Consider the following 98,893-nt stretch of genomic DNA (forward strand, 5'->3'; position numbering starts at 1 on the left):
TGTCTCAGCTCTGTTGTTGCGGACCCTGCCCGAACGCCGCGCCGAGGCGCCCGACCGCTGGCCACCGGTGCGCGCGATGATCCGCGAAGGCTGGCGTTTCGTCGTGCACCACCCGGTGATGGGCCCGTGCATGTGGGCCGCCACCGCGGCGAACACGGTCTGTGGGGCACAGCACGCGCTCTACGCGCTGTACCTCGTACGCGAGTTGCACGCCGCGCCCGGCCTCGTCGGCCTGCTGTTAGCGGCGGACGGGGTCGGCACGCTGGTCGGCGCGGCTTTGACGAACCAGATCACGGCCAGGCTCGGGACCGCCCGCGCCTTGATCGCCGCCGGATTCGTCTCGCTCGCGGGCGCGCTTGTCGTTCCCCTCGGCACTGGCTGGCAGGCCTTTGTCGCCTTCGCCGCCGGAAACGTGGTCTTCTCCGCCGGTGTGGTGGTGCTCAGCGTGGTGACCCGCACCTACCGGCAGATGGCCAGCCCGCCCGAACTGCTGCCCCGGGTGATGGCGACGGTCCGCTTCGTCTCCTGGGGCGCGATCCCGATCGGCGGCTTGATCGCCGGAGTGATCGCCGGGGTCGTCAGCAGTCGTGTCACCTTGATGATTTTCGTCGTCGCGGCCGCCTGCATGCCGTTGGTCCTGCTGGCCTCACCGGTCCGGCGCCTGCGGAACCTCAGCGATTATCACCTGGGTGATTGACGCATAGTGCCTCCCACCACGGGGCCGTGCCGGGAGGGCCCGGTGATCGCGAAAAGTTCCTGTCCTGGCTGGAGCGGACCTTCGGCCGGCGCCCCGCCGACGACCCGGCCGCCGTCATCGCGGCCGCGCGGGCCGAGCTCGGTGGCCGTTTGGCTGGAACGTCTGGGGTTGTTCGTTCGTCATCCGAAGTGTGACGAGCTCTTCAGATCTCGACGAGCGGCTGCGCGCGGCGGCCGCCCGAACGCACCGGGCCGATCACCTGCGGCGTCGGCAGGCGGCCACCGCAGAGCAGATCCAGCAGGCCCACCACACCCTGACCGGCCTGGAGAAGGACCTGTCCAAGGAGGAGGCCGACGTCGCCCGCCTGGAAGGCGGGCTGACCGCTTTCCTGGCCCGCCTGGTGAGCCAGCGCGAGGAGCTGCTGGACCGCGAGCGTGCCGAGGCCGCCGCCGCCAGGCAGCGGCTCGACGGCCACCGGGCCCGGCTGGCCCAGATCGAGGCGGACGCGCGGGAGATCGAGGCCGAGCTGGCGGGACTCGCGACGGCCCCGGAGGAGTACGAGAAGCTGCTGGCCGAGAAGGAGCGGCAGCTCCTCGCCCGCGGTGATGCCCGCGCCAGTGAGCTGACGGGCCTCGGCGCCGCCCTCGACCGCCTCTCGGCGGAGCTGCGCGAACACACGGAGGCGTACCAGGCCGGGCAGGCTGCACTCCACGCGCTGGCCCAGGTGCTCGGCTACCTCGGCTCGGCCAAGAGCGCCTCCACCTGGGACGTCTGGGGCGGCGGCCTGGTGGCCGACGCCGTCGAGCACAACCGGCTGCGCTCCGCCGACGAGGCCGCCTGGCACGCCCAGCGGGCCCTGGACGTCTTCTCTCGCGAGCTCGCCGACGTCGGCGTCTCCGCGCGTGCCCGCCTGCCCAAAGTGGACACGCGGTGGTTCGTCGACGCATTCTTCGACAACATCATCACCGATGTGATGAAGCATCAGCGCATCGAGAACACCCGAGCCGAGGTCGAGCGGACGGTCCGATGGGTCCAGGACGTGGGGACGCACCTGCGGCACCGCGACGCCGAACTGTCCAAAGAACGAGCGCGCCTGCTGGCCAGGCGGGAGGAGCTGCTACGCGGTTGAGGCGTCCGAGCGGGCGCTCGTGAAGGCCTGATGGCCGCGATTCTGGTCGGAACGATGGGCATCGCGGCAAAGCAGGACTCCGATACGGAGCCCGCCGAGCCGGAGCCGGCAGCGTGACCCTGGCCTCGCCCTCCTTCCGGCGCGGGGCCGAGGAACGCGGCGATCATCCGCACCTGATCCAACTCGCCGTCAACGGCTGTGCTCGCGACCGCCGCGCGGGCGGATCGTCGAGAGGCCCATCGGCCGCGTGAGAAGAACCCGAGTGCTCGGATGGGGTCTTGGACGCCTTCAGCAGTCATCCTCGTAGACCTCGATGATCTTAAGAAATTCGAGTGCGCCATGAGTGCGGCCGGGTGTTGCATGGATCAGATGATCGACGAACCGCTGGAACGACTCCGCGCCGCCGCCCGACGCACCCGTGAACTCGCCCTCACCCGGGCGGGCACCGGCCTGGGCCACCAGGACGCCGACGACGACGTCGGCACGATCGGCACGGACGATGCCCTCGGGTTCGACCCATTCCCGCTGCTCGAAGCCCTCCATCACAACGGCGTCCGGGCTGTAGTGATCGGGCAGGTCGCCGGCATCATGCATGGATCCACCGAACTGACCGGCGATCTGGACCTGCTCTGGGATGGCGTCCCGGCTCACGCCCCGGCCCTGGCGGCCGCCTTCGCCTCCGTCAACGCCCAACTCATTGATGAAAAGGGCGACCCCGTAGCAACTCACCCGGAATCCCTTCTCCGCCCCAAAGTGCAGTTCACCTCACCCGGAGCCAGCGGCGACTGCTGCACCCCGGCGCTTCCCTGGGGCGACCTTCGAGTCCGAAAGTTCCTCGACCACGCGGCCACCGCAGTCGACCCGGGCGGCCTGGAAGTTCACTACGCCTCTCGAAAAGACCTGATCCGGATGCGTCGCGCCATAGGCCGCCCCAAGGACCTCCGCCGAGCAGACGAACTGGACTCGTTCGCCTCAGACCGCCGAGGTCGACGGCCCACCGCCAACTCCGCCGAAGATCTTCAGAGGGTTTAGGTACCTTCTCGGACCGGGCTCGCGCGGGTCCATGGACTCGTACGGCCCCGCGACCTGGTGCGGGTCCGCGACCTGCGAGTCTACGGGCCGTGCCTCCTGCGGATGGAGTCCTGAAGGGCCAGGCTGACCTGCCGAGTCGCTTATGTGAGGCTGAGCGGGGCCGGTTCCACATCGAGCTCCCTCATCGCCTCGGCATAGAGCCGGTAGCGTCTACGCGCCTCACCATGGCGGCGAGCCCTGGTCAACGTTCGAACCAGATCCAGGTGGGCCGCCTCGTCGTAGGCGTCCCGCTCGAGTAATCGAAGCAGGTAGCGAACCGCTCTGTCGGGGTCATCGGCCTCCTCCGCGAGTGAGGCCAGTTCTCGGAGCAGGGCCTGGTGCACGGCACGGGCCTCTTCACGAAGAGGCTCCAGCCACTCGGCATAAGGAGAGTCCTCGCAGACATCCCCGGTGTAGCGAGCTTCAGCCGCGACAAGGAGATCCTCATCTTGAGAGGCGAGCGCCTCAGCGGCAGCGGAGAGGAACTCCTCTACATCGGTACGGAGTCCGACCAGCTGGATGCTGTACTTGTCGGCGCGAACAAACTCCCCAGGGCCGAACTTCCGCTGCGGATCCAGGACCGAGCGCACGGTGGACAGAGCGACCGAAAGCCGGTTGGAGCAGGACGCGGGATCCTCGCCCGGCCAAAGGATCTCCATCGCCGCTTCCCGGGCAACAGGGCGGCCGCGCTGGCACGCCAGCCAGGTCAGCAGGTCACGCGCCTTACGGGACTGCCATTCGACAGTGCTGCCGCGGCGGCTGAGCCGTACCCCACCCAACATGCAGAACCGCACAGCGCCATGGTCGAGGAGCGTGATCCCGCGGAGCAGGCCGGCGCCGGAGCTGTGCGGCCCGCGGATGCCGACGCGGCGGAGCTCCTGCTCCGCCTCGTGAAGACCGGAGCCGTTGAGCCGCGCCCGGGCGAAAGCGTTGCGCGCGATGTTCACAGGGCTGCCGATCTGCGCCCAGATCTCGGCTGCGGACGCCAGCAGGTCTGCTCGCTCGCCAGGGGATTCGGCCACAGTGAAGGCGGATAATTCCAAGGCTTCCGCCATCATGGCCCGGTCGCGGCGGCCGACAGCCGCCTCGCGGGCGGATTGGGCGTAGGCGCCGGCTTTGGTCCGGTCGCCGGTCTCTGCCCAGACCCAGCCGGCGGCCAGGAGCGCCTCCACCCGACTGGAGCCGCCGCCTGCCGCGACCGCGCGTTCGGCCAGCTGTACGGCTAGCGCCGGATCGTCAACCGCGTGGACACGGGCCAGTCCGGCTAGGGCTGTCTGGGTTAGATGGGCGTTCTGGAGTTGTTCGGCGTGCTTCAGGGAGTTTTCGAAGCTGATTCGTGCATGCATCAGCTCCCCGCGCTCCAGATAGACCTTGCCGAGCCCGGCCAGTGGGTGGCCGAGCTTGTCGCTGCCTACTCGGCTGAAGATGTCGCGTGCCCGTTGGAAGTCGGCCAGGGCTTCGTCGAGTCTGCCCAGGCCCATGAGTGCCTCGGCGCGGTTGTGCAGGGCGATCGCGGCGTTGACGGGGGCTCCGACCAGGTCCGCTCGCCGTACCGAGAGGTCTGAGTCGGCGATGGCCTCTTCGTAGCGGGCCTCCTCCGCGCGGTTCGCGGCGCGGTTGGCCAGGACGCGGGCGGACAGCAACAGGTCTCCTGAGCTCTCCGCGGCAGCGAGAGCGAGGGCGCTGTGCCGTTCGCTGCCGGCCCCGTCGCCGGCGTCGTGGGTGACCATGGCCAGGGCGGTGTGGGCGCATGCGGCAGCGCGTTCGTCCTTGCAGAGGGTGGCCATCGCCAGGGCTTGTTCGGCCAGCCGGGTCGCCTCCGCGCTTTCGCCGACCAGCCAGCGAGCGCTGGCGGACCAGGCAAGCAACATCGCCCGGTCGGAGGAGTGAGAAGAGGGCGTAGGGGAGTGGGTGAGGGTGGGCGACGGAGGACGCGAGAGGGAGGGCGTCGAGGTGGGTAAAGGAAACGCTGAGTCAAAGCCGCCAGCCAGCTCAAAAGCCGACAACGCCGCCTTATAGTCTCCCCGCTGGTAATAAATCATCCCCATCCGCCAAGCCACCGCAGGGTCAGTGGCATCGGCATGGCGAAGGCACTCCAACGCGCCAGCCCAATCCCCCTGAACCTGGCGAGCCTGACCCTCGGCCAGATCCACGGCACCCGTCCGCGACTCCTCTGGTACGGCAACGCAAGCCCGAACAAGCTCAGCCGCGTGACCCTCGGCAAGCAGCGATGCATGCCACCTTTCGATCATCCCCACCCGATGGCCGGGATCCTCACAAACCGCCAGCGCCTCCCGGACGAACCCCTGCGACTCATACCAATGGGCCGCCACCGACGCCCGGCCGACATCACCCATGAACTCCCGGACCAAGGTCGACACCACATAACCTTGATCGCAGGGCGTGATCAAGATGTGCTGAGCGGCCAGAGCGCGGAGCTCCTCGCGGGAGATGGCGACCCCCATCGCCTGGCACAGCTCGTAAGTGAACCAAGGCAGCCGAGCGGTCGCGCGAAGGAATTGCTCATGCTCATCCTTCACCACCTCCTCGACCAGGTAGTCGAACAGCGGTGTGGCAGCGATCCGCTTGGCACGGTCCGATAAGGGCAAGCCGCTCAGCCAGCTCAGCGTGAGCCGCACGGCAACCGGCCACCCCTTGGTGAGCTCGTGAACCTCCTCCGCCAGGTCATCCGACCCCAGAACGATCGAGGACAGTGAGCGAGTCTCGGCAGGCGTGAAGGCCAGTTGTTCCGCCGACACCTGGAAGACGTGCCCCAGGCCGCGCAGGCGTTGGATCGGGAAGGGCACGGCGGAGCGTGAGATCAACACCAGGTGAAGGTCGTCGCCGCCGTGGTGGCAGAGCTCTTCGAGCAGGCGCGCCCCAGGGGTGCCCGGCTCGATCCGCTCCACCTCGTCGATGACGAGGATGGTCGGCCGGGTGACGGCGGCGGCCAGCTCGGCGGCGAGTCCGGCGGAGCGGATCCACCCGGCCGGCGCGCCCAGGGCTTGGCAGATCTCTTCGATGAAGGTGGCGTCGTGAGCCCATGTCAGCCACGCCATTGGATGATCAGGCCTGGCTCGCGTCCAGCCGCGTACGGCCGAGGTTTTGCCGCCACCCGGACCGGCGGTCACCACGGTGAGCCGGTGTCGCAGGATCTGATCGAAAAGGCCGGTGAGTTGCGCTCGCGGCAGCAGAGGCTCGGTCGCAGTCACAGCGAAAAGTATCCGCCGACCTGGACTTCAAGGCAACTAAAAGATCCACAGCGGCGGAACTGAGGGCGGCGCCGATCGCCGAAGAGGCGGAGGCCGAGGTCAAGCTCGCGCTGCTCCGCTACAGCAACGGGCTGACCGTGGAGTTCAACGACAGCCAGCCCTCCGGCGACGTGGGCATCGTCCAGACCGCCTACGTCGGCCGCGCCAGCCTGTTAGCCCGCGACCGTGGCGACAGCTTTCTGGAGACCTACCTGAAGATCACCCCGGTCTCGGTCGCGGTCCCGCAGCGGCTTGTGGAGGCCCATGGCACCGAGCCCCTGCCGGTTGAGCTGCAGCGCCGGACGGTCACCAAGGAGCTGGTGGAGGTCGAGCAAGTGGGTGGAGCAGAGCGACAGCTGGGGCTCCGACCCTGACTGCATCCTCTGCACGTACACGCGTGAGGGCCGCTTCCACGACTAGCCGCCGTCCCGCGGCAGGCTCGCGTCAGCCGATCCGTTCGGCCAGGGCGACGATGATGCCCGCGGGGCCGCGGAGGTAGCAGAGCCGGAAGATGCTCTCGTACTGCGCCACCTCGCCGAGGAGTTCGGCGCCGTGGGCGCGCAGGCGGGCGACGGTGTCGTCGAGGTCGTCGACGGCGAACATGACACGATGCAGGCCCAGCGTGTTGGGCGGCGGGTTCTCCGGCTCGGCGCCGAGCGCCGCGGGGGTGTGGTACTTCGTCAGCTCCAGCTTGCTGTGGCCGTCCGGGGTCCGCATCATCGCGATGTCGCTCCGGACGCCGTCGAGTCCGACGGTGCGGTCCGCGAAAAGGCCTTCGATCTGCGCCTTGCCGTCCAGCTCCATGCCGAGCTCGGTGAAGAACGCGACAGCCGCGTCCAGGTCGTCGACGACGATGGCGACGTTGTCCATCCGCTGAATGGTCATGTCTCCGAGCATAGAAGTGCGCCGCGCACGCCCCTCAGCCGGTCGGCGACCGGCTGCGCGCCCGCGCCCGCAAGCTCCGGGCCTGCCCGCGCTGGGCCGGGCTGTCCACCAGCTCACCCTGGAGAACCAGGAACTGCGCGAGCAAATGGGCCTGCCCGAACCGAACGTCACCCCGCTGCTGAGTGTGAGGATCCCGCGCTTCCAATGTCAATCGTCAACGCATCCAGGTGACGTGGTGTGTTGACGAGGTTCGCCAACTCCTGGACCCACCAACCCCTCGCGCACCACGCCTACTGCCCTCGACCAGGAAGCCCCTTGCGATCGAGCGCTGCTCGGATCTGGCTGAGCCACTCCGTGCCCAGCCGGCGCCCGTTCGGGAGTTGGTCGCCTCGATCCCAGCGCCACGTTGTGATCACCGCCAGCACGAGGATCCGGCACTCGCGCAGCAAGGCTTGATCGACACCCGGGTAGTGCTCGCCGACGTCTTCGGGCGCATGGGCGAGGTCGAATTCGACAGGCCCGCGGCAACACGTCTCGAGATCTATGAACAGCAGCCCGTTCTTCGTGGTGAGCACGTTGCCCGGGTGCGGCTCGCCGTGCAGCAGCTGCTCGGCGCCGCCGCGCTCGCCGATCACTCGTCTCAGGCTTCGTAACGTGTCGCCGAGCAGCTCCCGGTCCGCGTCGGCGAGTGCCGGAGTGCGATCGCGGCTCGCCACGAGTTGTTGAGCCTGCTCGACTCGATCCGTGAAGTGCGGCGCCGGGACATCGAGCTTGCGCATGCCGGCATGGAGCCGCTCGAGCGCGTCGGCGTAGTCGGCTGGTGAGACCACTTGCGGTGTCACGGGTTCGTAGTAGGTCCACAGCGTGATCACGAAGCCATCACGCTCATAGACGCGTGGCTCCACTCGAGGCTCGAGAGCAGCCACCGGGCACCCGGATTCGGCGAGCCGCTGAGCGAGCTCGATTTCGAACCGCGCGACCTGATGCGCTACAGGTGCCACCCGGGCCAGGACGTCACAAGGCAGCAGACGCAGAGTGAGCTTGTTCGAGTCATGAAGAACGATCGCGTCGTCGGCTGTCAGGCCAAGTGATGAGGCGGTCGACATGGCCGCGGCCACCGCACGCGTGACATCTGACGCCTGCATCGTCGCCTGGCCCCTCTCCCTCGAGCGCTGCCATACTCTCCAAGCGGTGGAATCTGGGCACCTTACCAGGTTGTCGACAGAGAGCCGCGGTAGCGCGACGAGCGGGGCGGGCGGCGCCTGGTGTCCGGCACCGCCCGCCCCGACGATCACAACACCTGTGTTCTGTTCGGTGCCGCTGTCATCTCCCTGAGCTGATCGCCGGCTCCCGGCGCTCTTGCTGCGCCGGCGCCAGCTGTTCGTGGAATCCGCCGTCCGGGGAACGCGTGATGATCCCGGTCTCCACTCCGTGCTCGGCCGCGTGGTGATCCGTCTGCTGAAGTGCGAGGCAGATCCACCGGGTGACGATGAAGGCGATGACGGGGCCGATGACCACGGCGAACCTGAAGAAGATCGTCACAGAGTCGACGGTGAGGTGGAACTGGTGGGCGATCTGGTCGTTGGCCGCGGCTGCCCACAGCAGGCCGTAGAACGTCACGCCGGCGACCGCGATGGCCGTCTTCACCGGTGTCTCGCGGGGCCGGTCGAGCAGGTCACGCGCGAACGTCTCGCGAGCCATGCGGCTCGTGGCCTTGGGCCTGCCCAGCGCGTCGCGGCGGCTGCGTCGCGAGAGGAGGAAGCGCTCGGCCATCGGGTAGACGGCCAGGGCGGTGAAGAAGACGCCGGGTATCACCAGCGTGGGGACGAGGACCGCGAGGCTGAGCGTGTAGTCCCCGATGGTGAGTTCCCACGCGGGCATGATCCGGAGTGCGCCGTCGAGGAACCCCATGTACCAGTCGGGAACCGAGCCCGCCGAGATCTGCGTCGGCATGGCGGGGCCGTACAGCCATATAGGGGCAATCTGGAACCCGAACCCGAGAATGATCAGCATGCCGATCGTCGCGACCGCCATCATCGGGCGTGCGCTCCGCCGCGCCGACACCGAGGCGACGAACCGGGAGTGGCCGTGCCGCCGTACCAGCAGTTCACGGGCGATCAGCAGCGCGGCCATGACGACCGCGACCAAGAGGTGCCCCCCGTACATGACCGGAATGACCCTGTCGCCGGGAAAGTCCGGGCCGAACAGCAGCGACAGCGCCCAGGTTCCCACCACGGGGATGGACTGCACAACCGACATGATCAGCCACAGGCTGCCTCCCGACAGCATGTCGTCAGGCAGGGCGTTGCCGGTCTCGCCCGCGGCCATGCCCAGCGCCAGCAGCGTCACCCAGATCAGCCACTGCCCGGTGCGCGGGCGACGGAACGCGCCGGTGAGGAACATGCGCAGCAACTGCAGCACGACGGCCGCCACGAAGACGAGCGCCGCCCAGTGGTGCATCTGGCGGATGAGCAGGCCGCCGCGCACCTCCAGGCTCAGATGCATGGTCGAGTCGAACGCCTTGCTGACGAAGAGTCCGCGCAGCGGGCCGTAGGAGCCGTCATAGGCCACCTGCGACATGCTGGGGTCGTAGAACACCATCAGCACCGCCCCGGTCACCGCCAGAACGGCGAACGACCAGACGGCGATTTCCGCGAACATGAACGACCAGTGAGAGAACTGAATCGAGCGGCGCTTGGCCAACAACGAACGCATTTGAGCCCCCTAACCTTGCCTACTCACAAGACGGAATCGGGCGGGCTCGTGTGACAAGGATGAGGCGTCGGGGGCGGTGATTCACGTCACTGCCATCGGGTCCTTTGCCGCCCTCACTTGCCGAGCAGGTCGAGGGCGATGTCGACGATCATGTCCTCCTGGCCGCCGACAAGGCGGCGTCTGCCCACTTCCAGCAGGATGGTGCGCACGTCGATGCCGTACTGGCGGGAGGCGGCTTCGGCGTGGCGCAGGAAGCTGGAGTAGGCGCCGGCGTAGCCGAGGGTGAGGGTTTCGCGGTCGACCTGGACCGGGCGGTCCTGGAGCGGGCGGACGATGTCGTCGGCGGCGTCCTGCAGGGCGAACAGGTCGCAGCCGTGCTTCCACCCGTTGAGGTTGGCCACGGCGATGAACGGCTCGATGGGGCAGTTGCCCGCCCCTGCGCCGTGCCCGGCCAGGGAGGCGTCCACGCGGGTGACGCCTTCTTCGACGGCGACGACGGAGTTGGCCACGGCGAGGGAGAGGTTCTGGTGGGCGTGGATGCCGAGTTGGGTGCCGGTGTCGAGGACGTCGCGGTAGGCGCGCACGCGGTCGCGCACGCCGTCCATGGTGAGGCGGCCGCCGGAGTCGGTGACGTAGACGCAGTGGGCGCCGTAGGACTCCATGAGTTTGGCCTGGCGCGCGAGTTCGGCTGGGGGCGCCATGTGACTGAGCATGAGGAAGCCGGCCACGTCCATGCCGATCTCGCGGGCGGTGGCGATGTGCTGGGCGGCGACGTCGGCCTCGGTGCAGTGGGTGGCGATGCGGATGGAGCGGACGCCGAGGGAGTAGGCGTGCTTGAGTTCGGCGATGGTGCCGATGCCGGGCAGCAGCAGAGTGGTCAGTTTGGCCTGTTTGATGTTGGCTGCGGCGGCCTCGATCCATTCCCAGTCGGTGTGGCTGCCGGGGCCGTAGTTGACCGACGCGCCGGCCAGGCCGTCGCCGTGGGCGACCTCGATGGCGTCCACGCCGGCGGCGTCGAGGGCGGTGACGATGCGGCCGACGTCCGTGGGTGAGATGCGGTGCCGTACGGCGTGCATGCCGTCCCGGAGGGTGACGTCCTGGATGTAAAGGTTCATGCGGTGGCTCCTGCGATCGCGATGCGTTCGGCGACGCGCAGGGCGGCCGAGGTCATGATGTCGAGGTTGCCGGCGTAGGCGGGCAGGTAGTGGGCGGCGCCCTCCACCTCCAGGAACACCGACACGCGGGTGGTGACCGGCTCGGGGGTGAGCGTGGTGACCGGCTCGTCGATCGGGGTGAACTGCACGTCCTGCTTGAGGCGGTAGCCGGGGACGTACTTGGCGACCTCGGCGACCATCTCGTGGACAGAGGCCCTGATGGCGTCGTGGCCGGCGTCGCCGGTCAGGCAGAAGACGGTGTCGCGCATGATGAGCGGCGGGTCCGCGGGGTTGAGGATGATGATCGCCTTGCCACGGGCGGCGCCGCCGACGCTCTCGATGGCGGCGGAGGTGGTCTCGGTGAACTCGTCGATGTTGGCACGGGTGCCGGGACCGGCCGACTTCGAGGCGATGGAGGCGACGATCTCGGCGTACGCGACAGGGGTGACGCGGGAGACGGCGTGCACGACGGGGATGGTGGCCTGGCCGCCGCAGGTGACCATGTTGAGGTTGTTCGCGCCGAGGTGGGTCTCGAGGTTGACCGGGGGGACGACGAACGGGCCGATGGCGGCGGGAGTGAGGTCGATGAGGGTCTTGCCGTACGGCTCCAGTTTGGCGGCGTTGGCGATGTGGGCCTTGGCGGAGGTGGCGTCGAAGACGATGTCGATGTCGGCGAAGCCGTCCATGGCGATCAGGCCGTCCACACCCTCGTGGGTGGTGGGCACCTTGAGACGGCGGGCGCGGGCGAGGCCGTCCGAGGACGGGTCTATGCCGGCCATGGCGCCCATCTCCAGGGTGGCGGAGAGCCGGAGCACTTTGATCATCAGGTCGGTGCCGATGTTGCCGGAGCCGATCACAGCCACTTTGGTGTTGTTCATGAAGGATCGTCCTCGAAGGTCACAGCCACCGTGCCGAGTCCAGAAATTTCAGCCCTTACGGTGACGCCGGGGGAGACGGGGACCATCGGTCCCAGGGCGCCGGACAGGATCACCTGTCCCGCGCGCAGTGGGTCGCCGAAGTCGCGGGCGGTGCGGGCCAGCCAGAGCAGGGCGTTGAGGGGGTCGCCGAGGCAGGCGGCCCCGGTGCCCTGGGAGACGGGCGCGTCGCCCGCGTACATCCGCATCGTGGCTTCGACCGGCTCGAACGCGGTCAGCGGCAGCCGTTGCGACCCGAGCACGTACAGGCCGCTGGAGGCGTTGTCGGCGACGGTGTCGGTGATCGTGATGTCCCAGCCGGCGATGCGGCTGTCCACGATCTCCAGGGCGGGCACCGCGTGCCGCACCGCCGCCCGCACCGTGGCCGGATCGAGGTCGCCGGCCAGGTCGGCGGCGAGCACGAAGGCGATCTCGGCCTCGACCTTGGGTTGGAGAAGCCGCTCGACGGGGGCGACCCTGGAGACCTCCATGTCGGCGAAGAGCACGCCGAAGTCGGGCTGGTCCACGCCGAGCTGCTGCTGAACGGCGGGGGAGGTGAGGCCGATCTTCCGGCCCGTCACGGGGGCGGTGCGGCGGGCGTTGAGGTGGCGCTGCACCTCGTAGGCGTCGGCGACGTCGGTGATGAGGTCGCGGACCGGCCGGCACGGCCTGCCGGTGAGAGCCGCGTCCGCCAGCCGGTCCACGGCCTGGTCGATGGCGGTCATCGCGCGTCCTCCGGCAATGCGGTGGCGACGGCGAAGCCCGCGATCCACTCGGGGATAGCCTGGTAGAAGCGGGAGGTCATCCGGTACTCGCCGGTGGCGGCGAGTGAGGCGAACGCGGCGATCCAGGTACGCACCTCGTGTGCGGAGCCGCCGCCCTCGGCGCCCATCCACGCCACGCTCCAGCCGTCCACGTCCTCCAGCCGGCCGCCGGCGAGGGTGTCCAGGACCAGGTTGTCCCAGGTCGGGTTGATGGGGATCATCGCGGTCGAGCCGGCGGCGTAGTCGCGACCGGCCTGGACCACCCGCTGCTCGCCACGCAGACGTTGCTCGGCGGTGGGCGGGTGGCCCTCGATGAGGGCGTCGGCGACGCGGGGCGGCGCGCCGTCCAGCACCGGTACGGGCGGATCGTGGGAGAGCCCGCCTGAGCCCAGGAACAGCACCCGCCGGTCCAGTTCGGCGGCGGCCGCACCGATCGCGGTGCCGAGCGCGCGGATCCGGCTGACCGGCCCCAGCGGCGTGGCCACCCCGTTGACGAAGACCGGTACGACGGGGACCCGGTCGATGCCGCCGAACAGCACCTCCAGCGGCTGCACGAACCCGTGGTCCACGGTCATCCGCGCCGAGATCGTCAGATCGACGCCCCGTTCCAGAACGCCGAGGGCGATGGCGCGGGCGGCCTCGGTGTCCACCGACAGCGGCCCGGCGGCCGAGCCGAAGTCGCCGACCGCGTTGGCCTCCGTCGCGAGGCAGAACGGCGGCATCTCCTTGTAGAAGAAGCCGTTGTAGTGGTCGGGCGCGTACAGCACCACCAGGTCGGGGTCGAAGGCGCGGACGAACGCGCGGGCCTCGTCCACGGCGGCGTCCACGGCCGCGACGACGCCGGGCGCGGGGTCGTTCTTGCCGATGAGCGGGGAATGGGACAGGCCGACGGCGGCGGCGGTCATGAGGTGATCTCCTTAATGACGAGCTTGCCGGTGAGCCGTCCGTCGATCATGAGCTGGAAACCCTTGTGGATCTCGTCCAGCGGGAGCGTGCGGTCGATCACCGGGCGCAGGCCCGTGGCGTCCATCATGTTGAGCAGCGCGACCAGTTCGCCGCGGGTGCAGCCGGTGGAGCCGAGGATGCGCTGCTGCAGGTAGAAGACCCGGCCGAGGTCGGCGGGCGGGTTGGCGCCGCTGGTCGCGCCGGCGATGACGACGGTGCCGCCGGGGCGCAGCGACCTCAGGGAGTGCGACCAGGTGGCCTCGCCGACGGTCTCGATGACGACGTCCACGCGTTCGGGCAGCCGCTCGCCGGGCGCCACGGCGGCCCGCGCGCCCCAGGAGAGCGCCTGGGCTCGCTTGTCCTCGCTGCGGCTGGTGGCGTACACCACGGCGCCCGCGGCCAGCGCCAGCTTGATCGCGGCCGAGGCGACGCCGCCGCCCGCGCCCTGCACCAGCACCCGGTCCCCGGCCTTGATCCGCGCCTGGGTGAACAACATCCGGTACGCGGTCGTCCAGGCGACCGGCAGGCAGGCGGCCTCGTCGAAGGACAACCACGACGGTTTGGGGATCAGGTTGCGGGTCGGGACGGTCAGGTACTCGGCGAAGGCGCCGTCGTGCTGCTCGGACAGCAGGGCCCGGTTCGGGTCGAGGGTCTCGTCGCCCCGCCCGGCGTCGGGGTCGGCGATGACGGGGTGCACGATGACCTCGTTGCCGTCCTCGTCGTAGCCGGCGGCGTCGCAGCCGAGGATGATCGGCAGCCGCTCGGGCGGGTGGCCGACGCCGCGCAGCGTCCACAGATCGTGCATGTTGAGGGAGGACGAGACGACCCGGACGGTCGACCAGCCGGGCCGGCGCTCGGGCTTGGGGACGTCGCCCAGGACGAGACCGGACAGGGGATCGGTCGCGCTCTGAGAGACGGCGGTGGCGGCAAGCATGCTCCAACGCTGGCCGATGGACGCTGATCTCGGACAGCTCGTGTGCCGCCGTGCGGAACGACCGTTGGAAGCCGGTGTGTCCGTGGCTGTTACCTGGGCGCATGACCATCGAACCCCCGCGTGGGGCCTTGCGGCGCCCGGCCGAGCTGGCGCCGACCATCGACGTCTCCGGCCTCGTCGACGCCGAGGGCGGGCTGGTGGATCGCGCCATCTTCACCGACCAGCAGATCTACCGGCAGGAACTGCGCCGCGTGTTCGCGCCGAGTTGGCTGTTCCTGGCGCACGCCGACCAGTTCCACAAGCCCGGCGACTTCTTCACCACGTACATGGGCGAGGACCCGGTCATCGTCACGCTGGACCGCAACCGCCGCGTGCGCGCGTACCTGAACTCCTGCCGGCACCGCGGCGCCCGCGTCTGCCGCGCCGACTACGGCGCCACCCGCAACTTCACCTGCACCTACCACGGCTGGTCCTACGACCTGGAAGGCAAGCTCGTCAGCGTCCCGAACAAGGCGGGCTACCCGGAGTCGTTCGACACGGGGGAGTGGGGCCTGGTCGAGGTGCCCAACGTCGACAGCTACCGCGGCCTGATCTTCGGCACCTGGAACCCGGACCCCGTGCCGCTGCGCGAGTCGCTGGGCGACATGGCCTGGTACATGGACGCGATGCTCGATCACGACGACCAGGGCACGGTCGTGGTGGGCGGCGTGCACAAGTGGGTGCTGGAGGGCAACTGGAAACTGGCCGCCGAGCAGTTCGCCACCGACTGGTACCACGTCAACATGAGCCACGCCTCGGCGCTCATGGTGCTCTCGCCCACCGGCAAGGGCCCCAAGGACGAGATCGTGCACCGCACCGGCCGCCAGTACGCCAGCCCCGACGGCCACGGCGCCGGATTCCCCGTGCACCCCAAGAACCGTTTCGACGCCAGAACCGTCCACCAGTGGACGGACTACGCGGCGCTGCGCGAACGTCTCGGCGACGCCCGCGTCGAGGGCCCGCTCACCAACGGCCACGCCACCGTCTTCCCGAACTTCTCCTACCTGCCGGTCAACGGCTCCATCCGGATCTGGCACCCCAAGGGCCCGGATCGGATGGAGGTGTGGGCCTGGACGATCGTCGACAAGTCCATGCCGCCCGAGGTGCGCGAGGCCCAGCGGCTGTACAACCTGCGCACGTTCGGCCCGAGCGGCATCTTCGAGCAGGACGACGGCGAGAACTGGAGCGAGGTCCAGGCCGTCTCGCACGGCTTCGTCACCAACAGCGTGCCGCTCAACTACCAGATGGGCCTCGGCTCCGAACGCGACGACGGCCGCCACCCCGGCACCACAAGCGAGCTGTACAGCGACGCCGCCGGCCGGGCCTTCTACGCGCGCTGGCGCGAACTCATGACCACCCCTGCCTGGCACGAGGAGGACGACAAGTGATGCGAGGAGCACAAGGAACGGGAGGAACGAGCGTTCCTGAGCACCAGAGCCAGGCGAGCGGAGGGAGCCCAATCAACAACGGAATCCGCGTCGCCGCGCTGGACGACATTCCCGAGGGCGAGGGCATCGCCATCGACAAGGCGATCACCGGCACCGACGACAACGTGGCGCTGCTGCGCGACACCGACGGCAGCGTGTGGGCACTGGACGACACCTGCACCCACGAGGACGCCTCTCTGGCCGACGGCTGGGTCGAGGACGGCTACGTCGAGTGCCCGCTGCACGCCAGCCGGTTCTGCCTGAAGAACGGCGAGGTCCAGGGCCTGCCCGCCACTCGCGACACCTGCCCGCACCGGGTCGAGGTACGCGACGGCGAGGTCTACCTCTTCCCGAACCAGGCGCCATGAGAGTCGTGATCGCCGGCGGCGGGATCGCCGGCGTCAGCACGGCCGCGGCCCTGCGCGCGGGCGGCTTCGACGGCGAGCTCACGCTGGTCGACGCGGGGGAGTTCCCCTACGACCGGCCGCCGCTGTCGAAGGACTACCTGACCGGGGCCAAGGACCTCGAGCAGATCGCCCTGCGACCGCCGCAGTGGTACGACGAGCAGTCGATCCGGCTGGTCAACCGGGTCCGCGTGACCGCGTTGCGCTCAGGGCACGTCGAACTGCGGGACGGCACCCTGCTGCCCGCCGACCGGGTGGTCCTCGCCACCGGCGGGGGAGCGGCACGCCCGCCGATCCCGGGCGGCGAGCGCGCGCACGTGCTGCGCACGGCCGAGGACGCCGACCGGCTGCGCGCCGCCCTGAGACCAGGCGTCCGGGTGCTGGTGGTCGGCGGCGGCCTGATCGGCGCGGAGGTGGCGTCGAACGCCGTCGACCTCGGCTGCGAGGTCGTGCTCACCGATCCGGTGGCCACGCCCCTGGCCGCCGCGGTCGGCGCCGAGCTGGCCGCCTGGCTCCACCGGCAGCACACGACCCGAGGCATCAGCACCGTCCAAGCCGGAGTGGAGTCGCTCGACGGAGCCGAGGCGACGCTCGCCGGTGTACGCCGCGTGTTCGACGTCGTGGTGCTCGGTGTCGGCATGGTGCCCGAGACCGCGCTCGCCGAGGCGGCCGGGCTGAAGGTCGATCGCGGCATCGTCGTGGACGGCGGACAGGTCACCTCGAACCCGGCGATCCTCGCCGTCGGCGACTCCGCGCGCAGCCGCGACGGGCACTGGGAGGCCGCCCAGCACGACGGCGCACGGGCGGCGGCCACCATTCTCGGCGCGCCACCTCCCGCGCCCACCGCCCCCTGGTTCTGGACTGACCGGCACGGACGCCACGTCGAGGCCGTCGGCCACATGGCGGCGGCCGGCCTGACGGTGGTCCGCGGATCCTTCGACGAACCCGCGTTCTCGGTGTTCGGCCTGCGCGACGGGCTGGTCGTGGCCGCCGCCGCCGTGGACGACTCCAACGCCGTACGGGCCGCCCGGCGCATGATCGACCGCCGGATCCCGGTCGACCCGGCACGCCTGTCAGACCCGTCCGTGAACCTGCGCTCGTTGCTGCGCGGCTGACGTGCCGTCCTGCGGCACAGCCCGTTCCACTCCACCCTGAGAAGGAATCCAATGACTTCCGTGAGCATGCGCGCGGACCGCGACACCCACTTCGAGGTCGAGCAGTTCTACTACGAGGAGGCCGACCTCCTCGACGCCGGCCGCTACGCCGACTGGCTCGATCTGCTCGCCGACGACCTCGACTACTGGATGCCCACCCGCACCAACCGGCTGCGCCGCCAGCAGGCCCTGTCGGTCGCCGCCCGGGGCGAGGCCGCCTTCTACGACGAGAGCAAGGAGAGCCTGGCCTGGCGCATCCGCCGCTTCGACTCCGGCATGGCCTGGGCCGAGGACCCGCCCTCCCGCACCCGGCACCTGGTCAGCAACGTGATGGTGCGGCATGTCGATCCCGCCGAGCAGCCCGGCTTCACCGCCGACGATCTGCTCGTCCGCTCGGCGTTCCTGGTCTATCGCAACCGCCTGGAGCGCGAGGAGAACGTCTTCGCCGGCAGCCGTACCGACATTCTGCGCCGCACCGCCACCGGACTCCAGGTCGCCCGCCGGACCATCCTGCTCGACCAGAACATCCTGCTGGCCAAGAACATCTCCACCTTCTTCTGATCGGAGCCCCTGTGAAGCACCACAGCGTGACCACCACGCTCGGCGAGATCGCCGTCGCCGAGACCGGCGAGGGCCCCGTGCTGGTGATGCTGCACGGCGGCGGCCCCGGCGCCTCCGGGGCCGGCAACTACCACCAGAACCTGCCCGCGCTGGCCCGCCACTTCCGCGTCGTCCTGCCCGACCAGCCCGGCTTCGGCGGCAGCTACCGCCCCACCGAGGAGGACCTGGACAAGCGGTCCATCACCGAGATCACCGTGGACGCCCTCTTCCAGGCGCTCGACGCCCTCGGCATCGAGACCTTCCACCTGCTCGGCAACAGCCTCGGCGGCGCCGCCGCGATCGCGATGGCCCAGGAACGCCCCGACCGCGTGGCCAAGCTCGTGCTCATGGCCCCCGGCGGCGGCTGGCTGCCGTCCGGTCCCACCCCGACCGAGGGGCAGAAGGAGATGTTCCGCTACTACAACGGCACCGGCCCGAGTGAGAAGAAGATGGCCGCGTTCATCCGCACCATGGTCTTCGACCACAAGCAGTTCGGCGAGGACGTCGTCAAGGCCCGCTACGAGGCCTCGCTCGACGAGAGCCACATCGCCTTCTACCACCGCTACAACGCCGCCTTCGCCAGGCGCGGCGGCATGGACCCGCTGTGGCGGGACCTCCACAAGATCAAGGCGCCGACCCTGCTGCTGTGGGGGCGCGACGACCGCACGATCACCCTCGACGGCGCGCAGCTCATGCTCAAACAGATCCGGGACGTGCAGCTGCACGTGTTCGGCCGGTGCGGGCACTGGGTGCAGCTGGAGCGGCAGCGCGAGTTCGAGGACCTCGTGACCGGGTTCCTGACGTGAGCGGCTGGCTGGAGGGCTACGTCGCCCTCATCACGGGCGGCGGCTCCGGCATCGGCCGCGCCGTCGCCGAGCGCTTCCTCGCCGAGGGCGCGTCCGTGACCGTCCTCGGCCGCGACACGGCGCAGCTCGACGAGGTCGTAGGGGACAGGGTCCACCGGGTGACCGCCGACGTGCGCGACTCCGGCGCGCTGCACGCCGCCGTCGCCGAGACCGTCGAACGCTTCGGCAAGCTCGACACCCTGGTCGCCAATGCCGGAGTGTGGGACTACCAGCGCCAGCTCACCCGCCTGTCCGGCAAGGAGATCGACGCCGCCTTCGACGAGGTCTTCTCCATCAACGTCAAGGGCTACCTGCTGGCTGCCGAGGCCGCCTGGCCGGAGCTGGTCAGGACGCGCGGCAGCATCGTCATGACGCTGTCCAACTCCTCCTTCTACGTCAACGGCGGCGGCCCGCTCTACACCGCCAGCAAGCACGCCTGCCTCGGCCTCATGCGCGAGCTCGCCTACGAGCTGGCCCCCAAGGTCCGCGTGAACGGCGTCGCCTGCGGCGGCATGAACACCGACCTGCGCGGCCCCGAGGCGCTCGCGTTGGGCGACCGCTCGATCGCGGCCTCCTTCGCCAAGCGGCAGGGCGACCCGCCCATCCCGCTGCACGACTCCAGCACCGACCCGCGCGACTTCACCGCGCCCTACGTGCTGCTCGCCGCCCGCGAGCAGAGCGGCACCATCACCGGACACGCCATCTCGGCCGACGGCGGCATCGGGGTTCGGGGGTTCGCCCGCGCCGCCGGCGGCGACCACCTCTGAGGAGCCGACCGATGACTCACCCGCACCCCCCGAACTCGGGCTTCAACGTCGACGTCAACCCCGCCGCCGCGGTCGCGCGCAACGCCCGCCACTTCGGCGAGACCGCCGTCCTCCGCTACGCGGGCGGCGACCTCACCTACACCCAGCTCGACCTGAAGGCGGCGCGGCTGGCGACGGTCCTCGCCGAGGGCGGCATCCGCGACGGCGACCGGGTCGCCTACCTGGGACTCAACAGCGTGTCCTTCCTGCTGACGATGCTGGCCTCGTTCCGGCTGGGCGCCGTCTTCGTCCCCGTCAACTTCCGGCTCGCCGAACCGGAGCTGCAGAGCGTGCTGCAGCGCAGCGGCGCCGCCGCGCTCGTCTGCGAGGAAGGGCATCGGGCGAGCGCGGAGCACGTGCGCGCGGCGACCTCGCTCACCCGCTTCCTCCTGGTGGACGACGACCCGGAGGTGCCCGCCACCGAGGGCGTCGCGGGCTGGGAACCGTGGTCCGGCCTGATCGCCGCGGCCCAGCCGTTCCCGTCGGTGGCCGCGAAGACCTTCGACGACCCGGCGATCCTGATGTTCACCTCGGGCACCACCGGCCTGCCCAAGGGCGTGGTCCTGACCTACGGCAACGCCTGGTGGAACTCGGTCAACGTGGACACCATGCTCGACACCCGCCGAGGGGACGTGACGCACGCAGCCGCCCCGCTCTTCCACATCGGCGCGCTCAACAGCTTCGTGCTGCGGACGCTGGTGCGCGGCGGCACAGTGCTGGTGCGCCGCTCGTTCGATCCGGTCCGGTTCCTCGACGACCTGGTCACCTACCGGGTCAACTCGATGTTCGCCGTGCCCGCCATGCTCGCCGCCCTGAGCCGCGTGCCCGGCGCCTTCGACGCCGACCTGTCTCGCCTGCGCTCGATCGTCGTGGCGGGCGCGCCCGTGCCGCCGTCCCTCATCGAGCTGTACGCCTCCCACGGCATCCTGCTGCAGCAGGCGTGGGGGCTCACCGAGACCGCGCCGTTCGCCACCCACCTGCCCGCCGAGCACACCCTGCGCAAGCTCGGCTCCGCCGGCATCGCCATGCCCTACACCCAGGTCCGCGTCGTGGACTCGATGACCAACCAGCCGCTCAAGCCCGGCGAAGCCGGTGAGATCGTGGTGCGCGGCCCCAACGTCACCCCCGGCTACTGGGAGAACCCCGAGGCGACCGCGGCCGCGTTCGACGAGGAGGGCTGGTTCCACTCCGGCGACGTCGGCTACCTGGACGAGGACGGCTGCCTGTTCATCGTCGACCGGCTCAAAGACATGATCATCAGCGGCGGGGAGAACGTCTACCCGGCCGAGGTCGAACGGGCCCTGGCCGCCATGCCCGGCGTCGTGGACGTCGCGGTCGTCGGCAGCCCCGACGAGCAGTGGGGCGAGACGGTCGTGGCCGTGGTGTCCCTGGCTGAGGGGATGAGGGTCACCCTCGACGACGTCCGCGAGTACGCCGCCGCTCAGCTTGCCCGCTACAAGCTGCCCCGCAAACTGAAGATCGTCCAGAATGTGCCCAGGAACGCCTCCGGCAAGCTGGACAAGGTCGTCATCCGCCGCCTGGCGGACGAGGAGGGCTGAGATGTTGCCGATGATCGACGGCGTCCGGTTGGCGCGGTGCGTGACCGGCCGCCTGCGCGAGGCGTACCCGGCGGGCGCGCACGACGTGGAGGTCATGATCTCTCCGGCCTGCACGGGAGAGGCCATGACCCGGCTGCTCCGGGACATCGCCGACGCCGTGATCACGGCCGATCCCCGTTGCCGCCGTCTGGTGTGCGCGGTGCCGGAAGGCGACCTCGGCCGGGTGGCGGCGGCGGAGTCCGCCGGGTTCCGCCACGTCGTCGACGTCGACCTGCCCGGCGAGCAGCTCAGCCTGCTGGTGCACGAGCCCGGCTGGGTGACCAGGACCGACATGGACCTCGACCACGTGCCGGGGAGCTGATCGGGTCACGCGGTGGCGCGCAGGCGGTGGCCGCGCGCCAGTGCCAGGGCCGCCGCGGCGCTCACCCGCCGCAGCGCCGGCGCCTGCGCCCGGGTGTCCAGACGGCCGGTGGGGCCCGAAACCGACATCGCGGCCACGGCCTTGCCGCCCCGGCCCATGACGGGGACGGCGACGCAGCACAGCCCGACGGTCGACTCCTCGTCGTCGAAGGCGACCCCGGTGCGGCGGATCTCGGCGATCGAGGCCGCCAGCCTGCCGGGGTCGGTGATGGTGTGCGGCGTGAACGCCCGCAGGTCGGAGGCGAGCACGCGCTCCAGGGCGTCATGGTCGTAGGCCAGCAGCACCTTGCCGACCGCGGTGCAGTGGGCGGGGACCCGGCCGCCGATGCGCGAGGGCGAGCGGACCTGGCGGTGGCCATAGAGCTTGGACAGGTAGACCACGTCGGTGGCGTGCAGGGCGGCGAGGTGCACGGTCTCGCGCGTCAGCTCGTACAGGTCGGTGAGGAAGGGGATGAGCAGGTCGCGGATGCGGTCGTGGTCGGGCACGTAGACGTGCCGGCCGAGCTCGTGCAGCCGCTGACCCAGCCGGTACTTGCCCGCGACCTTCTCCACGACGCCGTTGCGCTCCAGCATGCCGAGCACGCGGAACGCGGTGCTCTTGCTCAGCTCGGCGCGGCGGGCCAGCTCGCTGACGCCGAGCCCGGTTCCGGCCTGGTCGCCGAACGAGATCAGGAGACTGACCGCCTTGTCGATGGCAGCGCGGTCATCGCGGATGGCGGCCGTACCCATGGTTGACCTCCCTTTGTCACTTAAGAGTGACGATTCGGACCTTGCAGTGGACAGGATGCAAGAGTGGATCTTCGTCTGTCAAGATGGACGAGGGGTCATTTATAACTGACGCTCTCCAAGGTCCAGCAGGGGATCGGCAGCCCTGTCCTCGAGCGGCAAGCAGGGCCTGACCGCCGGTCAAGCTTGCGGTGACGTGCCACTGTGCGGCACAGGAGCGTGCCCTCCGGCTCCGGCGGCTCTTCCATGCTCTTGTACCCCCAGTCCTCAGCGGAGGAGTCCTTCCATGTCCGAGACCGCCGTACCAGCCGGGACAGCCACGGGCGCGCCAAGCCGCAGCGTCTCGCGCGTCGCCGCCGCCAGCCTCATCGGCACCACCATCGAGTACTACGACTTCGCCGTCTACGGCACCGCCGCCGCCCTGGTGCTGGGCCCCGCCTTCTTCCCGACCGGAACCCCGGCGGCGCAGACCCTGGCCGCCTTCCTCACCTTCGCCGGCGCGTTCCTGGCCAGGCCCATCGGCGTGGTGCTGTTCGGCACCATCGGGGACCGGCTGGGCCGCAAGCCCGCGCTGGTCATCTCGCTGCTGCTGATGGGCGCGGCGACGGTCGGCGTCGGCCTGCTGCCGACCTATGCCGGCGCCGGACTGCTGGCGCCGGTGCTCCTGGTGGCGCTCCGCCTGCTCCAGGGCGTGAGCATGGGCGGCGAGTGGGGCGGCGCGGTGCTGCTCGCGGCCGAGCACGCGCCTCCCCGGCGGCGGGCGATGTACGCCTCCATCCCGCAGGCCGGTCCGCCGCTGGGCTTCCTGCTGTCCAGCGCGGTGATCCTGCCCACCCTGGCCATCGCCGGACGTGACGGCTTCGCCGCCGGGGCGTGGCGCATCCCGTTCCTGCTCAGCGCCGTGCTCATCGTCATCGGCATCTGGGTGCGCAGCCGGGTGGAGGAGTCGCCGGTCTTCGCCACCAGGCCGCGCCAGGCCGCCGCCCGCTTCCCGCTCGGCACGCTGCTCAAGGAGCACCCCGGCCGGCTGGTCCTCGGCGTCGGCGCCGCGATCGGCGGCTCGTCCGTCTACTACCTGACCACCGTCTACAGCCTGCAGTACGGTCCCGCAGCGCTCGGCATCCCGCAGAGCACGATGCTCGCCGCCGCCAGCGTCGCCGCGACCGCCGGCGCCCTGGCCACCGTGCCCTTCGCCCGCCTGGCCGACCGGATGGGCCGGCGTCCGGTGATGCTGGCCGGTCTCATCGGCTGCGTGCTGTGGGCACTGCCCATGTTCGGCTCCCTGCAGACCGGGAACGGCCTGCTGATCACGGTTGCGCTCGCCGTCGGGCTGCTGCTGTTCACGCTGAGCTTCGCGCCGATCGCCGCGTTCCTGCCGGAACTGTTTCCCGCCCGGCTGCGCTACACCGGAGCCTCGACCACCTTCATCCTGGCCAACACCCTGGGCGGAGGCTTCGCGCCGGTCGTCGCCACCTGGCTGAACACGCAGTGGGCCTCGCCCCTGGTGCTCGGCGTCTACGCGGGCACACTCTGCCTGGTGAGCCTCGTCTGCGTGCTCGTCCTGCCCGAGACCCGTGAGCAGGAGTTCTCGTCCTGACGGTGTCGATCTCGTCTACGAAGCGTCCCGGGCTGTGCGGCGGGCGGAACCGGCGGCTCAGAGAGCGCGCTCACCATGGGTGCGGGACACCCGCATGGCCCCGGTGCCCGGCTGCACACGCGGGACGCTGACCACGACGTGCACCACGCTCTCGCCGTCCAGCGACTCGTAGACGTGGGGGCGGTCGCCCGGATAGCGCACGAAGTCGCCGGTGCCCAGCTCCACCGCGGAGTCGACCGGGCCCACCCGTACGCGGCCGCTGATGACGTACAGGTGCTCCAGCGTGCCCACCGGATGGGGAGCGGATGGCTCGCTCGGGCCGTCGCCGGGCGCGATGCGCAGCAGATAGTTCTCGATCACGCCGGAGCCGTAGATGTGGTCGAGCGAGCGGGACTCATAACCGCCGTGCCGCTGCCACACCACCTCGTCACGGCGCTGCACCACCATCACCTGCTCGCGCTCGGCCACCAGCCGGGTGACCGGCACCCCCAGCGCGTCCGCGACGGAGAACAGCGTGTCCACCGTCGGGTTGCCCACCCCCTGCTCGATCGTGGACAGGGTCTGTTTGGCCAGCCCCGCCTGCCTGGCCAGCTCGGCCAGCGACATGCCCCGCTGCTCTCTGAGCAGGCGCATATTGCGCGCCACAACGGCGTTTCCCGACGTCACGGCACCACTGTAGGTGTAACGCGCCACTCACGGCATATTCCCGATCTTGTGCCCGTGCCCTGAATTCATCGACGGGCGTCGAATATGTGGAACGTTGAGTCGGCATAAAGGCGGCTGGCGTGGGTTTCCGTGTATGCCACTCGCGAGCTTGATGAGTGTTAATCTGTTTGACGTTTCAAGCTGTGATGAGTGGGGGCAAGCCGCGTGAAGCCTCGGTCGATCGTATTCGATCTCTACGGTGACTACTTGCGCTATGACGGCGGCGCGGCCCCGTTGCAGACCCTGACCGATCTGCTGGCCGGCTTCGACGTCCCCGAGGCGACGACCCGGGTGGTGATGACGCGGCTGCGCAAGGAGGGGTGGTTCGACACCGAGAAGCGGGGGCGGAGCACCGTCTACCGGCTGACCGACAAGAGCTGGCGCCTGCTCGACGAGGGCCGCAAGCGCATCTTCCAGCGCGAGCGTGAGTCCTGGGACCGGCAGTGGCGCGTCGTCATCTACCACGTTCCCGAGACCGATCGCGCGGCCCGGGAGCGGGTCCGCAAGAAGCTCAGATGGCTCGGTTTCGGGCCGCTGGCGCCCTCCACCTGGGTCTCTCCGCACGAGCGGCTGCAGGAGGTGGCGGAAGGACTGGCCGAGGAGCCCTCGGCCCGGCTCGACCTGCTGATCAGCCGGTCGATGGGCGCCGCCAGCGACATCGACATGGCAGGCAGGTGCTGGGACCTGAAGGAGCTCCACAGCGCCCTGCTCGCCAAGCGTGACTCCTACCGGGCGCTGCTGGCCCGTTTCGGCTCGGCCCCGCCGCGCGGGCGCGACGCCCTGGTCGAGCGCACCCGTCTCGTCCACGACTATCGCATGCTGCCCTTCGACGACCCCGACCTGCCGTTGGAGCTGGTGCCGGCGGGATGGGTCGGTCGTGACGTACACGACCTCTTCCTCGACCTGCACGAGCGGCTCGCCCCTGAGGCCGAGGGGTTCTGCGCCTCCTTGGGCATCGGCCCCTTGAACAAGACGTCCGTGCAGGCCTGACGCGCCCACTACTCCCGTTCAAAGTTGAGTGACAAATCATTGACGGTCGTTTGATGAATGTGTAGCGTCGGCGGCACCTGCCCGGCCGCATGCCGGGCTCTTTCGGATCCCGCTCTGTGGAGTGACCATGGACGCCACCGCCCAACGCCCGTCCGCCCCCCGGGGGAACAGCCTCCCCGTCGTCGCCATCTGCTTCGCCTCGATCGTCTTCGACGGTTACGACCTGATCGTCTACGGCTCCGTGGTGCCGAGCCTGCTCGCCGAGCCGTCATGGAACCTCACTCCCGCGCAGGCCGGCGCCATCGGCAGCTACGCGCTCATGGGCATGCTCATCGGTGCCCTGGCCGCGGGTGTGATCACCGACATCGTCGGCCGCCGCAAGATCGTGATCGCCAGCGTCGCCTGGTTCTCGCTCGCCATGGTCCTGTGCGCCCTCGCGCCCTCACCGGAACTGCTGGGTCTGTTCCGGTTCGTGGCCGGGCTCGGCCTCGGCGGAGTCGTGCCCACCGCCATCGCGCTCACCGTCGAGTACGCGCCAGGACACCGGCGCAACCTGTACAACGCCCTGATGTACTCGGGCTACTCGGTCGGCGGCATCCTGGCGGCGCTGCTCGCGCTGATGCTGCTGGCCGAGCACGGCTGGCGGCTGATGTTCTGGGTCGGCGCCGCCCCGATCGTCCTGGTCCTGCCGCTCGCCCTCCGCTACCTTCCTGAGTCGGCCGGGTTCCTGCTCGCCCGGGGGCGCCGCGCCGAGGCCGAGGCGCTGGCCTCCCGTTACGGGCTCGTCCTCGACGAGATCGCCGAAGGCGAGTCCGCGCGGATCCCGCAAGAGCAGGCGACGCGCACCCGCTCGATCGCCGCGCTCTTCCGGCGCGATGTCCTGGCGGCCACCCTGCTCTTCGGCGCGGCCAGTTTCTGCGGCCTGCTCCTGGTCTACGGGCTCAACACCTGGCTGCCGCAGATCATGCGCCAGGCAGGCTACCCGCTGGGCTCGTCGCTGCAGTTCCTCCTCGTGCTCAACCTGGGCGCGATCGTCGGCACCATCATGGTGTCCTTCCTCGCCGACCGGTTCGGCTCGAAGATCGTCACCGCCTGCGCCTTCCTCGCCGCGACCCTGTGCCTGTATCTGCTGAGCCTCCACCTGGACACGGGCGTCCTCATGGCGTGCGTCGCGGTGGCCGGGCTGGGCAGCGTCGGCACGCAGATCCTCGTCAACGGCTACGTCGCCACGCACTACCCGTCGTCCGCGCGCGCGACGGCCCTCGGCTGGTCCCTCGGCGTCGGAAGGCTGGGTGCGATCCTCGGCCCGCTGCTCGGTGGCTGGATCCTGGGGTCGGGGCTCGGCGTGGAGTGGAACTTCTACGCGTTCGTGCTGCCGGCGCTGCTGGGCGCGATCTTCATCGCGGCGGTGCCGCGGGTGCGCGCCGGACGGAAAGCGGCCGGCGTGGATCAACCCGAGACGGTGTGAGGGCGGCCTACCTATGTATTTCATTCCATAGACGGCCGTTCTCAATTTGTTGTATCGTGGCGATAGAACGATCGGGAGGACCATCGCATGACCACTCAGCTCCCTGAGATCACGGCGGAGGAGCAAGCCCAGCTGCAGGAGCTCTACAAGGCTTTCGCCGCGGCGCACATGACGCCGTTGTGGACGCAGATCGGCGGCTTGATGCCGGTCACGCCGCAGCCGGACGCGGTGCCGATGTTGTGGCGCTGGTCGACCCTGCTGCCCCTGGCCGAGCGGGCCGGTGAGCTCGTCCCCGTGGGGCGGGGCGGCGAGCGCCGCGCGATCGCGCTGGCCAACCCGGGCCTGCCCGGCAGCCCGTATGCCACGCCCACCCTGTGGGCGGCGATCCAGTACCTTGGGCCGCGTGAGGAGGCGCCCGCGCACCGCCACACCCAGACCGCGTTCCGGTTCGTGGTCGACGGCGAGGGCGTGTGGACCAACGTCGAAGGCGACCCGGTGGCCATGCGCCGCGGAGACCTCCTGCTCACGCCGGGCATGCACTTCCACGAGCACCACAACACCACCGGCCATCCGATGGCCTGGATCGACGGGCTGGACATCCCGCTCGTCCGCCAGCTCGACGCCGGGTTCTTCGAGTTCGGTCCCGACGAGCTGGGCACCCGCGAGACGCCCGCCGTCTCCCGCAACGAGCGGCTCTGGGCACACCCCGGCCTGACCCCGGTCGGGGCGCCGCCGCCCAAGGCGTCCCCGCTCATGGCCTACCGCTGGGAGCACACCGACGCCGCCCTGGCGGCCCAGCTGGAGCTGGAAGAGGAGGGCCACCCCGGCGTCGTGGAGCCCGGTCACGCCGTCGTCCGCTTCACCAACCCGGCCACCGCCGGGGACTGCCTGTCCACCATCCGCTGCGAGATGCATCGGCTGCGGGCCGGCGCCCGCACCGCCGTCACCCGCACGGCCGGTTCCTCGGTCTGGCAGGTCTTCGAGGGCTCCGGCCTGGTCCGGGTCGGCGACGAGCACTACGAGGTCGGCAAGGGAGACCTGTTCGCCGTCCCGTCCTGGGCCGCGCTGTCCCTGGCCACCGAGACCGGCCTGGACGCCTTCCGCTTCGGCGACGACCCTGTCTTCGAGGCTCTCGGCCTCTCCCGCGTTCACCGAGAGGAACTGCCGCAGTGAAGCTGGCGACCATCCGCACCCACGACGGCACCGCCGCGGTCCGCGTCGACGACGACGGCGCCGTCGAGCTGGGCGCCGCCGACCTCGGCGCGTGGCTGGCGCGGCCAGGCTGGAAGGCGGCGGCCGAGCAGGCCGACGGGCCTCGCCACAGCCTGGCCGGGCTCGACTACGCCCCGCTGATCCCGAGCCCGGAGAAGGTCATCTGCGTCGGGCTGAACTACCGCACCCACATCCTGGAGATGGGCCGCGAGCTGCCCGCGTATCCGGCGCTGTTCGCCAAGTTCGCGCGTGCGCTCGTCGGCGCCTTCGACCCGGTCGAGCTGCCCAGCGGCTCGGAGCAGGTCGACTGGGAGGCGGAGCTCGGCGTCGTCATCGGCGCCGAGGTGCGGCACGCCACGCCGGAACGGGCCGCGGCGGCGATCGCCGGCTACACCGCGATCAATGACGTCACCGCCCGGGACTTCCAGTACCGCTCGGTGCAGTGGCTCCAGGGCAAGACGTTCGAGCGCAGCACCCCGGTCGGGCCGTGGCTGGTGACCGACGCCGACCCCGGCGAGATCTCCTGCGAGGTCGACGGCGATCTCGTGCAGCAGGCGGACACCGGTGACCTCGTCTTCAATCCCGCCGAGCTGGTCGCGTACATCTCACAGATCATCACCCTCGCCCCCGGCGACATCATCGCCACCGGCACGCCCGGCGGCGTCGGCCACGCCCGTAAGCCCCCGCGCTACCTGCGCCAGGGATCGGAGCTGGTCACCCGCGTCGAGGGCGTCGGCGAGCTGCGCAACACGATGGTCAGGGGGAGCTGATGCGCATCGCTGTCGCGGGGGGCGGCCCGGGAGGGCTGTTCTTCGCCACCATGATCAGGCGGCTCGACCCGGCGGCCGAGGTCACCGTGTTCGAGCGCAACCGCGCAGACGACACCTTCGGCTTCGGCGTCGTCTTCTCCGACCGTACGCTGGCCGGGATCCACGAGGCCGACCCCGTGCTGCGGGAGGCGCTCGACGAGCACGGCCGGCACTGGGACGACATCGAGGTCCGGCTCAAGGGGGAGCGCGTCCGCTGCGGCGGGAACGGCATGGCCGCCATCGTCCGGCGCACGCTGCTCGCGCTGCTGCAGGACCGCGCCCGCCGGCTCGGCGCCGACCTGCGCTTCTCCACGGAGGTGAGCCTCGACGAGCTGACCGGCTACGACCTGGTCGTGGCCGCCGACGGCACCGGCTCGCGGATCCGGGACCGGATCGGCTTCGGCAGCGAGGTCGAGACCGCCGGCGCGAAGTTCATCTGGTTCGGCACGGACTACCTCTTCGACGGGCTCACCTTCCTGCACGAGCGCGGTCCGGACGGCGTCTTCGCCGTGCACGGCTACCCGATCTCGGCGGACATGTCCACGTTCATCGTGGAGACCGACGAGGCTTCTTGGCGGCGGGCGGGGCTCGACGCGTTCGACGTCACGCAGCCGCCAGGCCCCAGCGACCTGCGCTCCAAGGCGTACCTGGAGGAGCTGTTCGCCGGCCAGATCGACGGGAAGCGGCTGCTCACCAACAACTCCCGCTGGGGGAGCTTCCGCACGCGCCGCACCAAACGCTGGCATACCCTGACGCCACGACCGGTCGTGCTGCTCGGCGACGCCGCGCACACCGCGCACTTCTCGGTCGGCTCGGGGACGAAGATGGCGATGGAGGACGCGGTGGCGCTGGCACGTGCGCTGTCCGAGCACGGCGGCGACCTGCCTGCCGCGCTCGCGGCCTACGAGTCGGCCGCCCAGCCGTCCGTCCGGCAGGTCCAGGACGCCGCACGGCCGAGCCTGTCATGGTGGGAGCACTTCGGCCGCTACTACGACGCCTTCGAGCCCTGGCAGTTCGCCTACCACTTCCTGTCACGCAGCATCACCGACGCGCGGCTGGCCCGCCGCGCCCCCGAGTTCACCCAGGCCAGCCTGCACAGATGGGTCGAGACCCACGACGCCGAGCCGCTGCGCACGCCGTTCGAGAGCGGCGGCTGGCAGGCCGCGAGCCGGCTCGTCGACGTCGTCACCGATGCCGACGGCACGCCGGCAGCCGTGGACGACCTGCCGCTGTCGGCCACTCCGGCGCAGGAGGCGTGGGGCCTGCTCCTGGACGCGCCGGACTCCGAGGCTGAGCTGCTGGAGGTCTACGCACGCCTCGCCGACCTTGTGGCAACCGGCGAGCGGCCGGTTCTGGTCGCGGTGGCCGGCGGCACGCCGCTGACCCGCACCCTGGTGTGCGAGCAGGCCCGCCTGCGGCACCGGCTTCCCGCGCTGCTGATCGAACCGGCACTCGACCGCGACCGCGCCCACACGATCGTGCTGTCCGGACGCGCCGACCTGGTGGGGGTCGCCGCGTGAGCGACACCGCCACCACAGCGATCTCGGGGGACCTGTCAGCACTGTTCGCCCCCCGCGGCATCGCCGTCATCGGAGCATCCCGCCATCCGCACAAGCTCGGGGCGACGCTGGCGCGCTCGCTGTCCGGCTTCGCCGCCGCCGGGGGACACCTGGCGCTGGTGAACGGCCGCGACGACGGCATGTACGGCTCGATCGCCCAAGCCGCCGCCGACGGCCCGATCGACGTGGCGATGATCTGCGTGCCCGCCCCCGCATGCCCCGATGCCCTGGCCGAGGCCGCCGCCGCGGGCGCCCGCGCCGCCGTGATCTACTCGGGCGGATTCGCCGAGACCGGGGAGGCCGGTGCGGCACACCAGCGTGCTCTCGCCGGCATCGTCTCCCGGACCGGCATCCGGCTGCTCGGCCCCAACACGAGCGGCTTCCTGGCCCCGCACTGCGGCCTCACCGCCACGTTCGTGCCCGGCGCCGCCCAGGTGCGGCCCGGCAAGGTAGCCGTCGTCGCCGCCAGCGGCGGCGTCAACCACGCCCTGGCGTTCCTGCTGACCGAGGCCGGGCACGGCGTCAGCCTGGCCGTGGGGCTGGGCAACGCCGTCGACGTCAGCGCCCCCGACGTTCTCGGCCATCTCGCCGACGACCCCGCCACCGGCGCCGTCGCGCTGCACCTCGAATCGGTGGCCGACGGCCCCCGCCTGGTCGACAGCGTGCGCCGGCTCGCCGGACGCCGCCCCGTCGTCGCTCTCGTCGTCGGCCGCAACGACGTCGGCGCCTTCGCCGCCTCCCACACCGGCGCGCTGGCGACGTCGTGGCGCATCACCAGGGCCGCCCTCGCCCAGGCGGGCGCCGTGCTGGTGGACGACGAGCGCGAGCTGGTCGACGCCGTCGGCGCGCTCGCCGTCACCCGCCTGCGGCCCCGCAGGGGCGCGGGGGTCGGCGTGGTGACCGCGCAAGCCGGCCCCGGCCTGCTGCTCCTGGACGACCTGCGCGGCCGCCGGTCGGACGTCCCCGAGCTCACCACGGCCACGCAGGACACGCTGGCCGAGCTGCTGCCGCCGCTGACCTACCAGGCCAATCCGGTCGACACCGGGCGTCCAGGCCCGGAGCTCGGACGCGTCTTCGCCGCGGTCGGCGCGGATCCGGGCGTGGACGTGATCGCCGCGTACACGCTGCACGAGCCCGACGCCGTCGACATCGTCGCCGCCGTCAAGGAGGGCCGCTCCCACGGCACTCCGATGGTGCTGGGTCTCGGCGGGACCGGCGAGGAGGTCGTACGGAAACGGCGTGAGCTGCTGGAGTCCGGGGTCGCCGTCACGACGGACCCGCGCGGCGTCGCGGCCGCGACCGCCGCCCTCATCACCGACGCCCGCGCCCGCGCGCACACCGCCGCCCTCATCGCCGACGCCGGCGCCCGCGCGCACACCGCCCCTTCTGGTGGCGGCCGGGTGCCGGTGGAGGTCCGCGGCCGGCACGACGAGCACCAGGCCAAGGATCTCCTCGCCAGGGTCGGGGTGCGCACCATGCCGCGCCGCGCCTGCGACGACCGCGCCGCCGCCCGTGCCGCCCTGGCCGAGCTCGGCGGCCCCGTTGCGGTCAAACTGCTCGACGCCGACGTACTGCACAAGACGGAACTCGGCGGCGTGCACCTGGACATCGCCACCCGCGACGAGCTGGAGGCGGCGCTGGACCGGCTCGACGCCGCCGGCGCCCGCCGCTACCTGGTGGAGAAGATGGCCCCCGCCGGTGTCGACCTCATCGTCGGCGCCCGCCGCGACCCGGTCTTCGGCCCTGTCGTCCTGGTCGGACTGGGCGGGACGGTGGCGGAGGCGCTGGCGGACGTGGCCGTCCGGCTCGCCCCGCTCGCCCCCGCCGAAGCGGTCTCCATGCCCTCGGAGCTGACCGGACACGCCCTGCTCACCGGATGGCGGTCCGGGCCCGTCCTCGACCCCGGCGAGCTGAGCGGGATCGTCTCCGCACTCGGCGACCTGCTCTCCGCCAACCCGCTGATCGACGAGATCGAGATCAACCCGCTGAGACTCACCGCCGGCGGTCTCGTCGCCCTCGACGCCGTGATCATCCCCAGGGAGGCCGACGATGCCCAGCCCCATCTCTGACCACGTCGTGCCCTGGCCGGACGCCGAAGCCCGACGCTTCGCCGCCGAAGGCTACTGGGCCGGAGTGCCGCTCGGGCACCTGCTGCGCGAGGTCGCCGAGCGCACCCCCGACGCGCCCGCGCTCGCCGATCCCGTCGCCGGGCTCCGGCTCACGCATGCCGAGCTGGCCGAACGCGCCGACGCGGCAGCCGTGCGCCTGCTGGATCTGGGCATCGGCCGCGGCGACCGCATCGTGGTGCAGCTCGGCAACGGATGGGAGTTCGTCGTGCTCACCATCGCCTGCCTGCGCGCGGGCGTCGTCCCGGTGATGGCTCTGCCCGGGCACCGGCGCAGCGAACTGACCTACCTCGCCACCCACGCCGAGGCGGTCGCCATCGCCGTCCCGGACCGCATGCGCGACTTCGACCACCAGGCACTGGGACACGAGCTGACCGCCGACGTCACGGCGGTCACCGGCGCCGGATGGCACGTGCTCGTCGCCGGCGACGACCTCGCCCCCGGCAGCGTCGACCTGCGCGCGCTGTGCGCACCGTCCGCCGACCCCAAGGCCGACCGCGCCCGCATGGACGAAGGCGCGCCCGCCGGCCGCGACGTGGCCGTCTTCCTGCTGTCCGGCGGCACGACCGGCCTGCCGAAACTCATCGCCCGCACCCACGACGACTACGCCTACAACGCCCGCGCCAGCGCCGACATCGCCGGCATGGACGCCGGCACCGTCTACCTGGTGACCCTGCCCGCCGGCCACAACTTCCCGCTCGCCTGCCCCGGACTGCTCGGCACGCTGCTCAAAGGCGGCCGGGTCGTCACCCTGCCTTCCCCCGAGCCCGCCCGCGCCTTCGCCACCATGCGGGCCGAGGGCGTCACCCACACCGCCGCGGTCCCCGCCATCGCCGTCCGATGGCTGGAACACGCCGCCGGGCACGGCGCCGGCGACGTCCGCAGCCTGCGCGTCCTGCAGGTCGGCGGCGCCCGCATCGCCGACGAACTGGCCCGCAAGGTCAGACCCGCACTCGGCGCCACGCTGCAGCAGGTGTTCGGCATGGCCGAAGGACTGCTCAACTACACCCGCCTCGACGACCACGACGACGTCATCTGCACCACCCAGGGCCGCCCCCTGTCCCCGGCGGACGAGGTGCGCCTGGTCGACGAGTACGACAACGACGTCCCCGAAGGGGAACCCGGCTCGCTGCTCACGCGCGGCCCCTACACCCCGCGCGGCTACTACAGGGCCGCGGAACAGAACGCGCGCGCCTTCACCGCCGACGGCTGGTACCGCTCCGGCGACATCTGCCGCCGCACACCCGAGGGCAACCTGATCGTCGAGGGACGCGACAAGGACATGATCAACCGCGGCGGCGAGAAGATCTCCGCCGAGGAGGTCGAGAACCTCGTCTACCAGCTCCCCGCGGTCAGCCAGGTCGCCGCCGTGGCCATGCCCGACGGCGTCCTCGGCGAACGTGTGTGCGTGTACGTCGTGCCCCGCCCAGGCGCCACCGTCACCCTGGACGAGATCCGCACCACGATGGAGGGCAGCGGCGTCGCCCGCTTCAAGATCCCCGAACACCTGGTGGTCGTGGACGAGTTGATCTCCACCAAGGTCGGGAAGATCGACAAGAAGGCCCTGCGCGCGGACATCGCCGCCCGTCTGGCGGCCCGGGCGGACGCATGAACAGCCGGCGACACGACCTGAGCGCCACGCTGCCCTGGATGCGCCAGGGCAGCGACCGCCTCCTCACCCTGGTCGAGCAGCTGACCGACGACGATTTCCACGAGCCCAGCCTCCTGCCCGGCTGGACGCGCGCCCACGTCATCGCGCATGTGGCGCGCAACGCCGAAGCGCTCACCCGGCTCGCCCGCTGGGCGGCCACCGGCATCGAGACCCCGATGTACGCCGACCGCCACCAGCGCGCCGCCGAGATCGAGCAGACCGCCAAGCACCCCGTCCACCGCCTGCGCTCCGACCTCGCCACCACCGCCATGGCCTTGCACGAGGCTCTTGCGGCGCTCACCGGCCCGCAGTGGGCCGCCACGGTCCGCAGCGCCCTCGGCCGGGCCATACCGGCTGCGGAGGTGCCCTGGATGCGCACGCGCGAAGTCTGGCTCCACGCCGTCGACCTCGACTCCGGCGCAGGCATGGAAGACGTGCCCGCCGACCTGATCGACCTGCTCGCCGATGACGTCACAGCGACTCTGTCCGCGAAGAGCGACTGCCCGGCGGTGACGCTCGTCCCGACCGACCGGGACCTCACCTGGCGCTTGGGGACCGGCGACCACGACCATGACGGTGCCATGGTCCACGCGTCTGCGGCGGCACTGGTGGGCTGGCTGACGGGCAGGGTGCCACCCGAGCGGTTGCCTGGTTCGCCACCCGCCCTGCCCACCTGGTTGTGAGGCCGCCGGCTCCGCCCTGCACCGCGTCGAACACTGTCGCGACGGCTCCGCCCCGTACCGCGTCGGACACCGTCGCGACGGCTCTCTGCCGGGGTTCGCAGGCACCGTCATACGGGTTCAGGCGGATTCGCGGATGACCAGTTCGGTGGGGAGGATGAGCGGGGTGGGCTGCTCGCCGCGGATCAGCGCGAGCAGCATGCGGACCATCTCGCGGCCGAGGGCCTGGATGGGCTGGCGCACGGTGGTCAGGGTGGGATGGGTGTGCCGGGCGGTCACCACGTCGTCGAACCCCACGACCGCGATCTCGCCGGGCACGGCCCTGCCGTGCTCTTTCAGCACGCCGAGCGCGCCCACGGCCATCTCGTCGGAGGCGACCAGCACGGCGTCGAGGTCCGGATGCTGGGCCAGCAGGCGAGTCATCGCGGCGGCGCCGCTCGCCTCGGTGAAGTCGCCGTGCGCGACCCGCTCGTCCCCGAGCCCGGCCAGCGCCAGCGCCTCGCGAAAGCCCATGTAGCGGGACACGCCGACGTGCATGTCGAGCGGTCCGGTGATGGTCGCGATCCGGGTGCGGCCGGTGGAGATCAGGTATTCGGCCGCCTGGCGTGCGCCGTCGCGGTTGTCGGCGTCCACGTACCAGTGGTGGGAGCCGCCCAGGGAGCGTCCGCCGTACACCACGGGGACGCCGCCCTCGGCGGCCACCTTCGCCAGCGGGTCGTTTTCCCGCAGGGCCAGCAGCATGACACCGTCGGCCCTGCGGGACTGCAGGACCCGGGCCAGCCGGCCCCTGCCGCGCTCGGAGGCGGCCAGGATCAGCAGCAGCTCAAGGTCGGTTTCCTCCAGGACGGCGTTCACCCCGACGATGACCTCGGCGAAGAAGGGGTTGCTGAACAGGGCCTGGTCGTCGCTGGAGACCGCCAGCACCACCGCGCCGCTGCGCTGGGTGGCCAGGGAGCGGGCGGCGACGTTGGGCACGTAGCCCAGGTCCTTGATGGCCCGCTCCACGGACTGCCGCGCGGCCCGGCTCACATGCGGGGCGTTGTTGATCACCCGGGACACCGTGCCCCTGGACACTCCCGCCCGTCGGGCCACCTCGTCCAGCGTCGGCTGCCGATCCGTCATTTTTAGGAGCGCTCCCAAGTATGTATCCGCTGGTCATGCGGAGCGTATCAGGCTTCGTGCCTGTAAGCGCTCCCAGTCGCGATCAGGGCCTGGTGAGCGGGCTGAACGGCCCGTCGGCCACCCGTTCCACCACGTCGTCAAGGATCTCATCGATCGCGCCGAGCACGTCATCTCCAAGGGTCACCCCCGATGCCGCCGCGCTGTCGCGCACCTGCTCGGGCCGCGAGCCGCCGACGATCGCTGCCGAGATCCCTGGGCCGCGCAGCACCCAGGCGATCGCCAGCTGCGCCATGGTCAGTCCGAGGTCCGCCGCGATCGGGCGGAGCCGCTCCACGCGCGTCAGGACGTCGTCGGTGAGCAGGCGGCCCACGAACTCCCTGCGCGCCTCGGCGGGCGGCGTCTGGCCGGGGGAGTAGCGCCCGGCCAGCACGCCCTGGGCCATCGGCTGGTAGACGAGCTGGCCGACACCTTCCTTGGCGCACAGCGGGAGGATCTCCGGCTCGATGACCCTGCGCAGCAGGTTGTACTGCGGCTGGTTGGACACGATCCGGTCCAGGCCCAGGTCGTCGGCGATCCGCAGGGCGTCGGCGATCTGCTCCGCGGTCCAGTCGGAGACGCCGACGTACAGGACCTTGCCGCTTCGCACCAGGTCGTCGAAGGCCCGCAGGGTCTCCTCGAGAGGGGTGGCGTAGTCGTAGCGGTGCGCCTGGTAGAGATCCACGTAGTCGGTGCCGAGACGGCGCAGGGAGCCGTCGATCGAGCGCATGATGTGCTTGCGGGACAGTCCGCGGTCGTTGGGGCCGGGGCCGGTGGGCCAGTAGATCTTGGTGAGGATCTCCACCGAATCGCGGCGGACGCCCCGCAGCGCCTGGCCGAGCGCCTCCTCGGCGCGCGTCTCGGCATAGGCGTCGGCGGTGTCGAACGTGGTGATCCCGGCGTCGAGGGCGGCGTGCACGCAGGGCTCGACGGTGTCCTCGGTCAGCCAGTTGCCGAAGGCGATCTCGCTGACCAGGAGCCCGCTGCGCCCAAGATGACGAAATTTCATGAAGTCTCCCGTGTGACGAGGTGTGGGGTGAGGACGAGGACGAATCGGCTCGGTGTCCCGCCGCCGATCACCATGAGCAGCAGGCGGACCATCTCCCGGCCCATGTCCTCGACCGGCTGATGGACCGAGGTGAGCCCGGCCTGCTCGGCGAGTGGCGAGTCGTCGAAGCCCACGACGGCCACGTCGGCGCGGCCTGCCTCGCGCAGCACCCGCAGCGCGCCCAGGGCCATCAGGTCGGAGGCGGCGAAGACCGCGTCAAGGTCGGGCCTGCGGGCCAGCAGCGCCCGCATGGCCTCGGCGCCGCTCCGCTCGCTGAAGTCCCCGCCCGCCACGAGATCGGCGCTCTCCTCGATCCCGGCGCCGGTCAGGCCGTCACGGTAGCCCCCCAGCCGGTGGACGCTGACGAGCATGTCCATCGGCCCCGTGATGGTCGCGATCCGGCGCCGTCCCCGCTCGATCAGGTGCCGCACCGCCAGGTACGCTCCCGCCTGGTTGTCCACGTCCACGACATGAGCGGTGAGAGCGGGATCGAGCGGCCTGCCGCCCAGCACCGCCGGGACGCCGAGCTCCACCAGGTGGGACGGGAGCGGATCGTCGTGGTGCAGCGAGAGCAGCAGGACCCCGTCCACGTGGCCGCCCCCGAGATAGGCCTCCAACGCTGACCGCTCGCTGGTCGAGCGGGCCATGGTCATCAGCAACTGCTTGCCGGACGACGTCAGCTGCGCCGCGATGCCGCGTACGACGCCCGCGAAGAACGGGTCGCTGAACACGCGCTCGGGCGACTCGGAGATGACCAGCGCGACCGTGTCCGTGCGCCGGGTGACCAGCGAACGCGCGGCCCGGTTGGGGGTGTAGCGCAACTCCTCGATGGCCTTCTGCACGGTGAGCCTGGTCTTCTGGCGCACCTTGGGGGAGCCGTTGAGCACGCGGGAGACCGTGCTGCGGCCGACCCCCGCGTGCGCGGCCACCTGCTCGATCGTGGGTCTCACAGCCCACCGCGCCTGATCGTCTCGGCGTACCAGCGCGCGCTGTCCTTGGGGGTACGGCGCAGTGTGGCGAAGTCGACGTGAACCAGGCCGAACCGCTGGGAGTACCCGTGCGCCCACTCGAAGTTGTCCAGCAGGGACCAGGCGAAATAGCCGCGCAGCGGCACTCCCCGCGCCACGGCGTCGTGGCAGGCGCGCAGGTGGCCGTCGAGGTAGGCGATCCGGTCGGCGTCGTGCACCTCGTCGTCGTAGGCCGCGCCGTTCTCGGTGACGTAGAGGGCGCTCACCGGGTAGTCACGGGCGAGCCGCACGAGCAGGTCGGACAGCCCGCCCTCGTCGACCTCCCAGCCCATGGCGGTCCGCGGCCGGCCGCCGTCCACGAACCGCACCGTCTCCGCGCCGACGTACGGAGTCGGCCTGTCCGGCGGGCCGGCGGGACCGTCGCCGGAGACGATGGCCGGGGTGTAGTAGTTGACGCCGAGGAAGTCGAGCGGCGCGGCGATCACCTTCAGGTCGCCGTCACGGACGTGCTCGAAGCCGGTCACCTCGGTCAGGTCCTCCACCACGTCCGCCGGGTACGCGGCCCGGAACAGCGGGTCCAGGAAGATCCGGTTGGCCACGCCGTCGATGCGGCGCGCGGCGTCCAGGTCCTCCGCCGAGCCGGTGGCCGGGCTCGCGTGGGTGGGGTTCAGCGTGATGCCGACCCGCGAGCCGCTCATGGCGCTCGCGGCCAGGCCGTGACCGAGCAGCAGGTGGTGCACGGCGTGGATGGCGGCGGCAGGCTCACGCCGGCCGGGGGCGTGCTCTCCGGTGGCGTACCCGAGGAAGGCCGAGCACCACGGCTCGTTGAGCGTGGTCCAGTTCGTCACCCTGTCGGACAGCGCGTCGTGCACGGCGGCGGCGTAGTCGGCGAAGCGCAGGGCGGTGTCCCGCGCGGGCCAGCCACCGGCGTCCTCCAGCGGCTGGGGCAGGTCCCAGTGGTACAGCGTCGGCCACGGCTGGATCCCGCGACTCAGCAGCTCGTCCACGAGGCGCCGGTAGAAGTCCAGGCCACGCTGGTTGACGGCGCCCGATCCGAGCGGCTGCACCCGCGGCCAGGCCACGGAGAAGCGGTAGGCGCGCAGGCCGAGCTCGGCCATGAGGGCGACGTCGTCGCGGTAGCGGTGGTAGTGGTCACAGGCGACGTCGCCGGTGTCGCCGTCGCGCACGTTGCCGGGCTGCGCGGCGAAGACATCCCAGATCGAAGGCTCGCGTCCGTCCTCGGCGGCCGCGCCCTCGATCTGGTAGCTCGAGGTGGCGGCCCCCCAGAGAAAGCCAGGATCGAACGTGTTCACGCCTTGACGGCTCCTTCCATGATCCCGCCGATGATCTGGCGGCCGAACGCGATGAAGACGACGAGCAGCGGGAGCGTGGCGATCAGCGTCCCGGAGAACATGAGCGTGTAGTCGGTGTAGTAGGCGCTGGACAACTGGCTGAGCGAGAACTGGACGGTCGGGTTGTCGGCCTCCAGAACGGCCAGCGGCCACAGGAACTCGTTCCAGGTGCCCATGAAGGTGAACAGCCCCAGCACGGCGGCGCCCGGCCGCAGTGCGGGCAGCACGACCTTCCAGAAGATGCCGAAGGTCGAGCAGCCGTCCACCCGCGCCGCCTCGACCAGCTCGTCGGGGACGGCCCGCTCGGCGTACTGCCGCATCAGGAAGACACCGAACGCAGAGACCAGGAACGGCACGATGACGGCCTGCAGGCGGTTCTGCCAGCCGAGCTCCACCATGATCATGTAGAGCGGGATGATGCCCATCTGGACCGGGATCATCATCGTGGCCAGGATGACGAGCAACAGCGCGTTCCTGCCGCGGAAGCGCAGCTTGGCGAACGCGAAGCCGGCCAGCGAGCAGAAGAACACCACCGACACGGTCACGGTGACGGAGGCGATCGCGGAGTTGACCATCCCCAGCAGGAAGTTGGCGTCCTCGGCAGCGAAGAGCCGCGTGACGTTCTCGCCCAGGTTGCCGCCCGGGGTGAGCGGCGGCGGCCAGTCGCCGACGACGTCGTTGGACCGGGTGGCCACGACGAACAGCCAGTAGAGCGGGAAGACCGACAGCGCGATCGCCGCCAGGAGGGTGAGGTAGACAAGGGGTCCGGAGTTTCGCATGGCTATCTCGCTCTCCGCGTGACCAGGAAGTTGACCAGAGCGAAGATCACGATGAGCAGGAAGATCATCCAGGCGACGGCGGAGCCGTAGCCGTAGTCGAAGTCCCTGAAGGCCTTTTCGAACATGTACATGGCCACGGTCTGGAACTGCCGCAGACTGCCGCCGGAGATGGCGTAGCCGCCCTGGCCGAAGATGAGCGGCTCGGTGAACAGCTGCATGCCGCCGATCGTCGAGATGATCACAGCGAACAGGATCGCCGGCCGGATCAGCGGCACCGTGATGCCCCAGAACTGCCTGGTCTTGGAGGCGCCGTCGATGGCCGCCGCCTCGTACACGTCGCGCGGCACCGACTGCATCGCGGCCAGGAAGATCAGCGCGTTGTAGCCGGTCCACCGCCAGTCGACCATGACGGAGATCGCCAGCCAGGACGACCACTTGTCCGCCCGCCAGTCCACCGGGTCCACGCCCAGCAGGGCGAGCAGGCCGTTGGCCATGCCGGCGTCGCGGTCGAAGATCTGGCTGAACACGATGCCCACCGCCGCCACCGAGGTGACGATCGGCGCGAGCACCCCCATCCGGAAGAACGTCAGCGCCCGCAGCCGCTGGTTGAGCAGGCTCGCCACGACCAGCGCCAGGAGCAGCTGCGGCACCGTGGCCAGCACGAACATGCCGAGCGTGTTGACGACCGCGTTCCAGAAGTCGGGGTCGGCGAACAGATCCGCGTAGTTCGCCAGCCCGACGAAGCCCGCGTCCCCCGCCAGGTCCCAGTCGTGCAGCGAGACCCACGCGGTGTACAGCAACGGGAAGAGCCCGAAGACCGCGAAGATCACGAAGAACGGCGCCACGAAGAGGTAGGGCGAGCCCACCAGGTCGAGGCGGGACCGGGACAGCAGCCCCGCCCGCGACCTCGCGTGCGCGGAGGATCGCGCCTTGTTACCTAGCAGCACGCTTGGCGTCCTCGACGGCCTTGGCCCACGCCTCGTCCGGCTGGAGCTTGCCCTGCTCGACGGCCGTCAGCGCGTTGCCGACGCGGTCACCGACCGGGTTGTTGTCCGGCCCCAGGTAGACCGGCTTGAGCGCCTTCGCGCTCACTCCGAAGATCTTCCCGACGGGAGCGTTGCTGAAGTAGTCGTTGACGAAGCCCTGCACCGCCGGGTCGTCGATGGCCTGCGGCGATGAGGGGAAGTTGCTCTCGGCCTTGAACGCCGCGATCTGCCCCTTCGGGCTGGTGAGGAATTTCACCAGCTCGGCCGCTTCCTTCTGGTGCTTGCTCTGCGTCGGCACCGCCAGGAACGAGCCGCCGCGAACGGCTCCGTCGCCCGGCACGCGCGCCACGTCCCATTTGCCGGCGTTCTCCGGACCCGCCTGCTCCTTGATGACGCCGAGCATCCAGGACGGGCACGGGATCGTGGCGAAGGTGCCCTTCTTGAATCCGGCGTTCCACTGCGGACTCCACTGCGCGAGGTTCGCCGACAGCCCGGCCTGGACCATCTTGACCGCCTGATCCCAGGCCGCCTTCACCCCGGGATTGGTGTCGATCACCAGCTTGTTGGAGGTGTCGTAGTAGGTGTGGTCGCCCTGCTGCATCAGGATGTTCTGATGGATGCCGCCGGCCGAGTCGAAGAAGTGCGCTCCCGTCTTGGCCTGAGTGAACTTCTGCCCGGTGGCGAGGTAGGCGTCCCAGGTCGGCCAGAGCTCGCCGACCTTCTCACGATCGGTGGGCAGCCCGGCCTCGGCGAACAGGTCTGTCCGGTAGCACATGCCTTGCGCGCCGACGTCGGTGCCGAGCCCGACGAGTTTGGAACCGTCGTTCGTGAGCGCCTGCTTCCACTTCCATTCCAGGAAGTTGCCCTTCAGTGACCCGGCTCCGTGGTCGAGCAGGTTCACGAACTGCTCGGGCTTGGCCATGAACTGGATGAGGATGCCCTCCTCCAGCGCGACCACGTCTCCGGCTCCGCTGCCCGAGGCCATCCACTGCTGCAGCTTGGGCAGGTAGTCGCCGAGCTGGGCGATGCTCTCCTGTTTGATCGTTATTCCGGGATGAGCGGCCTCGTACTGCTTGTAGAGCTCCTCGTAGCCGAACTCGCTGAAGGTCTTGACCACCAGAGTGATCTTTCCCGGCGTCGCGGTGTCCGGCGTCTGCGCGCCGGCGCCGCAGGCCGCGAGCAGGCCGGTGAGAGTGGCGGCGAGCAGAGGCCGCGTCAGCCTTGTCGTCATGTCATGTCTCCGTACTTTCGGGAGCGGTTCCAGGGGGGACGGAGCCGCTTGATACACCCGACCACCTGCGTTGACGCCGCGGATTGTGCCAGTGTTCAAGAGCTTTTTCCGTGCATTATTGGGAGCGCTCCCAGCCGATGGTAGGGGATTGTCGCACTGCTGAGAAGAGGGCGAGGAGAGCAAGGTTCAATCTCCACGAAACGGTTGACAGCTCGCGGAGCTCTGGCGGAAAATCCGGCACGACGCCGCGGTGTGCCGGGGACGATCTGTCCAGCGACCTGAAAGGTCCCGGTATGTCCGCCATACTCAGGCTGTCCGCGGCCTGTGTCCTCCTCCTTGCCGGCCTCGCGCTCCCCGCGCACGCCGACTCCTACGAACGGCTGCTGAACGGCAGCTTCGACAGCGGCAAAGACCCTTGGTGGAGCAGCCAGAACACTCCGTCACGCGTCGAATCGGGCCGGTTGTGCGCCGACGTCCCCGCCGGGACCACGAACCCGTGGGACTCGATGATCGGCCAGAACGACGTCCCGTTGGAGGACGGCCAGCCGTACACGCTCCGCTTCACCGCCTCCGCCAGCCGGGACGTCACCATCCGCACCACCGTCCAGCTCGCAGGGCCGCCGTACACCACCCCTCTGGACCAGCGGCCCGAGCTGACGGCCGCGCCGCGCACGTTCGAGTACACCGCGACGTCGAACGTCTCGGACTCGCACGGACAGGTGACCTTCCAGATGGGCGGCGCCACGGAGCCGTACACGCTGTGCCTGGACGAGATCTCCCTGGTCGGAGGGGTGGTCCCGCCCGGCGGCGGCCGGGACCTGGGCTCGCCGGTGCGGGTCAACCAGCACGGCTACGCGATCTCGGGTCCCAAGCGCGCCACGATCGTCAACCCCGGGACGGAGCCGCTGGAATGGCGGCTGCTCGACACGCGCGGCGCGGCCGTGGCACAGGGCCGCACCCGGGTGCACGGTGCCGACGCGATGTCCGGCGACCAGGTCCACGTGGCCGACTTCTCGTCCGTCCGCAAGGCGGGCACCGGCTACACGCTCGCGGTCGGCGACCAGGTCAGCCTGCCGTTCGACATCGGCGACGACCTGTACGACGGGCTGCGCAGGGACGCGCTGGCGTACTTCTACCACAACCGCAGCGGCATCCCGATCGAGGCCGCATACGTCGGCGACGCCTACGCCAGGCCGGCCGGGCACCTCGGCGTCGCGCCCAACCAGGGGGACACCCGCGTCCCATGTCTGCCGGGCACCTGCGACCACACGCTGGACGTGCGCGGAGGCTGGTACGACGCGGGCGACCACGGCAAGTACGTGGTGAACGGCGCCCTCGCCGCCTGGCAGCTCATGGACCTCTACGAGCGCTCGCGCAGGCAGGGCGATCTGGAGGGGACGCGCGACGGCCTGCTGCGCATCCCCGAGGCCGGCAACGGCGTCCCGGACGTGCTCGACGAGGCCCGCTGGGAGCTGGAGTTCCTGCTTCGCATGCAGGTTCCCGGCAGCGGCCTGGTCCACCACAAGATGCACGACGCCGCGTGGACCGGGCATCCGACGATCCCGCACCTGGACGCCCAGCCGCGCTACCTCCACCCGCCCTCCACCGCCGCGACCCTCAACCTCGCCGCGGCCGGCGCCCAGTGTGCCCGCATCTGGAAGACCTGGGACCGCGCGTTCGCCCGGCGTTGCCTCGAGGCCGCCGAGACCGCCTGGCAGGCGGCCCGTGCGCATCCCGACCTCTACGCACCGCCCGGAGGCGAGGGCGGGGGCGCCTACGACGACACCGACGTCTCCGACGAATTCTCCTGGGCCGCCGCCGAACTGTACGCGACCACAGGCAAGCGCTCCTACCTGCCCTTCGTCACCACGAAACTGACCGCGGACGGGTTCTCCTGGCAGTCGACCGGCGCGCTGGCCGACCTGACCGCCGCCCGGCTGCCCGGCCGCTTCCCGGCCGCCATGTTCGCCGCCGCGCGCAAGCGGGTGCTGTCCGTCGCCGACGGCTACGTACGCGACATGAACGCCCAGGGCTACGCCAACCCCTACCTGCCGGCCGACGGGAAGTACGTCTGGGGCTCGACCAGCGCCACCACCAACAGCGCAATGATCATGGCGACGGCCTACGACCTCACCCGCGACCGCCGCTACCGCGAAGCGGTCCTGGAGTCGATGGACTACCTGCTCGGGCGCAACGCGCTCAACCAGTCCTACGTCACCGGGTACGGCGAGCGGGCCAGCCACAACCAGCACCACCGCTTCTGGGCACACCAGATCGACCCGAGCCTTCCCACCCCCGCCCCCGGCTCCCTGGCCGGAGGCCCCAACTCCGGTCTGCAGGACCCGGTCGCCCAGCGCAACCTCACCGGCTGCACACCGGCCAAGTGCTACATCGACGACATCGGCTCCTGGTCCACCAACGAGGTGGCGATCAACTGGAACTCATCCCTTGCCTGGATCGCCGCCTTCACTGACTCCCTGTGACAGGGGATCCCCAAAGAAAGGAAAGCAGTACATGCGAGGATTAACCAGGTTGGCGGCGATCACCGCCGCAACAGTGACCGCCCTGTCGGTGACCACCGCCCTGCCCGCCGCCGCCGCGACCGAGCTGGTGGTCAACGGCACCTTCAGCGCCGGCACCGCGCCATGGTGGAACTCGTCCAACACCTCCATGGCAGTGGACACCGGGCGGCTGCGTGTCAACGTGGCCGGTGGCACGGCCAACCCGTGGGACGCCATGGTGGCCCAGAACAACATCACCCTGACCAGCGGCAAGACCTACACGCTGTCGTTCGACGCCGCCGCCTCCGCCTCGGTCAGCGCGGTCACCACCGTGCAACTGGCCGACAGCCCGTACACCAACACCCTGACGAAGCCGATCGCGCTCACCACGACGAGCAAGCGCTTCAGCTTTCCCTTCAGCTCCAGCCTGAGCACGACGGCGGGACAGGTCTCGTTCCAACTCGGCAAGAACGCCGCCCACACGGTCTACCTCGACAACGTCTCCCTCACCGAGACGACGTCGGGGTCCGGGCCGATCAGCATGACGAGCGGGTTCTACGTCGACCCCAACTCCAACCCCGCGGTCTGGGTGAGGAACAACTCCGGCGATTCCCGGGCGGCCCGGATTCAGTCCTCCATCGCCTCCAAGCCGATGGCCCGGTGGTTCGGCAACTGGAGCGGCGACATCACCGCCGCCGTCTCCAGCTTCGTGGGCGCCGCGGACAGCGCCGACAAACTGCCGATCCTGGTCGCGTACAACATCCCCGGTCGCGACGCGTGCGGCGGTCACTCGGGCGGCGGCGCCGGCAGCGAGGCGGCGTACAAGACGTGGATCTCCGCGTTCGCCTCCGGCATCGGCAACCGGCCCGCGGTCGTCGTCATCGAGCCCGACTCCCTCGGCGACTTCGACTGCATGAGCGAGACGGCCCGCCAGGAACGTATCCGCATGCTGACCTACGCCACGGAACAGTTCCGCGCCAAGGCCGCCAACACCTGGGCCTACCTCGACGCGGGCAACGCCGGCTGGACGGCGCCGGCCACCATGGCCTCCCGGCTGAGCAGCGTGGGCGTCGCCAACGTCCGCGGCTTCTCGGTGAACGTCTCCAACTACTACACCACCAGCCAGTCGGCCACGTACGGCAACGCGATCAACTCTGCGCTCGGCGGCACCGCCAAGTTCGTGATCGACACCAGCCGCAACGGCAACGGCTCCAACGGCGAATGGTGCAACCCCGCGGGCCGCAAACTCGGCACCACCGCACAGGTCGGCGGCGGCGCAGAGATGCTGCTGTGGGTCAAGGTCCCCGGCGACTCGGACGGCAACTGCGGCATCGCGCCGAACGTGCCCGCCGGCACGTTCAGCCCGGACCTCGCCATCCGGCTGATCGACGGCACGTGATCTAGTCTCGAGCTCTGAGAGAGGCGTGCCCGGCGTCACGCGTGGCGCCGGGCACGCCAGGCGACGGGGCGGGGAAGGCTCCGCGTCAGCCCCGACCGAGGACGCAGAACTCGTTGCCTTCCGGGTCGGCGAGGACGATCCACGAGACGTCGCCCTGGCCCACATCGGCCGGCGTCGCACCGAGGGCCTGCAGCCGGGCCACCTCCGCCGCTTGATCGTCACCGCGGTACGGCAGCACGTCGAGATGGACGCGGTTCCACACGGTCTTCACGCCGGGCGTTGTGCGGAGGAACTCGAGATACGGCCCGACACCCTTGTCGGAGCGCAGCCGCGCATGATCGTCGCTCACCCCGTGCAGGGTCCAGCCGATCGCCTCGCCCCAGAACCGGGCCATGGCCCGCGGGTCCGCGCAGTCGACGACCACCGCGGCGATCGGCCCGGTGTCCCGGTAGATCTCCCGAGGCTCCAGCACGCAGAACACGTTGCCCTCCGGGTCGGCCAGAACCGTCCACGGGACGTCGCCCTGGCCCACGTCGGCGGGCGTCGCGCCGAGCTCCTTCAGGCGCGCGACAAACTCCGCCTGATGGGCCGCAGAGGTGGTGGCGAGGTCGAGGTGCACGCGGTACTTCACCGTTTCGGGGTCCGGGACGGTGACGACATCGACGCAGACGGCGGTGGGGTCCGGCCACTCGAAGCCCAAAGGTTCAACGTTGGTCACACCGGGTCCCTCGCTGGACACACCCCAGCCGAGCGCCTCCGCCCAGAACCGGCCCAGCGCCGAGTCATCCCGAGCTTTGAAATTCACCTGAACAAGTTGCAGCGCCATTCCGCCCACCTTATGACCGACGGGTGAACCGGGATGAACCACGCCACTCAACTGGCGGTGACGGGCAGGCCGGGGATTTCGCCGAGCGGCCGAAGGTTTTGGGCGGGTGCGGAGGCGGTGATGGCGTGGCGGCCCAGGAAGTTGATGTGGCGTGGCCGAGGGGGCTGAAGCGGGCGACGTCCTCGTCCTTGACCGGGACGCCCTGGCCGCCTCCGCCGTGGCAGATCTTCCGGGGGACCGGGTGGCGGGACTCCTGCACGGTGAGCTGCTTGTTCAGGCGCCGATAGTAGGTGTCCACGGCGAGTAGGCCGTGACGCACAACCGGCTTGCTTGGCCAGGAACCCCTTAGGATCAATCGCTTGACCGGCCGCATTGAGCGCTATTGCCGTGCAATCCACCCTCATCTTTCAACGTTGCAGAGAAGGCGGTCATGGCGATGACTCGACATATCCGCAGGGCCTTAGCGGTGGCCTCCGCGCTCGTCCTCAGCCTGAGCCTGGTTTCGCCGGCGGGCGCGGGGACGGTCGCGGCCGCCAAGCCCCAGCAGCCGAACATCATCATCATCATCATCATCTTCCTCGTCGACGACATGTCCGCCGACCTGCTCGCGTACATGGACACCGTGCGCGGCCTGGCCGACGACGGCACGATGTTCAGCAACTACTACGTGTCCAACTCGCTGTGCTGCCCGTCGCGGGCCTCGATGTTCACCGGCCAGTTCCCGCACAACACCGGGGTGGCCACGAACAAGAACTCCGACCGCGGCGGTTACAAGGCGTTCGCACCGCACGAGTCCAGGACGTACGCGGTCGCGCTGGAACAGGCCGGATACCGCACCGGCTACCTCGGCAAGTACATCAACGAGTAACCGGTGCCTGGCGCCGCTACCACGCTCCTTCAGGCCGTTCTGCGAGATGCTCAGTGGGCCGGCAAGCTCACGGAGGAAGATCAGCGCGCGCTCAGCCCGCGGTTCTGGGCTCATGTGAACCCCTACGGCCGGTTCCGGCCGGACATGGAAACCCGGCTCGACCTCACCGCGGCGTGAGCGGATCTCCGGCGAGCCGCTTCGGCCGTGACGACCGAAACTTCCATCCCGGCGGCGATCTCCGCCGCCGTCACCCGGCCGCGCGACTGCATCAGCAGCAGGACGGCCACCGCACGATCCGCTCTCACGCTTCGACAATGCCAGAAAAGTGCTCATTTGATGAGCACTTTGCCTGGAAGCATCGATCTCACAAGCCACCGAACGGAAGGCAGAAGGACATGCTCCGCGGACTCACCACCATCAGTTTCTACGCCCATGACGTCGTCGCCGCCCGTGACTGGTACGCCGAGTTCCTCGGCGTGCGGGCCTACTTCCAGCGGCCCGAGCAGGGCGACCCGGCCTACGTGGAGTTCCGCGTCGGCGACTACCAGCACGAGCTCGGCATCATCGACGCGCGGTTCGCTCCGGACGGATGGAGCACCGAGGATGGCGGAGCGATCGTCTACTGGGCCGTCGACGACCTGGAGGCGACCTGGGAGCGGCTGCTGGAGATGGGGGCCACCCCGTTCGAGAAGCCGACCGAGCGCGGCTCCGGGTTCGTCACCGCCTCGGTGCGCGACCCGTTCGGCAACATCCTCGGCGTCATGGTCAACCACCACTACATGGCCGTCCTCGCGGGCCGGAAGGGCTGACCACGATGACCGACCACGCCCTGCTCCTGGACGACGCCGCCGCCTGGAGGGCATGGCTCAACGAGCACCACGAGACCGCCCGCGACGTCTGGCTGATGATCGCCAAGAAGAACGGCAACGCGACGACCGTCACCCTCGACGAGGCCTTGGACGAGGCGCTGTGCTACGGCTGGATCGACAGCCACCGCAGGGCGTTCGACGGCGACTACTACCTGCAGCGCTACTCGCCCCGAACCCGCCGAAGCCCTTGGTCCAGCATCAACGTCGCGAAGGCTAAGGCGCTGACGGCCGCCGGCCGGATGCGCCCGGCAGGCCGCGCCGCGATCGAGGCCGCCAAAACCGCCGGCCGCTGGTCCGCCTAGCACCCGCTTTTGGACCGGCGGATGCGAATCTACGAGCCCGGTTGTGACCAGGGGCGGGCCGGCGGCCGGCGCCCCCGCAAGGCCGCCGAACAGGCCTACGACTCCGCACCAGTCGTCCCGCTCGAAAGGCGCGATTTTCTGGGGCTGGGCTGGTCGGGTAGCAGGCCGGTCAACGCGGTCCGCGGTCCGCCGGTGACTGACCCTTCGCAAAGGGCTGAGCGTTGTGTAACACCCGGCCGCCCGCCCGGCCAAGTGTTACATTTCAGGCGTCTGCAAGAACGCGCCCCGAAGAGTGGCGCGAACGTCGGTGAGCCGGGAAGCCTGGTCGGCCCGCGATCAACAGATCGCGGAGCTAGGAGGCATGCTCCCGATGCGCCCGACCACGACCCTTCTCGCATGCGGCATGGCCGCCGGTGTACTCGTCCCAGCCCTGCTCTTGCTCGACGGTGCCACCCGGCCCGGCTACAGCCTCTGGCATCACGGCGCCAGCCAACTCGGCACCGGCGAGCGCGGCTGGCTGCAAACGGCCAACTTCGTGATCGGCGGGCTCCTGCTACTCGCCTTCGCGGTCGGGATGCGCCGTGCGCTTCGTGCCGGCCGGGCCGCGGTCTGGGCGCCATTCCTTCTGGGGGCCGCCGGTCTGGCGATGGTCGTGGCGGGGATCGTGCCCACTGATCCCGCCCTCGGCTACCCGCCCGGCCAGCCCGAAGTGGTCACCACCGCGGGCCGTATTCACGGGCTGACCGGCCTGATGCTGTTCGCCGCGCTGGCGGCCACGCCGTTCACGCTGGCGCGAAGACTGGGCACTGGTAGCCGGGGATGGGCGCTCTACTCGCGCTGGTCTGGGGCGCTGGTCATCGCCTTAGCCATCGCCGCAGGGGTTGCCTTCCGCCTGGACGTCCAGGGCGTGCTTCAGCCCGCCCCCGCCGGGCTGCTCGAACACGCCGCCCTGCTGGTCGGATTCGCCTGGATCATCGCCGCCGCTGGTCGCCTGCGCTACGCGAACACCGCTACGGAGGCGTGAGGGATGCAGATCGTGCTGAAGATCCTGCTCGGCCTGTACATCCTGCAGGCTCTGACCAAGTTCGTCACCCTGTTCGCCGTGCCGTACCCGACGCGCATCAAGCGCATCGCCGCCGTGCACGAGGGCGGTGCCTTCCTGTGATGGTTCGACGACATCCTGCTGCTACTCATGGTCGTCTTGGTCGTCCTGCTGGCCGCCGTCGGCCTGGAATACCTCAGCTTCACCACCGGACTGCTGGTCGGCCTATGCCATCCAGGCCCATCCCCGGCTGGCCGGGCGCGACATCCTCCTGCAGAGCGCGCGTCTCATCTGGGCGCTGCTCATGCTCATCACCCAGCCGTGAAGGAGGACCTGATGGGCAGCGCGGGGGCTCCAGCCGTCGAGGTGACCGGCCTGACCAAGCGCCACACCGACGTCGTCGCCGTCGACGACGTCGGCCTGAGCGTGCAGGAGAGCCAGATCTACGCCCTGCTCGGACTCAACGGCGCCGGCAAGACCACGCTGATCCGCATGCTGCTCGGCATGATCGCCCCCACCGCAGGGGCGGCGCGGGTGCTGGGCACGCCAGTCCCGGCCGGACCTTGGCCAGCAGCTCGCTGCGCGCCGTCCGTGGCTGCGCGGCCTTGAGCAAGGCCATCCCTGTTCAGCGGTCAACACCTGTCCGCCATCGATGGGCCTCCAACATCGGTTGTCCTCCTCCCGACATCGTCGGGTTCGGCGGGGCGTCGGCCTCCATCATGGAGCACTGTCAACAAATGTGACAGTAAGCCCGGTTCGCCGTACCGCTCCTACTCGGGGGCCACCTGGAGAAACCCGTCTGGGGAACGCGGCCGGAGAGATGCGTGCACCAGGGTGTGGCCCGATCGGGAGCCGCACCCGCTCCGATATGCCGCCTGGCCGGTCAGTGGGGAGATCGGGACCGGGAGTGGGGGAGGACTTGCCTGATAGCAGGTTCGTCGTCGAGGCCGGGGAGGGTGACGCGCCCTTCGTCGTTGCCCGCGCCGACGCCGACGCCGACATCTCCGCGCAGCCGGCTACCGCCCAAGATCATCGAACGTTCGGCAGAATGTAATCTACAATGTAAAGGCGGGCGGTTAATGACACTCGCCGCATCAAGAGACAAGAACCCCAGCAGCCAGACGGAACTCAGTTGAACCGCAACTTCGGGCCACTGCCGGGATCGGACGCAAAGCTGGATGACCCGCTGGAGCGCCGGCCATCTCGATTCGTGAGGGCGAGTCACGCTGCGGCGCCTTCCGCGAATGCTCCTCCAGCGCGGGGCGCTGCCGACCGCCGTGGTGGTGGGCAACGACCACAGCGCCGTCGGCCTGCTCCAGATCCTGGTACGGAACGGAGTGCGCGTCCCGGAGGACGTGTCCGTCACCGGGTTCGACGACGCACCGATCGCGCGCCTTTCCTCGGTGGCCCTGACCACCGTCCGGCAGGACCCTGAGCTCATGGGAGTGGCGGCGGTGGATGCGGTCATCCGCCGGATCGAAGACCAGGACCTGAAGCCTCGGGAAACCGTGGTGAAGACGTCCCTCGTCGTACGAGGCAGCACCGCCATGCCCCGCATCCTGCCCGCGTCGCACGCGAACAGCTGAACCACCGCCTGCGTCCGGGCCGGCCGCTCACGTGCGGATCAAGGTCGCGGCGGCACCGACCACCTCAGGAGAGCATGACCGCCGCTATATCATCTGGCGGAACAACCTCCGGCCGCGCACCATCGTCGTCCGGGCCGACGGCGCCTGACATCACATGAAGGCAGAGAAGATGACCACACAGATCAGCCACGTCGACCATGAACTGATCCAGGCGGCGGCGCATGTCGCGGCCACCCGCTGCCGGGGCGACAACCACACCATGGCGGCCGCGGGCCGCACCCGCGACGGCCGGATCGTCACGGCGGTGAACGCCTACCACTTCACCGGCGGCCCCTGCGCGGAGCTGGTCCTCATCGGCACAGCTGCCGCGCAGGGCGCCTACGACCTGGACACCATCGTTGCCGTGGGCGACCGCGACCGAGGCGTGGTGCCCCCATGCGGCCGCTGCCGCCAGGTCCTTCTCGACTACTTCCCAGCCCTCAAGGTCATCGTCGGCGCAAGTGACAGACTCCGCACCGTCTCCATCACCGACCTGCTTCCCGAAAGCTACGTCTGGGCCGACCACCAGCTCGACGCCGAGGAAAACGCACCACTGGGCACGAGCTGACACTCCAGAGGACTCGCCGGAGTAGACGGTCCGATCCGGCAGCCCGTACGACGGTGCCGTCAGTTCGTCGCCGCGGCCGGTGGTCCAGTGTGCGAGGAGCAGGAACACGCAGCCCATCCGTCCGGCATCGTGCCGAGGTCGTCGTTGCGCCCGGCCTGGATCCGCGGCCACTGGGCGGTCGGGCGGCCGTCCAGCCGGAACTGGCCACCTTTGGCGCCCCAGCGCTGCGGCCAGCTCTCCGGCGAGTCCTCCCAGAACTCCTGCCGGCCGTAGACGGTCCGATCCAGCAGCCCGTACGACGGTGCCATCGCTTCGTTGCCGCGGCCGGTGGTCCAGTAGGTCTCGTAGACCTGGTCACCGTCTCGGAGATAGCAAACCAGGATGCCGAAGTACCGGTCTGCGATCAACCGGTCCGCGGAGTCCTGCGGCACCGAGTAACAGGGAACGGTATAGCCCATGAAGTCGCGATACCGCGAGGTCTCCTCGTACGGCCCCTCATAGAAGATCGCGTAGCTGACGTCGCGTGAGTGCAGGTAGGACAGCTCGTTGATGTGGGAGGTGTTGAAGGTGCAGCCCTCGCACTGCTCCGCGGCGGGCCTGCCGGTGTGCCACATGTGGAAGTAGGCGATCAACTGGGACCGGCCGTCGAAGATGTCGATCAACGGCACCGGCCCGTCCGCTCCGGTCAGCGGAGTCTGGGGATCGACTTCGACCATCGGGAGGCGGCGCCGGGCGGCGGCGATCGCATCGCCCTCCCGGGTGTGGGCCTTTTCCCGGATCCGAAGCCGGTCCAGTTCGGCCTGGAACGCGGCCCGGTCGGCGACCGGGGGCCTGGCCGCGTCGCCGATCGCCGAAACGTCGGGTTCGGTGGGCTGGTTGGCCATGGTGACGTCCTTTCTCGTAAATGCCCGTACAGAAACGGCCGCGTCCCTTGGCCCGAGGCCGGGCAGGATCCGGTCGGGGTCGTGGACCGCCTTTACCCGCTCCAATCTCGGGAGGTTGCCGCCCCAGTAGGAGCGTTCGGGATCGGTGAGGGTGGGGTCGGGGAAGTTCGGGTACACGCCGCCGCTCGACCAGGGGCGGACCGTCTGCCAAGAACGGCTCAGCCATTCGCTGTGCGGGGAGACGTCGCCGGGCAGAGCCGTCCGGACCGTGGCGGCGTGTTTGAGCAGGAATCGCTCGCCCCGATGTGGGAACGCCGCGGCATGCGACGAGACGCGGTTGTAGGCGCCACCCCACGGTGTGAAGTCGAGCTCGCGGGATTCGCCGGCCCGCCGGTCGACAACCAGCTGATTGACCAGAGCGTCGAGCGCGCCCGGCGGTATGTCCTGCCGGAAGAAGCCGGACTTGCTGAACAGGTGCCCGGCATCGTCGCCGGCCACGCGCGTGGCGAGAGCGGCCTGGGCGCCCATCCAGGACAGCTGCCGGCGCCACCGGCTTTGCGGTCGGGCCCCGACCCTGGCGATGAGATCGTCAAGGAGATCATCGGTGTCTGCGGGCGACAGCCCGACGGCCGCGCCGAACAGGCTCACCCGCGCTCGAGCGTGCGGCTCAGCCGGGACGGTGAGCAGCAGGCTTGCGGCGAGCCCGTCCGGCGCGTCCGGACTCCACCTCTGCCAGGCGTCAACGACCTGGGCCGCAAGCTGGTAGTCCCACCTGAGCTCCAGGGCGGTGCACCGTGGAGACGGAACCAGCGCGAAGGACAACTCCGTGACGACGCTGACACCCGCGGCGCCGCCACCCCTGAGGGCCCAGAACAGGTCGGCATGCTCGCGCTCGTCGCAGTGCACGAGGCTGCCGTCCACGCGGACGACACGCGCGCCGACGAGCCGGTCACAGGTCAACCCCCAGGTGCGTCCGAGGAAGCCCATGCCGCCGCCGAGGGTCAACCCGGCGATGCCGACAGAAGGGCCGCTCCCGGCGGGCAGCGTGTGGGCGTGCCGGTCGAGGCACCGGTACACGTCGGCGAGCCGCGTACCTGCGCCGACGCGTGCGTACCCGTCCTTCAGGGAAACCCCGGTGAGCTCGCCGAGATCGACGAGCAGTCCCGTGGTCGTGGACCGCCCAGCGAAATCGTGTCCGCCGCTGCGCACCGCCACGGGCAGGCGGTTGTGCGTGGCGAAACCCAGTGCGGCTGCGACATCGGAGGCGGTTCGGCAACGCACCACCGCCTGCGGGCGAACTTGACCGAAGCGCTGCCCGGCCGGTCTGAGGGCCGCGTCGTAGCCGGCGGAATCGCTGGTCAGTACGGCGCCGGTGACCCGCTGTGCCAAAGCTCGCCAGGAGCGGGCCGGCAGCGCATCGACGACGCCACTGCCGGACTGATGTCCGTTCCCGATCACGGGATTGACACTAGGCGGCTATGACCCGGCTGGACATGGCCGTCGAGGCGCACATAGGCACCTAATGGATGCGATCGTAAAGTAAACACCGTGAGCTCTTCACGATCGGCAAATGACCTCGATGACCTCGACTGGAAGCTCCTCGACGAACTGCAGGCCGACGCCCGGCTGTCCTACAACGAGCTGGCCCGACGGGTACATCTCTCCGCGCCCGCCGTCGCCGACCGGATCCGCCGCCTGGAACGACGCGGCGTGATCGTCGGCTACCAGGCCCAGATCGACCCCGCCGCGGCCGGGTTTCCCGTCCAGGCGTACATCCAGCTGCGCTGCGCTCTCGGCTATTGCCTGCTCAAGAGTTCAGCCGCCGAGGACTACCCGGAGGTGGTCGAAGTCAGCAAACTGAGCGGCCGGCACTGCTCGATGCTCAAGGTCAGAGCCTCGTCACTGGCGCATCTCGAAGGCGTGCTGGAACAGCTCGGAAAGCACGGCGAGATGGACACCCACATCGTCTTGTCCACGCAGTACCACGACCCGCGAGTGCGCCGAAACCACCCCGACCGGCCAGTAACCGCCTCCGCGGGTTGGCCGCGTCAGCGTGCTGGAGCTGCGGATTCAGCGGACGACTGATCCTCGATCCCGGCACCGGCACGTGCACCCGGGGGACGGCGTCCCGCGCTCTTGGGTGGAGTGACGCGTGTCACGTCGCGTCATGTCACGTCTCAGCGATCCGCGGTGTCCTGAGGGCATGAGCGAACACAACACACTCCACAAGGTCGTGGTCATCGGCGGCGGTTACGCCGGAACGCTCGCGGCCAACCGTCTGCGGATGCGCGCCGACGTCGACGTCACTTTGGTCAATCCCCGCCCGAAGTTCGTCGAACGCATCCGGCTGCACCAGTTCGTGGCCCGTACCGGCGACGCCACGATTGACTACGGCACGCTGCTCGGCGAGGGCATCCAACTCGTCGTCGACAGCGCGACACGCATCGACACCGCCGCCCGCATCGATCGCCGCCCCGGCGGCGGCGGCCGGGCGGCGTCCAGGCCGTTCTTGGTCGTGCGGACGATGTCGCGGCGCCTGTCCTCCGAGTACGGCCAGTACACGGAGGTGCCGTCGCGGGCAGAGCGGGAGGTGTTCTTCCTCGATGACGAGGACCGGAGGCTGATGCGAGCGCCGCCGCGGCGCGCACACCGTGGCCGCCCTGGGCGACTCCATGCCGCTGGAGCCGCCGCTGGACGAGGCGTATTTCGCACGGATGCTTGAGGGCATCGCGCGCCGCGGCTACATCCCCGTTAGTCCCCGGCCATCACGGTGAAGGTGAACCCGGCGCTCGTCGGACGGCGCAGCGGAATGTCGCACTTGATCCGGCGCAGCACCTCGTTCCTGCTGAGGCCGAGCCCCCGCGCGATGAGCCGCTCCGGGCGCACCGGCACCGGATCCTCGAAGACGACCTCCACCTGGACCGGCCACATCTCGTCGAGCCATGCCGACGGGGTGTCCAGCCGCCAGGCCCCCTTCCAGTCCAGGGTGAAGCGGTTGCGCTGGGCGAGCAGCGGATCCAACAGCCTGGACGCCACCAGCTCCGGATCGTTGGCGTGGTAGCCGTCGAGCTCGGCCGGATCGAAGCATCTGACCGGCGCTCGCTCGTGCACGGTGAGCTTGCTCGTCCGATCGCAGGACACGCAGCGGACCAGCAGCCACACGTCCAGCAGCTTGCCGTTGGCGTTGACGCGGAACCTGCCCTCGCCGGTGGTGGCCGACTCCGACCGACAGTCCACGCACCGCAACGACAGCAGAGGCAGCCTGGTCCGGCGGACGACCCAGGGCAGCACAGTATGAGGTTGTGAAGACATGATCTCTCTAGACCTGACACGAGGCCGATTGCGCGCGGCCTCAAACGCTGTATGACCGGGCGCACACGGGCAGCCCGGCAGAGCCGACGAGAGGGTCGGCTTGAAGGTGAGCGGAAGAAGGTGTCAGGTCTAAAGAGCAGGCGGGGTCACGCGGTCTTGTCCTCTGTCCTCACTGCGACGGGCAGCAGGCAACCTACAAGAACGTGGAAGGAGGGCTCAAACGGTTTTCCGGCCTGGCGCCTGACCGTGCTGTCCAATAGCTGCGCTCCCAGGGCCGGGAGGCGCCCGATGAGCTGCTGTCGCACAAGCTCGACACCAGCGGATGGCGGCCGCTGCGGCTCGCGCAGCTGCGCGAGCTGGGGCTGACACCCTGAGTGACCGGCGCCGCGCTGCGTGAAGTAGGCGGTGCCCGCTCCTGATGACGCCGGGCATCAGGCCAGCCAGGTCCGCCGCGCGCGGATGATGGAGGTCGACCTCGACCTGGGCCGGCCCGCACTGATCGCCCAGCAGCCTACCGCTGCATGGCGGACAAGCTTTCCAGGAGCTTGAGGCCGTCCCCGGAGGCGCTGCCGGGGTCGGCGCTGTAGGTGCACACGGTCAGACCGTCGTTGCCGGACAGTTCCATCACCTCGTGCGCCAGCTCCAGCTCGCCGACGAGGTTGGACAACTCGCGGTCGTGCAGGTTTCTGGCCGTCTCGACACGCAGCGCACCGATGCTGTGCCTGGCGAGACGGCGAGCGGCGCGTTCCCAGTCGGCGTAGAACCGTGTCGCGCGGGGGTCGAGGAAGAGGAACCGCATGGCGTTCGCCTGTCCCACCGCGCCGGCGAACATCTCCGAGAACAGCGCGCGCTGGCGCTGCTGCCGCCGGCCCTCCGGATCCCGGCGCTGGCCTCGCTCACCACGCTCACCGTCGTACTGATCGCGCTGAACGTGCTGGAGGCCCGGACCGTCTCGCGTACAAAGCTGTGGGCGGACACCCAGAACGACGCCCGTCCCGCGGCCCACCCACGCCCGACCGACCCGGCCCCTTGACCGGACCTTCCGACGGGCCCGTGTCCCGCGGCCCTGTAGCTGGCGCGCTACAACGGCAGCCTGCTGGTCTTCGACACAGGACACGGCCGCTCCACGCACCACCAGGCCAACCTGGGCTTTCGCGACGGCATCGCCACCGTGGGACCACGCGAGCCGGCGCGGCGGCAACTCGCCCGGTACGACGACATCCGCTTCGTACACCACCGCGTCACCCCTATCAACGGTGACGCCGAGCGGGGGTTCGTCGCCACCGCCAGGGCGGCCACGTATGGCACGGTCCCCGGCCTCGCCGGGTGTGGCGTGGCCGGGGACCGTGCGCGAGGTCTGTGGGTCAGGAGGCGTAGGTGGTGACCTTCCACAGATAGCCGTCCGGGTCGCTGAAGTAGCCGAAGTACCCGCCCCACTGGGCGGGGGCCGCCTCCTTGACCACGCTGCCGCCGGCAGCCACCGCGTTGCGCATCATCTCGTCCACGACTTCCCTGGAGTCGGGGTTGAAGTGGAATGAGGCGCCGCGGAATCCGGAGCCCTCAGCGGAGACGCCGGCGTCCTGTGCCGCCGCCTCCCATTCATAAAGAGCCAGCCGCGGGGATCCCTCGCCCAGGCTGAACGAGACGAAATGACGGGTGTCCTTGTCGATCTCACAGCCCAGGCCTTCATAGAACTTCTTGGCGCGGGCCAGGTCCTGGACGCCGAGCATGATGGCGCTCACCTGCAGTGACACGGTTCTCTCCTGGGGATTTCGGTGTATGTGCTGCCTGAAACCGGCAGGCCGGACATCCGGGCCGGGCCCAGATGTCACATCGGCGTGGTTTCGCCGGTCAATAGATATGACCGGCGGAACGGAGGAATGTGACAGATGGTCGAGCAGGACTGGCTGAGCGAGCGGTTCGCCGAGCACCAGGACCGCCTGCACGCGGTGGCCTACCGGATGCTCGGCTCACCTGGCGAGGCCGAGGACGCGGTTCAGGAGGCGTGGGTACGGGTCAGCCGCGCCGACACCGGCCAGGTGGAGAATCCGGGAGGGTGGCTGACCACGGTCGTCGCCCGGGTCTGCCTGAACATGCTCGAGGCACGCCGGAACCGGCGTGAGGAGTCAGCCGGTGCGCTGCCGCCCGAGCCGGCCGGGCCGCAGGTGAGCCTCCACCCACCTGGCCAGGCCGGCCCCGAGGACGAGGCGCTGCTGGCCGATTCGGTCGGTGTCGCGCTGATGGTGGTGCTGGACACGCTGACTCCCGCCGAGCGGCTCGCGTTCGTCCTGCACGACGTCTTCGCCATGTCGTTCGGCGAGATCGGCGCCATCATCGACCGCTCCCCGGCGGCGGCCCGGCAGCTCGCCAGCCGGGCCCGGCGCCGGGTGCAAGGAGCTGCCGGCGCATCCGATGCCGCACGATCGGCGAAGCGGGACATCGTCGAGGCATTCCTTGCCGCCTCCCGGAGCGGGGATTTCGCCGCCCTGCTCGAGCTGCTCGATCCAGACGCCGTGGTCGGCGAGCTCCGCGGCGGCCACGCGGTGGCGACCTTCTTCGCCGGACGAGCTCAGGCCGCCCGGCTCGCCCTGGTCGACGGCGTACCGGCGGCCGTCTGGTCGCACCTCGGCCGGCCGAAGGCCGTCTTCACGTTCACCGTCAACAACGAGAAGATCATGGGCATCGATATTGACACCAACCCCGACCGGCTCCGCGACCTCGACATCGTCATTCTTCCCGCCGGCGACAAGGAGCGGCGTTGACCCGCATGGATCTCAAGTTCTCCTCTTGCACTCTCGCTGTCCACGACCTCGGCGAGGCGCTCGGCTTCTACCGTGACGTGCTCGGCTTTGAGACACGCGACGACGACGGATCTGAGGGGACGCGACGGGTGAGCATCGGCCCGCCATCGCAGCCGGACGTGCAGATCGTCCTCGAATCCCCCGGCGCGGACCCGGGTGTCTCGCCAGCCGATCGGCAGGCCATCGCGGACCTGATGGACAAGGGCCTGCTGGGCCGTCTCGTCTTCGTGACCGACAGTTGCGACGCCACCTTCGAGCACATCGAGGCCGCGGGCGCCGAGGTGATGCAAGAACCGATCAACCAGCCCGACGGCGTCCGAGACTGTGCCTTCCTCGATCCCTCCGGCAACATGCTGCGATTCATCCAGCCGCGGCGGGTGGTCCTGGCCAGTGGGAGCAGATCATGAAGTTTCGAGCCTACGTCGAGCCTACGTCGAGCCTGCGGAGCCCATGAGAGGGCTGGAAGTTCCCGAAGCCGTTGTGGAGGCGCTCGGTGCGGGCAGGCGGCCGAGGGTGACCATCACGATCAACGGGCATTCATGGAAGAGCAGGGTCGCTGTCATGCGCGGCCGCTACCTGCTCGGCCTGAGCAACGCCAACCGGCAAGCCGCTGGTGTCGTGATAGGCGACGAGGTCGAGGTCGAAGTGGAACTCGATGCCGAGCCTCCTGTCGTGGTCGAGCCCGCAGACTTCGCCCGCGCCCTGGACGCCGATCCGGTCGCCCGCGCTGCCTACGACCGCCTGGCCTACAGCCACAAGCGCGAGCACGTGCTCGCCGTCGAAAGCGCGAAGAAGCCCGAGACACGCGTACGGCGGATCGAAAAGGCCTTGGCAGTGCTACGGGAGCGGGAGCGTCCGTAGCACTGGAACCGTCGGGATGCCCGGCGCCCCGGTAGGGGTAGCGGTTGTGGCGCAGGGGCGAGTCCTCGGTCAAGGGGAGTGCGACAGTTCGCGGCCGGAGCGCAGGCCGGTGTAGGCCTCGTAGACGTCCTGGCTGGACAGCACCACAGTGAGCACCCCCGGCAGGGCGGGGAGCACGGCGTCGACGGCGGCTGCGGTGAACGCACAGGTGTCGATCATCGCGTCGGGGGTGAACTCCTTGATCCGCGCCGCGTGCCGTACCAGGTCGCGACGCTCGCCGTACAGGTGCTCGCCCTGCGCGGCGGGGGAAGATCGGGGCGAGCCGCGGTGGGCCAGCAGGATCTCGTCACCGCGCTGCACAAGCCGTTCGGCCACGCGCCGGCCGGGGAACCAGGTGCCGCCGAGCAGGAGAACACGCATGCTTCCAGCATGCCCGGCCCAGCGAGGTCTGCGCGTGGGCGTGCACGGCTGGGCAAGCAGCATGCCCGTCGCGCTGATGACCCCCGCGATGACAGCGCGGCCGACGATGCGCAGATGCGAAAGAGCTTGCGCAGCTGCTGCGCCTGATCACTGGTACGTGGGCCGCGCAGGCGGTCCGTGCGGCTGACCATCATGATCGGTCGCGGTGGCGTGGTGGCGCGGTGGTGCCTCGGACGACGAGGCGGGCGTCGAGGATGAGCTCGCGGGAGGGGAGCCGGTGGTCATCCAGGCGCTCCACCGCCGAGCGCACCGCGAGCGTGGCCATCTGTTCCGCGTCCTGGCGCACGGTGGCCGCGGCCGATTGCAGATGGTCGAGCCCCTCGTGCACGAGAGCATCACCGGCGAGATATTCACCTCGGTGCCCGTCGAGAAAGTCCAGGTCGGGGCCTTCGACGGGGTGTGCAGCCGTATCACCGGCCGGGCCTACGTCACCGGCACCGCCGAGTGGACCGTCGATCCGCGAGACCCGCTTGGAGCAGGCTTCCTGGTCCCGTGATCACACTGCTCGGCCGGCCCCGGCACGCGTCCAGATCGCGGCATGCCGCTCCCACGGTACGAACATCAATGGCTTCACGCAGCAAGTGCTTCACCCCGAGGGCTTTTCTCGCATAGGTGCTTACGGCATGCGGCCCGCGGCCGATCGACGCGTTCGGCCACAGCCGCTTCGTCTCGAGGCGCACGTCCGTGACATCGACACCGGCCTCGCGGCCAGGGGGCGTGGACCGGCCGCTGCTGGCCGGCTGGTCCTGAGGCGCGCCGGTCGCGGTGCACTGGGCCAGCCGGAATCGAATCCGGACCGCGTCCTGGGGGTGGTGTCCGTGGACGGCGCGTACCCGCACGCCCCACCGGAACGGATCCGGCGCCTGTGGCGCCGGCTGCTGCCGATGCTCTCCATACATTGGCATGGCCGCGAAGATGTCCGCCGAGCAGCATGCCCGGAGCAACATCGAGCTCATCGAGATCTCCGCCGCCCTCGGCGCGATCCTGGACGGTGCGACCTTCCCGGTCCGGCACGTGGCCGCCACGGGCGCCAACCTCGGCGGCGGCCACGATGAAATGGAAGCGCGCGCCATCCTCGCCCCCCGGTGCTCGCCCGCAACCCCGACATCAAGATGAGTGCGAAGGTCGCTGGCAACGACAGCAAGATCCTGCGCAAGGACTTCCGCAAGCACGGGCTGATCGACGAACCCCGCGGGGAGCCCCGGCACGAACGTCCCATCGGGGCCGATGGGGGATGGGGCGGGGCGGTAGGGATGAATTGGTGCTCGGCCCCGGGCACGATGAGCAGCTCGAGATCCTTGTCGGCGGTGATGAAGCGGGCCCGGAGAGGACCCCGGTGACAAGCTGGAGCTGCGCGGGTCGCCATCCCATCAAGCGGCGTCGAGGGCTCCGGTGATCTTGCGGGCCATCTCGGCCAGAGTGGGGCTGGGCTCGCCCTGCTGGGGCCGGGCGGCTGCCTCGATGGCGACCATGACGGTGCGTCGGAAGTTGTCCGCCTCCGCCGGAGCCTGCTGCCTGAGCAGGCTCACGGCTGCCGTCAGGGCCGGCAGCACCTGGTCGGCGAGTTCGGCGACGCTCTTGCCGTACTTCACGCCCTTGGGCGCCTTGGTGAGCACGTGCCCGACCAGACCGGTCGCGGAGGTCAGGGCGATGGAGCCGTGCGTGGCGACCTTGTGGGCCGAGCCGGCGGCGCCAGCGGCGGACATCAGCGAGACGGCGCCCCACGCGGCGATCCGCAGGGTGTGCTTGTCCTGGTCGGAAAGGGTGATGGACATGATGGTGCGCTCCTTCGAATGTGTTACGGAAGTCCAGCTGAACGGACGGATGGGCCTTGGGGCCGCAAGCGCTGAACCGTTCATGGCATCCACCATCGCCGACCGCTCTGATACCGGGCCGTCGCCGCCCTGACATGGCCGCTGACATGACACCGCAGCAGACCTGATCCGGGTCCTGGTCCTATTCGGCCAAGGAATCCCGCTAAAGAGGCCGTTCTCTCTTTTGTCACGGCTTGTCGCCCGTGACGCGATCGATGGCGTTGGACTTCCCGGGGTCGAGGAACGAGCGGACAGCCGTTGGCTCCGAGAACGATCATGCTTCTGCGCTGGATCGGGCACAGGCTGGGTGGCCGGGACTCCGCGGTGAAGAGCACAGGCAAGCGGGCCGCCGCGGCCATCCCGGCGATGGCCGTCCATCCCACCGCCTGGGCCATCGGGCCGCTGCTGGCCGCGGTGCTCTTCCTGTCCCGGCGGCCAACGCGATCTTGTATACGTACCAGATGACCATCACGTCCGACCATTTGCAGGGCCGGGTGATCAGCGGCCTCGCCCTCATCGGCAGCGCGGTGACCCCGGTCGGGCCGCTCGCCTCGGGACTGATCCTGGACCGCTGGGGTGTGAGGGCCGCCCTGCTGTCGATCGCATCCGTCATGGCGGTCGTGGCCTTGGGCGCCACGTTGAGCGATGCCCTACGCCCCACCCTGGATCACGGGGCGGTGCTCGATGGGGAGGCGGCTTCGGCAGCAGGGCCCTTCGGCCGGCGAAGCGTCGCAGTGGTTGTCTCAAGGTGGCCGTACACCGTGGATCTCGGCACCCCGAACGGGGCGGCGATCTGCTGAACGGGTTTCTCCCGGGCGTCGTACAACTGCGGGCGAGCGCGGCCTGATCAGCACTCAGGCCAGGTCGGCGGCCGCGGGCGGCGGCCAGCTCGAACATGTGGCTTTAAGACCGGCACATCGCCAACCTCCAGGCCCGAATCCTCGACCCGCCAGGGTGGCCCACAGGCTGGCGGCGTTACGGCGTCCGCTGATCGGTCGTCCAGGAGAAACGGTCAACTGCGACTGTCTGGCCCCGGCGGTCCGGCAGGAAATGAACCGGCGCTACTGTTGGATGCTCATCGAACATTATTGGGGAGTTGAACGTGCGAGCTCTGCAGATCGACCACTTTGGAGATCTTGATGCGCTGGCCCTGGTCGACGTCCCGGAACCGCGGCCGGCCGACGGCGAGGTGCTGGTGCGGGTCATCGCCTCGGCCATCAACCCGGTCGATGACAAGACCCGGGAAGGAGCCATCGGCGAGGGCACGCCACCGTTGCCGATGACGCTGGGCTGGGAACTGGCGGGCATCGTCGTCAACGCGGGAACAAGCGGGCTGCGCATCGGGGAGCGGGTGTTCGGCATGTCCCACCAGCTGGCGACCGGGCGTGGCTCATGGGCCGACCTCGTCGCCATCCCGGCTGCCTCCATCGCGATGGCACCCTCGTCGGTCAGCTTGGCCGAGGCGGCGACCCTGCCCCTTCCAGGTCTGACCGCGTTGCAGACCCTGAACTGGCTCCAGGTCGGCCAAGGAGACAAACTGCTGGTGGCAGGCGCGGCAGGAGCCGTCGGCGGACTCGCCGTGCAGCTCGCGCGTGCGCGCGGAGCAAGGGTGGACGCGCTGGTGTCCAGGCAGTCGCAGATCGAGACAGTGCAAGAACTGGGAGCCGACCACGCCACGACCGATCCGACCACCCTGCGGGCGACCGACTACGACGCCGTCTTTGACACCTTCGGCGCTTTCGTCGTCGACGCCGTGGCCGATGGCGGCAGGTACGCCTCGATCGCCACACAAGCCGGGCCCGTACCCGACCTGTCGCATCGTCGCGTGCACACCACGGTCAACCAGGTACGCGAAGACGGCCGTGGACTCGCCGAACTCGCCGCAGCCGTAGACAGCGGGCGGCTGAAGGTCCGGCTCGACGCGCAGTACCCCGTGCACAACGTGAAAGCCGCACACGAGCACTTTCAGCGGGGAAGGTTGACTGGCAAGATCGCGCTTATCTTCTGAACGAGCATTCCCCCGGGAAACGATCACGCTAGCTCTTGCTGGACCAGCGACCACAGCGGCTCGTCTTGGACGGCGCGGTCACGGTACTCGGCCGAGCGGCCCGTGTAGCCCGACACATACTGGGCGAACAAGGTGGCCGCCGCCGATTTCAGTGTCCGCTCGATATGCGGCTTGTAGGTGCCGGTCCGCGGGTGCGCGGGCTGCAGGTTGAGGCCCGGCATCCGGCAGGCCGAGCGGAACAACGGCCTGGCTGCTGCGCGGTGAAGGCGTTCGGTTCGGGGCTCGTCGAGGGACAAACAGCCGCCCGAATGGCAGCATCGGGACAGCTTCGCAGTGAAGCATCTGGTTGAAGGTGTTGTGCTGCCTGCCATTTCCGGCAGGCAGCATCCGTGACTGCGAGCGGATTGCCGCTGCCCTGGATCAAAGTCGCGTGTACGGCTTGGATGAGGTTTCACGGTGACGCGCGGATGCCGGGGTCATTACCCCTTCGCTTTGAAGTAGTGCGCGACCATGTAAGCGGTGACCTTCTTGCCGATCTTCGCGCCTTCGACGTCGGCCGTTCGGGTATGGATTCCGCCCCAGATGCGGGCTTCGATGACCTCGGCGAGCGCCTGCGAGAAACTGCGGAAATGCCTGGTGGTACCCGAGGCGGCGCTGTACCCGCTGAAGGGGATGTCGTCGCGGCCGAAGAAATACGTCAACGCCGACATGCTCGCCGCTGTGAAGCAGGTATGTCCGGACGTGTAGTCGGGGTGCGGCGGTGTAACGAGCAATGGCGTCCAGTTCGGATCGGCCGCCGTTCCCGGATTGCCGTCGGTGTCGGCCAGGCGGATCGCGGTGACCGGCCGCCAGAAGTTCCACGCTGCCTTCTCGTTGTAGCAGGCGATCGTGGCATCGGCTTCGGCCAGATCGACCATCGCGAACATCCGCGCCGTCTGCAACGTGTTCAGTCGCTGCTTCGTCGCCAGCTGGCGCTTGATCTCCCATTCGGCCAGATGCCGGTCGTGCCACCAGATCGCGGCTTGGGTCTGGTCGGATGTCCTGACCGTGCTGGCCGCCGAGCCGATGGTCTTGACCTCGTTGAAGTCCCGGGCGTACCGGTGGCTGGTGAGCGAGGGCGGGCCGGACGTGCGGAACATGGAGGCGCTGCGGATGAGGAACGGTTCGACGTCACCGACCCAGGCTCCGTCGGAGGCGAACGTGGGTGGCGCCGGCCGCCACTGACCGGGCTGGGTGCCCACGGTCCAGGTCTGATTGCCGAACGCTCCGTCGTTCTGCCGTGCGGCGTTCATCGCAGCGGCCGCCTGAGTGCCCACGGTGATTCCGCGCTGCTTGGCGGTACTGTCGGGAATCGCGGCCAGCGCCTCGTCGTACTGCGTCTTCAGCCTCGCTTGCTGTTGTGGGAACAGAGCGTTCAGCACCACGAAGCCCGCGGTCGCGACGGCCGCGTCCGTCGACTCGGTCCCATCGGCAGGCGGCGCGATCAGGTACGGCTGATAGGGGGTGCCGGCGATCGCGTTCACGGCGTCGTAAACGGCACCGTGCACCATCGCGAAGCTGCGTGCCTGGACCTGCGGTTGCTGGCCGGCGATGTCCCATATCGCCGTCTGGGCGTTTCTGTCCCAGATGATGACGGCATTGGGAGGCGTGTTCGAAGTCGACGCGTTCGCGAACGACGAGCCTAGCCCGATCGGAGACCCGACAGCGATGACTCCGGCGACGGATAAGCGAACGGCCTTGCGCGGGAGGACGCCTGCCCATCCGGCGTAACGTAATTTGACCATGGTGGGAAATTACTCCGACCGCCACCGATCGAGCCAGCGCGCGAACAACTGCCACGTCGGCAACCAGGCCGACGACACTGAGGCCCGTTCGGTGAAATTGACAGCGTGGTGCGAACCTGCCCGACACGGCGGGGGAGGGCCACCCCAATGCGCTGTCAGCCCTTCGCGCCCGCTGGGGATGGCCTCGGCGAGCCGGTCGGCCACGCAGCGACGCTCGGCCTCGGTGGGCCAGGTCGAGCGCCTCGCGGTTGGAGCCGGCGGCCTCGGTGCGGCGGTCGGGGCCGCCTGGATTGCGGCGGCTACGCGAGATCAGCACGACAGCACTGTCCGCTGGCGCCACCTGACCGAGCTTCGACCAGATCCCAGTGCTCTGAGTGGGCATCTGACGCAAGCGTTTTCATGCGCGCAAGGGGTTCCATGGTCGCGGCCACATATTCCGAGTGCGACTTTCCGTAGTTCGCAATTTCTCTGCACTTTGCAAGTCGGCTGCCGTGGGATCATTCGTTCGAGAGCGAAGGCGCGGATGATGTGCAACCGTTGCCTGACCGGCTGGCGGCAGCGGTCCTGGCCGCCTCCATCCGCATGACGCTGTGATTCCTCACAGTTTCTCAACTGATCATGTCCCGTGCTGGTCAAGAAATCCGTCCCATACGATGATCGCTGCATGTCGTCCCGTTCGTCTGCCGCGCTGGCGGGCTTAGCCCTGGCCGTCCTGACCGCCGGATGCGCCGATCCGGTTGCCGACCGGGTGTCGCTCGTCAGCGCGACTCAGCCCCCGGCGTCCCCGCCACTGCCGTCGCTCACGGTGGTCCCGCCGCGGTCCTCGCCCATGGTGTCCTCGGGGCCGGAACTGCACCCGTTCCCGCCGGCGACCTCCTTGGCCGAGCCCATGGCGACCGGAACACCCCTGGCTGCGACCGGTTCGCCGCGGTTCTTCCTCTCCGCTCGCACTCCGCTCGCCCACTTCCCCGGCAAGTCCAAGACCGCTGTCTTCACCCCGGTGCCGCCCGCCGTGCACAACGCCGAGACCGGGTGGTTCATCGCGAACATCCCGCTGCCGCCCGGTGTCGAAAGTTCCTGGCACCTCGTGGCCGCCGCCCGGGACAACCGCACGTTCGCCATCGCCGGCTGGACCGAGCCGAAGAATCCAGCCATTCGCTTCTTCCTGGTACGCCTCGGCGAGGACGGGCGGCCCGGGAAGCCGGTGGCCGTCACGCAGACCGACCCCGACGACCTGACGCTCGTCTACGACCTCGCCCTCAGCGCCGACGGCACCCGGCTGGCCTACTCCACGCCGCTCATCGGAGGTGGTGCCAAGATCTCCGTGCTCGACGTCGCCACCGGCCGGCGCCGGGACTGGAAGACGTTGACGCACTCGATGGTGCGCGGCCTGTCCTGGGCCCCGGACGGCCGCTCGCTCGCCTATGTGCTGGGCCGGGCCATCGCCTTGCTCGACCTCGCCCGGCTGGGCACCGATCCGGAAGGTGCCGCGTCCCGGATCATCGAGAACGCCACGGGCGCCATGCCGTTCGAGTCGTTGGCCCACACCCCTGACGGCAGCGCGCTGATCTACGCGTCTGGGCACACCGTCGAACGTGTCCCCCTGGTGGGCGGGCCGGCGCAGGTCCTGGCCCGGCCGGAGCTGCCGCCCGACGCTTCGCTGAGCCTTCGCTTCAGCGTCGACGGGACCGGCGAACACCTCTTGTACGTGCATAAGTGGCGCGCCTACCGGGTCGCTCTCGACGACGGCGCGGTCACCTCGGTGCCGATCACGGTCGACGAGCGTCCGGGTGAGGGCGACTCGCCGCGCGCAGCCTGGTGATCGGGGGCTAAAGCGGCCGCCGGCTCCGCGAGCTCAGCGCGGTGCCGCATCGATCACAAATCACGTCTCCGTTCCGGATGTGCGCATGCCTGGCATTCCGCGGTCGGTCGGGGCGACTCTCGCGAGTCGTCAGGCCTGACCCGTTTCTGGCGCAGGAAGGTGAGGCTGAGGTCGATGCCTTCGATCTCGCCGAGCCGGCCCTCGGCCTCGGCTCGGTGTGGGGTGAAGCCAGCGGTCTGGAAGTCTGGGTGGTGCTCGGCCAGTTCGGCGGAGAATGACCAGGACGGTGGTGGGCGAGATGACGCGGCGGACGGTGCCGAGCTGGCGTTGGAACAAGAATGGCGTCGGTTCGCTCATGCGTCGTTCGTGCTGGTCGTAGCGTTGGATGAGCGGTATGGCTTGGCCGCCTTCGGTGTGTCTGCGGATGACGGCGGCGATGACGGAGAACAGTCCCATCTCGTGCAGGACTGGCCAGGCCAGGCGTTCACCGGCCGGAGTTCCAGGCCTCGCCGTCCACCACGAGGAACGGCAGCTGCACGGCCTCTCTGGCAACGACCGCCCCGCTGAGGGCACCGTTGCCCGGCCCTCCTCCAACGCGTGCCGCATGTGTTCGATCACGCCTCACCCTCTCAATTCTTCTTCGGTGGGTTCGCGGTACTCGGCCACGGGGCGGACGGCTCGGCGGCATAGTCGAGGACCTGCGGCGGGACCCGGCATGGTCGGCACCCCGCATCCCGCCTTGATCGGTGCTGCCAGGACGACTAGCCTGATCGCCGTGCTGCCGGAAGGCGGGGGACCGAGGCGATGGCGTCACGCGGGAAGAGCCCCGGCCACGACGAGTTGCTCGACCACGCCGCCATGGAGTTTGGGACTGACTGACGATGAGCGCGGAAGAGGATTTCAAGCAGGTCGGCGCCGAGCTGGCCGACCTGGGTGTACGGATCTCCAGGATGATGGGGAGTCCCGCGCTCAAAGATCAGGCGGGGAAGGTGTTCGCGAGCCTGCAGCGCGACGGCGCGATGGTGTTCCGGTTGGTCAGGGACACCCCCGAACATGCAGCCGCGCTCCAGCTGGCCGGGGCGTCCCTGTTCGACCCGTCGGGGCAGGGCAGGGCGATAAAGGACTGGGTGGTCGTGCCACACTCTTGGGCCGAGAAATGGACGGATCTGGCCGAGGTCGCCCTCAGCCGCCCGCGCTAGGCCACTTCGACGGTGTGGCGGTGAGTGCCCGAGTCGGATAGGACGCGGAGCACGGCGTAAGCCCAGTCGCCGAGGGTGTAGTTCCAGATGGGTCCGCTGGAGGGGAAGCCTTTGCGGATCAGACACGCGTCCTCGAGGTCACGGCGGAAGAGATCGCGCTAAGGCTCGACGTGGACGCGCGGAATGGCTTCGAGCGGGTGTCGCCCGGCGGTCCGGTGACGGTGTGGCGGTCGACGGTCACGCCGGGCGGCAGAATCGCCCCGGCGCCGGCGCGGGGGCTGGATCCCAGGTGATGGGGATGTCGTCGGTGGGTGGCTTGCCGTTGATCTCGAACAGCTCCAGATCCCCGGGTCGAGGGTGCAGGAGGCCACGAACTCGGCGTCCGGGTCGTCGCCGTCCAGATGGAGGGCATCGCCGCCGGTGATTGCGGTGGCGAGCCGTGTCCTGGCGTCCCGGTCGTTGGTCGCGGCGATGTGGAGGGACGCGCGGATCGTGGCGAAGTAGCCGTACTCGGCGGTGGGAGCGGACGCCGCAGGGGTCGCGGGGGAGGGTTCGGTGGGCATGCGCTCCCCAAGAGGCGACGGGGCGAGAACCGGCCCTCCTTCGGGTGGAAGGGGGCGGGCCGGGACGGGGCCGCTGCCGCGAGGCTCCCCGGGCCCTGCCCGACCTCGTCAGGGCCGCGTGACGCCACTCGCGGCGGAAGGGGCGGCGTTTTCCGCGTCCGATGTGCGCTATGTCTCATCCGCGGGCCGTTACGCCGGATGCGCGGCTGGTGTCTCAATGCCGAGTCCAAAACACGAGGGAGACATGATGAACGGGAACGTCGAGGTGGTCGTGGTCGGCGGCGGGTACGGGGGCGTGATGGCGGCCAATCGCCTGGCTCGGCACGATGGCGTGTCGGTGACCCTGGTCAATCGACGTCCCAACTTCGTCGAGCGGATCCGCCTGCACCAGCTCGTGACGGGTTCCGATGACGCGGTCGAGGGCTTCGGCGAGGTTCTGGGCGGGAACGTCCGGCTGGTGGTCGACGCCGCGACCCGGATCGACGCTGCCGAGCGCCGGGTGTCGCTGGCGGGCGGTGGCACGCTCTCCTACGACTACCTCATCTACGCGGTGGGCAGCGGCGCCGCCGATCCCGGCGTGCCTGGAGCAGCAGAGTTCGCTTACTCGGTGTCGGACCTCGAGAGGGCGGAACGACTGCGGTCGGCGCTGGCCGCGACGCCCGTGACGGCTCCGGTGACCGTGGTCGGAGCCGGCCCGACCGGCATAGAGACCGCCGCCGAGCTCGCGGAACAGGGCCGCAACGTCACCCTGGTCTGCGGCAACGTGCTCGGCCCCTACCTGCATGCCCGGGGCCGCCGCCCGGTCGCCCGCCGGCTCGCCGAGCTGGGTGTGACCGTCCTCGAAGGACCCCGCGCGCGGGTGACGGAAGTGACACGCGACGCCGTACAGCTCGACGACGGCCGCCGGCTGCCTAGCGCGGTGACGATCTGGACCGCGGGATTCCGTGTCCCGGACCTGGCCGCCCGCAGCGGGCTGCGTACCGACGCCGAAGGCCGCCTGCTCACCGACGCGACGCTGACCAGCGTGGACGACGTGCGCATCGTCGCTGCCGGGGACGCGGCGGCGATGACGGACCGGCCGTTCCGGATGAGCTGCCAGGCCGCCGTGCAACTGGGCGCGGGGGCCGCCGCCACGATCCTGCGCCGGATCGCGGGGAAAGCACCCGCTCCCGTCCGGTTGATGTTCGCCGGGCAGTGCATCAGCCTCGGCCGAAACGAGGGCGTCACGCAGTTCTCCTACCTGGACGACAGGGTGAACGCGCTCCACATCAGCGGGCGGGTCGGTGCCAGGGTCAAGGAGTTCGCCTGCCGGTTTCCCCTCAATATGTTGGTGTCCGGGGCACGCAAGGCCAGTTCCCGCGCGTCCCGCGGCGACAGCAGCGACCGCCTCGAAACGCCTCAGCCGGAACACCGCACCACGCCGTCCAACACCCGAGGCGCGGCCTGACCGCCAAGTCCCCTCCTTCGGCCGGACCGACCGGTCCGGCCCAAGAAGGACCGAGCCGGAGTGACGAGCACACAACGCCTCGGCCTCGTACGCCGTGGCCGTGCGCCGGGGAGCCAGTCCCACCAGCCCGCCCGCTGCTGCCGACATCCCCGTCTTCGGACCGGGTACATTTCCACGACCTGCTTCCGGCATGTGGGGCCGACCGCGAAAGAGTGAAGCGCACGACATGAACGACCACGCCACCGACCCCGCGACCGAGGCCTTCGTCGCCCACCGCGACCTGCTGTTCACCGTCGCCTACGAGATGCTCGGATCGGCGGCGGACGCCGAGGACGTCCTCCAGGAGGCCTGGCTGCGGTGGGTCAAGGTCGACCTGGCGCAGGTGCAGGACCAGCGCGCCTACCTGGTACGGATCACGACCCGGCAAGCACTCAACCGGCTACGCACCCTGAAACGGCGCAAGGAAGACTACGTCGGCCCCTGGCTGCCCGAGCCCCTGCTCACCGCGCCGGACGTGGCCGAGGACGTCGAACTGGCCGAGAACCTGTCGCTGGCACTCATGTTCATCCTCGAGACGCTCTCACCGACCGAACGCGCCGTCTTCGTGCTGCACGAGGTCTTCGACATCGGTTACGACGACATCGCGGCCGCGATCGGCAGGAGCCCCGCCGCCGCACGCCAGCTCGCCTACCGCGCCCGCCAGCACGTCGACGCCCGCCGGCCACGCACACCGGCTTCCCCGGAAGAAGCCCGGGCAGCGTTGAATTCGTTCCAGACCGCGCTCGTGACCGGGGACCTGCAGGGGCTGCTCAACCTACTCGCCCCGGACGTCGTCTTCGTCAGCGACGGCGGCGGCCTCAAGCTGGCGGCCCTGCGGCCGGTCGTCGGCGCCGACAAGGTGCTCAGTTACATGGCCGGCAGTGTCGCCAAGGCCGGCGGCACCTTCACCAGTGAGCCCACGACGGTCAACGGCAATCCCGGACTCATCCTGCGCCTGGACGGCGTGATCGACGGCGTGCTGGCCCTCCGGGTGGAGAACGCCCGCGTCACTGGGCTCTACTACGTCCGCAACCCCGAAAAGCTCACCCGCGTTGAGTCCGAAACGCCCCTCACCTCCCGCTGACCGTCCCCCCCGCGACACGGCCGACCGAGGCGCACGGTAGCGCAGGCGACACGGAACAAGCCGCTGACCGCCGCTGAGAAACAACCGAACCGGCTGGTCAGCTGGGAACGCGCGGCGAACGAGCACGGCTTCGCCGACCTGAAGTTTGCTGGCGACCCTGAAGCGCGTCCGCGGCAGCCCTCCCGGAGGCGGCGAGGTCGCATCACGCGACGGCGGTCCCCTCAAGCTCGACCATCAGGTCGGGGATCGCCAGCCGTGTCACCCCGAGCATCGTGGTGGACGGCGCCACCCCGGCGGCGCCCAACCGCGACGCCAGCACGCCGTAGTGCTCGAAGAGCCGATCGACGTCGGTGGTGTAGACGTTGAGCCGGACGAGGTTCGCCAGGGACATGCCGGCCTCGCCGAGCACGGCCTCCAGGTTGTCGAGGCTCAGCGCCAGCTGCGCCGCCATGTCGCCGGCATGCTGGGGCTTGCCTTCGCCGCTCATCGCGGTCTGCCCGGCGCAGTACAGGGTCCGGGTGTGCCCGGAGACGATCTCACCCTGGTTGTAGCCCAGCTCCACCGACCACGCCCACGGGTTGACCGCCGTTCGCTCCATTGCCACATCAGCTCCATTCGATTGTCGACATTACGGACGCCATCGGCTCGGCAGCCGCCAGCTGCGACGTCGCGGTGATGAGCCTCCCAAACAAATCACGACATCCTGTGTCGTGTATTTCGGTAAGGTTCTCGCGTGCGCGCCGACCGGTTGGTCTCGCTGGTGCTGCTGCTGCGGCAGCACGGCCAGCTGTCCGCGACCGCGCTGGCCCGCGAGCTGGAGGTATCCACCCGCACCGTCCTGCGCGACATCGAGGCGCTGTCCGCAGCCGGCGTCCCGGTCTACGCCGAACGCGGCCGGCACGGCGGTTTCGCGTTGTTGCCCGGTTTCCGGACCGAGCTCACCGGACTGAATCCCGACGAGGCCCTTGCCCTGCTGGTCGCCGGATCGCGGCGCGGCGCGCAGGCATTCGGCCTAGGCTCGGCGCTTGCTTCGGCCATGCTGAAGGTGGTTGACGCGCTACCCGAAAGCTATCGGGACACGGCGGCCGGCGCGGCCGAGCGATTGCTCATCGACCCGGAGACCGACCTCCTCTCGCGTCGGCTGGTCGATGAGGAGGTGCCTGACGCCATAGCGGCCGAGGTCCTGCGCGCGGTGTTCGCCGGACACAAGCTGCGCATCCACTACGCGGCTGTGGAGCAGGCCCCGGAGTGGCGTACGGTGGACCCGATCGGCCTGGTCACCGTACGCGACCGGGGCTACTTGCTGGCCACGAGGTCTGGCGCGGACCGCACCTACCGGCTGTCCCGGATCTTGGCCGCCGAGGAACTCGCCGAACCCGCACAGCGACCGGACCGGGTCGACCTGGACCGGGCCTGGCAGGAACGCAGCACGCAGTTTCGGACCGGCGGCGACCAAGTCACCGTGCTGGTACGGGTGCACCCGGCGCGGCGGGAGGACCTGGTGGGCACCGCGCTGGCCGTCCTCGCCGAGGAATCCGACGCAGACGGCTGGCTGCGGCTGGAGGTGACCTTCCAAGATCCGAGACACGCCGAATGGGCGCTGTGGCAGCTCAGCACGAACGCGGAAGCCCTGACCCCGCAGTGGTTGCGCAACTCCCTGCGCGACCGCGCCGCCGCGATCGCCACCCGTTACGGAGCGTCATCCTGAAAGTTGTCGCCTTCTGGCGGGCCGCCGACGACGCGATTCAGACCACGTGAGCCGGATCGGGAGAAGTGCCGAGCCGGCCCCTTCCCTGGCAGGCTTCAATGACGATCTCCTCCTGGTGCGGGCGGTGTCAGCGCTCAGCGCCCACCCGCTCACCAGGTCACCCGCAACGTGCGCAAGCCGTACACGATGCTGGAGACCCGGAAGTCCACCTGCTCGTACGGGTCGGCCAGGGCGAGGTCGGGGAAGCGCCGTAGCAGGGCGGGGATGGCGATGCGCATCTCCATCCGTGCCAGCGGCGCTCCGAGGCAGTGGTGCACACCGTGGCCGAAGGCGACATGGCCGGCGGCTCCCCGGGTGATGTCGAGTGTCTCGGGACTGTCGACGAAGGCAGGGTCGCGGTTGGCGGCAGAAAACGAGCAGAGCACGAGCGAGCCCGCGGGGATGGCATGCCTGGCGATCTCCACATCCGTCGTGGTCGTGCGCGGCGGCAGCGACTGCACGATGGACAGCCAGCGCAGCAGTTCCTCGATGGCGGGCTCGACCTGGGCCGGGTCGTCGCGGATCATGGCCAGTTGGTCGGGGTGTCGCAGCAGGGCCAGGGTGCCCAGGGCGAGCATGTTCGAGGTGGTCTCGTGCCCGGCCAGCAGCAGCAGTTGCGCGATGCCGATGAGCTCGTCGGAGTTGAGGTCGTCGCCGTGCTCGCGTATCAGCATGCCGAGCATGTCCTCGCCCGGGTCGGTCTGGGCGCGGGCGACCAGGCCGGCCATGTAGGCACGGTCCTCGCGTTGCGCCGCGACGCGCTGCTCCATCGGCAAGGAGGTGTCCAGCAGGCGAGTGGCACGGTCCTGGAAGGCGGCGCGGTCGGCGTACGGCACGCCCAGCAGCTCGCAGATCACCAGCGACGGCACCGGCAACGCGAAGTGCGCCACCAGATCAGCCGGCTTGCCGGCCTCCTCCAGATCGTCCAGCGCCGCCTGCACGATCTCGGTGATCCGCGGCTCGAGCCTGCGCATCCGGCGCACCGTGAACTCCGGGGTGAGCATCCGGCGCAACCGTGTGTGCTCCGGCGGGTCGAACCCGATCAGCTGCCCGGCCTGCATCTTGGCCAGCTCGTCGGCGTCCATCTGCCCGGATCCCGGGAACGGCGTCAGGGCACTGCTGAACCGGGCCGGATCCGACAGCACCCGCCGAACGTCCGCATAGCGGCAGACCAGGTACGCGGGCGGGCCGAACGGCGTCTCGACCCGCACCACACCCTCGCCGTCGCGGGCCCGGGCCAGCTCCTCGACCGGGTCGAACCCGTTCCGCCGCATGTGCAGTGGCAATTCCGGCATTTGCGTCATCATCTGTCCATCCATCCTGTGATCGTGTGAGGTCGTCAGGCGCGGGTCTTGGCCAGGAGGTCGATGATCTCGGCGGTGGTAGCGCTCTCGCCGAGGAGCGGGAAGATCCGTTCAATGCTGTTGCGATGCGCCTCCGCGTCCAGATCGGCCATGGCGTCCGTCACCAGCGTGACGTTGTAGCCGTGTTCGTAGGCGGCGCGAGCGGTGGACTCCACGCCGATGCTGGTGGCGATCCCGGCCAGCACGACCTGTGTGACGCCGCGGCGGCGCAGCTGCAGGTCGAGATCGGTGCCGTAGAAGGCGCCCCAGGTGCGCTTGGTCACGGTGATGTCGCCGTGGTGGCCGGCCAGGTCATCGACGATGACGTCCCAGCCCGCGGGCAGGGGGCCAGGCGGGCGCGGAATCTCGGTGCGTCCCGGAGCGGCATCCGATCCGTCCGCGCGGGCCGTGACCCGAACCAGGACAACCGGAGCACTGTGGTCGCGAAAGGCGTCAGCCAGTTCGACCGCACGGGCCACCACCTCAGCACCGGTGATGGGGGTTGCGGGGCGGCCGACGACGGCGTTCTGCAGGTCGATGAGGACGAGTGCGGTTGTTGTGTCGATCGTGGTGACGGGCAAGAGTGAGCCCCTTTCCGGGATGCGGTGATGAGTCCAGGTCCCCGAACGCCGCTGGCGAGCGAGGTTCGGAGGAAGCCTTGTTCTCGGAGCTCAGCGCCGTGGAGCTCCGAGAACAAGGTCAGGCCGTGCCACACGGCCGGCTCAGGATTGGGTGTCGAGCCACTCCTGGAAGGTCGGGCCGGCGAGCTTGGCGTGCGGGCTGGGCAGGAACGCGCCCTCGGCGGCAAGCTCGGCATCGGGCATGCCCGAGCCGTCAACGCCGACGACCTTGATGCCGCGGCGGGCGCCGAGGAGTGCGGCTGCCTCCGCCAAGGTCTCCTTGCGGGGTCCGGCGATCTCGGGGATCGGCGTTCCTGGAGTGGGCTCGCCAGGATCGAGGGCCAGGCCGACCAGTTCCTCGGCCACGGTGCGGCAGGCTACGAGCTGGGCGGGCAGGGCCGGGATATAGGCGACGTCGCCCTGCTGCCAGTCCAGAAGCTGACCGACGAACTCGTGGAACTGCGCGGCCCGCAGAATGCGGACAGGGAGCGGGCCGGACAGGAGGAGTTCCTCGTGCACCTTCTTGGCCGCGAGGAAACCGGCGGTGGCCTTGTCGACGCCGACGATGGAGGCCACGGCGATCTGCACGACTTTGGCCTGCTGACCGTACTCGTGCAGATTGCGGGCCGACGTGCGGAAGAACTCCGTCGCCGCCTCCTGCTCGGAGGCGTGCCACGAGGCGACGTCGATGATGACGTCCACCTCGGTGAGCGCCTCGGCCAGGCCCTCACCGGTGATGATGTCCACGCCGGTGGCTCGCGACATCGGCACGACCTGGTGCCCCCGTTCGGTGAGGACGTCGACGACATGGCGTCCCAGCCGCCCGGTCGCTCCTGCCACCGCGAACTTGGTGATGCTCATGCTTTGTGCCTTTCTTACTCGCTGTAGTTCTGGCCGGGGGGCATGCCGGGGATCGGCTTGGCGATGAGCGCGGCGGGGGTGAAGAAGCCGATGTGGGCGATCGCCATGATGAGCGTCCAGAGCGCCTTGTCGTCGTAGTGCGCGGACGCCTTGGCGTACAGCTCGTCGGGGACTCGTTCACCGGACGGGTTGGGGGACAGGACTGCCTCCACGAGCTCCAGCGCGACCCGTTCGGCGTCGGTGAAGTAGGTGGCGTCCCGCCAGGTCGCCACGGCGGTGATGCGCTCCTCTGATTCCCCTGCCCGGCGGAGGTTGCCGGTTTCCCTGATGGTGAAGTACGTGCTGCCGAGCAGCTGCCCGGCGCGCAGCTGCAGCAGGTGGACGGTGACCTGCGGAATCGAGCCGTTCTTGATGACCTTGTGCAGGCCTTCGGCGACTGCCGCCATCTCGGGGACGAACGGCAGGGGGTTGGGCATACGCGACCGGAGTCCGGTCGTCGTGGGCGTGGACATGGCGAAGGCTTCCCTTCTCAAACTCAACTCGGGGTGCCGTACGGATCGTTCGTGCGGCGTCCTGACGAACACGAGACGCCGGCCACCCGCCCCCCGTAACAGCACTGTCATGTGACGTGGACCACGGATCGCGGGTGTTACAAAACGGTCGGGAGCGGCGTCTTGTGCGTGTGGTAGAGCTAAGTGCGGACAGGCAGGGGCCAGGCATGAGTGAGCGCAGCGAACGAACGACGGACACACCGGGGCCGCTCGACGGTGCCGAGCGCGGGGACTGCGCTACCGAGGCGTTCGTTGCCCATCGCAACCTGCTGTTCACCGTCGCCTATGAGATGCTCGGCTCGGCCGCCGACGCCGAGGACGTCCTGCAGGAGGCCTGGCTGAGATGGGTGGACGTCGACCGTGACACCGTGCGGGAGGAGCGCGCCTACCTGGTGCAGATCGTCACGCGGCAGGCGCTGGACCGGCTGCGCGCTCTCGGCCGGCGTAAGGAGTCCTACGTCGGACCGTGGTTGCCCGAGCCGTTGCTGACCGCGCCTGATGTGGCCGAGGACGTGGAGTTGGCCGACAGCGTCTCGATGGCGATGCTGCTGGTGCTGGAGACGCTTCAGCCGATTGAGCGGGCGGTGTTCGTGCTGCGCGAGGTGTTCGATCTGGATTACGACGAGATCGCCGAGGCCGTCGACAAGAGCCCGGGCGCGGTCCGTCAGATCGCCTATCGGGCACGGGCACACGTCGCCGCGCGCCGGCCACGCGGCACCGGCTCCCCGGCCGAGCACCGAGCCGCCCTCCAGGCTTTCCAACGAGCGGTCGAAACCGGCGAGCTGCAGAGCCTGCTCGACATCCTCGCGCCGAACGTCGTCGCCCTGAGCGACGGCGGCGGTGTCAAGCATGCCCTGCTGCGGCCCATCGTGGGGGCTGACAACGTTGCCCGCCTGCTGGCCGTCGGCTGGTGGAAGCGCGACGCGGAGAGGTCGGTCGAGCTGGTGCAGATCAACGGCGGCCCGGGGCTGCTCGTCCGGGTCAACGGCGAGATCGACGGCGTGGTGGCGGTGCGAGTGGAGAACGGCTACGTCACCGGGGCCTACCACGTGCGCAATCCCGAGAAGCTGTCGCGCATTGAACAGCAGACCACCGTGAGCCGCTGAGCGGGCGCTACCAGTTCCGCACCTCGTGGGCCCACGCGGTCAGGCCCGCCACGAAGCCCTGCCTGTCCTGGGGTGAGAGGTTGTCCAGGACGCGCAGCAGAGGCGCGGCCCGGAGGGCGACGAACCCCTCGACCATGGCCCGATGGTGAGTGGCCAGTGACACCAGGGTGCGGCGGCGATTGGCCGGATCCTCCCGGCGCTCGACCAGGCCGGCCCGGCTGAGGTCGCCGACGAGCTCGCTTGCGGTCGTCAGCGAGATGCCCATCCTGTCGGCCAGTTCGCTCACGCTGAGTGACGGATCGACCGTCAGCTGGGGAATGACGGCGCCGTGCCTGGCGGTGAGCCGGTGGCTGCGGAAGATCTCGCGCAACTCGTCCGGCATCTCGGCCTGGGCTCGCCGGAAGTAGGCCTCCACCAGGGGCACGAAACCAAGGGCTTCTTTGACCTCCTCCGGTCGTGGCAGTCGAGGGGGTGGGGTGTCATCCATCACGGTCACAGGATACAGTCCCCATATCCAAACAGTTCGGATATCCGTAGTGAGGTGGACATGATCCTGGTGACCGGAGCGACGGGCAACGTCGGCCGTCATGTGGTGAACCTGCTGCTCCAGGCGGGCGAGCAGGTCCGGGCGATCAGCCGCAACCCCGAGCGGGCCGGCCTGCCCGACGGCGTGGAGGTGATCAGAGCCGACATGTCCCAGGCAGAGGACCTGCGTGCCGCGCTCCAGGGAGCGGACCGCGCGTTCCTGCTCCCCGCCGCCGGTCAGGTGCACGGGTTCCTCGACGCTGCCGTGAAAGCCGGCCTCGGGCACGTGGTGTTGCTGTCCGCGCTGGCGGTGACCATGAAGCAGGCGGGGGTGCTCGGCAGCGTCCACGCCGACTACGAGCAGGCCGTAGCCAGGTCAGGGCTGTCGTGGACCTTCCTGCGCCCTGGCGCGTTCATGGCGAACGACCTGCGGTGGGCGCCCGGCGTCAAGAACGGCGGCGTGGTGCGCGCCCCCTTCGCCGAAGCCGCGACCGCGCCGATCGACGAGCGCGACATCGCCGCGGTGGCCGCGCGAACGCTGCTCGACGACGGGCACGCGGGCAAGGCGTACGAGCTGACCGGGCCCGCCTCGCTGACGACGGCCGAGCGGGTACGGATCCTCGGCCAGGTCCTCGGCCGTGACCTGCGCCTCGAGGAGCTGTCCCCCGAGCAGGTCCGTGAGCAGATGATCACGGATACCCCCGCGGTGGTCGTGGACTCGATGCTCACGCTGTTCGCCTCCTTCGTCGGCAGGGCCGCGGAGGTGTCGCCGGTGGTGCGGGAGCTGACTGGCAGCGCTCCGCACAGCTATGCCGACTGGGCGGCCGTGAACGCTGCAGCGTTCCGCTGAGCACGGCGCGGTCGGGATCAACACCCTGCCGGTGGGCTCGTACGGCGAGCCTGTTGCGCTGGCCGGTTCGACGCGCGGCATCTGGCGTGGGTGGGCAACGCTGATGCGCCCGCTCTCGGTCATCGCGTTCACCGTCGTCGACGGCCGGATCGCCGGCACTCGATGCCGCATTCCCCCTGTCCCTCGGTCGGGACACACAATCGGCCCTCTGCTAGGCTGAGTTTAGACCTAAACTCCGAGGAGGGATGAAGTATGACGCGCACGACAGTGGTCACCGGCGGTGGCACCGGCATCGGCAAGGCGGTGGCGGCGCGCTTCGCGGCCGACGGAGACCGAGTCGTGATCATCGGCCGCCGCGCCGACACGCTGGTGACGGCGGCCAAGGAGATCGGCGGCACCGCTCTACCGGGCGACCTGAGTGAGCCGGCGGAGGTCGAGCGCGTGCGCGCCGACCTGGCCGAGCGCTTCGGCACGATCGACGTGCTGGTCAACAACGCGGGCGGCAACGTCGAGATGCACGGCGGTCACGACGGCCTCGCGGAGCGGTGGACGGCCAACTTCCGGGCCAACGTGCTGACGTCGGTGCTGCCGACCGAGGCGTTCCGCGAGCTGCTGAACCCGGCCGGGCGGATCGTGTTCATCAGCTCGATCGCGGCCTTGCGGGGCTCGGGCGGCAGCTCGTACGGCCCGATGAAGGCGGCCCTGCACCCGTACGCGTTCGACCTGGCCGCCGCCCTCGGCCCGCGCGGCATCACGGTGAACGTGGTCGCCCCGGGGTTCATCGAGGACACCGAGTTCTTCGGCGGCACCCTGGACGACGAACGGCGCGCGACGCTCGTCGCGCAGACCCACACCGGCCGCGCCGGCACGCCGCAGGACATCGCCGGCACCGTGCACTGGCTCGCCTCGCCCGACGCCGGGCACGTCACCGCGCAGATCATCCAGGTGAACGGCGGCGCCGAACGTGGCCGCTGAGCCGCCGCGCGATCGCGCCGACGCCATCCAGGACGCCTGGCGGCGCGAGCTGCCGGGCGTCCCGGTGGAGTCGATCGGGGTCATCACCCGGATCTGGTGGGCCGCCAAGGTCTTCGGCGACGAGCGCCGCCGCCTCCTGACGAAGCTGGGCGTGGACGTCGCGACGCTGGATCTGCTGTCCACGCTGCGGCGTTCCGGCCCCCCGTACCGGATGAGCCCGGGGGAGCTGGCCGAGGCGTGCATGGTGACGCGCGGCGCGATCACCCAGCGCGTGGAGCGGGCGGCCAGGGCCGGGCTGGTCGACCGGACCACCGCCGGGTCGGGCTACCACGCGCGCGCGGTCACCCTCACCGACGCGGGCAACGCCCTGCTCGACCGCGTCGTCGCCGACCTGCTCGCGACCGAGGACCGCCTCATCGGCCACCTCACACCCGAACGCCGCGACCAGCTCGCCGACCTGCTGCGCGAACTGCTCGCCGGACTGGACGGCACAAACCTGAAAGGCCAGGTCGGGGAGTGAACCTCACGTTCCACACATGACCTCAGCCCGTCGAATCAGCCGTCAGCAGATTCACCGGCAACGGCACGGGGGCTGAGGGTGAGGAGGTCCCCTCAGCTGCGTGTGGCCCAGAAGCGGCAGTGATGTTGTGCTGCGACGTCTCCGTCGCTTCCGTTCGGGGTCAGGGTGTGGACGTCATTCGCGCTCTTGCTGGTCAGCGGCTTCCAGCGAGGCAGGCTCTGACCGTTCGGGTTGCCCGTGGCGGCGAAGTTGGTCCAGTAGCCGATCATCTGGTCGGCCAGCCGGCGCTGGCCGGATGAGGGGCGGGTGCCGATGGCGGCTCCCGGTCCGTCGAAGAGATAGGACAGTTCCGCGCCGTGGTAGGCGCCCAGGGGGAAGGTGCGGGGGACGGGGAAGCCGGCCGGTCTGGGGGCGTCGCCGTCGGCGAACTCGTACTGATAGACGGGGGTCTTGCGGGCGAGCAGGCGGTTGCCCGCGAGGGTCGGGCAGGTCCAGCCGCGGTCGGTGGCGATGGCCGCCCAGGCCAGGGAAGGCGAGCCGTAGGCGCCGGCCGGATACCTCGCTGATATCCGCTTCGCGTCCCGGCCGAAGGCGGTGCGCAGGAACTGCTGGTAGGTCTCCTGGTCCAGTGGCTGACCTGGACCGTCGAAATACATGGCGACGAAATATCTGGCCTCGTGCGCGGTGGTGCCGACCATGAGCGGCATACGGCGGAAGCGTCCCTCGGCCACCGCCCGGCCCGGTTCCCGCGGCAGTGCGTCCGTTCCGTAGGAGGGCGCCCAGATGGCGGGAACCTTCTGCTGCGCGGCGAGCAGGCGTGAGGTGGGCACCCGGCGCAGGCAGGGCATCGTCTGCGCTGCGTCTGTGCACCCGACTCGCTCGGCGACAGCTGCGGCGATCCGCTCACCGGCCTCCCGGGAAGGCCAGATCGTGTCTCCTCCGGCGGGGTCGATGCCCATCTGACGCATCGAGCAACTGCCGCTCTGGATGATCGCCTTGTCGAACAAGCCCGTTGCTGCGGGGGAGGTCAGCTGCGCGCAGGTGCTGAAAGCACCGGCGGACTCGCCGAACAGAGTGACGTTGCGCGGGTCACCGCCGAAGGCCGCGGCGTTGTGCCGTACCCAGCGCAACGCGGCCTGCTGGTCGAGCAGGCCGAACGCGCCCGAGCCGGCCAGCCCGGGGTGGCCGAGGAAGCCGAAGACGCCCAGCCGGTAGTTCACGCTCACGACGACCGCGCCCGCGCGGGCCAGCCGCCGGGCGTCGTAGTCGCCGCCGGACCCCTGGGTGAAGCCGCCGCCGTGCAGCCAGACCATGACCGGCAGCCGTCTGGTGGACGCGGTCCGGGGAGCGGTGACGTTCAGGTAGAGGCAGTCCTCAGCGGTGCTGGCCGGGTTGGCGTCGGCGGGGTTGGCGTTCTGAGGGCAGCGCGGGGCCGTGCGAGTGCCGTCCTTGACGTCTTTCCACGCTCGGGCGGGCTGCGGCGGCTGCCAGCGCAGGGCCCCGGTTGGTGGTGCCGCATAGGGAATGGCCTCGAACCGCTGAAGGTCCCCGTCGACGTAGTCGCCGGCCACCGCCCCGGACGACGTGTACGCGACGGGCCGGCGCGGGCTCGAGGCCGGGACGGCGGGAACCCCGCAAGCCGCGACGACGGACAGGCCGGCCACCGCTCCCATGACAAGCCGCACGCGCGCCACGTCCCTGAGCCTCATCGGCGCACCGTCCGGTACAGGGCCAAGAGCAGGAACACGGCCCCGACGGCCCCGATGGCCAGATCGGCCCAGCTCGGGAAGCCGGCCGCGCGCAGGATGCCGGCGATCCCGAAACTGGTGCCCCATTGCGATTCGGTGATCGCCGATCCGAATCCCTGGATCGTGAAGAGGGCGCCGAGCAGCCACATCGCCTTCTCGGCTGTGCTGGTCGGTGTCTTGAGGCGGCTCATGCCAGTCCTTCCATCGTTCCGATGCGTGCGCATCAAATAAACCGGAAACGCTGATATGATGCAACTGCATCGGATCCTGGTAAGGAGGGAGCTCCATGCCCAAGCAGGTCGACTACGAGGCGCGGCGCCGTCACATCGCCGAAGCGGTCTGCGACCTGATCGACCGGCACGGCCCCGAAAGCGCGACCCTGCGCGACGTGGCACGGCAGGCCGGAGTTTCCATGGGAGCCGTGCAGCGCTGCTTCGCCACCAAGGACGAGATGCTCGTGTTCGCCCTGCGCCACATCACCGAGCGCGTCACCGAGAAGGGCAGGGCGGAGATCGAGGCCTCCGCCGCACCGGAGTCAGCGGTGACCCTGCTCACCGCCACCCTGCGCACGCTCACCCTGGTCGAGGCGGACCAGCAACGCGACGCCAGAATCTTGGCGGCGTTCACCGCCCACGCAACGACCAACCCGCCACTGGCGGAGATCCTGCGCGAGGCCCACGCCAAGACGCGCGACCTGCTGGCCTGGCTGGTCCGCTACGGTCAGCAGACCGAGGAGTTCCGCGGCGATCTCGACGCCGACCTGGCGGCCGAAACGCTTTTGCCACTGGTCGAGGGGCTGACCACGCTCGCCCTGGTCGGACATCGGCCCACCGTGCCCGTCCACGACACGCTGACTCGGTTTGTCGCCGCCTTGCTCACGTGAACCGTCCAGGTCGAGCCTGGATGACACCGTCGACCAGCACCTGCCCGGCCTGGTCCACGGCAACGGCCACGTGCCCGCCCGGACCATGGGCAGGCTCGGCGCATTCCGCCTCGTGGTGGGCGAGAAGGGCGCGGCAGCGGTGCAGTACGGCATCCGCCCCCGGATGGCGAGCGGCCGTCGCCCAGGACTCGAAACGGGCGAGCGGTTGCGCGGCGCGGTCGGGCAGGCCCAGCCGTACGGCGGACTGGCAACGCGCTTGTGCCTTTGGAGGTTCCCGCACGGGACGATCGGAGATCGTTAAGGGGTCGGGAACCCTTCGTCTCGCTGAGGTGTCTCGGTTGAGACGCAGCCGTCAGAACCAGATACCGCAGTGATGGGCGACCTTGATGTCGATCGGTCGCACCGCTTCCGGCGCGAGGTTGAGTGCGCTGTCGGCGGCGTCGAGACGGGGCCAGGCCGTGTTGCCCGGCCCGTTGGGGTCGCCGGTGCGGATGAACCGCGTCCAGTAGCCGACGAGCCGGTCGGCCAGGCGTCGCTGGCCGGCGGTGAGCCTTGGGGCGTCGGGGAAGTCGAACAGGTAGAAGGTCTCGGCTCCGTGCGCGGTGGCGGGGCGGACGTGGGCGGGTAGGGGCTGTCCGCTGGGAGTGGGCGCGGACGGGTCGGTGAAGACGTAGGCGTAGGTGGGTGCCTTCCTGGCGTGCTCGCGGCCGGACTTCCACGAGGGGCAGATCCAGCCGCTGTCGCTGAACACGCGGCTGGCTGCCGCGGCGGGGGAGGGGAACCGTCGTGCCGGGTAGTGTCGTTCGACACGTGGTGCGGCCGCTCCGAAGGCGGTTTTGAGCATGGCAGGATACTGGCGGGCGGTGATGCCGTGCGGGTGAACGGTCAGGACGAACTCGACGTGCTCGTCGCGGGTGTTGCCTTGCAGCAGCGGTATGGCGGCCTGCCTGCCTGCGGCGAAGACCTTGGCCGGCTCTTGCGGGACGAGGCTGGTGCCGTAGGCGAGCATCGGGAACCGGGCGGTGTACGGCAGCAGCTCACCGGCGCTCTTGCGGCGTAGACAGGCGACGTCGGCGCAGGCCAACTGCTCGGCCAGGGCCTGCCCGGCGCCCTGGATCGTCTCGATCGGATGCCAGGAGGAGATCGCCGGCATGCCCGTGCCCAACGCTCCGGCCGGGTGGCTGGTGCGGCACGATCCGCTCTGGACGATCGCCCGGTGGAACAGGCCCCGGGCGGCCGGTGAGGTCATGAGGGTGCAGGTGCTCATCGCGCCGGCGGAGGCTCCGGCGAGGGTGACCTTGCCGGGATCGCCGCCGAACGCGGAGATGTTGGCACGAACCCAGCGCAGCGCCGCCACCTGGTCCTGCAGGCCGAAGTTGCCGGCCTCGCCGAGCTCGGGGTGGGCGAAGAAGCCGAACACGCCGAGCCGGTAGTTGACCGTCACCACCACGATGTCTCCGGCTGCGACCAGCCGGGCCGGGTCGTAGATCGACCCGGCGCCGGTGATGAAACCGCCGCCGGGCATCCAGACCATGACCGGCCGTCCCGCGCCGGGCCGGGCGGGCGTGCTCACCTCCACGGTCAGGCAGTCTTCGCTCTGCGGGGTGCCCTTGGGCATGTCAGGCGCCTGCTGCTGCATGCACGCCGGTCCCGCCTTCGTCGCGTCACGGATGCCGGACCAGGAACTCGGCGGCTGGGGTGGCTGCCAGCGCCGCTCCCCGGTCGGCGGGGCGGCGTACGGGATGCCGCGGAAACGACGCACCTCGTGCTGAGCCGTTCCCCGGACCTTGCCCGACGCCGTCATGACCACCGGGCCGGAGACTTCGCCGGCGCGGGCCGGGGTGCCGCCCGCCACGAGCATCGATGCGCTTGCCAGCAGGGCGAGGGCCGCGGCCGTCGCCGGTGTGCGGCCGGTCATTGCCCGCGCCCGCTCTGCTTGACCTTCTTGCCGGCCCAGCCGGCCAGCACAGCTCCGACGATCGTGGCCGCCGCGTAACACGGCAGCCACACCGCGAATCCGCCGGGCAACCAGGCGAGCAGCCCGGCGTTGCCGTGGTCGGCCAGTAGCCGGATGGCGCCTTGTGCTCCCAGAACCAGTAGCAGCATGCCAATGATCTGCACGGTGACGTGCTTCATGTGTGCTTTGTCTCCCATCGCCCGAAGGGCGTGACGGCAGGCGCGAACGCGCCCTCCACGGTTTGTGGTGCGATCGAACCATAACACTGGTCTTGGTACGATCGCACCACAAACGTCGCGAGGATGGATGGCATGCCGAGACAGGTGGACCACGACCAGCGCCGCCGTCAGATCGCAGAAGCGGTTTGGCGCCTGGCCATCCGAGGCGGCCTGGAAGATGTGACCCTGAGACAGGTCGCTGCCGAGGCCGGGGTCTCCGCCCGGCTGCTGCAGTACTACTTCGGCACCCGCGACCAGTTGCTGCTGGGCGCGCTGGAGATCCTCAACGACGACGCCGAGCAACGAGCCCGCGAACGCCTCGCGACGCTCGGCGAAGCGCCCGGCATGCACGCGCTCGTGCGGGGAGTGCTGCTCGAGCTGCTCCCGCTGGATGAGGAACGACGCAACCGGCACCTGGTGTACGCCGCCTACTTCGTCCCCTTCCTGACCGATCCCGTCCTGGTCAAGGTCGCCCGGGACGCGCCGCATGCGATGGAGAACCTCGTCGCCGGTCTGATCGCGCAAGGTCAGGAGCTCGGCGAGGTGCCTCACGACCTCGACGCCGCGGCCGAGGCGGCATTCCTGGTGGCAGGCGCCGACGGGATCCAGACCACTGTCCTGCTCGGAAAGCGGACCCCCGAAGAAGCCGTGGCCTTGATCGATCATCAGCTTGTCCGCATCTTCGCAGTGACAACCCGTGGCTGACACATGCCCTCAGCTCAAGCGCTGTCCGCTGCCACGTGCGTGCGGCTTCCGAAGCCGAGCCGTTCGTAGAGTGCGATCGCGGCGGTTTTCGTCTCGGCCACGTGCGGGAAGGGACGTTCTTCAGCCGGTTGATCGCCCGTTCGACGACGTTGCGTGCTTTTGTAGCGTTCGGCGTCGAAGCCGGTGGGCTGCCCCCGCTTGAGCCTCCTTGGTGGCGGCTCGTGTTTCGAGTTCGGTTGCCGACTGCTGGTCACGTCACGCGTCCACCGAACCCCGCAGTCCCACGCAGATCCTGTCATGACGCGATGCGCTGCGTGGCGCCACGCAGCCTGGTGGGAGGTCCGGCAGCGGTGCTCAGGATGGAGCGGTTGAGCGCTTTCTCCAGGGTTCGCACGGTGGCCGGATCGAGGTCGCCGACGTCGCCTCGCCGCGCGAGCTACGTCGCGTGCGCGTGGTCGCGGGTATGACGACGCCACGCAGCGCCGTCCCCGGGCGCGTCATCGGCCAACGGCTGCGCCGGTGCACGACATCATCGTCGGTCTGGGCAGCTCCGTGATCGGCACGCTGGCACCAGCCACCCTGGCTCGCGTCAGGGCGGTGTCAGGCCGACCTGGCGGTGGCACGGATGCTCCTTTGACTGACGTGGGTCGGACAGCACGTCAGGTGGGCCGCCCTGGCGGAACTGCAGGACGGGAAGCTGCAGCCTCAGCCGGTTTCCGGTCGCGGAGTCGAACATGACGGGCCCGCTCGCCCCGGACACCGCCGTGTTGGGCTGGGCGAACAGGGGGAGAAACCCGGCCACGTCGCCGGGGGTGACGGGGTCCTTCCCCGAGCCACCGGCTGCCCGCCGCACCGCCTGCGCGGCGGTGAGCACCGCGTCGTGCGCCATGATCCCCCAACCCGTGGCGAGATGCTCCTTGTCGAACCCCAGGTCTCGATACGCTTCCAGGAGCCGCTGGTACGACTGGTTGTCCGTACAGTCAAGTAGCAACGGCTCGACCAAGGGTGCGTATATCAGTGATATCGCGTCGAAGGTGCTCGCCGGGAACTGCTCGGCTTTCAGCCGCACCGCGTCTGAGCCGGTGACTATCTTGACCTGCCCCAGGCATTTACCGCTCTCACCCAGCGAACTGACGAAGGCACGCAGATCGCTCCCTCGTCCAGCATAGAAAATCATGTCGGGCGGGCGCGCACAGAGATTGCTCATGATGATTTGCCACTGATTACCCGGCGGGTCGCTGAACGGATAATCGACGTTGCCGCCGGCCTCCCACTGTTTCTTCAGGTGTTGCTTGAATGCGGCCGCGAGCGAGTCAGCATAGAAGTCGCCGGGTTTGGCGGAATGAATGAGGGCCGCGGTTCGCCACCTCTTCCCGCCGGCGGCGGACTCGGCCGAGTCGCCGACGTGCTCGGCCAGCAGCCTGACCTGTTCGCTCACCCGCGGGTTCACCCGGACGAAGCCGCGCACCTTGGTGCTGTCGATGGCGTCGGAGGTGACGGCGTCACCGACCATGGCCAGGTTCTTCGTGGCCAGCAGCTTCAGAGACTCGAGGGTCGAGCTGGTGCTGCGCCCCAGTCCGGCCACCGCGACCAGCCGGTCGCCTGAGTCGACCATGGCGAGCAGGTCTTCGGTCGTCTCTCGCCAGTTGCTCTCGCTGCTGTCCGTGTTCGCCAGCACCAGTTTGATCGGCGGAGTCTCTCCCACGACCTGGCCGTGGTTGGCCCGGCGCTGGGCCGCTACGGCGCCCTCGAGCTGGTGCGCCACCCGTGGGTCCGGCTGGGTCAGCGGGCCGAGGAAGGCGATGGTCACGTAGGTGCCGGGCCCGCCCTTTGTGGCGAACGCGTTCTCCCCGGCCATCGCCTGTACGATCTTGTTGAAGCGCTGCTCGAACGCGTACCCGGCGCTGACGCCGACGCATTCCTCCTGCGCCTGTTCGCCTTCGCCGACAGACACGCGCCGGACGTCATAGGGATCGCAGTAGAGCCTGTTCCGTACGGCCAGGCCAGCCGGGATCGCGACGGCCGCGAGCACCAGCAGGACGCCGATGACGGTGATCAGCCGCCTGGTCAACCGGCCGAGAGTCTGCCACCAATGGCGCAGCTTCATGATTCGCCTCCCGCAGGAATGGTCAGATCCGGGGCCTGGTGCCAGTCGCGCAGCCGTTCCGGCCAGGTCCGGCGCGCGTCGTCGAAGACGGTTTGCGCCCGGTCCCTCCGGCGCCCTGCCAGGAGGAGGAGCTGCAGCTCGATGCTGCGGATGCGCCCTTCGTCGGGCACCGACAGCGGCGCGGACTGCCGCCACAGCTCCCGTATGAGCACCTCGATGGCGTGATGCACATCCTCGCCGGTGCCCGGGCAGCCGGGGCACGGCTTGTCGGGTTCGGGCTGGCCGGTCACCCCCGCGGGCGGGTGCGGAGCGGCGCAGATGAGGTTCACGGCCTCGAGCCAGGAGCCGGCGTCCAGCTGGTCGAAGAGCTGGTGCAGACCCCGGATGACGGTCGCCGAATCGCCGAGGGCGAGCGTGTGGTGCAGACATTGGACCTTGCCGGCCGACTTGTCGAACCCCTCTCGGGCGTAGAAGCGGCGCAGCTCGTCATGCAGCGCGATCCAGGTCTCGTTATCGGTGCGGGCGCGCAGTTCGTGGACAAGCAGGGTGCGCAGGGCTCGGTGCCGGACGAAGGGTCCGTTCAGGCCGGGCCAGCACGGTTGTGACCAGAAGTTGTCGCGCAGGTGTTCCTTGGCCTCCTTCACGGGCAGTCCGTCGGCGTCTTCGTGCGAGATACGGCTGCTGAGATGCTCGGCGGCGGGCTCGTCCAGGGCGGCCGCGTAGAAGATCAGGCGCCGCAGGGCGCGGCTGTCCGGCAGCAGCTGTTCGAGCAGGCGCGCGCCCATGGTGGGCGAGCGGCCCTCTGAGAGTCGAACGTCGAGCAGTTCCTCCAGCTTGAGCCCGCCGTCCGTGGCCGAGGCGTGCGCCGCCGCACGGACGAGCGCGTCGGCGATCCGGGCATTTCCTCCGCTGACCCGTGCGATCAGCTTGGCCAAGGCGCCATCTCGTGGAAAGCCCCGCTCCATGTCCTGAACGTCGTTGAATGTCAGTGGGGCGAGATTGAGCTGGACGAGCCAGTTCTGAGGCGTCGGATTTGGCGGTTCCTGCCACGTCAAAGAAGGCAGTGTTGAGCCTATGTATGGATGGTCGCCGGCGTCTCGGAGCGAGGCGGCGAGCACGACGATCCGCGCTGGCCGGTCCTTCTTGGCGGCCGCGTTCTGGGCATGCAGCATCAGGTCGACAAAGGCACTGCCCAACGCGGTGTGCGCGTTGTCGAGCAGCATCAGGGGGTGGGGCGCCTGGTTCCGGTCGCGCCACCATCCGTAATAGGCGGCCGCGTCCTCCAGCAGCGCCGCCGCCAGATGCCCTTCGGCCTCGGTTCGGTGGTCGCCGCGGGCGCGGAAGTTCATCGCCAGCGAGCACAGCTGGTCCAGCCCGTCGCCGCCGGCCCTGACCTCCCGCTGCTCCCACCAGTTCAGGGCGTCCCGGCGGACGCCACGCGTGAACAACGCCTCCCCGACGATCTCGACGAGTGCTTTGACCACGTCGTCCAGCGGGGCTGGGATGCCCACGCCTCCGACGACGGAGGCGGCCACCTTCGTCAGCAGTTGCGCCGCGGAATCCGGCTCCCTTTTGGGGAGGCTGACAGTTTCCTGCAGCCGGGCCCTGGCCGCTGCGAGCTCCGCGGGGGAGGTCGTCTTCCAGGCGGTGACGGCCAGCAGTCCGTGCAGCAGCCGGGGGAATTCCATCGGCTTGCTGAAGCCTTTGATCTTCACTCCCAGTTCGTGCGCCAGGAGATAGAGCAGGTCCGTGACGGGGGAGGCGTTCGGAACGCGTTCCAGCGTGTAGGCGCCAAGCCCCGGTTTGCCGAAGTCGGTCTGGCCCAGATCGGCGTAGACCAGGGGCAGGCGCTGACTGTAACCGGCTTCCAGGTGCTTCAGGACCGCGGTCTTCCCGGCCCCTCGCTCACCGGCGATCTCGATGTACGGCGCGCGCCGAAGGTACATGAACGGAGTGCGCCTGCCGTCGAATTGGAGGCCGACCAGTCTGGGCACAAGCTCGTCGATAAGGCCATTCCGCCCATGGATTTTCTCCATGCGTCCCCATCCACCGATGCGAATCGCCACCACTCCTGGTGCAGACACAATAGTGCAAAAGGTTGGGTTCCGCGATGAAACATATAGCTCCAGGTCAATGAAGGTGCGGCCGTGGTGTCAAGCCGCACCCGGCCAAATAGCGGCCATAACGAAGCGCTCTTTCCGAAATGCCCGGCTTGCTGATCCGCCGCCGACCTCCTTGCCGAACCGTTCAGGCCGCCTCGTTCCTCCACGTAATGCAACACCCGGCAGACTTGAGGACCTCGTTGGCCCGGCGCTGGGAGGAGACGCGAGGAGGGGGATCGACCGGCCATGGGTGCCGGGTCGCCCGGCCAGTTGACCGACCACCGGTTGGTTGGGGACGGTCATGACCGTGGCTATGAGGAGGGCCAGGACAAGTGACGCGACGCCGATGACCGCGCGCAGGGCCGGACGTCGTTGACGCCGTCGCCGGTCATCGCGACGACCTCGCCGCCCTCGCGCAGCGCCCCCACCAGATCCAGGCCGGCACGCCCGCCTTCCGCAGCTGGGCCGTACGATCTTGGCCGTTCAGACAGCCGAGCCTGACGCGGCCGAGGACATGCGCAGCGTGGCCAGCCACTCACGCACGCCCTCCCCGCGGGAGACCAGCGACTTAGTGGGCCTGCTGAGCGCTCGCTTCATTGGGCGAGGCGCTGGAGTTGCCCTTCGTGCACGTCGCTCACCCACTCCCAGCCAGGCTTGGCCGATGGGCCGACCCGTGGGTCGGTGGGGACTTGGCCGTTCCGCAACGCGAGTACGTACGCCCGATCCTGGTCGATCCGTGCCTGTACCTGGTCGGATCCGCCGACGGAACCGTGGCCCGGGACGACGACATCGACGTCGCTCGCCACGCCCTCGAGCAGCCGCAGCGCGGTGAGGTAGTCCTCGATCGGGTCCGCGGTGTCGTTCAGGTCGAGCATCGGAATCAGGACATCAGAGAGCATGTCGCCGGCGACGAGAACCCCGCGTTCCTCGATCAACAGCGCCGCGTGGCCCGGGGCATGCGCTTGATGCTCGATGATCCGGACTCGAGGGCCATCCCAAGGAATCTGCGCAGTTCCGGCGGGCAGGCCGGTGATGAGGCCGAGTAGGTCCAGCGGTACCTGCCCGGCGATTTCCGTCTCGAGCAGGTGGGCGGCGATGCGGGCCTTCGCACCTGCGTCCGAGAGCTGATCTCGGACAGCGGCCGCGCAGCGCGCCGTGCCGTAACGGGGCGCCTCGCCGAGCCGGGCGTGCCAGAGCAGGTGATCCCAATCCGGATGCGTGGAAAACCCTGCCACAACGGGCTGACCCAACTCGCGAAGGTCGTTCGCGAGGCAGTCGATCTCGGAGCCGGTCACCCCGGGGTCGATGAGCAACACGCCGGCCCGGCCCTGCACCACAACGGCGTTGCTCTGCACGAACTCGCTCTCGTGGACCAGCACGCCCTCCGCGACCTGCCTCAGCACGAGCTCGCCTCCTTTGCGTCCCGGATGGCGTAGCGATGCATCGTGACGCCCTGCTTGAACGATCGCTGCTCGAGCAGGTCGAGCTCGATCGGCACGTCGTAGTCGTCGAACAGCGGCCTGCCGAAGCCGAGGATCGCGGGATGGGTGAAGAGCAGCAGCTCGTCGAGCAGCCCCGCCCGGAGCAGCTGTGTGGCGAGCGCCGCGCCGCCCACACTGATGCTGCCGTCGGTCCCGGCCCGCAGGGCGGCGAGTTGCTCGATCGCGTCGTCTCCGCCGATGATCCGGGTGTTGTGGTCGGCGCTGCGGCGGGTGCGGGAGACGAGCACCTTGGGCTTGGCGGTCCAGATCTCGCCGTACTCACGCATGTAGTCCGGCAGCGACGCGTCCTCGCGCGCCCGCGGCCAGTACTCCTCCATGACCTCGTAGTAGACCCGGCCCTGGACCATGAGCGCGAGCGCCTGCGTCAGCGCGTTGGCCTCGCGGTGCAGCTCCTCGTCGATGCGCAGCCACTCGCCGGCACCGTTGTCCCCAGGAACTTGCTCGATCCGCAGGTCGAGGGACACCTGCATCGCATAGACGAAGCGGCCCATCAGCTCCTCTTCCCAAGAGTGATTGCGATCTGCAACTACTATAGGCGGACGAAATACCTGTCAAGGAGGAATCGTGGAACCACGGTCCGGGTGTCCGATCAACGCCGCCGTCGAGGTGCTCGGAGATCGCTGGTCGTTGCTCGTGCTGCGCGACGTCATCTTCGGCGACCGCCGCTACTTTCGGGCGCTGCTCACCGGGTCGATCGAGGGCATCGCTTCGAACATCCTCGCCGACCGCCTCGTGCGGCTCGTCGAGGCAGGGATCCTCACCCGCGGCACCGCCGCGCGGGGGCAGCGCGCTCGCTACAGCCTCACGGAAGCCGGTATCCAGACTCTTCCGATCATCTACGCCCTCGGCAACTGGGGCCTCGACTGGCGCCCGGGCAGCGACGAACTCCGGAGCCGACAGCAGCTCATGCGCGATGAGGGTCCGGCGTTCATCGAGGAGCTCATGGACGAGCTTCGCGTCCGCCACCTCGGCGCCCCGCCGAAGCCGCACGACGGTCCAGGCCCGTTCGAGCGCCTCAAGGCCGCCTACGCCGCGGCCGCCGAGCAAGAACCCGTCGATCAACGGTGACGGAACGGCCCCGCCCTGACCTTTCTCGTGCTCGTCGCCGACCCCGGACCCTCCGCCGACAGCTCCACCAGCAGGTTGAGCGTTGCGAGCCCGACCAGGAAGCGGTCTCCCCGCGTCGTGCAGGCGCCGATCGCCGACCGCTTCCGCGCCGCGATCGCCCTGGCCAACGAGTTGGTGTCCGGTCCGGGCGGCGGGCTCGAGCAGCGGGTGCGGGCCTGCCAGGTGGTGGCCGGGCTGGCCGATCCGGTGGTGCTGTTCCGCGACGAACCGGCCGAACGGCTGCGCAGCCTGATCCTGGACGGCGCCAGTGCGCTGCTGGGCGAACCGCCCGCGCCCCGGCCGCGCGGGGCCGCAACGGCGGGCGGCGTGCCATCCTCACCGGGGAGCAGGTCGACCAGGCACGCTCCCTGTACGCCGAAGGCCACGCCGTCGAGGAGATAGCCGCGCGTTTCGACGTCTCTTGCCTTATCTGGGGTAGTTGAGCGAACGCGCTGGTCAGGGGCTCGGGGAGGTGTAAGGCACGTCAGCCACGTAAGAGTTCTCCGAGTTGTGCTTCTCGGTCCTCGCAGCGTTCGACGGGACTTCGAACGCCGCGAAGTGGCTGGGATTGCCCTACCGGTAGGGCCCGTACGCCGACAGGGGCCGCCAGTCGCCGTCGACCGTCACCACCTGGTAGGCGAGCGGGGGGTGCGCCGCGGCGAGCGGCTCTAACCGGGCCGGCGGCGGCATCAGGATTTGATCAGCTTGAGTGGTCCACCAGAGCATGCTCGGCGGGGCCTGGTGGCTGGGTGACTGGCCGGTCGCGCTCGGCGTGGCGGTGTGCCTGGTCTCGCTGTTCGGCGGCGTGCCATCGGTGCGCGGCTGGCTGGCCGGTCTGCTGTGGCGGGCGCGGGTGATCCGGCGCTGGGACACGGCGGCCCGGTTCGCGGGGCTGGCCACGCACAACGACCGGATTCCGCGCGTACCAACCTGTATCTGAAGAACAACCGCCGCATCAACGCACTGATCACGGTGATCTGCCAGGCGCTGCTCATCTTCTGCCTGATCGAACGCCAGGTCCGCCAGGCCCTGGCCGCCCAGGGCGCGACCAAGGTCAACGGCTTGTACGCCGGACGGCCCGCCGTTCCCACCGGCCGGCTCATCCTGGACGCGTTGGCCGGCATCCGGCTGATCCCGGGCACCGGTCAGTCACCCCCGACCATCCCACAACCCACTGGTCTCCAACTCCATCTCCTGGACCTCCTCGATGTTGATCCACGAGATCTCCGCTGAAGATCACTCACATGCGAAGAACGGGGCTAGCACGGTGAGCCAGTCGCTCGCCGATCAGGTAGTGGCGAGCCGGACCAGGTATCCCACGAATAACAGCTCGTCGTGGTCTTTCTGCGTCCACCTATCGGCGGACTCGACGGCGGTCAGCACTTGCGTTCCCTTGACGGGATAGCGCGTTCCGCTGTCCGCCCCGGGCGTGGGGGCGTAGCGGCAATGGACCGCGGTGATGGACTGCACCTGACCACGAGTGCCGAGTGTCTCCTTCGAGACGCCACCGTGGTGTTCCTCCCTCGCGTCGACCTCGGCGGCCGCCTCGCCGAGGACCGACGCAAGCCAGTCCTGGCCTGCGGGGCCCAGCGTCCACTCCACGGTGGACCCGACACGGAACTTCTCGCCGCAGCACTGCATCTGCCACGCGTCCATCCAGACGGTCATCTCCATGACGACCAGTTTCCCAGCGCTGCCCAGTGCCGGCGTCGAGCGTGGCAGGCCCAACCGGGCCGTAGGTCAAGAATCACAGTTCGCATGCTGGTCAACCTCCTCGTCCGGTTCGATCAGCGCGTGTTCGACGGTGCGGCCATTTCGCAGCCACAACAAGAAGGCCGTCACCGCTGGGACCCGGCCTCCCGCCACCCGGAGGTCTCGCCGCGCTGCTCCAGGAACGTCCACCACTGGGACAGCGAGGTCGCATAGCTGCGCACCGTGTTCGGCGACCACAGGTGCCGGTGCGCCTCCAGCCACTGCCCGACGGGCGTCACTGTCCGGTAGCCAGCATCGACTACCGTCCAGGTCCGGGCGCCATCTGGGGGCCGCACTGCCAAGCCGTATGCCATCCGCATCGTTCCTTCTCGTCGTTGCAGTCCTATGGATAGGAAGGCAACGGCGATGACAGAACGTCACCATGCTCGGTCGTGATTACATAGACGCGACTGGCTCAACTCCCATGGATAACGCCCGGGGCCGGCAAGACCATGAGGTCGTACGCGACTCGCCAGATGAGGTCGTAACCGGACAGGCGGCGAAGGTCTTTCACCTCCACTCGAAACACAGCACCTCACGGCGCACGCCGTTGTTCTTACAGTCCCCAGCCTCGGGAAAACCATCGCGGAGACCTCCGAGGCAGTGATGTGTGCCACGCGATAGCCTCCGGCCAGGCTCCCTAAGGGAAGGGGCACCGAACCCTCTTCCCCTACCGACTGCGTGCTGCCACCCGCACGGATGCGCGTTATCCCAGCCCAGCGCGCAAGGCTGCCGCGGCCCGCCAGCCCGCATCGCTAAGCGGAGGCGGTGCGGCTTCTGCACGGCGATCGTGTCCAGGCGACAGGTTGCCGCAATAATGGGCGCGGCGGGCCAACGGCACGTCGGCCAGAGGTGCCGTCAGGGTTTCCTCTTCTGGTGGAGTCGCTCACCGGTGGTCGTTCGGGGTGGTGTGAGCACACCACCCCGAACCGGTCACCTGCCGCAGTTGCCCCACTTGTCGCGACCGCCCTTCCCCTCCCAGCGGGAGGCCGGGCTCTGGATGGTGCCCGAGTACTTGACGCACAGGCCACGCGCGAACAGCTTCACCGGCTTGGTGTGCCTGCTGTAGACGCCCGAGGTCGTCTTGGAGGAGGTCAGCGGAGGAGTGGTGGTCTGGACGGTCAGCGTGGCGCCCATCAAGACCTTGGCGTGGTCAACGTCGAACAGGGTCCGGAATGTCACTGCGCAGTTGTAGCCGTTCCTCCTGTTGTAGAGCAGGAAGACCTTGCCGAGTTCGGCGCCCTGCCTGTCCTTGATCGCCCGGACGCCGTCCTTCACCACACGGAAACCGTTGCCGCAAACGCTCTGCGGCGTCTCGACGGCCGCCTGCGCGGGCGCGGCGGTGGTGAGCGTTCCAGCGGCAAGGAGGGATGCGGCGACGATCGTCTTGGCGGACATGAACACTTGGGTTCCTTTCATAGATCGAACACCGGATTAGAGACCGTGTCCGATCAAGAAGTTCTTTGGTTCCGTTCGGAATCTCCACGTGCGGCGTGGAGAGATGTTCGAGCAGGCCGGCGGGCGCCGGTCGCCGGACGCCCAGCGTGTCGAGGGGTAGGCGATGCCGGCGGCGAACGCGAAGACGATGATCAGAGCGCCGGACACGCGGGCGTACACGGCCCATCCCCGGCTTGCTTGTCCCAGATGCGGGGCCAGGACGAACGCGGCGGCGCTGAGCCCGGGGAACAGCGCGCAGTCGGCCGCCTGGTGAATGAGTCCGCTCGTGGTGATGCCGGTCGGCTGCCCTGGCTGGTAATCCAGCGCGGGGTCGGCGGGCACCACTCCGACCACGACCGGCCCGGCCGCGAGCAGGATCGGCCTCAGTTGGCGTCGCGGCCGCCGCGCCGGTTAGATTCCTTGCTTCCCACCGGGTCCCCTGGCAGCCCCTCGGGTGAGCGGATCTATCAGGGCACCATCGACATCGCCTCGATCAGGATCTGGCTCCGCGACCCAGTCGCATGACGACGGAGCATCACCTATTTACCAGCTTCAACCGTGCACGGCGTTTCTTCGGGCTCGTCCAACGACGACGGCTTCAACGGGCGGACGCTCAGGACCCATGGGCCTGCCACGCGCGGAAGGCATGCCTGGACGCGCGCATAGGCCTGTTCATCGAGCTCGTTCTGGTCGATCGACCAGTCCATGCGCGGGGAACTGTCACCCATGAAGATCGCTTCCAGGAAGTCGTTCCATCGCCCATATGAGCTGAGTACTACGAACTCATCGGGCACATCCAGATCAAGGACGACATAGCGGTCATACTCCTCTGGACTATCGGGATTGAGGAGGAGTTCCGCTGTCAACGCCACTCGATCATCGTGGGTATCCGGCCCGGGCCATGCCCACAACGGCGGTCGGCCCGCGCAGTCGATACCGCGCCGTGCCATCTCCGCCGCCATTTCCTCGTAAGCAGGACGGTATGAGTGGCTCAGCACCCTGGCCCAGTCGCCAACTAATTCACCACTGTCCTCCAGTAACTCGAGAACCATTCGATGCTGGACCGTCCATAAACGCACCGGACAAATCATGCCAGCACAGGACGGGCAGACGCTCCAAGCCTAGCGACGACTCGGATGGTGCGAGTGGCCCGGTCAGGCCCGCAGGGCAGCCCCGTACAGGTGACCGGCCTGCTCGTGGACCGCACTGACCACGGTCTGGGTCGCGGTTCGGGTCGCCGGTCAGCCGCGGGTGTCGAGCGGGACGTGCAGTGAGAGGTGTGGGGACAGGGCGCGCAGGAAGTCTGGGGCGTTGAAGATCGCGCCCGCGGAGGCGACGCCGGTGGTCTTGGTGCGGCCGGTGAGGATGCGGTTGACGGCCTCCACCGCGAGCGGCGCGCTGATGGCGTAGATGTCCTGACC

The 98,893-nt window shown here is 69.6% G+C and carries 109 protein-coding genes and 1 pseudogene (1 of these 110 cut by a window edge); 59 read left to right on the top strand and 51 right to left on the bottom strand.

The genetic code is table 11. The annotated features are described in order from the left end of the window. The 3 genes from ACIBVN_RS18105 to ACIBVN_RS18115 all read left to right on the top strand — a co-directional run. On the top strand, positions 1 to 697 hold the 3' portion of the coding sequence (locus tag ACIBVN_RS18105; protein WP_397137844.1) for an MFS transporter. 542 nt of this gene lie to the left of the window's left edge; 697 of the gene's 1,239 nt are visible here — the last part of the coding sequence; its start codon lies off the left edge, out of view; the stop codon is at positions 695 to 697. A gap of 190 nt (positions 698 to 887) precedes the next feature. Next, the gene (locus ACIBVN_RS18110) at positions 888 to 1,826 is read left to right on the top strand and encodes a hypothetical protein (protein WP_397137636.1); all 939 of its coding nucleotides are present in this window, start codon (positions 888 to 890) and stop codon (positions 1,824 to 1,826) included. 360 nt (positions 1,827 to 2,186) lie between these two features. Continuing rightward, on the top strand, positions 2,187 to 2,858 hold the full coding sequence (locus tag ACIBVN_RS18115; protein WP_397137638.1) for a hypothetical protein: 672 nt from the start codon (positions 2,187 to 2,189) through the stop codon (positions 2,856 to 2,858). 140 nt (positions 2,859 to 2,998) lie between these two features. Here the strand turns inward: ACIBVN_RS18115 and ACIBVN_RS18120 are convergent, their stop codons facing one another. After that, positions 2,999 to 6,109 carry a tetratricopeptide repeat protein gene (locus tag ACIBVN_RS18120; RefSeq protein WP_397137640.1) on the bottom strand — a complete coding sequence of 1,037 codons (3,111 nt, stop codon included), beginning with the start codon at positions 6,107 to 6,109 and terminating at the stop codon, positions 2,999 to 3,001. A 137-nt stretch (positions 6,110 to 6,246) separates the two neighbouring features. Between ACIBVN_RS18120 and ACIBVN_RS18125 the strand changes: the two genes are divergently transcribed. After that, positions 6,247 to 6,522 carry a hypothetical protein gene (locus tag ACIBVN_RS18125; RefSeq protein ID WP_397137642.1) on the top strand — a complete coding sequence of 92 codons (276 nt, stop codon included), beginning with the start codon at positions 6,247 to 6,249 and terminating at the stop codon, positions 6,520 to 6,522. A 70-nt stretch (positions 6,523 to 6,592) separates the two neighbouring features. On the opposite strand, the gene ACIBVN_RS18130 is transcribed toward ACIBVN_RS18125, so the two are convergent. From ACIBVN_RS18130 to ACIBVN_RS18165, 8 genes are all read right to left on the bottom strand, one after another. After that, on the bottom strand, positions 6,593 to 7,018 hold the full coding sequence (locus ACIBVN_RS18130) for a VOC family protein (protein ID WP_397137846.1): 426 nt from the start codon (positions 7,016 to 7,018) through the stop codon (positions 6,593 to 6,595). Positions 7,019 to 7,323: 305 nt separating this feature from the next. Then, a complete protein-coding gene (locus tag ACIBVN_RS18135) occupies positions 7,324 to 8,178 on the bottom strand; it encodes a phosphotransferase enzyme family protein (RefSeq protein ID WP_397137644.1) in 855 nt (284 codons plus the stop codon). A 178-nt stretch (positions 8,179 to 8,356) separates the two neighbouring features. Next, positions 8,357 to 9,748: a cytochrome bc complex cytochrome b subunit gene (locus ACIBVN_RS18140; RefSeq protein ID WP_397137646.1), complete on the bottom strand. Its 1,392-nt coding sequence runs from the start codon at positions 9,746 to 9,748 to the stop codon at positions 8,357 to 8,359. Positions 9,749 to 9,861: 113 nt separating this feature from the next. Then, a complete protein-coding gene (dmpG, locus tag ACIBVN_RS18145) occupies positions 9,862 to 10,863 on the bottom strand; it encodes a 4-hydroxy-2-oxovalerate aldolase (protein ID WP_397137648.1) in 1,002 nt (333 codons plus the stop codon). Further along, entirely contained in the window at positions 10,860 to 11,780 is a 921-nt protein-coding gene (locus ACIBVN_RS18150; RefSeq protein ID WP_397137650.1) for an acetaldehyde dehydrogenase (acetylating), read from the bottom strand. The genes dmpG and ACIBVN_RS18150 overlap by 4 nt, the downstream gene beginning before the upstream one ends. After that, positions 11,777 to 12,541, bottom strand: coding sequence for a 2-keto-4-pentenoate hydratase (locus ACIBVN_RS18155; RefSeq protein WP_397137652.1), 765 nt, complete (start codon positions 12,539 to 12,541; stop codon positions 11,777 to 11,779). The genes ACIBVN_RS18150 and ACIBVN_RS18155 overlap by 4 nt, the downstream gene beginning before the upstream one ends. Further along, complete coding sequence (locus tag ACIBVN_RS18160; RefSeq protein WP_397137654.1) at positions 12,538 to 13,485, bottom strand: 3-carboxyethylcatechol 2,3-dioxygenase; 948 nt, start codon at positions 13,483 to 13,485, stop codon at positions 12,538 to 12,540. Before ACIBVN_RS18160 ends, ACIBVN_RS18155 begins: the two co-directional genes overlap by 4 nt. Next, entirely contained in the window at positions 13,482 to 14,459 is a 978-nt protein-coding gene (locus ACIBVN_RS18165; RefSeq protein WP_397137656.1) for a zinc-binding dehydrogenase, read from the bottom strand. Before ACIBVN_RS18165 ends, ACIBVN_RS18160 begins: the two co-directional genes overlap by 4 nt. A gap of 101 nt (positions 14,460 to 14,560) precedes the next feature. On the opposite strand from ACIBVN_RS18165, the gene ACIBVN_RS18170 reads away from it, so the two are divergent. From ACIBVN_RS18170 to ACIBVN_RS18205, 8 genes are all read left to right on the top strand, one after another. Continuing rightward, the gene (locus ACIBVN_RS18170) at positions 14,561 to 15,886 is read left to right on the top strand and encodes an aromatic ring-hydroxylating dioxygenase subunit alpha (RefSeq protein ID WP_397137658.1); all 1,326 of its coding nucleotides are present in this window, start codon (positions 14,561 to 14,563) and stop codon (positions 15,884 to 15,886) included. Continuing rightward, complete coding sequence (locus ACIBVN_RS18175; protein WP_397137660.1) at positions 15,886 to 16,293, top strand: non-heme iron oxygenase ferredoxin subunit; 408 nt, start codon at positions 15,886 to 15,888, stop codon at positions 16,291 to 16,293. Before ACIBVN_RS18170 ends, ACIBVN_RS18175 begins: the two co-directional genes overlap by 1 nt. Then, complete coding sequence (locus tag ACIBVN_RS18180) at positions 16,290 to 17,444, top strand: NAD(P)/FAD-dependent oxidoreductase (protein ID WP_397137662.1); 1,155 nt, start codon at positions 16,290 to 16,292, stop codon at positions 17,442 to 17,444. The genes ACIBVN_RS18175 and ACIBVN_RS18180 overlap by 4 nt, the downstream gene beginning before the upstream one ends. A gap of 66 nt (positions 17,445 to 17,510) precedes the next feature. Next, a complete protein-coding gene (locus ACIBVN_RS18185) occupies positions 17,511 to 18,044 on the top strand; it encodes a 3-phenylpropionate/cinnamic acid dioxygenase subunit beta (protein ID WP_397137848.1) in 534 nt (177 codons plus the stop codon). 11 nt (positions 18,045 to 18,055) lie between these two features. Beyond that, positions 18,056 to 18,889 (top strand): alpha/beta fold hydrolase, encoded by an 834-nt coding sequence (locus ACIBVN_RS18190; RefSeq protein ID WP_397137664.1) that lies wholly within the window; start codon positions 18,056 to 18,058, stop codon positions 18,887 to 18,889. Further along, positions 18,886 to 19,695 carry a 3-(cis-5,6-dihydroxycyclohexa-1,3-dien-1-yl)propanoate dehydrogenase gene (gene hcaB, locus ACIBVN_RS18195; RefSeq protein ID WP_397137666.1) on the top strand — a complete coding sequence of 270 codons (810 nt, stop codon included), beginning with the start codon at positions 18,886 to 18,888 and terminating at the stop codon, positions 19,693 to 19,695. The genes ACIBVN_RS18190 and hcaB overlap by 4 nt, the downstream gene beginning before the upstream one ends. 11 nt (positions 19,696 to 19,706) lie before the next feature. Continuing rightward, positions 19,707 to 21,293 (top strand): long-chain fatty acid--CoA ligase, encoded by a 1,587-nt coding sequence (locus ACIBVN_RS18200; RefSeq protein ID WP_397137668.1) that lies wholly within the window; start codon positions 19,707 to 19,709, stop codon positions 21,291 to 21,293. Between the two features lies 1 nt (position 21,294). After that, the gene (locus ACIBVN_RS18205; protein ID WP_397137670.1) at positions 21,295 to 21,654 is read left to right on the top strand and encodes a hypothetical protein; all 360 of its coding nucleotides are present in this window, start codon (positions 21,295 to 21,297) and stop codon (positions 21,652 to 21,654) included. A 5-nt stretch (positions 21,655 to 21,659) separates the two neighbouring features. Here the strand turns inward: ACIBVN_RS18205 and ACIBVN_RS18210 are convergent, their stop codons facing one another. Next, positions 21,660 to 22,442, bottom strand: a complete 783-nt coding sequence (locus tag ACIBVN_RS18210) for an IclR family transcriptional regulator (protein ID WP_397137672.1) — start codon at positions 22,440 to 22,442, stop codon at positions 21,660 to 21,662. Positions 22,443 to 22,725: 283 nt separating this feature from the next. Between ACIBVN_RS18210 and ACIBVN_RS18215 the strand changes: the two genes are divergently transcribed. Next, on the top strand, positions 22,726 to 24,036 hold the full coding sequence (locus ACIBVN_RS18215) for an MFS transporter (protein ID WP_397137674.1): 1,311 nt from the start codon (positions 22,726 to 22,728) through the stop codon (positions 24,034 to 24,036). A gap of 57 nt (positions 24,037 to 24,093) precedes the next feature. Here ACIBVN_RS18215 and ACIBVN_RS18220 read toward each other — a convergent pair whose 3' ends face one another. Continuing rightward, positions 24,094 to 24,702 (bottom strand): helix-turn-helix domain-containing protein, encoded by a 609-nt coding sequence (locus ACIBVN_RS18220; protein ID WP_397137676.1) that lies wholly within the window; start codon positions 24,700 to 24,702, stop codon positions 24,094 to 24,096. Between the two features lie 204 nt (positions 24,703 to 24,906). On the opposite strand from ACIBVN_RS18220, the gene ACIBVN_RS18225 reads away from it, so the two are divergent. From ACIBVN_RS18225 to ACIBVN_RS18260, 8 genes are all read left to right on the top strand, one after another. Then, positions 24,907 to 25,731 (top strand): PaaX family transcriptional regulator C-terminal domain-containing protein, encoded by an 825-nt coding sequence (locus ACIBVN_RS18225; RefSeq protein WP_397137678.1) that lies wholly within the window; start codon positions 24,907 to 24,909, stop codon positions 25,729 to 25,731. Between the two features lie 127 nt (positions 25,732 to 25,858). Then, the gene (locus ACIBVN_RS18230) at positions 25,859 to 27,199 is read left to right on the top strand and encodes an MFS transporter (protein ID WP_397137680.1); all 1,341 of its coding nucleotides are present in this window, start codon (positions 25,859 to 25,861) and stop codon (positions 27,197 to 27,199) included. Between the two features lie 87 nt (positions 27,200 to 27,286). Next, positions 27,287 to 28,372 (top strand): cupin domain-containing protein, encoded by a 1,086-nt coding sequence (locus ACIBVN_RS18235; RefSeq protein ID WP_397137682.1) that lies wholly within the window; start codon positions 27,287 to 27,289, stop codon positions 28,370 to 28,372. Further along, positions 28,369 to 29,181 carry a fumarylacetoacetate hydrolase family protein gene (locus tag ACIBVN_RS18240; protein ID WP_397137684.1) on the top strand — a complete coding sequence of 271 codons (813 nt, stop codon included), beginning with the start codon at positions 28,369 to 28,371 and terminating at the stop codon, positions 29,179 to 29,181. The genes ACIBVN_RS18235 and ACIBVN_RS18240 overlap by 4 nt, the downstream gene beginning before the upstream one ends. Continuing rightward, entirely contained in the window at positions 29,181 to 30,740 is a 1,560-nt protein-coding gene (locus tag ACIBVN_RS18245; RefSeq protein ID WP_397137686.1) for an FAD-dependent monooxygenase, read from the top strand. Before ACIBVN_RS18240 ends, ACIBVN_RS18245 begins: the two co-directional genes overlap by 1 nt. Beyond that, positions 30,737 to 32,848, top strand: coding sequence for an acetate--CoA ligase family protein (locus ACIBVN_RS18250; protein ID WP_397137688.1), 2,112 nt, complete (start codon positions 30,737 to 30,739; stop codon positions 32,846 to 32,848). The genes ACIBVN_RS18245 and ACIBVN_RS18250 overlap by 4 nt, the downstream gene beginning before the upstream one ends. Further along, entirely contained in the window at positions 32,829 to 34,517 is a 1,689-nt protein-coding gene (locus ACIBVN_RS18255; RefSeq protein WP_397137690.1) for a (2,3-dihydroxybenzoyl)adenylate synthase, read from the top strand. Before ACIBVN_RS18250 ends, ACIBVN_RS18255 begins: the two co-directional genes overlap by 20 nt. Further along, entirely contained in the window at positions 34,514 to 35,239 is a 726-nt protein-coding gene (locus tag ACIBVN_RS18260) for a maleylpyruvate isomerase family mycothiol-dependent enzyme (protein WP_397137692.1), read from the top strand. The genes ACIBVN_RS18255 and ACIBVN_RS18260 overlap by 4 nt, the downstream gene beginning before the upstream one ends. A gap of 117 nt (positions 35,240 to 35,356) precedes the next feature. On the opposite strand, the gene ACIBVN_RS18265 is transcribed toward ACIBVN_RS18260, so the two are convergent. The 7 genes from ACIBVN_RS18265 to ACIBVN_RS18295 all read right to left on the bottom strand — a co-directional run bounded on the left by ACIBVN_RS18265 (position 35,357) and on the right by ACIBVN_RS18295 (position 42,758). Beyond that, positions 35,357 to 36,358 carry a LacI family DNA-binding transcriptional regulator gene (locus ACIBVN_RS18265; RefSeq protein WP_397137694.1) on the bottom strand — a complete coding sequence of 334 codons (1,002 nt, stop codon included), beginning with the start codon at positions 36,356 to 36,358 and terminating at the stop codon, positions 35,357 to 35,359. A gap of 82 nt (positions 36,359 to 36,440) precedes the next feature. Then, on the bottom strand, positions 36,441 to 37,403 hold the full coding sequence (locus ACIBVN_RS18270) for an aldo/keto reductase family protein (RefSeq protein ID WP_397137696.1): 963 nt from the start codon (positions 37,401 to 37,403) through the stop codon (positions 36,441 to 36,443). Beyond that, the gene (locus ACIBVN_RS18275; protein ID WP_397137698.1) at positions 37,400 to 38,392 is read right to left on the bottom strand and encodes a LacI family DNA-binding transcriptional regulator; all 993 of its coding nucleotides are present in this window, start codon (positions 38,390 to 38,392) and stop codon (positions 37,400 to 37,402) included. Before ACIBVN_RS18275 ends, ACIBVN_RS18270 begins: the two co-directional genes overlap by 4 nt. Continuing rightward, entirely contained in the window at positions 38,389 to 39,723 is a 1,335-nt protein-coding gene (locus ACIBVN_RS18280) for a GH1 family beta-glucosidase (RefSeq protein ID WP_397137700.1), read from the bottom strand. Before ACIBVN_RS18280 ends, ACIBVN_RS18275 begins: the two co-directional genes overlap by 4 nt. Then, the gene (locus ACIBVN_RS18285) at positions 39,720 to 40,541 is read right to left on the bottom strand and encodes a carbohydrate ABC transporter permease (protein WP_397137702.1); all 822 of its coding nucleotides are present in this window, start codon (positions 40,539 to 40,541) and stop codon (positions 39,720 to 39,722) included. Before ACIBVN_RS18285 ends, ACIBVN_RS18280 begins: the two co-directional genes overlap by 4 nt. A gap of 2 nt (positions 40,542 to 40,543) precedes the next feature. After that, positions 40,544 to 41,488 carry a carbohydrate ABC transporter permease gene (locus ACIBVN_RS18290; RefSeq protein WP_397137704.1) on the bottom strand — a complete coding sequence of 315 codons (945 nt, stop codon included), beginning with the start codon at positions 41,486 to 41,488 and terminating at the stop codon, positions 40,544 to 40,546. After that, positions 41,475 to 42,758, bottom strand: a complete 1,284-nt coding sequence (locus tag ACIBVN_RS18295; RefSeq protein WP_397137706.1) for an ABC transporter substrate-binding protein — start codon at positions 42,756 to 42,758, stop codon at positions 41,475 to 41,477. Before ACIBVN_RS18295 ends, ACIBVN_RS18290 begins: the two co-directional genes overlap by 14 nt. A 293-nt stretch (positions 42,759 to 43,051) precedes the next feature. Here ACIBVN_RS18295 and ACIBVN_RS18300 point away from each other — a divergent pair, with 293 nt between their 5' ends. Beyond that, complete coding sequence (locus tag ACIBVN_RS18300) at positions 43,052 to 45,241, top strand: glycoside hydrolase family 9 protein (protein ID WP_397137708.1); 2,190 nt, start codon at positions 43,052 to 43,054, stop codon at positions 45,239 to 45,241. A gap of 31 nt (positions 45,242 to 45,272) precedes the next feature. Then, the gene (locus ACIBVN_RS18305) at positions 45,273 to 46,658 is read left to right on the top strand and encodes a glycoside hydrolase family 6 protein (RefSeq protein WP_397137710.1); all 1,386 of its coding nucleotides are present in this window, start codon (positions 45,273 to 45,275) and stop codon (positions 46,656 to 46,658) included. Between the two features lie 85 nt (positions 46,659 to 46,743). Here the strand turns inward: ACIBVN_RS18305 and ACIBVN_RS18310 are convergent, their stop codons facing one another. Continuing rightward, positions 46,744 to 47,484, bottom strand: coding sequence for a VOC family protein (locus tag ACIBVN_RS18310; RefSeq protein ID WP_397137712.1), 741 nt, complete (start codon positions 47,482 to 47,484; stop codon positions 46,744 to 46,746). Between the two features lie 151 nt (positions 47,485 to 47,635). Between ACIBVN_RS18310 and ACIBVN_RS18315 the strand changes: the two genes are divergently transcribed. The 3 genes from ACIBVN_RS18315 to ACIBVN_RS18325 all read left to right on the top strand — a co-directional run bounded on the left by ACIBVN_RS18315 (position 47,636) and on the right by ACIBVN_RS18325 (position 48,529). Then, the gene (locus ACIBVN_RS18315; RefSeq protein WP_397137714.1) at positions 47,636 to 47,791 is read left to right on the top strand and encodes a hypothetical protein; all 156 of its coding nucleotides are present in this window, start codon (positions 47,636 to 47,638) and stop codon (positions 47,789 to 47,791) included. A 129-nt stretch (positions 47,792 to 47,920) separates the two neighbouring features. After that, positions 47,921 to 48,352: a sulfatase-like hydrolase/transferase gene (locus ACIBVN_RS18320; RefSeq protein ID WP_397137716.1), complete on the top strand. Its 432-nt coding sequence runs from the start codon at positions 47,921 to 47,923 to the stop codon at positions 48,350 to 48,352. Positions 48,353 to 48,355: 3 nt separating this feature from the next. Beyond that, entirely contained in the window at positions 48,356 to 48,529 is a 174-nt protein-coding gene (locus tag ACIBVN_RS18325) for a Tn3 family transposase (RefSeq protein ID WP_397137718.1), read from the top strand. Here ACIBVN_RS18325 and ACIBVN_RS18330 read toward each other — a convergent pair. Next, on the bottom strand, positions 48,475 to 48,657 hold the full coding sequence (locus ACIBVN_RS18330; RefSeq protein WP_397137858.1) for a hypothetical protein: 183 nt from the start codon (positions 48,655 to 48,657) through the stop codon (positions 48,475 to 48,477). The genes ACIBVN_RS18325 and ACIBVN_RS18330 overlap by 55 nt on opposite strands. Before the next feature lie 90 nt (positions 48,658 to 48,747). On the opposite strand from ACIBVN_RS18330, the gene ACIBVN_RS18335 reads away from it, so the two are divergent. The 7 genes from ACIBVN_RS18335 (at position 48,748) to ACIBVN_RS18365 (ending at position 52,758) form a co-directional block, all read left to right on the top strand. Beyond that, positions 48,748 to 49,161, top strand: coding sequence for a VOC family protein (locus tag ACIBVN_RS18335; protein ID WP_397137720.1), 414 nt, complete (start codon positions 48,748 to 48,750; stop codon positions 49,159 to 49,161). Between the two features lie 5 nt (positions 49,162 to 49,166). Continuing rightward, entirely contained in the window at positions 49,167 to 49,523 is a 357-nt protein-coding gene (locus ACIBVN_RS18340) for a YdeI family protein (RefSeq protein WP_397137721.1), read from the top strand. 370 nt (positions 49,524 to 49,893) lie between these two features. After that, positions 49,894 to 50,547 carry a DUF998 domain-containing protein gene (locus tag ACIBVN_RS18345; RefSeq protein WP_397137723.1) on the top strand — a complete coding sequence of 218 codons (654 nt, stop codon included), beginning with the start codon at positions 49,894 to 49,896 and terminating at the stop codon, positions 50,545 to 50,547. Positions 50,548 to 50,550: 3 nt separating this feature from the next. Further along, on the top strand, positions 50,551 to 50,688 hold the full coding sequence (locus ACIBVN_RS18350) for a hypothetical protein (RefSeq protein ID WP_397137724.1): 138 nt from the start codon (positions 50,551 to 50,553) through the stop codon (positions 50,686 to 50,688). Positions 50,689 to 50,886: 198 nt separating this feature from the next. Next, positions 50,887 to 51,174 carry an ATP-binding cassette domain-containing protein gene (locus ACIBVN_RS18355; protein WP_397137726.1) on the top strand — a complete coding sequence of 96 codons (288 nt, stop codon included), beginning with the start codon at positions 50,887 to 50,889 and terminating at the stop codon, positions 51,172 to 51,174. A gap of 635 nt (positions 51,175 to 51,809) precedes the next feature. Next, on the top strand, positions 51,810 to 52,151 hold the full coding sequence (locus ACIBVN_RS18360; RefSeq protein ID WP_397137727.1) for a substrate-binding domain-containing protein: 342 nt from the start codon (positions 51,810 to 51,812) through the stop codon (positions 52,149 to 52,151). A gap of 169 nt (positions 52,152 to 52,320) precedes the next feature. Next, positions 52,321 to 52,758, top strand: a complete 438-nt coding sequence (locus ACIBVN_RS18365) for a cytidine deaminase (RefSeq protein ID WP_397137729.1) — start codon at positions 52,321 to 52,323, stop codon at positions 52,756 to 52,758. Between the two features lie 59 nt (positions 52,759 to 52,817). Here the strand turns inward: ACIBVN_RS18365 and ACIBVN_RS18370 are convergent, their stop codons facing one another. Beyond that, positions 52,818 to 55,100, bottom strand: coding sequence for a DUF899 family protein (locus ACIBVN_RS18370; RefSeq protein ID WP_397137731.1), 2,283 nt, complete (start codon positions 55,098 to 55,100; stop codon positions 52,818 to 52,820). Between the two features lie 90 nt (positions 55,101 to 55,190). Between ACIBVN_RS18370 and ACIBVN_RS18375 the strand changes: the two genes are divergently transcribed. Together ACIBVN_RS18375 and ACIBVN_RS18380 are read left to right on the top strand one after the other, a co-directional pair. Continuing rightward, positions 55,191 to 55,727 carry an Lrp/AsnC family transcriptional regulator gene (locus ACIBVN_RS18375; protein ID WP_397137733.1) on the top strand — a complete coding sequence of 179 codons (537 nt, stop codon included), beginning with the start codon at positions 55,191 to 55,193 and terminating at the stop codon, positions 55,725 to 55,727. Between the two features lie 118 nt (positions 55,728 to 55,845). Beyond that, positions 55,846 to 56,364 carry an FAD-dependent oxidoreductase gene (locus ACIBVN_RS18380; RefSeq protein WP_397137735.1) on the top strand — a complete coding sequence of 173 codons (519 nt, stop codon included), beginning with the start codon at positions 55,846 to 55,848 and terminating at the stop codon, positions 56,362 to 56,364. Positions 56,365 to 56,393: 29 nt separating this feature from the next. Here the strand turns inward: ACIBVN_RS18380 and ACIBVN_RS18385 are convergent, their stop codons facing one another. Continuing rightward, positions 56,394 to 56,933 carry a DUF1062 domain-containing protein gene (locus ACIBVN_RS18385; RefSeq protein ID WP_397137736.1) on the bottom strand — a complete coding sequence of 180 codons (540 nt, stop codon included), beginning with the start codon at positions 56,931 to 56,933 and terminating at the stop codon, positions 56,394 to 56,396. A gap of 532 nt (positions 56,934 to 57,465) precedes the next feature. Then, a complete protein-coding gene (locus tag ACIBVN_RS18390) occupies positions 57,466 to 58,191 on the bottom strand; it encodes a hypothetical protein (protein WP_397137738.1) in 726 nt (241 codons plus the stop codon). On the opposite strand from ACIBVN_RS18390, the gene ACIBVN_RS18395 reads away from it, so the two are divergent. Beyond that, the gene (locus tag ACIBVN_RS18395; RefSeq protein ID WP_397137860.1) at positions 58,126 to 58,338 is read left to right on the top strand and encodes a hypothetical protein; all 213 of its coding nucleotides are present in this window, start codon (positions 58,126 to 58,128) and stop codon (positions 58,336 to 58,338) included. The genes ACIBVN_RS18390 and ACIBVN_RS18395 overlap by 66 nt on opposite strands. Here the strand turns inward: ACIBVN_RS18395 and ACIBVN_RS18400 are convergent. After that, positions 58,319 to 58,708 (bottom strand): VOC family protein, encoded by a 390-nt coding sequence (locus tag ACIBVN_RS18400; RefSeq protein WP_397137740.1) that lies wholly within the window; start codon positions 58,706 to 58,708, stop codon positions 58,319 to 58,321. The genes ACIBVN_RS18395 and ACIBVN_RS18400 overlap by 20 nt on opposite strands. Positions 58,709 to 58,843: 135 nt before the next feature. Between ACIBVN_RS18400 and ACIBVN_RS18405 the strand changes: the two genes are divergently transcribed. The 3 genes from ACIBVN_RS18405 to ACIBVN_RS18415 are packed head-to-tail and all read left to right on the top strand — an operon-like array spanning position 58,844 to position 60,616. After that, entirely contained in the window at positions 58,844 to 59,716 is an 873-nt protein-coding gene (locus ACIBVN_RS18405) for a sigma-70 family RNA polymerase sigma factor (RefSeq protein WP_397137741.1), read from the top strand. A 5-nt stretch (positions 59,717 to 59,721) separates the two neighbouring features. Further along, a complete protein-coding gene (locus tag ACIBVN_RS18410; protein ID WP_397137850.1) occupies positions 59,722 to 60,162 on the top strand; it encodes a VOC family protein in 441 nt (146 codons plus the stop codon). 43 nt (positions 60,163 to 60,205) lie between these two features. Next, on the top strand, positions 60,206 to 60,616 hold the full coding sequence (locus ACIBVN_RS18415) for a YdeI/OmpD-associated family protein (protein ID WP_397137743.1): 411 nt from the start codon (positions 60,206 to 60,208) through the stop codon (positions 60,614 to 60,616). A gap of 69 nt (positions 60,617 to 60,685) precedes the next feature. Here the strand turns inward: ACIBVN_RS18415 and ACIBVN_RS18420 are convergent, their stop codons facing one another. Beyond that, positions 60,686 to 61,036, bottom strand: a complete 351-nt coding sequence (locus tag ACIBVN_RS18420) for a hypothetical protein (protein WP_397137744.1) — start codon at positions 61,034 to 61,036, stop codon at positions 60,686 to 60,688. 205 nt (positions 61,037 to 61,241) lie between these two features. Here ACIBVN_RS18420 and ACIBVN_RS18425 point away from each other — a divergent pair, with 205 nt between their 5' ends. Both ACIBVN_RS18425 and ACIBVN_RS18430 read left to right on the top strand, forming a co-directional pair. Beyond that, positions 61,242 to 61,592: a proline racemase family protein gene (locus ACIBVN_RS18425; RefSeq protein ID WP_397137746.1), complete on the top strand. Its 351-nt coding sequence runs from the start codon at positions 61,242 to 61,244 to the stop codon at positions 61,590 to 61,592. Between the two features lie 407 nt (positions 61,593 to 61,999). After that, a complete protein-coding gene (locus ACIBVN_RS18430) occupies positions 62,000 to 62,212 on the top strand; it encodes a hypothetical protein (protein ID WP_397137748.1) in 213 nt (70 codons plus the stop codon). A gap of 254 nt (positions 62,213 to 62,466) precedes the next feature. On the opposite strand, the gene ACIBVN_RS18435 is transcribed toward ACIBVN_RS18430, so the two are convergent. Next, entirely contained in the window at positions 62,467 to 62,871 is a 405-nt protein-coding gene (locus ACIBVN_RS18435; protein ID WP_397137750.1) for a hypothetical protein, read from the bottom strand. 315 nt (positions 62,872 to 63,186) lie between these two features. Between ACIBVN_RS18435 and ACIBVN_RS18440 the strand changes: the two genes are divergently transcribed. The 3 genes from ACIBVN_RS18440 (at position 63,187) to ACIBVN_RS18450 (ending at position 64,918) form a co-directional block, all read left to right on the top strand. Beyond that, positions 63,187 to 63,375, top strand: coding sequence for a hypothetical protein (locus tag ACIBVN_RS18440; protein ID WP_397137752.1), 189 nt, complete (start codon positions 63,187 to 63,189; stop codon positions 63,373 to 63,375). Next, positions 63,372 to 63,710: a hypothetical protein gene (locus ACIBVN_RS18445; protein ID WP_397137754.1), complete on the top strand. Its 339-nt coding sequence runs from the start codon at positions 63,372 to 63,374 to the stop codon at positions 63,708 to 63,710. The genes ACIBVN_RS18440 and ACIBVN_RS18445 overlap by 4 nt, the downstream gene beginning before the upstream one ends. A gap of 302 nt (positions 63,711 to 64,012) precedes the next feature. Beyond that, complete coding sequence (locus ACIBVN_RS18450) at positions 64,013 to 64,918, top strand: NADP-dependent oxidoreductase (RefSeq protein ID WP_397137756.1); 906 nt, start codon at positions 64,013 to 64,015, stop codon at positions 64,916 to 64,918. 23 nt (positions 64,919 to 64,941) lie between these two features. Here the strand turns inward: ACIBVN_RS18450 and ACIBVN_RS18455 are convergent, their stop codons facing one another. Together ACIBVN_RS18455 and ACIBVN_RS18460 are read right to left on the bottom strand one after the other, a co-directional pair. Next, complete coding sequence (locus ACIBVN_RS18455; protein WP_397137758.1) at positions 64,942 to 65,214, bottom strand: hypothetical protein; 273 nt, start codon at positions 65,212 to 65,214, stop codon at positions 64,942 to 64,944. 183 nt (positions 65,215 to 65,397) lie between these two features. Further along, complete coding sequence (locus ACIBVN_RS18460; RefSeq protein WP_397137760.1) at positions 65,398 to 66,702, bottom strand: hypothetical protein; 1,305 nt, start codon at positions 66,700 to 66,702, stop codon at positions 65,398 to 65,400. A 664-nt stretch (positions 66,703 to 67,366) separates the two neighbouring features. Between ACIBVN_RS18460 and ACIBVN_RS18465 the strand changes: the two genes are divergently transcribed. Both ACIBVN_RS18465 and ACIBVN_RS18470 read left to right on the top strand, forming a co-directional pair. Continuing rightward, positions 67,367 to 68,524, top strand: coding sequence for a WD40 repeat domain-containing protein (locus ACIBVN_RS18465; RefSeq protein ID WP_397137762.1), 1,158 nt, complete (start codon positions 67,367 to 67,369; stop codon positions 68,522 to 68,524). An 881-nt stretch (positions 68,525 to 69,405) separates the two neighbouring features. After that, positions 69,406 to 69,723: a hypothetical protein gene (locus ACIBVN_RS18470; RefSeq protein WP_397137764.1), complete on the top strand. Its 318-nt coding sequence runs from the start codon at positions 69,406 to 69,408 to the stop codon at positions 69,721 to 69,723. Between the two features lie 158 nt (positions 69,724 to 69,881). Here the strand turns inward: ACIBVN_RS18470 and ACIBVN_RS18475 are convergent, their stop codons facing one another. Next, positions 69,882 to 70,286, bottom strand: a complete 405-nt coding sequence (locus ACIBVN_RS18475; protein WP_397137766.1) for a hypothetical protein — start codon at positions 70,284 to 70,286, stop codon at positions 69,882 to 69,884. A gap of 244 nt (positions 70,287 to 70,530) precedes the next feature. Between ACIBVN_RS18475 and ACIBVN_RS18480 the strand changes: the two genes are divergently transcribed. Then, on the top strand, positions 70,531 to 71,733 hold the full coding sequence (locus tag ACIBVN_RS18480) for an NAD(P)/FAD-dependent oxidoreductase (RefSeq protein WP_397137768.1): 1,203 nt from the start codon (positions 70,531 to 70,533) through the stop codon (positions 71,731 to 71,733). A gap of 226 nt (positions 71,734 to 71,959) precedes the next feature. After that, positions 71,960 to 72,856, top strand: coding sequence for an RNA polymerase sigma-70 factor (locus tag ACIBVN_RS18485; protein WP_397137770.1), 897 nt, complete (start codon positions 71,960 to 71,962; stop codon positions 72,854 to 72,856). Between the two features lie 202 nt (positions 72,857 to 73,058). On the opposite strand, the gene ACIBVN_RS18490 is transcribed toward ACIBVN_RS18485, so the two are convergent. After that, positions 73,059 to 73,454 carry a RidA family protein gene (locus ACIBVN_RS18490; RefSeq protein ID WP_397137852.1) on the bottom strand — a complete coding sequence of 132 codons (396 nt, stop codon included), beginning with the start codon at positions 73,452 to 73,454 and terminating at the stop codon, positions 73,059 to 73,061. A 135-nt stretch (positions 73,455 to 73,589) separates the two neighbouring features. Here ACIBVN_RS18490 and ACIBVN_RS18495 point away from each other — a divergent pair, with 135 nt between their 5' ends. After that, positions 73,590 to 74,564: a helix-turn-helix transcriptional regulator gene (locus ACIBVN_RS18495; protein WP_397137772.1), complete on the top strand. Its 975-nt coding sequence runs from the start codon at positions 73,590 to 73,592 to the stop codon at positions 74,562 to 74,564. Between the two features lie 149 nt (positions 74,565 to 74,713). On the opposite strand, the gene ACIBVN_RS18500 is transcribed toward ACIBVN_RS18495, so the two are convergent. The 4 genes from ACIBVN_RS18500 to ACIBVN_RS18515 form a co-directional block, all read right to left on the bottom strand. Beyond that, positions 74,714 to 75,898: a cytochrome P450 gene (locus ACIBVN_RS18500; protein ID WP_397137774.1), complete on the bottom strand. Its 1,185-nt coding sequence runs from the start codon at positions 75,896 to 75,898 to the stop codon at positions 74,714 to 74,716. A gap of 44 nt (positions 75,899 to 75,942) precedes the next feature. Further along, positions 75,943 to 76,527, bottom strand: coding sequence for an isochorismatase family protein (locus tag ACIBVN_RS18505; protein ID WP_397137776.1), 585 nt, complete (start codon positions 76,525 to 76,527; stop codon positions 75,943 to 75,945). 141 nt (positions 76,528 to 76,668) lie between these two features. Beyond that, positions 76,669 to 77,427 (bottom strand): SDR family oxidoreductase, encoded by a 759-nt coding sequence (locus tag ACIBVN_RS18510; protein WP_397137778.1) that lies wholly within the window; start codon positions 77,425 to 77,427, stop codon positions 76,669 to 76,671. Between the two features lie 14 nt (positions 77,428 to 77,441). Continuing rightward, complete coding sequence (locus ACIBVN_RS18515; RefSeq protein ID WP_397137780.1) at positions 77,442 to 77,939, bottom strand: carboxymuconolactone decarboxylase family protein; 498 nt, start codon at positions 77,937 to 77,939, stop codon at positions 77,442 to 77,444. A gap of 206 nt (positions 77,940 to 78,145) precedes the next feature. On the opposite strand from ACIBVN_RS18515, the gene ACIBVN_RS18520 reads away from it, so the two are divergent. After that, positions 78,146 to 79,084 carry an RNA polymerase sigma-70 factor gene (locus ACIBVN_RS18520; RefSeq protein WP_397137782.1) on the top strand — a complete coding sequence of 313 codons (939 nt, stop codon included), beginning with the start codon at positions 78,146 to 78,148 and terminating at the stop codon, positions 79,082 to 79,084. Positions 79,085 to 79,091: 7 nt separating this feature from the next. Here the strand turns inward: ACIBVN_RS18520 and ACIBVN_RS18525 are convergent, their stop codons facing one another. Beyond that, complete coding sequence (locus ACIBVN_RS18525; RefSeq protein WP_397137854.1) at positions 79,092 to 79,571, bottom strand: MarR family winged helix-turn-helix transcriptional regulator; 480 nt, start codon at positions 79,569 to 79,571, stop codon at positions 79,092 to 79,094. 60 nt (positions 79,572 to 79,631) lie between these two features. On the opposite strand from ACIBVN_RS18525, the gene ACIBVN_RS18530 reads away from it, so the two are divergent. The 3 genes from ACIBVN_RS18530 (at position 79,632) to ACIBVN_RS18540 (ending at position 81,954) form a co-directional block, all read left to right on the top strand. Further along, positions 79,632 to 80,459 (top strand): SDR family oxidoreductase, encoded by an 828-nt coding sequence (locus tag ACIBVN_RS18530; RefSeq protein WP_397137784.1) that lies wholly within the window; start codon positions 79,632 to 79,634, stop codon positions 80,457 to 80,459. 252 nt (positions 80,460 to 80,711) lie between these two features. Further along, positions 80,712 to 81,434 carry an SDR family NAD(P)-dependent oxidoreductase gene (locus ACIBVN_RS18535; protein ID WP_397137786.1) on the top strand — a complete coding sequence of 241 codons (723 nt, stop codon included), beginning with the start codon at positions 80,712 to 80,714 and terminating at the stop codon, positions 81,432 to 81,434. After that, complete coding sequence (locus ACIBVN_RS18540; protein ID WP_397137788.1) at positions 81,424 to 81,954, top strand: MarR family winged helix-turn-helix transcriptional regulator; 531 nt, start codon at positions 81,424 to 81,426, stop codon at positions 81,952 to 81,954. The genes ACIBVN_RS18535 and ACIBVN_RS18540 overlap by 11 nt, the downstream gene beginning before the upstream one ends. A 92-nt stretch (positions 81,955 to 82,046) precedes the next feature. On the opposite strand, the gene ACIBVN_RS18545 is transcribed toward ACIBVN_RS18540, so the two are convergent. Beyond that, entirely contained in the window at positions 82,047 to 83,663 is a 1,617-nt protein-coding gene (locus ACIBVN_RS18545; protein WP_397137790.1) for a carboxylesterase/lipase family protein, read from the bottom strand. Beyond that, positions 83,660 to 83,893: a hypothetical protein gene (locus tag ACIBVN_RS18550; protein ID WP_397137792.1), complete on the bottom strand. Its 234-nt coding sequence runs from the start codon at positions 83,891 to 83,893 to the stop codon at positions 83,660 to 83,662. The genes ACIBVN_RS18545 and ACIBVN_RS18550 overlap by 4 nt, the downstream gene beginning before the upstream one ends. A gap of 95 nt (positions 83,894 to 83,988) precedes the next feature. On the opposite strand from ACIBVN_RS18550, the gene ACIBVN_RS18555 reads away from it, so the two are divergent. Next, on the top strand, positions 83,989 to 84,585 hold the full coding sequence (locus ACIBVN_RS18555) for a TetR/AcrR family transcriptional regulator (RefSeq protein ID WP_397137794.1): 597 nt from the start codon (positions 83,989 to 83,991) through the stop codon (positions 84,583 to 84,585). Here the strand turns inward: ACIBVN_RS18555 and ACIBVN_RS18560 are convergent. The 3 genes from ACIBVN_RS18560 to ACIBVN_RS18570 all read right to left on the bottom strand — a co-directional run bounded on the left by ACIBVN_RS18560 (position 84,578) and on the right by ACIBVN_RS18570 (position 86,721). After that, positions 84,578 to 84,865: a hypothetical protein gene (locus tag ACIBVN_RS18560; protein ID WP_397137796.1), complete on the bottom strand. Its 288-nt coding sequence runs from the start codon at positions 84,863 to 84,865 to the stop codon at positions 84,578 to 84,580. The genes ACIBVN_RS18555 and ACIBVN_RS18560 overlap by 8 nt on opposite strands. A 72-nt stretch (positions 84,866 to 84,937) precedes the next feature. Continuing rightward, positions 84,938 to 86,503, bottom strand: coding sequence for a carboxylesterase/lipase family protein (locus tag ACIBVN_RS18565; RefSeq protein ID WP_397137798.1), 1,566 nt, complete (start codon positions 86,501 to 86,503; stop codon positions 84,938 to 84,940). After that, positions 86,500 to 86,721 (bottom strand): hypothetical protein, encoded by a 222-nt coding sequence (locus tag ACIBVN_RS18570; protein WP_397137800.1) that lies wholly within the window; start codon positions 86,719 to 86,721, stop codon positions 86,500 to 86,502. Before ACIBVN_RS18570 ends, ACIBVN_RS18565 begins: the two co-directional genes overlap by 4 nt. 132 nt (positions 86,722 to 86,853) lie before the next feature. Here ACIBVN_RS18570 and ACIBVN_RS18575 point away from each other — a divergent pair, with 132 nt between their 5' ends. After that, positions 86,854 to 87,465, top strand: coding sequence for a TetR/AcrR family transcriptional regulator (locus ACIBVN_RS18575; RefSeq protein WP_397137802.1), 612 nt, complete (start codon positions 86,854 to 86,856; stop codon positions 87,463 to 87,465). Positions 87,466 to 87,479: 14 nt separating this feature from the next. Here the strand turns inward: ACIBVN_RS18575 and ACIBVN_RS18580 are convergent, their stop codons facing one another. The 5 genes from ACIBVN_RS18580 to ACIBVN_RS18600 all read right to left on the bottom strand — a co-directional run bounded on the left by ACIBVN_RS18580 (position 87,480) and on the right by ACIBVN_RS18600 (position 93,667). Next, complete coding sequence (locus ACIBVN_RS18580) at positions 87,480 to 87,719, bottom strand: hypothetical protein (RefSeq protein WP_397137804.1); 240 nt, start codon at positions 87,717 to 87,719, stop codon at positions 87,480 to 87,482. Positions 87,720 to 88,054: 335 nt separating this feature from the next. Beyond that, entirely contained in the window at positions 88,055 to 89,572 is a 1,518-nt protein-coding gene (locus ACIBVN_RS18585) for an ABC transporter substrate-binding protein (RefSeq protein ID WP_397137806.1), read from the bottom strand. After that, entirely contained in the window at positions 89,569 to 91,518 is a 1,950-nt protein-coding gene (locus ACIBVN_RS18590) for a hypothetical protein (protein ID WP_397137808.1), read from the bottom strand. The genes ACIBVN_RS18585 and ACIBVN_RS18590 overlap by 4 nt, the downstream gene beginning before the upstream one ends. A gap of 749 nt (positions 91,519 to 92,267) precedes the next feature. Beyond that, a complete protein-coding gene (locus ACIBVN_RS18595; protein WP_397137810.1) occupies positions 92,268 to 93,077 on the bottom strand; it encodes an MBL fold metallo-hydrolase in 810 nt (269 codons plus the stop codon). Further along, the gene (locus tag ACIBVN_RS18600; protein ID WP_397137812.1) at positions 93,071 to 93,667 is read right to left on the bottom strand and encodes a dihydrofolate reductase family protein; all 597 of its coding nucleotides are present in this window, start codon (positions 93,665 to 93,667) and stop codon (positions 93,071 to 93,073) included. The genes ACIBVN_RS18595 and ACIBVN_RS18600 overlap by 7 nt, the downstream gene beginning before the upstream one ends. Positions 93,668 to 93,740: 73 nt before the next feature. On the opposite strand from ACIBVN_RS18600, the gene ACIBVN_RS18605 reads away from it, so the two are divergent. The 4 genes from ACIBVN_RS18605 to ACIBVN_RS18620 all read left to right on the top strand — a co-directional run bounded on the left by ACIBVN_RS18605 (position 93,741) and on the right by ACIBVN_RS18620 (position 95,516). After that, positions 93,741 to 94,244, top strand: coding sequence for a winged helix-turn-helix transcriptional regulator (locus ACIBVN_RS18605; RefSeq protein ID WP_397137814.1), 504 nt, complete (start codon positions 93,741 to 93,743; stop codon positions 94,242 to 94,244). A 27-nt stretch (positions 94,245 to 94,271) separates the two neighbouring features. Further along, positions 94,272 to 94,685, top strand: a complete 414-nt coding sequence (locus ACIBVN_RS18610; protein WP_397137816.1) for a hypothetical protein — start codon at positions 94,272 to 94,274, stop codon at positions 94,683 to 94,685. A 307-nt stretch (positions 94,686 to 94,992) separates the two neighbouring features. Then, positions 94,993 to 95,223, top strand: a complete 231-nt coding sequence (locus ACIBVN_RS18615) for a hypothetical protein (RefSeq protein ID WP_397137818.1) — start codon at positions 94,993 to 94,995, stop codon at positions 95,221 to 95,223. Between the two features lie 32 nt (positions 95,224 to 95,255). Beyond that, a complete protein-coding gene (locus tag ACIBVN_RS18620) occupies positions 95,256 to 95,516 on the top strand; it encodes a hypothetical protein (protein ID WP_397137820.1) in 261 nt (86 codons plus the stop codon). 54 nt (positions 95,517 to 95,570) lie between these two features. Here ACIBVN_RS18620 and ACIBVN_RS18625 read toward each other — a convergent pair whose 3' ends face one another. From ACIBVN_RS18625 to ACIBVN_RS18650, 6 genes and pseudogenes are all read right to left on the bottom strand, one after another. Beyond that, positions 95,571 to 95,957, bottom strand: coding sequence for a DUF6578 domain-containing protein (locus ACIBVN_RS18625; RefSeq protein ID WP_397137822.1), 387 nt, complete (start codon positions 95,955 to 95,957; stop codon positions 95,571 to 95,573). A gap of 164 nt (positions 95,958 to 96,121) precedes the next feature. Continuing rightward, entirely contained in the window at positions 96,122 to 96,349 is a 228-nt protein-coding gene (locus tag ACIBVN_RS18630) for a hypothetical protein (RefSeq protein WP_397137824.1), read from the bottom strand. Positions 96,350 to 96,968: 619 nt separating this feature from the next. After that, entirely contained in the window at positions 96,969 to 97,433 is a 465-nt protein-coding gene (locus ACIBVN_RS18635) for a hypothetical protein (RefSeq protein ID WP_397137826.1), read from the bottom strand. A 36-nt stretch (positions 97,434 to 97,469) separates the two neighbouring features. Continuing rightward, entirely contained in the window at positions 97,470 to 97,859 is a 390-nt protein-coding gene (locus tag ACIBVN_RS18640; RefSeq protein WP_397137856.1) for a DUF998 domain-containing protein, read from the bottom strand. A 152-nt stretch (positions 97,860 to 98,011) separates the two neighbouring features. Further along, a complete protein-coding gene (locus tag ACIBVN_RS18645) occupies positions 98,012 to 98,551 on the bottom strand; it encodes a DUF3841 domain-containing protein (RefSeq protein WP_397137828.1) in 540 nt (179 codons plus the stop codon). A gap of 162 nt (positions 98,552 to 98,713) precedes the next feature. Beyond that, positions 98,714 to 98,893: pseudogene (locus tag ACIBVN_RS18650) on the bottom strand (saccharopine dehydrogenase); the annotation flags it as partial.

The sequence above is a fragment of the Nonomuraea sp. NPDC049400 genome, from assembly GCF_044466425.1.
GTDB lineage: Bacteria > Actinomycetota > Actinomycetes > Streptosporangiales > Streptosporangiaceae > Nonomuraea.

What these genes read in the sequence shown, in the direction of transcription:
- ACIBVN_RS18115 (WP_397137638.1), top strand. Translation starts at nt 2,187, where the DNA reads ATGGATCAGATGATCGACGAACCGCTGGAACGACTCCGCGCCGCCGCC.
- ACIBVN_RS18130 (WP_397137846.1), bottom strand. Translation starts at nt 7,018, where the DNA reads ATGGACAACGTCGCCATCGTCGTCGACGACCTGGACGCGGCTGTCGCG.
- ACIBVN_RS18135 (WP_397137644.1), bottom strand. Translation starts at nt 8,178, where the DNA reads ATGCAGGCGTCAGATGTCACGCGTGCGGTGGCCGCGGCCATGTCGACC.
- ACIBVN_RS18140 (WP_397137646.1), bottom strand. Translation starts at nt 9,748, where the DNA reads ATGCGTTCGTTGTTGGCCAAGCGCCGCTCGATTCAGTTCTCTCACTGG.
- dmpG (WP_397137648.1), bottom strand. Translation starts at nt 10,863, where the DNA reads ATGAACCTTTACATCCAGGACGTCACCCTCCGGGACGGCATGCACGCC.
- ACIBVN_RS18150 (WP_397137650.1), bottom strand. Translation starts at nt 11,780, where the DNA reads ATGAACAACACCAAAGTGGCTGTGATCGGCTCCGGCAACATCGGCACC.
- ACIBVN_RS18155 (WP_397137652.1), bottom strand. Translation starts at nt 12,541, where the DNA reads ATGACCGCCATCGACCAGGCCGTGGACCGGCTGGCGGACGCGGCTCTC.
- ACIBVN_RS18160 (WP_397137654.1), bottom strand. Translation starts at nt 13,485, where the DNA reads ATGACCGCCGCCGCCGTCGGCCTGTCCCATTCCCCGCTCATCGGCAAG.
- ACIBVN_RS18165 (WP_397137656.1), bottom strand. Translation starts at nt 14,459, where the DNA reads ATGCTTGCCGCCACCGCCGTCTCTCAGAGCGCGACCGATCCCCTGTCC.
- ACIBVN_RS18170 (WP_397137658.1), top strand. Translation starts at nt 14,561, where the DNA reads ATGACCATCGAACCCCCGCGTGGGGCCTTGCGGCGCCCGGCCGAGCTG.
- ACIBVN_RS18175 (WP_397137660.1), top strand. Translation starts at nt 15,886, where the DNA reads ATGCGAGGAGCACAAGGAACGGGAGGAACGAGCGTTCCTGAGCACCAG.
- ACIBVN_RS18180 (WP_397137662.1), top strand. Translation starts at nt 16,290, where the DNA reads ATGAGAGTCGTGATCGCCGGCGGCGGGATCGCCGGCGTCAGCACGGCC.
- ACIBVN_RS18185 (WP_397137848.1), top strand. Translation starts at nt 17,511, where the DNA reads ATGCGCGCGGACCGCGACACCCACTTCGAGGTCGAGCAGTTCTACTAC.
- ACIBVN_RS18200 (WP_397137668.1), top strand. Translation starts at nt 19,707, where the DNA reads ATGACTCACCCGCACCCCCCGAACTCGGGCTTCAACGTCGACGTCAAC.
- ACIBVN_RS18205 (WP_397137670.1), top strand. Translation starts at nt 21,295, where the DNA reads ATGTTGCCGATGATCGACGGCGTCCGGTTGGCGCGGTGCGTGACCGGC.
- ACIBVN_RS18210 (WP_397137672.1), bottom strand. Translation starts at nt 22,442, where the DNA reads ATGGGTACGGCCGCCATCCGCGATGACCGCGCTGCCATCGACAAGGCG.
- ACIBVN_RS18215 (WP_397137674.1), top strand. Translation starts at nt 22,726, where the DNA reads ATGTCCGAGACCGCCGTACCAGCCGGGACAGCCACGGGCGCGCCAAGC.
- ACIBVN_RS18230 (WP_397137680.1), top strand. Translation starts at nt 25,859, where the DNA reads ATGGACGCCACCGCCCAACGCCCGTCCGCCCCCCGGGGGAACAGCCTC.
- ACIBVN_RS18235 (WP_397137682.1), top strand. Translation starts at nt 27,287, where the DNA reads ATGACCACTCAGCTCCCTGAGATCACGGCGGAGGAGCAAGCCCAGCTG.
- ACIBVN_RS18245 (WP_397137686.1), top strand. Translation starts at nt 29,181, where the DNA reads ATGCGCATCGCTGTCGCGGGGGGCGGCCCGGGAGGGCTGTTCTTCGCC.
- ACIBVN_RS18255 (WP_397137690.1), top strand. Translation starts at nt 32,829, where the DNA reads ATGCCCAGCCCCATCTCTGACCACGTCGTGCCCTGGCCGGACGCCGAA.
- ACIBVN_RS18260 (WP_397137692.1), top strand. Translation starts at nt 34,514, where the DNA reads ATGAACAGCCGGCGACACGACCTGAGCGCCACGCTGCCCTGGATGCGC.
- ACIBVN_RS18265 (WP_397137694.1), bottom strand. Translation starts at nt 36,358, where the DNA reads ATGACGGATCGGCAGCCGACGCTGGACGAGGTGGCCCGACGGGCGGGA.
- ACIBVN_RS18270 (WP_397137696.1), bottom strand. Translation starts at nt 37,403, where the DNA reads ATGAAATTTCGTCATCTTGGGCGCAGCGGGCTCCTGGTCAGCGAGATC.
- ACIBVN_RS18285 (WP_397137702.1), bottom strand. Translation starts at nt 40,541, where the DNA reads ATGCGAAACTCCGGACCCCTTGTCTACCTCACCCTCCTGGCGGCGATC.
- ACIBVN_RS18295 (WP_397137706.1), bottom strand. Translation starts at nt 42,758, where the DNA reads ATGACGACAAGGCTGACGCGGCCTCTGCTCGCCGCCACTCTCACCGGC.
- ACIBVN_RS18300 (WP_397137708.1), top strand. Translation starts at nt 43,052, where the DNA reads ATGTCCGCCATACTCAGGCTGTCCGCGGCCTGTGTCCTCCTCCTTGCC.
- ACIBVN_RS18305 (WP_397137710.1), top strand. Translation starts at nt 45,273, where the DNA reads ATGCGAGGATTAACCAGGTTGGCGGCGATCACCGCCGCAACAGTGACC.
- ACIBVN_RS18310 (WP_397137712.1), bottom strand. Translation starts at nt 47,484, where the DNA reads ATGGCGCTGCAACTTGTTCAGGTGAATTTCAAAGCTCGGGATGACTCG.
- ACIBVN_RS18320 (WP_397137716.1), top strand. Translation starts at nt 47,921, where the DNA reads ATGACTCGACATATCCGCAGGGCCTTAGCGGTGGCCTCCGCGCTCGTC.
- ACIBVN_RS18335 (WP_397137720.1), top strand. Translation starts at nt 48,748, where the DNA reads ATGCTCCGCGGACTCACCACCATCAGTTTCTACGCCCATGACGTCGTC.
- ACIBVN_RS18340 (WP_397137721.1), top strand. Translation starts at nt 49,167, where the DNA reads ATGACCGACCACGCCCTGCTCCTGGACGACGCCGCCGCCTGGAGGGCA.
- ACIBVN_RS18345 (WP_397137723.1), top strand. Translation starts at nt 49,894, where the DNA reads ATGCGCCCGACCACGACCCTTCTCGCATGCGGCATGGCCGCCGGTGTA.
- ACIBVN_RS18350 (WP_397137724.1), top strand. Translation starts at nt 50,551, where the DNA reads ATGCAGATCGTGCTGAAGATCCTGCTCGGCCTGTACATCCTGCAGGCT.
- ACIBVN_RS18360 (WP_397137727.1), top strand. Translation starts at nt 51,810, where the DNA reads ATGCTCCTCCAGCGCGGGGCGCTGCCGACCGCCGTGGTGGTGGGCAAC.
- ACIBVN_RS18365 (WP_397137729.1), top strand. Translation starts at nt 52,321, where the DNA reads ATGACCACACAGATCAGCCACGTCGACCATGAACTGATCCAGGCGGCG.
- ACIBVN_RS18380 (WP_397137735.1), top strand. Translation starts at nt 55,846, where the DNA reads ATGAGCGAACACAACACACTCCACAAGGTCGTGGTCATCGGCGGCGGT.
- ACIBVN_RS18405 (WP_397137741.1), top strand. Translation starts at nt 58,844, where the DNA reads ATGGTCGAGCAGGACTGGCTGAGCGAGCGGTTCGCCGAGCACCAGGAC.
- ACIBVN_RS18410 (WP_397137850.1), top strand. Translation starts at nt 59,722, where the DNA reads ATGGATCTCAAGTTCTCCTCTTGCACTCTCGCTGTCCACGACCTCGGC.
- ACIBVN_RS18415 (WP_397137743.1), top strand. Translation starts at nt 60,206, where the DNA reads ATGAGAGGGCTGGAAGTTCCCGAAGCCGTTGTGGAGGCGCTCGGTGCG.
- ACIBVN_RS18420 (WP_397137744.1), bottom strand. Translation starts at nt 61,036, where the DNA reads ATGCGTGTTCTCCTGCTCGGCGGCACCTGGTTCCCCGGCCGGCGCGTG.
- ACIBVN_RS18430 (WP_397137748.1), top strand. Translation starts at nt 62,000, where the DNA reads ATGGCCGCGAAGATGTCCGCCGAGCAGCATGCCCGGAGCAACATCGAG.
- ACIBVN_RS18435 (WP_397137750.1), bottom strand. Translation starts at nt 62,871, where the DNA reads ATGTCCATCACCCTTTCCGACCAGGACAAGCACACCCTGCGGATCGCC.
- ACIBVN_RS18440 (WP_397137752.1), top strand. Translation starts at nt 63,187, where the DNA reads ATGCTTCTGCGCTGGATCGGGCACAGGCTGGGTGGCCGGGACTCCGCG.
- ACIBVN_RS18445 (WP_397137754.1), top strand. Translation starts at nt 63,372, where the DNA reads ATGACCATCACGTCCGACCATTTGCAGGGCCGGGTGATCAGCGGCCTC.
- ACIBVN_RS18460 (WP_397137760.1), bottom strand. Translation starts at nt 66,702, where the DNA reads ATGGTCAAATTACGTTACGCCGGATGGGCAGGCGTCCTCCCGCGCAAG.
- ACIBVN_RS18465 (WP_397137762.1), top strand. Translation starts at nt 67,367, where the DNA reads ATGTCGTCCCGTTCGTCTGCCGCGCTGGCGGGCTTAGCCCTGGCCGTC.
- ACIBVN_RS18470 (WP_397137764.1), top strand. Translation starts at nt 69,406, where the DNA reads ATGAGCGCGGAAGAGGATTTCAAGCAGGTCGGCGCCGAGCTGGCCGAC.
- ACIBVN_RS18475 (WP_397137766.1), bottom strand. Translation starts at nt 70,286, where the DNA reads ATGCCCACCGAACCCTCCCCCGCGACCCCTGCGGCGTCCGCTCCCACC.
- ACIBVN_RS18480 (WP_397137768.1), top strand. Translation starts at nt 70,531, where the DNA reads ATGATGAACGGGAACGTCGAGGTGGTCGTGGTCGGCGGCGGGTACGGG.
- ACIBVN_RS18485 (WP_397137770.1), top strand. Translation starts at nt 71,960, where the DNA reads ATGAACGACCACGCCACCGACCCCGCGACCGAGGCCTTCGTCGCCCAC.
- ACIBVN_RS18490 (WP_397137852.1), bottom strand. Translation starts at nt 73,454, where the DNA reads ATGGAGCGAACGGCGGTCAACCCGTGGGCGTGGTCGGTGGAGCTGGGC.
- ACIBVN_RS18500 (WP_397137774.1), bottom strand. Translation starts at nt 75,898, where the DNA reads ATGCCGGAATTGCCACTGCACATGCGGCGGAACGGGTTCGACCCGGTC.
- ACIBVN_RS18510 (WP_397137778.1), bottom strand. Translation starts at nt 77,427, where the DNA reads ATGAGCATCACCAAGTTCGCGGTGGCAGGAGCGACCGGGCGGCTGGGA.
- ACIBVN_RS18515 (WP_397137780.1), bottom strand. Translation starts at nt 77,939, where the DNA reads ATGTCCACGCCCACGACGACCGGACTCCGGTCGCGTATGCCCAACCCC.
- ACIBVN_RS18520 (WP_397137782.1), top strand. Translation starts at nt 78,146, where the DNA reads ATGAGTGAGCGCAGCGAACGAACGACGGACACACCGGGGCCGCTCGAC.
- ACIBVN_RS18525 (WP_397137854.1), bottom strand. Translation starts at nt 79,571, where the DNA reads ATGGATGACACCCCACCCCCTCGACTGCCACGACCGGAGGAGGTCAAA.
- ACIBVN_RS18530 (WP_397137784.1), top strand. Translation starts at nt 79,632, where the DNA reads ATGATCCTGGTGACCGGAGCGACGGGCAACGTCGGCCGTCATGTGGTG.
- ACIBVN_RS18535 (WP_397137786.1), top strand. Translation starts at nt 80,712, where the DNA reads ATGACGCGCACGACAGTGGTCACCGGCGGTGGCACCGGCATCGGCAAG.
- ACIBVN_RS18545 (WP_397137790.1), bottom strand. Translation starts at nt 83,663, where the DNA reads ATGAGGCTCAGGGACGTGGCGCGCGTGCGGCTTGTCATGGGAGCGGTG.
- ACIBVN_RS18550 (WP_397137792.1), bottom strand. Translation starts at nt 83,893, where the DNA reads ATGAGCCGCCTCAAGACACCGACCAGCACAGCCGAGAAGGCGATGTGG.
- ACIBVN_RS18555 (WP_397137794.1), top strand. Translation starts at nt 83,989, where the DNA reads ATGCCCAAGCAGGTCGACTACGAGGCGCGGCGCCGTCACATCGCCGAA.
- ACIBVN_RS18565 (WP_397137798.1), bottom strand. Translation starts at nt 86,503, where the DNA reads ATGACCGGCCGCACACCGGCGACGGCCGCGGCCCTCGCCCTGCTGGCA.
- ACIBVN_RS18570 (WP_397137800.1), bottom strand. Translation starts at nt 86,721, where the DNA reads ATGAAGCACGTCACCGTGCAGATCATTGGCATGCTGCTACTGGTTCTG.
- ACIBVN_RS18575 (WP_397137802.1), top strand. Translation starts at nt 86,854, where the DNA reads ATGCCGAGACAGGTGGACCACGACCAGCGCCGCCGTCAGATCGCAGAA.
- ACIBVN_RS18585 (WP_397137806.1), bottom strand. Translation starts at nt 89,572, where the DNA reads ATGAAGCTGCGCCATTGGTGGCAGACTCTCGGCCGGTTGACCAGGCGG.
- ACIBVN_RS18590 (WP_397137808.1), bottom strand. Translation starts at nt 91,518, where the DNA reads ATGTACCTTCGGCGCGCGCCGTACATCGAGATCGCCGGTGAGCGAGGG.
- ACIBVN_RS18600 (WP_397137812.1), bottom strand. Translation starts at nt 93,667, where the DNA reads ATGGGCCGCTTCGTCTATGCGATGCAGGTGTCCCTCGACCTGCGGATC.
- ACIBVN_RS18625 (WP_397137822.1), bottom strand. Translation starts at nt 95,957, where the DNA reads ATGGAGATGACCGTCTGGATGGACGCGTGGCAGATGCAGTGCTGCGGC.
- ACIBVN_RS18630 (WP_397137824.1), bottom strand. Translation starts at nt 96,349, where the DNA reads ATGGCATACGGCTTGGCAGTGCGGCCCCCAGATGGCGCCCGGACCTGG.
- ACIBVN_RS18635 (WP_397137826.1), bottom strand. Translation starts at nt 97,433, where the DNA reads ATGTCCGCCAAGACGATCGTCGCCGCATCCCTCCTTGCCGCTGGAACG.